97 protein-coding genes, 4 pseudogenes and 1 riboswitch (2 of these 102 cut by a window edge) are annotated in these 113,344 nt (G+C 71.6%); of the genes and pseudogenes, 59 read left to right on the plus strand and 42 right to left on the minus strand.

Features of this window, described 5'->3' with window-relative positions; all coding sequences use genetic code 11:
• Positions 1 to 167: the beginning of a DUF4429 domain-containing protein gene (locus tag ACFYOH_RS01420; RefSeq protein ID WP_388619768.1), read on the minus strand. The gene continues 721 nt to the left of window position 1, outside the view; 167 of the gene's 888 nt are visible here — the first part of the coding sequence; it begins with the start codon at positions 165 to 167; the stop codon falls past the left edge of the window.
• 190 nt (positions 168 to 357) lie between these two features.
• On the opposite strand from ACFYOH_RS01420, the gene ACFYOH_RS01425 reads away from it, so the two are divergent.
• The 3 genes from ACFYOH_RS01425 (at position 358) to ACFYOH_RS01435 (ending at position 2,822) form a co-directional block, all read left to right on the plus strand.
• Positions 358 to 1,635, plus strand: coding sequence for a hypothetical protein (locus ACFYOH_RS01425; protein WP_388619771.1), 1,278 nt, complete (start codon positions 358 to 360; stop codon positions 1,633 to 1,635).
• A 22-nt stretch (positions 1,636 to 1,657) separates the two neighbouring features.
• Positions 1,658 to 2,146, plus strand: coding sequence for a hypothetical protein (locus tag ACFYOH_RS01430; RefSeq protein WP_388619773.1), 489 nt, complete (start codon positions 1,658 to 1,660; stop codon positions 2,144 to 2,146).
• A 145-nt stretch (positions 2,147 to 2,291) separates the two neighbouring features.
• Positions 2,292 to 2,822 carry a DoxX family membrane protein gene (locus ACFYOH_RS01435; protein ID WP_388619776.1) on the plus strand — a complete coding sequence of 177 codons (531 nt, stop codon included), beginning with the start codon at positions 2,292 to 2,294 and terminating at the stop codon, positions 2,820 to 2,822.
• A gap of 490 nt (positions 2,823 to 3,312) precedes the next feature.
• Here the strand turns inward: ACFYOH_RS01435 and ACFYOH_RS01440 are convergent, their stop codons facing one another.
• Positions 3,313 to 3,522, minus strand: a complete 210-nt coding sequence (locus ACFYOH_RS01440; RefSeq protein ID WP_388619778.1) for a hypothetical protein — start codon at positions 3,520 to 3,522, stop codon at positions 3,313 to 3,315.
• On the minus strand, positions 3,509 to 4,966 hold the full coding sequence (locus ACFYOH_RS01445; RefSeq protein ID WP_388619781.1) for a PspC domain-containing protein: 1,458 nt from the start codon (positions 4,964 to 4,966) through the stop codon (positions 3,509 to 3,511). The genes ACFYOH_RS01440 and ACFYOH_RS01445 overlap by 14 nt, the downstream gene beginning before the upstream one ends.
• Positions 4,967 to 5,177: 211 nt before the next feature.
• Here ACFYOH_RS01445 and ACFYOH_RS01450 point away from each other — a divergent pair, with 211 nt between their 5' ends.
• Complete coding sequence (locus ACFYOH_RS01450) at positions 5,178 to 6,470, plus strand: PspC domain-containing protein (RefSeq protein ID WP_388619783.1); 1,293 nt, start codon at positions 5,178 to 5,180, stop codon at positions 6,468 to 6,470.
• On the plus strand, positions 6,467 to 7,210 hold the full coding sequence (locus ACFYOH_RS01455; RefSeq protein ID WP_388619786.1) for a LuxR C-terminal-related transcriptional regulator: 744 nt from the start codon (positions 6,467 to 6,469) through the stop codon (positions 7,208 to 7,210). Before ACFYOH_RS01450 ends, ACFYOH_RS01455 begins: the two co-directional genes overlap by 4 nt.
• A gap of 17 nt (positions 7,211 to 7,227) precedes the next feature.
• On the opposite strand, the gene ACFYOH_RS01460 is transcribed toward ACFYOH_RS01455, so the two are convergent.
• The gene (locus tag ACFYOH_RS01460; protein WP_388621027.1) at positions 7,228 to 8,292 is read right to left on the minus strand and encodes an NlpC/P60 family protein; all 1,065 of its coding nucleotides are present in this window, start codon (positions 8,290 to 8,292) and stop codon (positions 7,228 to 7,230) included.
• Between the two features lie 462 nt (positions 8,293 to 8,754).
• Between ACFYOH_RS01460 and ACFYOH_RS01465 the strand changes: the two genes are divergently transcribed.
• Positions 8,755 to 9,108 (plus strand): hypothetical protein, encoded by a 354-nt coding sequence (locus ACFYOH_RS01465; RefSeq protein ID WP_388619789.1) that lies wholly within the window; start codon positions 8,755 to 8,757, stop codon positions 9,106 to 9,108.
• A 3-nt stretch (positions 9,109 to 9,111) separates the two neighbouring features.
• On the opposite strand, the pseudogene ACFYOH_RS01470 reads toward ACFYOH_RS01465, so the two are convergent.
• A pseudogene (locus ACFYOH_RS01470) lies at positions 9,112 to 10,069 on the minus strand (tellurite resistance/C4-dicarboxylate transporter family protein).
• Positions 10,070 to 10,540: 471 nt separating this feature from the next.
• Complete coding sequence (locus tag ACFYOH_RS01475) at positions 10,541 to 11,722, minus strand: NlpC/P60 family protein (protein ID WP_388619790.1); 1,182 nt, start codon at positions 11,720 to 11,722, stop codon at positions 10,541 to 10,543.
• A gap of 7 nt (positions 11,723 to 11,729) precedes the next feature.
• Positions 11,730 to 11,901: riboswitch (cyclic di-AMP (ydaO/yuaA leader) on the minus strand.
• Positions 11,902 to 12,162: 261 nt separating this feature from the next.
• On the opposite strand from ACFYOH_RS01475, the gene pcrA reads away from it, so the two are divergent.
• Positions 12,163 to 14,646: a DNA helicase PcrA gene (gene pcrA, locus ACFYOH_RS01480; RefSeq protein ID WP_388619793.1), complete on the plus strand. Its 2,484-nt coding sequence runs from the start codon at positions 12,163 to 12,165 to the stop codon at positions 14,644 to 14,646.
• A 42-nt stretch (positions 14,647 to 14,688) separates the two neighbouring features.
• Here the strand turns inward: pcrA and ACFYOH_RS01485 are convergent, their stop codons facing one another.
• Both ACFYOH_RS01485 and ACFYOH_RS01490 read right to left on the minus strand, forming a co-directional pair.
• Positions 14,689 to 16,212: a M23 family metallopeptidase gene (locus ACFYOH_RS01485; protein ID WP_388619796.1), complete on the minus strand. Its 1,524-nt coding sequence runs from the start codon at positions 16,210 to 16,212 to the stop codon at positions 14,689 to 14,691.
• Between the two features lie 222 nt (positions 16,213 to 16,434).
• Positions 16,435 to 17,286 carry an esterase/lipase family protein gene (locus tag ACFYOH_RS01490; RefSeq protein ID WP_388619798.1) on the minus strand — a complete coding sequence of 284 codons (852 nt, stop codon included), beginning with the start codon at positions 17,284 to 17,286 and terminating at the stop codon, positions 16,435 to 16,437.
• Positions 17,287 to 17,511: 225 nt separating this feature from the next.
• On the opposite strand from ACFYOH_RS01490, the gene ACFYOH_RS01495 reads away from it, so the two are divergent.
• Positions 17,512 to 17,934: a cobalamin B12-binding domain-containing protein gene (locus ACFYOH_RS01495; protein WP_171153566.1), complete on the plus strand. Its 423-nt coding sequence runs from the start codon at positions 17,512 to 17,514 to the stop codon at positions 17,932 to 17,934.
• A 121-nt stretch (positions 17,935 to 18,055) separates the two neighbouring features.
• On the opposite strand, the gene ACFYOH_RS01500 is transcribed toward ACFYOH_RS01495, so the two are convergent.
• Positions 18,056 to 19,711, minus strand: a complete 1,656-nt coding sequence (locus ACFYOH_RS01500; protein ID WP_388619800.1) for a DUF5691 domain-containing protein — start codon at positions 19,709 to 19,711, stop codon at positions 18,056 to 18,058.
• A 330-nt stretch (positions 19,712 to 20,041) separates the two neighbouring features.
• Positions 20,042 to 21,394, minus strand: coding sequence for an SWIM zinc finger family protein (locus tag ACFYOH_RS01505; protein WP_388619803.1), 1,353 nt, complete (start codon positions 21,392 to 21,394; stop codon positions 20,042 to 20,044).
• 141 nt (positions 21,395 to 21,535) lie between these two features.
• On the opposite strand from ACFYOH_RS01505, the gene ACFYOH_RS01510 reads away from it, so the two are divergent.
• The 7 genes and pseudogenes from ACFYOH_RS01510 (at position 21,536) to sucD (ending at position 32,541) form a co-directional block, all read left to right on the plus strand.
• Positions 21,536 to 22,699 carry an AAA family ATPase gene (locus ACFYOH_RS01510; RefSeq protein WP_388619805.1) on the plus strand — a complete coding sequence of 388 codons (1,164 nt, stop codon included), beginning with the start codon at positions 21,536 to 21,538 and terminating at the stop codon, positions 22,697 to 22,699.
• A pseudogene (locus ACFYOH_RS01515) lies at positions 22,696 to 25,284 on the plus strand (DUF5682 family protein); the annotation flags it as partial. The gene ACFYOH_RS01510 and the pseudogene ACFYOH_RS01515, both read left to right, overlap by 4 nt.
• 578 nt (positions 25,285 to 25,862) lie before the next feature.
• Positions 25,863 to 27,041, plus strand: a complete 1,179-nt coding sequence (locus ACFYOH_RS01520) for a VWA domain-containing protein (RefSeq protein WP_388619808.1) — start codon at positions 25,863 to 25,865, stop codon at positions 27,039 to 27,041.
• 130 nt (positions 27,042 to 27,171) lie between these two features.
• A complete protein-coding gene (locus ACFYOH_RS01525; RefSeq protein WP_388619810.1) occupies positions 27,172 to 28,062 on the plus strand; it encodes a hypothetical protein in 891 nt (296 codons plus the stop codon).
• Positions 28,063 to 28,260: 198 nt separating this feature from the next.
• A complete protein-coding gene (locus ACFYOH_RS01530) occupies positions 28,261 to 29,973 on the plus strand; it encodes a hypothetical protein (RefSeq protein WP_388619812.1) in 1,713 nt (570 codons plus the stop codon).
• A 472-nt stretch (positions 29,974 to 30,445) separates the two neighbouring features.
• Complete coding sequence (gene sucC / locus ACFYOH_RS01535; protein ID WP_388619815.1) at positions 30,446 to 31,627, plus strand: ADP-forming succinate--CoA ligase subunit beta; 1,182 nt, start codon at positions 30,446 to 30,448, stop codon at positions 31,625 to 31,627.
• Between the two features lie 29 nt (positions 31,628 to 31,656).
• The gene (gene sucD / locus ACFYOH_RS01540; protein ID WP_388619817.1) at positions 31,657 to 32,541 is read left to right on the plus strand and encodes a succinate--CoA ligase subunit alpha; all 885 of its coding nucleotides are present in this window, start codon (positions 31,657 to 31,659) and stop codon (positions 32,539 to 32,541) included.
• Positions 32,542 to 32,699: 158 nt separating this feature from the next.
• On the opposite strand, the gene ACFYOH_RS01545 is transcribed toward sucD, so the two are convergent.
• Complete coding sequence (locus ACFYOH_RS01545; protein WP_388621028.1) at positions 32,700 to 33,521, minus strand: RNA polymerase sigma factor; 822 nt, start codon at positions 33,519 to 33,521, stop codon at positions 32,700 to 32,702.
• A gap of 171 nt (positions 33,522 to 33,692) precedes the next feature.
• Here ACFYOH_RS01545 and ACFYOH_RS01550 point away from each other — a divergent pair, with 171 nt between their 5' ends.
• Positions 33,693 to 35,513, plus strand: a complete 1,821-nt coding sequence (locus tag ACFYOH_RS01550; RefSeq protein WP_388619820.1) for a DUF6350 family protein — start codon at positions 33,693 to 33,695, stop codon at positions 35,511 to 35,513.
• 23 nt (positions 35,514 to 35,536) lie between these two features.
• On the opposite strand, the gene ACFYOH_RS01555 is transcribed toward ACFYOH_RS01550, so the two are convergent.
• On the minus strand, positions 35,537 to 36,349 hold the full coding sequence (locus ACFYOH_RS01555; RefSeq protein ID WP_388619822.1) for a hypothetical protein: 813 nt from the start codon (positions 36,347 to 36,349) through the stop codon (positions 35,537 to 35,539).
• Between the two features lie 292 nt (positions 36,350 to 36,641).
• Here ACFYOH_RS01555 and purN point away from each other — a divergent pair, with 292 nt between their 5' ends.
• Complete coding sequence (purN, locus tag ACFYOH_RS01560) at positions 36,642 to 37,280, plus strand: phosphoribosylglycinamide formyltransferase (RefSeq protein WP_388619823.1); 639 nt, start codon at positions 36,642 to 36,644, stop codon at positions 37,278 to 37,280.
• A complete protein-coding gene (purH, locus tag ACFYOH_RS01565; protein ID WP_388619826.1) occupies positions 37,277 to 38,857 on the plus strand; it encodes a bifunctional phosphoribosylaminoimidazolecarboxamide formyltransferase/IMP cyclohydrolase in 1,581 nt (526 codons plus the stop codon). The genes purN and purH overlap by 4 nt, the downstream gene beginning before the upstream one ends.
• A 356-nt stretch (positions 38,858 to 39,213) precedes the next feature.
• Here purH and ACFYOH_RS01570 read toward each other — a convergent pair.
• The 3 genes and pseudogenes from ACFYOH_RS01570 to ACFYOH_RS01580 form a co-directional block, all read right to left on the minus strand.
• Positions 39,214 to 40,752: pseudogene (locus ACFYOH_RS01570) on the minus strand (protein kinase); the annotation flags it as partial.
• Entirely contained in the window at positions 40,749 to 41,495 is a 747-nt protein-coding gene (locus tag ACFYOH_RS01575) for an FHA domain-containing protein (protein ID WP_388619828.1), read from the minus strand. The pseudogene ACFYOH_RS01570 and the gene ACFYOH_RS01575, both read right to left, overlap by 4 nt.
• A gap of 143 nt (positions 41,496 to 41,638) precedes the next feature.
• Complete coding sequence (locus tag ACFYOH_RS01580) at positions 41,639 to 42,190, minus strand: hypothetical protein (RefSeq protein ID WP_388619831.1); 552 nt, start codon at positions 42,188 to 42,190, stop codon at positions 41,639 to 41,641.
• A 261-nt stretch (positions 42,191 to 42,451) separates the two neighbouring features.
• Here ACFYOH_RS01580 and ACFYOH_RS01585 point away from each other — a divergent pair, with 261 nt between their 5' ends.
• The 4 genes from ACFYOH_RS01585 to ACFYOH_RS01600 all read left to right on the plus strand — a co-directional run bounded on the left by ACFYOH_RS01585 (position 42,452) and on the right by ACFYOH_RS01600 (position 46,866).
• Complete coding sequence (locus ACFYOH_RS01585) at positions 42,452 to 43,306, plus strand: bifunctional methylenetetrahydrofolate dehydrogenase/methenyltetrahydrofolate cyclohydrolase (protein WP_388619834.1); 855 nt, start codon at positions 42,452 to 42,454, stop codon at positions 43,304 to 43,306.
• Positions 43,296 to 43,763: a DUF3017 domain-containing protein gene (locus tag ACFYOH_RS01590; protein WP_388619837.1), complete on the plus strand. Its 468-nt coding sequence runs from the start codon at positions 43,296 to 43,298 to the stop codon at positions 43,761 to 43,763. The genes ACFYOH_RS01585 and ACFYOH_RS01590 overlap by 11 nt, the downstream gene beginning before the upstream one ends.
• A gap of 286 nt (positions 43,764 to 44,049) precedes the next feature.
• Positions 44,050 to 45,537, plus strand: coding sequence for a DUF2690 domain-containing protein (locus ACFYOH_RS01595; protein ID WP_388619840.1), 1,488 nt, complete (start codon positions 44,050 to 44,052; stop codon positions 45,535 to 45,537).
• 339 nt (positions 45,538 to 45,876) lie between these two features.
• Positions 45,877 to 46,866 carry a malate dehydrogenase gene (locus ACFYOH_RS01600; protein WP_388619842.1) on the plus strand — a complete coding sequence of 330 codons (990 nt, stop codon included), beginning with the start codon at positions 45,877 to 45,879 and terminating at the stop codon, positions 46,864 to 46,866.
• A 101-nt stretch (positions 46,867 to 46,967) separates the two neighbouring features.
• On the opposite strand, the pseudogene ACFYOH_RS01605 reads toward ACFYOH_RS01600, so the two are convergent.
• The 3 genes and pseudogenes from ACFYOH_RS01605 to ACFYOH_RS01615 form a co-directional block, all read right to left on the minus strand.
• Positions 46,968 to 47,830 (minus strand): annotated as a pseudogene (locus ACFYOH_RS01605) (GNAT family N-acetyltransferase).
• On the minus strand, positions 47,827 to 48,438 hold the full coding sequence (locus tag ACFYOH_RS01610; protein WP_388619845.1) for a DUF2637 domain-containing protein: 612 nt from the start codon (positions 48,436 to 48,438) through the stop codon (positions 47,827 to 47,829). Before ACFYOH_RS01610 ends, ACFYOH_RS01605 begins: the two are co-directional and overlap by 4 nt.
• 21 nt (positions 48,439 to 48,459) lie before the next feature.
• Complete coding sequence (locus ACFYOH_RS01615; protein WP_388619848.1) at positions 48,460 to 48,639, minus strand: hypothetical protein; 180 nt, start codon at positions 48,637 to 48,639, stop codon at positions 48,460 to 48,462.
• 305 nt (positions 48,640 to 48,944) lie between these two features.
• Between ACFYOH_RS01615 and ACFYOH_RS01620 the strand changes: the two genes are divergently transcribed.
• Genes ACFYOH_RS01620 through ACFYOH_RS01640 form a run of 5 tightly spaced genes read left to right on the plus strand, consistent with a single transcriptional unit; the run spans position 48,945 to position 56,020 of the window.
• Complete coding sequence (locus ACFYOH_RS01620; RefSeq protein ID WP_388619850.1) at positions 48,945 to 50,465, plus strand: aldehyde dehydrogenase family protein; 1,521 nt, start codon at positions 48,945 to 48,947, stop codon at positions 50,463 to 50,465.
• A 42-nt stretch (positions 50,466 to 50,507) separates the two neighbouring features.
• Positions 50,508 to 52,040: a GMC family oxidoreductase gene (locus ACFYOH_RS01625; RefSeq protein ID WP_388619853.1), complete on the plus strand. Its 1,533-nt coding sequence runs from the start codon at positions 50,508 to 50,510 to the stop codon at positions 52,038 to 52,040.
• Entirely contained in the window at positions 52,037 to 53,137 is a 1,101-nt protein-coding gene (locus ACFYOH_RS01630; RefSeq protein WP_388619855.1) for a glycine betaine/L-proline ABC transporter ATP-binding protein, read from the plus strand. The genes ACFYOH_RS01625 and ACFYOH_RS01630 overlap by 4 nt, the downstream gene beginning before the upstream one ends.
• Positions 53,137 to 55,065: an ABC transporter permease gene (locus ACFYOH_RS01635; RefSeq protein ID WP_388619857.1), complete on the plus strand. Its 1,929-nt coding sequence runs from the start codon at positions 53,137 to 53,139 to the stop codon at positions 55,063 to 55,065. The genes ACFYOH_RS01630 and ACFYOH_RS01635 overlap by 1 nt, the downstream gene beginning before the upstream one ends.
• 1 nt (position 55,066) lies before the next feature.
• Complete coding sequence (locus ACFYOH_RS01640) at positions 55,067 to 56,020, plus strand: ABC transporter substrate-binding protein (protein ID WP_388619860.1); 954 nt, start codon at positions 55,067 to 55,069, stop codon at positions 56,018 to 56,020.
• Positions 56,021 to 56,026: 6 nt separating this feature from the next.
• Here the strand turns inward: ACFYOH_RS01640 and ACFYOH_RS01645 are convergent, their stop codons facing one another.
• Complete coding sequence (locus tag ACFYOH_RS01645) at positions 56,027 to 56,791, minus strand: isocitrate lyase/phosphoenolpyruvate mutase family protein (RefSeq protein WP_388619863.1); 765 nt, start codon at positions 56,789 to 56,791, stop codon at positions 56,027 to 56,029.
• Positions 56,788 to 57,297: a carboxymuconolactone decarboxylase family protein gene (locus ACFYOH_RS01650; RefSeq protein ID WP_388619866.1), complete on the minus strand. Its 510-nt coding sequence runs from the start codon at positions 57,295 to 57,297 to the stop codon at positions 56,788 to 56,790. Before ACFYOH_RS01650 ends, ACFYOH_RS01645 begins: the two co-directional genes overlap by 4 nt.
• Positions 57,298 to 57,344: 47 nt before the next feature.
• On the opposite strand from ACFYOH_RS01650, the gene ACFYOH_RS01655 reads away from it, so the two are divergent.
• The gene (locus ACFYOH_RS01655) at positions 57,345 to 58,739 is read left to right on the plus strand and encodes a PLP-dependent aminotransferase family protein (protein ID WP_388619868.1); all 1,395 of its coding nucleotides are present in this window, start codon (positions 57,345 to 57,347) and stop codon (positions 58,737 to 58,739) included.
• Positions 58,740 to 58,805: 66 nt separating this feature from the next.
• Here ACFYOH_RS01655 and ACFYOH_RS01660 read toward each other — a convergent pair whose 3' ends face one another.
• The 3 genes from ACFYOH_RS01660 to ACFYOH_RS01670 form a co-directional block, all read right to left on the minus strand.
• On the minus strand, positions 58,806 to 59,246 hold the full coding sequence (locus ACFYOH_RS01660; protein WP_388619870.1) for a hypothetical protein: 441 nt from the start codon (positions 59,244 to 59,246) through the stop codon (positions 58,806 to 58,808).
• 855 nt (positions 59,247 to 60,101) lie between these two features.
• Positions 60,102 to 60,581, minus strand: a complete 480-nt coding sequence (locus ACFYOH_RS01665) for a hypothetical protein (RefSeq protein ID WP_388619872.1) — start codon at positions 60,579 to 60,581, stop codon at positions 60,102 to 60,104.
• 531 nt (positions 60,582 to 61,112) lie between these two features.
• Positions 61,113 to 61,943, minus strand: a complete 831-nt coding sequence (locus ACFYOH_RS01670; protein ID WP_388621030.1) for a DMT family transporter — start codon at positions 61,941 to 61,943, stop codon at positions 61,113 to 61,115.
• Between the two features lie 126 nt (positions 61,944 to 62,069).
• Between ACFYOH_RS01670 and ACFYOH_RS01675 the strand changes: the two genes are divergently transcribed.
• Both ACFYOH_RS01675 and ACFYOH_RS01680 read left to right on the plus strand, forming a co-directional pair.
• Positions 62,070 to 62,417, plus strand: coding sequence for a hypothetical protein (locus ACFYOH_RS01675; RefSeq protein WP_388619874.1), 348 nt, complete (start codon positions 62,070 to 62,072; stop codon positions 62,415 to 62,417).
• A 13-nt stretch (positions 62,418 to 62,430) separates the two neighbouring features.
• Positions 62,431 to 63,615: a glutathionylspermidine synthase family protein gene (locus tag ACFYOH_RS01680; protein ID WP_388619877.1), complete on the plus strand. Its 1,185-nt coding sequence runs from the start codon at positions 62,431 to 62,433 to the stop codon at positions 63,613 to 63,615.
• A 9-nt stretch (positions 63,616 to 63,624) separates the two neighbouring features.
• On the opposite strand, the gene rocD is transcribed toward ACFYOH_RS01680, so the two are convergent.
• Positions 63,625 to 64,830, minus strand: coding sequence for an ornithine--oxo-acid transaminase (gene rocD, locus ACFYOH_RS01685; protein WP_388619879.1), 1,206 nt, complete (start codon positions 64,828 to 64,830; stop codon positions 63,625 to 63,627).
• A gap of 233 nt (positions 64,831 to 65,063) precedes the next feature.
• Here rocD and ACFYOH_RS01690 point away from each other — a divergent pair, with 233 nt between their 5' ends.
• The 3 genes from ACFYOH_RS01690 to ACFYOH_RS01700 all read left to right on the plus strand — a co-directional run bounded on the left by ACFYOH_RS01690 (position 65,064) and on the right by ACFYOH_RS01700 (position 68,420).
• Positions 65,064 to 66,515 carry a glycine hydroxymethyltransferase gene (locus tag ACFYOH_RS01690; protein ID WP_388619882.1) on the plus strand — a complete coding sequence of 484 codons (1,452 nt, stop codon included), beginning with the start codon at positions 65,064 to 65,066 and terminating at the stop codon, positions 66,513 to 66,515.
• A gap of 129 nt (positions 66,516 to 66,644) precedes the next feature.
• Positions 66,645 to 67,661 carry a tryptophan--tRNA ligase gene (gene trpS / locus ACFYOH_RS01695; protein WP_388619885.1) on the plus strand — a complete coding sequence of 339 codons (1,017 nt, stop codon included), beginning with the start codon at positions 66,645 to 66,647 and terminating at the stop codon, positions 67,659 to 67,661.
• Positions 67,662 to 67,838: 177 nt separating this feature from the next.
• A complete protein-coding gene (locus ACFYOH_RS01700; protein ID WP_388619886.1) occupies positions 67,839 to 68,420 on the plus strand; it encodes a 2'-5' RNA ligase family protein in 582 nt (193 codons plus the stop codon).
• A gap of 7 nt (positions 68,421 to 68,427) precedes the next feature.
• Here ACFYOH_RS01700 and ACFYOH_RS01705 read toward each other — a convergent pair whose 3' ends face one another.
• Positions 68,428 to 69,168 carry a decaprenylphospho-beta-D-erythro-pentofuranosid-2-ulose 2-reductase gene (locus ACFYOH_RS01705; RefSeq protein WP_388619888.1) on the minus strand — a complete coding sequence of 247 codons (741 nt, stop codon included), beginning with the start codon at positions 69,166 to 69,168 and terminating at the stop codon, positions 68,428 to 68,430.
• A 115-nt stretch (positions 69,169 to 69,283) separates the two neighbouring features.
• On the opposite strand from ACFYOH_RS01705, the gene ACFYOH_RS01710 reads away from it, so the two are divergent.
• Positions 69,284 to 70,204 (plus strand): YihY/virulence factor BrkB family protein, encoded by a 921-nt coding sequence (locus ACFYOH_RS01710; protein ID WP_388619891.1) that lies wholly within the window; start codon positions 69,284 to 69,286, stop codon positions 70,202 to 70,204.
• On the opposite strand, the gene ACFYOH_RS01715 is transcribed toward ACFYOH_RS01710, so the two are convergent.
• Positions 70,152 to 71,375: a D-alanyl-D-alanine carboxypeptidase family protein gene (locus ACFYOH_RS01715; protein ID WP_388619894.1), complete on the minus strand. Its 1,224-nt coding sequence runs from the start codon at positions 71,373 to 71,375 to the stop codon at positions 70,152 to 70,154. The two genes, ACFYOH_RS01710 and ACFYOH_RS01715, sit on opposite strands and share 53 nt — an antisense overlap.
• Before the next feature lie 91 nt (positions 71,376 to 71,466).
• Here ACFYOH_RS01715 and ACFYOH_RS01720 point away from each other — a divergent pair, with 91 nt between their 5' ends.
• On the plus strand, positions 71,467 to 71,706 hold the full coding sequence (locus ACFYOH_RS01720) for an SCO4848 family membrane protein (RefSeq protein WP_388619897.1): 240 nt from the start codon (positions 71,467 to 71,469) through the stop codon (positions 71,704 to 71,706).
• Between the two features lie 202 nt (positions 71,707 to 71,908).
• Positions 71,909 to 73,468, plus strand: coding sequence for an ABC transporter substrate-binding protein (locus tag ACFYOH_RS01725; RefSeq protein WP_388619900.1), 1,560 nt, complete (start codon positions 71,909 to 71,911; stop codon positions 73,466 to 73,468).
• Here ACFYOH_RS01725 and ACFYOH_RS01730 read toward each other — a convergent pair whose 3' ends face one another.
• From ACFYOH_RS01730 to ACFYOH_RS01770, 9 genes are all read right to left on the minus strand, one after another.
• Positions 73,469 to 74,215, minus strand: a complete 747-nt coding sequence (locus ACFYOH_RS01730) for a TetR/AcrR family transcriptional regulator (protein WP_388619902.1) — start codon at positions 74,213 to 74,215, stop codon at positions 73,469 to 73,471.
• Between the two features lie 36 nt (positions 74,216 to 74,251).
• Positions 74,252 to 74,761 carry a thiol-disulfide oxidoreductase DCC family protein gene (locus ACFYOH_RS01735; protein WP_388619905.1) on the minus strand — a complete coding sequence of 170 codons (510 nt, stop codon included), beginning with the start codon at positions 74,759 to 74,761 and terminating at the stop codon, positions 74,252 to 74,254.
• A gap of 5 nt (positions 74,762 to 74,766) precedes the next feature.
• Positions 74,767 to 75,174, minus strand: coding sequence for a hypothetical protein (locus ACFYOH_RS01740; RefSeq protein WP_388619907.1), 408 nt, complete (start codon positions 75,172 to 75,174; stop codon positions 74,767 to 74,769).
• A gap of 84 nt (positions 75,175 to 75,258) precedes the next feature.
• On the minus strand, positions 75,259 to 75,669 hold the full coding sequence (locus ACFYOH_RS01745; RefSeq protein ID WP_388619909.1) for a VOC family protein: 411 nt from the start codon (positions 75,667 to 75,669) through the stop codon (positions 75,259 to 75,261).
• A 103-nt stretch (positions 75,670 to 75,772) separates the two neighbouring features.
• Positions 75,773 to 76,552, minus strand: coding sequence for a succinate dehydrogenase iron-sulfur subunit (locus tag ACFYOH_RS01750; protein ID WP_388619912.1), 780 nt, complete (start codon positions 76,550 to 76,552; stop codon positions 75,773 to 75,775).
• A complete protein-coding gene (gene sdhA / locus ACFYOH_RS01755; protein ID WP_388619915.1) occupies positions 76,552 to 78,306 on the minus strand; it encodes a succinate dehydrogenase flavoprotein subunit in 1,755 nt (584 codons plus the stop codon). The genes ACFYOH_RS01750 and sdhA overlap by 1 nt, the downstream gene beginning before the upstream one ends.
• Before the next feature lie 19 nt (positions 78,307 to 78,325).
• Positions 78,326 to 78,808, minus strand: coding sequence for a succinate dehydrogenase hydrophobic membrane anchor subunit (locus ACFYOH_RS01760; RefSeq protein ID WP_388619917.1), 483 nt, complete (start codon positions 78,806 to 78,808; stop codon positions 78,326 to 78,328).
• A gap of 5 nt (positions 78,809 to 78,813) precedes the next feature.
• Entirely contained in the window at positions 78,814 to 79,194 is a 381-nt protein-coding gene (sdhC, locus tag ACFYOH_RS01765; protein ID WP_275883871.1) for a succinate dehydrogenase, cytochrome b556 subunit, read from the minus strand.
• 192 nt (positions 79,195 to 79,386) lie between these two features.
• Positions 79,387 to 79,959 carry a 2-oxo-4-hydroxy-4-carboxy-5-ureidoimidazoline decarboxylase gene (locus ACFYOH_RS01770; RefSeq protein WP_388619920.1) on the minus strand — a complete coding sequence of 191 codons (573 nt, stop codon included), beginning with the start codon at positions 79,957 to 79,959 and terminating at the stop codon, positions 79,387 to 79,389.
• A gap of 155 nt (positions 79,960 to 80,114) precedes the next feature.
• Here ACFYOH_RS01770 and ACFYOH_RS01775 point away from each other — a divergent pair, with 155 nt between their 5' ends.
• The 8 genes from ACFYOH_RS01775 to ACFYOH_RS01810 all read left to right on the plus strand — a co-directional run bounded on the left by ACFYOH_RS01775 (position 80,115) and on the right by ACFYOH_RS01810 (position 87,543).
• A complete protein-coding gene (locus ACFYOH_RS01775; RefSeq protein ID WP_388619922.1) occupies positions 80,115 to 81,776 on the plus strand; it encodes a glycoside hydrolase family 20 protein in 1,662 nt (553 codons plus the stop codon).
• 137 nt (positions 81,777 to 81,913) lie between these two features.
• A complete protein-coding gene (locus ACFYOH_RS01780; protein ID WP_388619925.1) occupies positions 81,914 to 82,600 on the plus strand; it encodes a DUF4328 domain-containing protein in 687 nt (228 codons plus the stop codon).
• 93 nt (positions 82,601 to 82,693) lie between these two features.
• The gene (locus tag ACFYOH_RS01785; protein ID WP_388619927.1) at positions 82,694 to 83,248 is read left to right on the plus strand and encodes a hypothetical protein; all 555 of its coding nucleotides are present in this window, start codon (positions 82,694 to 82,696) and stop codon (positions 83,246 to 83,248) included.
• 150 nt (positions 83,249 to 83,398) lie between these two features.
• The gene (locus ACFYOH_RS01790; protein ID WP_388619929.1) at positions 83,399 to 83,785 is read left to right on the plus strand and encodes a hypothetical protein; all 387 of its coding nucleotides are present in this window, start codon (positions 83,399 to 83,401) and stop codon (positions 83,783 to 83,785) included.
• Between the two features lie 188 nt (positions 83,786 to 83,973).
• Complete coding sequence (locus tag ACFYOH_RS01795) at positions 83,974 to 84,597, plus strand: RNA polymerase sigma factor (RefSeq protein ID WP_388619932.1); 624 nt, start codon at positions 83,974 to 83,976, stop codon at positions 84,595 to 84,597.
• 121 nt (positions 84,598 to 84,718) lie between these two features.
• Positions 84,719 to 85,501, plus strand: a complete 783-nt coding sequence (locus ACFYOH_RS01800; protein WP_388619935.1) for a hypothetical protein — start codon at positions 84,719 to 84,721, stop codon at positions 85,499 to 85,501.
• Between the two features lie 279 nt (positions 85,502 to 85,780).
• Positions 85,781 to 86,443 (plus strand): RNA polymerase sigma factor, encoded by a 663-nt coding sequence (locus ACFYOH_RS01805; RefSeq protein WP_388619938.1) that lies wholly within the window; start codon positions 85,781 to 85,783, stop codon positions 86,441 to 86,443.
• Entirely contained in the window at positions 86,443 to 87,543 is a 1,101-nt protein-coding gene (locus ACFYOH_RS01810) for a hypothetical protein (RefSeq protein ID WP_388619941.1), read from the plus strand. Before ACFYOH_RS01805 ends, ACFYOH_RS01810 begins: the two co-directional genes overlap by 1 nt.
• Before the next feature lie 248 nt (positions 87,544 to 87,791).
• Here the strand turns inward: ACFYOH_RS01810 and ACFYOH_RS01815 are convergent, their stop codons facing one another.
• Entirely contained in the window at positions 87,792 to 88,628 is an 837-nt protein-coding gene (locus tag ACFYOH_RS01815; protein ID WP_388619944.1) for a L,D-transpeptidase family protein, read from the minus strand.
• 80 nt (positions 88,629 to 88,708) lie between these two features.
• On the opposite strand from ACFYOH_RS01815, the gene ACFYOH_RS01820 reads away from it, so the two are divergent.
• Positions 88,709 to 90,289 carry a methylmalonyl-CoA mutase gene (locus tag ACFYOH_RS01820; RefSeq protein WP_388619948.1) on the plus strand — a complete coding sequence of 527 codons (1,581 nt, stop codon included), beginning with the start codon at positions 88,709 to 88,711 and terminating at the stop codon, positions 90,287 to 90,289.
• 46 nt (positions 90,290 to 90,335) lie between these two features.
• Positions 90,336 to 90,986 (plus strand): leucine efflux protein LeuE, encoded by a 651-nt coding sequence (gene leuE / locus ACFYOH_RS01825; protein WP_388619950.1) that lies wholly within the window; start codon positions 90,336 to 90,338, stop codon positions 90,984 to 90,986.
• 100 nt (positions 90,987 to 91,086) lie between these two features.
• On the opposite strand, the gene ACFYOH_RS01830 is transcribed toward leuE, so the two are convergent.
• Positions 91,087 to 92,469, minus strand: a complete 1,383-nt coding sequence (locus ACFYOH_RS01830; protein WP_388619953.1) for an FAD-dependent monooxygenase — start codon at positions 92,467 to 92,469, stop codon at positions 91,087 to 91,089.
• Positions 92,470 to 92,540: 71 nt separating this feature from the next.
• Between ACFYOH_RS01830 and ACFYOH_RS01835 the strand changes: the two genes are divergently transcribed.
• Positions 92,541 to 93,191, plus strand: coding sequence for a TetR/AcrR family transcriptional regulator C-terminal domain-containing protein (locus ACFYOH_RS01835; RefSeq protein WP_388619956.1), 651 nt, complete (start codon positions 92,541 to 92,543; stop codon positions 93,189 to 93,191).
• A 4-nt stretch (positions 93,192 to 93,195) separates the two neighbouring features.
• Here the strand turns inward: ACFYOH_RS01835 and ACFYOH_RS01840 are convergent, their stop codons facing one another.
• The 4 genes from ACFYOH_RS01840 to ACFYOH_RS01855 form a co-directional block, all read right to left on the minus strand.
• Positions 93,196 to 94,152, minus strand: a complete 957-nt coding sequence (locus tag ACFYOH_RS01840) for a class I SAM-dependent methyltransferase (RefSeq protein WP_388619959.1) — start codon at positions 94,150 to 94,152, stop codon at positions 93,196 to 93,198.
• Between the two features lie 104 nt (positions 94,153 to 94,256).
• Positions 94,257 to 95,399, minus strand: a complete 1,143-nt coding sequence (locus ACFYOH_RS01845; protein WP_388619962.1) for an acyltransferase family protein — start codon at positions 95,397 to 95,399, stop codon at positions 94,257 to 94,259.
• A 100-nt stretch (positions 95,400 to 95,499) separates the two neighbouring features.
• Positions 95,500 to 96,834, minus strand: a complete 1,335-nt coding sequence (locus ACFYOH_RS01850; RefSeq protein ID WP_388619965.1) for an alpha-2,8-polysialyltransferase family protein — start codon at positions 96,832 to 96,834, stop codon at positions 95,500 to 95,502.
• Entirely contained in the window at positions 96,831 to 97,808 is a 978-nt protein-coding gene (locus ACFYOH_RS01855; RefSeq protein ID WP_388619968.1) for a glycosyltransferase family 2 protein, read from the minus strand. Before ACFYOH_RS01855 ends, ACFYOH_RS01850 begins: the two co-directional genes overlap by 4 nt.
• A gap of 198 nt (positions 97,809 to 98,006) precedes the next feature.
• On the opposite strand from ACFYOH_RS01855, the gene ACFYOH_RS01860 reads away from it, so the two are divergent.
• From ACFYOH_RS01860 to ACFYOH_RS01875, 4 genes are read left to right on the plus strand one after another with little or no spacing between them, the layout of a single operon-like run.
• A complete protein-coding gene (locus ACFYOH_RS01860) occupies positions 98,007 to 99,329 on the plus strand; it encodes a DUF6716 putative glycosyltransferase (RefSeq protein WP_388619970.1) in 1,323 nt (440 codons plus the stop codon).
• 23 nt (positions 99,330 to 99,352) lie between these two features.
• On the plus strand, positions 99,353 to 100,666 hold the full coding sequence (locus ACFYOH_RS01865) for a cytidylyltransferase domain-containing protein (protein WP_388619973.1): 1,314 nt from the start codon (positions 99,353 to 99,355) through the stop codon (positions 100,664 to 100,666).
• Positions 100,667 to 100,678: 12 nt separating this feature from the next.
• On the plus strand, positions 100,679 to 101,617 hold the full coding sequence (locus tag ACFYOH_RS01870; protein WP_388619976.1) for an N-acetylneuraminate synthase family protein: 939 nt from the start codon (positions 100,679 to 100,681) through the stop codon (positions 101,615 to 101,617).
• Positions 101,618 to 101,655: 38 nt separating this feature from the next.
• On the plus strand, positions 101,656 to 102,828 hold the full coding sequence (locus ACFYOH_RS01875) for a hypothetical protein (RefSeq protein WP_388619978.1): 1,173 nt from the start codon (positions 101,656 to 101,658) through the stop codon (positions 102,826 to 102,828).
• Positions 102,829 to 103,290: 462 nt separating this feature from the next.
• On the opposite strand, the gene ACFYOH_RS01880 is transcribed toward ACFYOH_RS01875, so the two are convergent.
• Complete coding sequence (locus ACFYOH_RS01880) at positions 103,291 to 103,980, minus strand: class I SAM-dependent methyltransferase (protein ID WP_388619981.1); 690 nt, start codon at positions 103,978 to 103,980, stop codon at positions 103,291 to 103,293.
• A gap of 233 nt (positions 103,981 to 104,213) precedes the next feature.
• Between ACFYOH_RS01880 and ACFYOH_RS01885 the strand changes: the two genes are divergently transcribed.
• The 8 genes from ACFYOH_RS01885 to ACFYOH_RS01920 all read left to right on the plus strand — a co-directional run.
• The gene (locus ACFYOH_RS01885) at positions 104,214 to 105,449 is read left to right on the plus strand and encodes an amidohydrolase (protein ID WP_388619984.1); all 1,236 of its coding nucleotides are present in this window, start codon (positions 104,214 to 104,216) and stop codon (positions 105,447 to 105,449) included.
• A 637-nt stretch (positions 105,450 to 106,086) separates the two neighbouring features.
• Positions 106,087 to 107,145, plus strand: coding sequence for a BMP family protein (locus ACFYOH_RS01890; protein ID WP_388619986.1), 1,059 nt, complete (start codon positions 106,087 to 106,089; stop codon positions 107,143 to 107,145).
• Positions 107,146 to 107,381: 236 nt separating this feature from the next.
• A complete protein-coding gene (locus tag ACFYOH_RS01895) occupies positions 107,382 to 108,908 on the plus strand; it encodes an ABC transporter ATP-binding protein (RefSeq protein ID WP_388621032.1) in 1,527 nt (508 codons plus the stop codon).
• The gene (locus ACFYOH_RS01900; protein WP_388619988.1) at positions 108,905 to 110,032 is read left to right on the plus strand and encodes an ABC transporter permease; all 1,128 of its coding nucleotides are present in this window, start codon (positions 108,905 to 108,907) and stop codon (positions 110,030 to 110,032) included. Before ACFYOH_RS01895 ends, ACFYOH_RS01900 begins: the two co-directional genes overlap by 4 nt.
• Positions 110,032 to 111,318: an ABC transporter permease gene (locus ACFYOH_RS01905; protein WP_388619989.1), complete on the plus strand. Its 1,287-nt coding sequence runs from the start codon at positions 110,032 to 110,034 to the stop codon at positions 111,316 to 111,318. Before ACFYOH_RS01900 ends, ACFYOH_RS01905 begins: the two co-directional genes overlap by 1 nt.
• Positions 111,315 to 111,719, plus strand: coding sequence for a cytidine deaminase (locus ACFYOH_RS01910; RefSeq protein ID WP_388619992.1), 405 nt, complete (start codon positions 111,315 to 111,317; stop codon positions 111,717 to 111,719). The genes ACFYOH_RS01905 and ACFYOH_RS01910 overlap by 4 nt, the downstream gene beginning before the upstream one ends.
• 73 nt (positions 111,720 to 111,792) lie before the next feature.
• Entirely contained in the window at positions 111,793 to 113,076 is a 1,284-nt protein-coding gene (locus ACFYOH_RS01915) for a thymidine phosphorylase (protein ID WP_388619995.1), read from the plus strand.
• Positions 113,077 to 113,172: 96 nt separating this feature from the next.
• Positions 113,173 to 113,344, plus strand: partial view of a Uma2 family endonuclease gene (locus tag ACFYOH_RS01920; RefSeq protein WP_388619998.1) — the start only. The gene runs 422 nt beyond the window's last position; only the first 172 of its 594 coding nucleotides appear in the window; it begins with the start codon at positions 113,173 to 113,175; the stop codon falls past the right edge of the window.

Raw genomic sequence — 113,344 nt, forward strand, 5'->3', positions numbered from 1 at the left:
CGCTTGCGCTCGGGTTCCCAGACCACGTCCGAGACGGCCTCCAGCGGCACGGAGACCTCCCCGTACGTCTGCCGGAACAGCGGCACGCAGCGGTGCAGCCCCGGGGTGATCCGGATCGTGCTGCCGTCGAAGGCCCAGGTCCCGTCCCGCTGGATGATCTCGGCCATACGCAAATTCTCGCAGCCGGGTCAACACGGCGGCCCGTACTTCACCCGCCGTGACGCGGCCCGAGGGCCCCGGACGGCCCGGCGTAGGGCACAATTCGCTGTCGATGCAGCGCAGTTGCGCGGCGGCGTGGCCTTCCATCGAGGGCCCGCCGGACGTGCCGGAAGGTCGTGGGGAAGGCGGGCGCCGGTCGTGGCGGTGCAGGAGGCGAGACAGGGCACGGGTGCAGACGGCCACGAGGGCGGCTGCACCTGCGGAGACTGCCCGCACGGCGCCCGGGAGGGACACCGGCGGGCCGTCGCCGCGTTCCTTCGCCGGCGTGACGAGTTCGCGGCCGGACAGGGCCTGCCGACGGCCGTGGCGCACTCGGCCTCGGCCTCCCGCCAGTGGGTCTCCGAGGAACTGACCCAGTGGGCGGAGGCCGTCGCCGCGCGCGGCCGCGCCGAGGGCGAGGCCTGGCTCGCCCGGCTGTGGCTGCGGACCGTGTGCGTCGTGTGGGGTGCGGTGGTCGCGCTGCTGCTCGGCGAGGCGCTCACCGCGGTCGGCGCGGGCTGGACCGGAGCCCGCACCGCGGCCCTGGCCACCGCGCTCCTCGTCGCCGGTGTGCTCAGCGCCGCCTCCTGGCTGCACCGTGCGCGCGGCGGGGCGCTGGCCCCGGTGATCGGCGAGGACAACCGGATGTCCACCTCCCGCACGGTCGCCGCCTGCTGGGTGCTGTTCGTCGGCTACGCCGTCCTGCTGCTGGCCGCCCGCCTGGCCGGCGCCTCCGACCACGCCGAACGCGATGCGCTGATCTCGGGCCTCGACCTCGCGCGCGGCGCGGGCGTGGTGACCGTCCTCGCCGTGGTGTGCGGCATCGCCGTCCTGGTCCGCCGGGTGGTGGGCCTGCGCATCCTCGCGCAGCGGCTGCAGAAGGTGCCGGCGCACCGGCCGAGCGCCGCCGACCTGCTCACCGACGACTCCGGCCGGGGCGCCTTCACCGACATCCAGTACGTCGCCATCAGCGCCGTCGCCCTGCTGTTCGCCGCCGTACGGCTGGCCCGCCGCCCCGACCAGCTGCCCGACCTGCCCTGGGGCCTGGGTGTGGTGGTGCTGATCTCGGCCGTGACCTACCTGGCCGGCAAGTACGCCGAGGGCGGCCGCCCGGTCGTCCTCTCCGTGGTCCGCGCCCGTGAACCCGGCGACCTGGACGGGCCGATCCGCACCGGCGACGACATCGAGATCCGCGGTGCCGGCTTCGTGCCGCCCGGTGCCCAGGGTGCCGACCGGCTCTCCCGCATGGTGGTCCGCATCGGCGCCGTCGACGTGCACGTGCCGCTGGTTCCCGTCACCGGCGGCTTCAGCAACCCCACCGACGGCGTCCTGACCGTGCCCGTACCGGCCGACGTCGAGCCCGGGGCGGTGGAGGTGCAGGTGGTCACCGCGGCCGGGGTGGCGACCAACCGCTGTATCGTCCAGATCACCGAGTGAGCGGCGGGGGAGCGGCCGACCGATGAGCGAGAGCGTCCTGTCGGTGATACCGACCGACCCGCACTGGCAGCCGGCACCGGATGCCGGGAAGCGTGCCGCGGCCCTGGTCCTGGAGCTGGTCTCCGGCTCCCCCGACGATCCCCACGCCGACCCCCACGCCGTCGAACTGGACGTCGACTGGCACGAGGCGATCACCGCCGTCGACTGCGGCTCGAACCTGGCCGGCATCCGCTGCCCGCACTGCGACCGCTCCATCGACCCCGAGTGGTACCGGGACCTGCTCGACGCGTACGACGAGCAGGGCGACGGACTGCCCACCCTCGACATCACCACCCCCTGCTGCACCACCGCCACCTCCCTGGACCGACTGGACTACGACTGGCCGTGCGGGTTCGCCCGCTTCGAGATCGCCGCCTGGAACCCGCAGCGCTCCCTGCTCACCGCCGAGGAACTCACCACCGTCGCCCAGGTCCTCGGCCACCCCGTGCGACAGATCCTGGCCCGCATCTGAACGAGGTCCGACGGGCCCGTTCCGGCCTCCCCGTACAGGGGCCGAAATCCGGAAAAACGTCCGAGTCGGGATTGAACTGCGCCCCCCTGTCATACGTATGGTCAAGTGAGGGGCGGGACGGCGGGCGAGAGGGCGGTTTGGGACGATGACTCACGGCATTCGGACGGACACGCACATGAACCGGCTCAACGGCCTCGGCGGCTGGCGGGACACCGCCGCCCACTACGCGCTGCTGCCGCTGCGTATCTTCCTCGGCGTCACCTTCATCTACGCCAGCCTGGACAAACTCACCAGCAGCTCCTTCCTGAAGTCCGGCGGAGCCGGATCCGTCGGTGACACCATGCGCTCCGCCCGCGACTCCGCCGCCATCCCGGCCCTGGTCGACATGGCCCTGAAGTCCCCGGTCGGCTTCGGCTACGCTATCGCCCTCGGTGAACTGGCCGTCGGCATCGCTACCCTGCTCGGTCTGCTCGCCCGGCTGGCCGCGCTCGGCGGCGCGCTGATCTCGTTCAGCCTGTGGATGACGGTGAGCTGGTCGACGACCCCCTACTACTACGGCAACGACCTCGCCTACTTCATGGCCTGGATCCCCCTGATCCTGGCCGGCGCCCCCTACCTGTCCGTCGACTCGGCCTGGCGAGCCCGCCGCCGACAGCGACTGGGCGGCTACCGCTGAGCGCTCCGCTGAAAGCGGGGTGATGAACCCGCGGGCCGGGATGAACCCGCGGGCCGGTCGGGGCTGATGGGTGCCGATCGCGCAGTTTCCCGCACCGGACTTCCCCAAGGCCGCTCAGCCGGCGGCCGGAACCCCACCGACGGCGGCCCCCCCAACCGGCGGACCCCCAACTGGCGGCCGGAACCGCACCGGCGGCGGGCCCCCAACCGGCGGACCACCACCGGCGGCTGGAACCGCACCGGCGGCGGCCCCCCCCAACTGGCGGCTGGAACCGCACCGGCGGCGGCCCCCAACCGGCGGACCACCACCGGCGGCTGGAACCGCACCGGCGGCGGCCCCCCCCAACTGGCGGCTGGAACCGCACCGGCGGCGGCCCTCCCAACCGGCGGCCCTCCCAACCGGCGGCCCTCCCAACCGGCGGCCAGAACCGCACCGGCGGCCGGGCCCCTACCGGCGGCCGGGCGCCACCTGCCCGCTGGGATCGGGGCCGTCAGCTGCTGCCGGTGTCGCCCCGTCTGCGTATGCCCCGGGCCACGGCTGCCGTGGCACCGGCGAGGAACAGGCCGCCCACGATCAGCGGCACGACCGCGAACCACGGCGTCTCCCACAGTCCGCCCGCATCTCCCGCGAAGACCACGCCGGTGGCAGTGAGGAAGAGCCCCGCGACCAGCCTCCCGGGCTGGAACTCATGACGCAGCACGGTCGACCTCCACCTGTCCCGCCCCGACCTTCAGCGAGAGGTCCAGAGTGCCGGAGTCCTTGGCGCCCTTGGCCGGCGCCAGCGTCACGTTCTTGAGCCTGCGTGGCTGCACGTCCACGTCCTTCCTGCTCTCGCCGGGCAACCGGATGTCGCCGACGCCCACCTCGATGGCCATCCGCACGGTCGCGTCCGCCGGCACGATCACCTTCAGCTGTCCCGCACCCACATGGGCGTCCGTCGCGACCGTCCGTCCCTTGCCCGGATGCACCCGGCTCAGGTCCAGCGTGCCGCGCCCGGTGCCGAGGTCGTACTCAGGCCGTACCTGCGCCGCCGCGGCAGGCGCCCAGGAGGTGTCTCTCCAGTGGGTGGTGATGTCCTTGGGCATGGCCGCCGCCCCGGCGAGCAGCGCCGCTGTGACGATCGCCAGGAAGACCGTCCCGGCTCCCGTGCGGCCCAGGAACGCGCTGACCGTGATGCCCAGACCGAAGACCGCCAGCGCGCACGCCAGACCGGTCTGCAGACTGGTGCCCAGCGGATGCGTGTCCCAGGTCAGCCCGGTACCGAGGCCGCCTGCCACCAGCGCGAGCAGGAACACCCAGCCGCCGATCCAGCGCGGCCCGCGCGGTCTCGGGGGCGCACTGGGCTGCGGCCGTACGGAATCGGGATGGCCGGGGTGCGTCCAGGGGGTGGCGATACCGACGTCGACGACCGAGGTGAGGTCCCGGTCGCGGGCGTCGCCGGGCCCCCACAGATAGCCGGTGCCGCCGACATGGGTGCCGTCCTTGACGATCGGGTCCCGCCACCACGACGGATAGACGGTGACGACCGGCGGGGCCTGGGCCTCCGGCGGCGCGTCGGCGGCGGCCTGGGCGGCGAGCGGATCGGGGTCAGGGGCGCCGCGACGCCGCGACCAGTACCCGGCGCCCGCCAGCAGCAGGGAGAGCACCACGGCGAAGGCCAGCACCCCGCCGTTTCTCAGCATGGTCAGGAAGATCCCGCAGCCGACCAGGGCGAACAGCACGGCGGCGAGCGCCTGGCCGTCTACCCGGCCCGTCAGCAGCTTGCGGACCTCGTTCTCCTCCTCGTCCTCGTACGGCACGAGCAGCCAGGCGAAGCCGTAGAAGATGAGGCCGATGCCACCGGTCGCGGACAGCACGGCCAGAGTGATGCGGAAGATCACCGGGTCCATGTCGGTGTGCCGACCGAGGCCCGCGCACACGCCCGCGATCATTTTGTGCCCGCGGTCGCGCCGGAGCTGCTCGGGGGCTCCGGCCGTCTGCTCCCGATCCTGCTGCTGTGCGTCGGCGTGCGTATCGGCGCCGGCGCCGGCCGCTTGCGTCTTCTCCGTCGCGGCGGGCGCGGCATCCGTCGGTCCGGTGCCCGGGGCCGGGCGCGGGCCGGTGCCGGGTCCCGGACCCGTCGCGGCGTGCTCGTGATCCGTCATGTGTCCATGGTGACGGCCCGGCCGCCGCCGCGGCAGTCGGGACGACCCTGGCCGAACCCTGAAATCGGCCCTGAGACGAGGCGGGGAACCGTTCGAGCCGCACGCGACCACCCCTGCCCGGCGCTCCCCGACCCGGCCCCGAGGAAGATCAGGGGCGTCTCGGGGGCCGACCCTGATGCCTGGGCCCGCCGGGCATGTGACCATCGTTGGCATGCCGGAAGCCGCAAGCCTGCCAGTCGACGACCCGCGGCCGCCGCGCAAGCTCTACCGCAGCAGCGACGGACGCTGGCTCGGCGGAGTGGCGCGGGGCCTCGCCGGGCACCTCGGGCTGCCCGTCGTCTGGGTGCGGCTCGCCTTCGTCGGCCTGTTCATGGCCCACGGCTTCGGAGCGCTGCTCTACGCGGCGTTCTGGTTCTTCGTCCCGCTGGGCGTCGGCGGTGTCGGCGACCAGAGACCGCCGTCGCTCGTCGCCACGGAGACCGCGCCGGACGGCCGCCGCAGACTTGTGGGCCGCAAGCCGGACCGCGGCCAGATCGTCGCGCTGCTCCTCATGGTCATCGTGTCCGTGGTGTTCGTCAGCAGCGTCAATCTGGGCAGCGGCGCCAAGGTGTATCTGGTGCCGGCCGTCCTCGTCGCGGCCGGTGTCGCCCTCGTCTGGCGCCAGGCGGACAACGCCCGCCGGGCCCGCTGGGTCGAGGTCGGCCGCCGGCGCCGAACCCTGACCCTGCTGCGCGCGGCCGGCGGTGTCCTGCTCGTCACGGCCGGTGTGTCCGCGATCTTCTGGCTGCAGGGCTCGGCCGCCCATCTCGGCGCGGTCCTGCAGGCGGCCCTCGCCGTCCTCGTCGGCATCACGCTCCTCGCCGGTCCGTATCTGGTCCGCATGACCCAGGACCTGTCCGAGGAACGCCTGATGCGCATCCGCGCCCAGGAGCGTGCGGAGGTCGCCGCCCACGTCCATGACTCCGTGCTGCACACCCTCACCCTGATCCAGCGCAACGCCGACAACGCGGGCGAGGTGCGCCGCCTCGCCCGCGCCCAGGAGCGCGACCTGCGCACCTGGCTGTACAAGCCGGAGGGCACCGGCAAGGACGAGGCCGACGAGCCGGACACGGTCGCCGAGGCGGTGCGGCGCAACGCCGCCGAGGTGGAGGACAAGCACGGTGTGCCCATCGAGGTCGTCATCGTCGGCGACTGCCCGCTGGACGAGAGGACCGGCGCGCAGATGCAGGCCGCGCGCGAGGCGATGGTGAACGCGGCCAAGTACGGTGGCGAGGGCGGTGCCGTACAGGTCTACGCCGAAGTCGAGGGCAGGACCGTCTTCGTGTCCGTACGCGACCGCGGTCCCGGCTTCGACCTCGACTCGATACCCGCCGACCGCATGGGCGTTAGAGAATCGATCATCGGCCGCATGGAGCGCAACGGCGGCACGGCCCGGCTGCGGTCGGTGCCGGGCGGCGGCACGGAGGTCGAGTTGGAGATGGAGAGGGCGGAGAGGACGTCATGAGCGACGCGACCGAGGCGAACGGCACGGCGGGTGCCCCCGAGGGGGCCGGGTCCGGGGCCGCCGACAGCGGCGCGGGCGGACGGCACGTGCGGGTGGTGCTCGTGGACGACCACCGGATGTTCCGCACCGGCGTCCAGGCCGAGATCGGGCAGACCGCCGAGACCGGTGTCGAGGTGGTCGGCGAGGCCGCGGACGTCGACCAGGCGGTCACGGTCATCACCGCGACCCGGCCCGAGGTGGTCCTGCTCGACGTCCACCTCCCGGGCGGCGGCGGAGTCGAAGTGCTGCGCCGGTGCGCGGCTTTGATGGCGGACACCGAGCGGCCCGTGCGCTTCCTCGCGCTGTCCGTCTCGGACGCGGCGGAGGACGTGATCGGTGTGATCCGCGGCGGCGCCCGCGGCTATGTCACCAAGACCATCACCGGCACCGACCTGGTCGACTCGATCTTCCGCGTCCAGGAGGGCGACGCCGTCTTCTCCCCGCGCCTGGCCGGGTTTGTCCTGGACGCCTTCGCCTCCACCGATGCCCCGCCCGTGGACGAGGACCTGGACCGCCTCACCCAGCGCGAGCGCGAAGTGCTGCGCCTGATCGCCCGTGGTTACGCATACAAGGAGATCGCCAAGCAGCTGTACATCTCGGTGAAGACGGTCGAGTCCCATGTCTCGGCGGTCCTGCGCAAGCTCCAGCTGTCCAACCGCCATGAACTGACCCGCTGGGCTACGGCCCGCCGACTGGTCTGACCCCTGCGGGCTCGCCCCTACGCCACCCGGGTCGCCCCGGCGAACGGCATCAGGTCGACCGGGGCCAGCCGGACCGGTGCCGAGGGGTTCGGGGCGTGGATGATCTGCCCGTTGCCCACGTAGATGCCGACGTGGCTGATCCCCGAGTAGAAGAACACCAGGTCCCCGGGCTGTAGTTCGGAGCGGGAGACGCGGCGGCCCGCGTCGATCTGGGCATAGGTGGTGCGGGGCAGGGAGATGCCGGCGGAGCGGTAGGCGGCCTGGACCAGGCCCGAGCAGTCGAAGGCGTTCGGTCCTGCCGCGCCCCACACATAGGGGCTGCCGAGCTTGGCATAGGCGTAGGCGACGGCCGCCTCGGCGCGCGCGTTCGGGGCCGCGGCCGTACCGGCCTGCTCCAGGGAGTCCCGGGCGTCCGAGGCCGAGCGGGAGGCGCGTCCCAGCGCGCTGCCGTCACCGGCGACCTCGGACCGCTGCTGTGGGCTGAGCCGCGCCAGCAGCCGCCGGGCCTCGTCCAGCTTGCCGGTGATGGTCCTCTTCTGCCGCTGCAGCTCGGCCCGCCGGGACCGCAGCGACTGCAGCTCGATGCGTGCCGCGCCCCGCAGTTGCTCGATCTCCCGCAGTTGTTCGCGCACCCCGGACACGGCGGCGGCCTGCCGGTCACCGGCCCGCTCCGCGAACGCGGCGTCGTCCAGGTACCGGTCGGGGTCGCCGGACAGGACCAGCTGCCAGGTCGGTGCGAAGCCGCCCTCGCGGTACTGCGCCGCCGCGAACGAACCCAGCGCGTCCCGGGCGGTGTTGAGCTTCTGCTGCTTGCGGGCGGTCTCGTCGCGCAGCGCGTTCAGCCGCCGTTGCTCAGTGTCCGCCTTCTCCTTCGCGCCGTCGTACTTCTCGGTTGCGGCCTCGGCGTCCTGGTACAGCTGGTCCACCTTGGCCTTCACCTGCGCCGGGGTCAGCTGTGGCTCGGCGTGTCCGGTCCCGTCGAACCCTGTCGCGGTGGCCGCGCCCGCCAGGGCGAGCGTGGCGGCCGTCCGGGCCGTATGGCCGCCCATCGAGCGTTGCCGGGCCTTGCGGTGCGCTGCCACCTGGGCCGTCACGTCCTTCCGTACGACTCGCACGACCGAGAGTCCGTGTGCCCGGCGGCGGCCCGCACAGGGGAAGCGGGCCACCGCCGGACCCTTCTCGGCGGTGGTGGCCGACGGCCGCCCCTGGCCCGGGCGGCGGTGGGGAGCCGGTCACCTGGGGGAGGACGCTAGGCCCGACTGTGACGAGTAGGTAACGCGGTGTACGGAACTGGCCTCGATGGACCGGGATGTGACCGCAAGTGACCATGTGGCCGTTCTGGAGTCGTCGCCTTCACAGAGCGCGGTGACCGAAGTGCGGAAAGTGGGATGGACGGGAGCCGTGGGGTGCTATGAGGCGCATATATGCAAGATCCTCCGTGCGACCGCCGACCGCCGACCGCCGACCGCCGACCGCCGACCGCCGACCGCTGTGTCCGGGGCCGGTGGGGGGAGGCCCGCGGGCCCCTGGTTAGGCTCCGGCCCATGGACGTACTCATCCATCTCTTCGTCGGCCTGCACATCATCGGCATCGCCGCGCTGCTCGGCGGTTTCCTCACCCAGATGAAGGCGATGGGCCAGGGCACGGCCCGGTTCGTGCCCGCGATGCTGCACGGCGCGCTGACCATGCTGGTCACCGGCGTGGTCCTGGTCGGCCTCAACCAGGCCGACGACCACCACGTCAACACCATCAAGATCGGCATCAAGCTGGCGCTGCTGATCGTGATCCTCGGGTTGGTCTATGTGAAGCGCGACGAGGAGAAGATCGACAAGAGCGTGTTCGGGGTGGTCGGTCTGCTGACCATGGCGAACATCTTCATCGCCGTCCTGTGGACCTGACGGTCAGCCGTCCCTGCCGCCGGCGCGGGCCGCGAGCACCGCACCGGCGGCGACCGCGAGCCACACCGCCACCGCCGCCCACAGCAGCACCCGTCCCGGCCAGGTGAGCCACGGGACGCCGAAGACGGTCGCGGCAGACAGCGCCGCCACCGCCGTCATCCCCATCGGGAACACCGTCGCCCAGCGCAGCACGTGGTAGCCGGGCCGGGGGCGGGCCGCCTCGGCGGCCAGTGGACGACGTAGCAGACCAGATCCAGCACGTACAGCGCGACCGTCGCGGTGCGCAGCACGCCGCGGTCGTCGGCGTTCCACAGGTACATGCCCGAGTCCCCGGCGATGAGCAGGATTCCCCCGGCCAGCGCCGAGATCGCGAGCGCCCCGCCCGCGATCCAGTGGTCGCCCGCCCCCTCCAGCACCTGCCGTACGTCGAAGTGGGCCAGCGCCAGGCCGTAGAGCACCAGGCCCAGCCAGAACAACACCAGCGCGGTGTGCGCGAGCCACGCCGTGCGCCCGGCCGTGGACAGCGTGGCGGCCAGTACGGCGAGCCCCTCTGTGGCCACACAACACAGGAACACCGCTCAGGGCATGCGCGGCCTCCAGCGCCGTACGACCAGGACCAGCAGGACCGGCCAGAGCACCGTCGCGAGCGCCAGCAGCGCCTCGGCTCCAGGCCCAGCGCCGAGATCCGGGTGCCGAGCACCGTGGTCGCGGCGACGGAGGTGAGCGCGCCCGGACTCTCCGCCTCGGTCGCCCAGCGCTGCCGCTCGCCGACCAGTCGCAGCACGAACTCGGCGGCCGGCGCGGCCCAGGCGACGCACGCCAGCGCCAGCACTGCCTGGGAGAGCGTCTCGTCGCCGGTCATGTGCAGTCCCACCGACAGGATGCCGGTCGCCATCACGGCGGCCCCGGCCGGGGGAGACCGCCCCGCCCACCACACGCGCAGACCTGAGATGCCCGGCATGCGCCCGATGCCAGGGAGCGGCGGGGTTCCCGCCCGGAAGGGCACGCGCGTGTGGACAGCAAAAACGCCGGTACGCGCGGGGGACCGGGAGAAGCCGGCGCCGCGTTCGTGACCCAGGAAAGCGGTGGCGCGTGGACGCAGGAAGGCCGATGGCGCGTGGACGGAGGAACAGCCGGCACGCGGCGCGTGTGGACGCAGGAAGGCCGGCACGTAGCGCGCATCGACGCAGGAACGGCCGCACGCGCGCGTGGACGCGGAAAACGCCCGCACGCGCGCGTGGACGCGGAAAACGCCCGCACGCGCGCGTGGACGCGGAAAACGCCCGCACGCGCGCATCGGCACGCGATCAGCCGACGCGCGCCCGGGGGCCTCAAGGCGAGGCCCCCAAGCCGCCGGCACCTGCGCGCGTGGTCCGGCAATTCGGCGGCACGCGCGCGTGGAGCGGGGCGCACCCGTGCCCGGGGTGAGTGGTCAGCCCGGGCGGACCACGCTGTGGATGATCGACTCGCCGCCGTAGTAGATCGACTCCTCGCGGACGTACGCGCCCGGCTTCGGGGCGTGGATCATCATGCCGTTGCCTATGTAGACGCCGACGTGGCTGATGTCGTCGTAGAAGAAGATCAGGTCGCCCGGCCGCGCGTCGGCGAGCGAGACCGTGGTGCCCGCGTTGACCTGGTCGTACGTGGTGCGCGGGAGGGTGACGCCGGCGGCCTTCCAGGCGGCCTGGGTGAGGCCCGAGCAGTCGTAGGAGTCCGGCCCGGTGGCGCCCCACACATACGGCTTGCCGATCTGCGCGCGGGCGAAGGCGATCGCCTTCTCTGCCTTCGTGTCGTACGAGCTGGACGTGGTGGTGGACCCCGTCGAGCCGGAGCCCGTCGAACCCGACCCGGAGCCGGACCCCGTGGCGGTGGACGACGACGAGGACGAGTCGGCCTGCTGCTGAGCCGCCTGCTGCTTCGCCAGCTCGGCCGCCTTGCGCGCCGCCTCCTGGTCCTTCTGCCGCTCGATGGCGGCCAGCCGCGCCTTCTCCTGGGCCGTCAGCTGCGACAGCAGTTCCCGCGCCGAGGCCAGTTTCTTCTGCACGGTTGCCTTGGCGGTCTGCAGGTCGTGCTGCGAGTCGCTCAGCGTCTGCAGGCTCTCCGCGGCCTCCCGCCGCTTCTTCATCGTCGCGGCCTGCTCGCCGATGAAGTCGTCGACCGCGCTCTTCTCCCGCGAGGTCAGCCGGTTCATCAGCTGGGTCTGGTCGAAGTAGTCCTGCGGGTCGTTCGCCAGCAGGAAGGTGGCCGTGTCCGGAGCGGCGGCGCCGGTGCGGTACTGGGCCGCGGCGAAGGAGCCCAGCTCCTCACGGGCCTTGTTGAGGCGTGCCGTGCGCCGGGCGACGTCCTCGCGCAGGGCGTCGACGCGGCCGCGCTGTTTGCCGGTCCGCTCCTTGGCCGCGTTGTACTTCTGGGTCGCCGACTCCGCCTGGCGGTAGAGATCGTCGACCTTCTTCTCGACCTCCTCCAGGGTCGGCTTGGCGCGATCGGTACCCGGGGCGGCCTCCGCGGTCTGCGAGAGCACGGCCATGGAGGTGAGGGCGGCGGTGGCGAGGGCGGGAGCGCGAAGGCCGGTTCCGATGGTCCCGCCGGGGCGCGGCTTGCGGTGCGACGCCAAGAGAGGCGACTCCTTCCAGTGGGCCGCCTACCGGGTTAGCTGTCGGGTTCGGGCGGTGGTTCGGAAGGGTTGCCCTACGGCGGCGTCCCGGGTGGGAGCCGGCCGATTCACCCCAAAGGTCGGTGGGTCCCCGGCTCCGGGCGCCCTGCGGGGCACGCCGGACTCGGCGGGGGCCGCGCGGCCCGGCGAGGTTCGCCGGTAGGGGTCGTGCGGCCCGAACGCACGCTAGCCAACTCGTGTGACTCCTGTGAAGGTTGGTGCGTGATATGTCCGATACATTTTCGTGACCTGAGTCAGGTTTCGCTTCTGAGTCATCGGACGGTACCCCTCTGTGAGCAGGGCGCGGGCCGTTCGGCAGTGAAGATCAACTGCTTTCCGGGGCGGCCGTGTTCCGGGGACGGCGACCGGTTGTCGGTGGGGAGCCCTAGACTCGTAGAGCGATGAGCAGCCTCTTTGACGACAGCTTCCTGGCGGACCTCCAGGCCCCTCGCGGGCGCGAGGAGGAGCCCCCGCCGCCGCCCGAGGACGATCACGCTCCGGAGCCGCTTCCGGACGATCTGTTCGGCGGGAAGTTCGACGTGCCGCCGGACCGGGACGCGTACTACCGCGACGGCGCCCCGCGTCCCGCCCTCGACGCGGCGGCGCTGCTGGAGGGGCTGAACGACAACCAGCGCGCCGCGGTCGTGCACGCCGGCTCCCCGCTGCTCATCGTCGCCGGCGCCGGCTCCGGCAAGACCCGTGTGCTCACCCACCGCATCGCCCACCTGCTCGCCGAGCGGCATGTGCACCCGGGCCAGATCCTCGCGATCACCTTCACCAACAAGGCCGCGGGCGAGATGAAGGAGCGCGTCGAGCACCTCGTCGGCCCGCGCGCGAACGCGATGTGGGTGATGACCTTCCACAGCGCGTGCGTGCGCATCCTGCGCCGGGAGAGCAAGAAGCTCGGTTTCACCTCCAGCTTCTCCATCTACGACGCCGCCGACAGCAAGCGCCTGATGGCCCTGGTCTGCCGCGACCTGGACCTCGACCCCAAGCGCTTCCCGCCCAAATCGTTCAGCGCGAAGATCAGCAACCTGAAGAACGAGCTGATCGACGAGGAGGACTTCGCCGCCCAGGCCACGGACGGCTTCGAGAAGACCCTCGCCCAGGCCTACGCGCTCTACCAGTCGCGCCTGCGCGAGGCCAACGCGCTCGACTTCGACGACCTGATCATGACGACGGTCAACCTGCTGCGTGCCTTCCCGGACGTCGCCGGGCACTACCGCCGCCGCTTCCGGCATGTCCTCGTCGACGAGTACCAGGACACCAACCACGCGCAGTACGCGCTCGTGCGCGAACTCGTCGGCACCGGCGAACACAGCGAGGACATCCCGCCGAGCGAGCACGACCTCCCGCCCGCCGAACTGTGCGTCGTGGGTGACGCGGACCAGTCGATCTACGCCTTCCGGGGCGCGACGATCCGCAACATCCTCCAGTTCGAGGAGGACTACCCGAACGCGACGACGATCCTGCTGGAGCAGAACTACCGCTCCACACAGACCATCCTGTCCGCCGCCAACGCGGTCATCGAGCGCAACGAGTCCCGCCGCCCGAAGAACCTGTGGACCAACGCCGGCCAGGGCGCGCGGATCACCGGTTACGTTGCCGACACCGAGCACGACGAGGCCCAGTTCGTCGCCGACGAGATAGACCGTCTGGTCGACGCGCGCGAGGCCAGGGCGGGCGATGTCGCCGTCTTCTACCGCACCAATGCCCAGTCCCGTGTCTTCGAAGAGGTCTTCATCCGCGTCGGCCTGCCCTACAAGGTCGTCGGCGGGGTCCGCTTCTACGAGCGCAAGGAGGTCCGGGACGTCCTGGCCTATCTGCGCGTCCTCGCCAACCCCGAGGACTCGGTGCCGCTGCGCCGCATCCTCAACGTGCCCAAGCGCGGCATCGGCGAGCGCGCGGAGGCGATGATCGACGCCCTCTCCCAGCGCGAGAAGATCAGTTTCCCGCAGGCGCTCAAGCGCGTGGACGAGGCGTACGGCATGGCCGCGCGCTCCACCAACGCCGTCAAGCGGTTCAACACGCTGATGGAGGACCTGCGCACCATCGTCGAGTCCGGTGCGGGTCCCGCGACCGTCCTGGAGGCGGTGCTCGAACGCACCGGCTACCTGGCCGAGTTGCAGGCCTCCACCGACCCGCAGGACGAGACCCGCATCGAGAACCTCCAGGAACTCGCGGCGGTGGCCCTGGAGTTCGAGCAGGAGCGCGGGGAGGGCGAGCAGGGCACGCTGGCCGACTTCCTGGAGCAGGTGGCGCTGGTCGCCGACTCCGACCAGATTCCCGACGAGGACGAGGAAGGCTCCGGCGTCATCACCCTGATGACCCTGCACACCGCCAAGGGCCTGGAGTTCCCGGTCGTCTTCCTGACCGGCATGGAGGACGGCGTCTTCCCGCACATGCGCGCCCTCGGCCAGGCCAAGGAACTGGAGGAGGAGCGGCGCCTGGCCTACGTCGGCATCACACGCGCGCGGGAGCGGCTCTACCTCACGCGGTCGGCGATGCGCAGCGCCTGGGGCCAGCCGTCGTACAACCCGCCCTCCCGCTTTCTGGAGGAGATCCCGGCCACCCATGTGGACTGGAAGCGGACGGGAGCGGCGGCGCCGGTGTCCTCCGGCCCGGCCTCCGGGATCGCGGCCTCGCTGTCCTCGACCCGCTCGCGTTCCTCGGCGTCGGGCGCGTCCGGGTTCGCCACGCGCCGCACCACGGAGAAGCCGGTGGTCGCCCTCGCCGTCGGGGACCGGGTCACCCACGACCAGTTCGGGCTCGGCACGGTCGTCGCCGTGAAGGGCACGGGCGGGAACGCGGAGGCGACGATCGACTTCGGCGACGCCAAGCCGAAGCGACTGCTGCTGCGGTACGCGCCGGTGGAGAAGCTGTAGGGAAGAAGCCGTAGGGGGTCTGGGGGCGAAAGCCCCCGGGCTCTACGTCGGGTCGAGCCCGTGGCTCCGCAGCCACGGCAGCGGGTCTATGGCCGCCCCGCCCGCGGGCCGCACCTCGAAGTGCAGGTGCGGGCCGGTGGAGTTGCCGGAGTTGCCGGAGTAGGCGATCGGCTCGCCGGCCTTGACGGACGTCCCGGAGGCGACGCGGTAGCTGGACAGATGGCAGTACCAGGTCTGCGTGCCGTCCTTCGCCGTCACGATCATCATGTTGCCGTAGGCGCTGTTCCACTTGGTGGAGACGACGCCGTCGGTCGCGGCCATCACCGTGGTGCCGTACGACACCGGGAAGTCGATGCCCGTGTGCACGGACATCCAGTTCACCCCCGCCTGGCCGAAGTAGGCGCTGAGCCCCTTCTGCGTGACCGGCAGCACGAACTTGGGGCGCAGCCGCTCCTTGAGCGCGGCCGCCGCGGCGGCCTTCTTCTGCTCCAGTTCCTGCTGGTTCTTGAGGTCGATCCGCTCCTGCGTCCGGCTCGCCCGGTCGGCGAAGTCATGGGCGCCCGCGGACAGGGTGTTGAGCTGGGTGTCCAGCTTGCTGTTGGCGACCGAGGCCTTGACCGCGTGCGTGTCCGAGGCGGAGGCCGTGGTGTCGTGTCCGTTGTCGGTCAGCGCGCCGACCGAGGCGGCGGCGATCCCGGCGACGCCCATCACACAGACCGAGGGGACGGCGACGGTGAGCAGCGCGGAGCGCTTGGCGGTCGTACGCCGGCGGGAGCGCCCGGCGCTGCGCGAGCCGGCGCGGGGCGTCGGCGCGATGTCCTCCTGGTCGTCCAGCAGCTCGGCGGCGGCCTGTTCACCCGCGGTGCCCGACTCGTCGTCCCCGACCTGCTGTTCGTCGAAGGCGGTGTCCTCGTAGGGGACCTCGTCGTAGGGGACCTCGTCCTCGTACGGGGTCTGCCCGTACGGAACCTGCGGGAAGGCGCCGGTCGCCTGCGGGTCGCCGACCTGGTCGAAGGTGGCGGTGGCCTGCTGGCCGAACGGTTCGGCAGGCTGCTCGGCCTCCGCCGGCGCGGCCTGGCCGCCGGAATTCCACTGTGTGGCGTCGAAGGTACCCGACTCGAAGGTCTGGGTACCCCACGCCCACTGCTGGGTCGGTGGGGCGATCCCGGACTGGTCGGGCTGCAGCCAGGCGCTCGCGTCCCACTGGCCGCTGATGTCGTTGCCCGTCGCCTGGGCGGGGATCGTCCAGGCGGTGGAGTCGTAGACGCCGGAGTCGTAGGCGGCGTGGTGCTGGGCCGCGTACGGGTCGTAGTTCGGGGTCTGGCCGGTCTGCCACTGCGTGCTGTCGTACGCGCCGGTGCTCTGCTCGCCGGGCAGGCTGCCGAAGAGCGGGTCCGTGGCGAAGGTGCCGGTGCCGTCCGGAAAACCGGTGGCCTCGTAGCCGCCGTACGTGGTGAAGTCGCCGTAGGGGGCTCCATGCGTCCCGTACGGCGCGTAGTGCGCGGCGGAGGCGTCTGAAGCCGGGGCCGGGGTGGTCATGGTCCCCGACGGGTGACGGTCGTTCACCAACTTCTCTTTCGCCTCGACAACAGGGGCTGCCAGAGCAGTGCGGTGACTGTACCCGCCGGTACCTGGACGCGACAATCTTCGGCTGGTTTCGCGCCCGCCGGAAACGGGCATTCGGCGGCGTTTCGGGGGGCGCAGGACACGAGTTTGGCCGAGAGTTCGATTGGTGTTCGATGTGTGGTGACTGTTCGTCACCTGTGCGTCACTCCGATGCCGGGCAGATCACGCCACCGTGAGACCGTCGGCGACCCGGTCCCCGGCGTGCGGGGAGTCGAGGGCCTCGCGTATCCCGGCCGCGACGGCGGGATGCACGGGCAGGGCGAGATGTCCGATGCCGGTCACCCGGACGTTCTGCGCGTCGAGGTCGGGGTGCTCCAGGCAGGCCGTCTCCAGCGGCACCATCACGGAGTCCAGGTCACTCCAGAAGCTGACGAACCGGGTACGGCAGCCGGGCGCGGGCCGGGCCAGCTCCTCGATCACCCCCGAACCGGGCCGCATCTGGCGCACGATGGGATGGGCGTTGGCCAAAGGTGCCGCACTGGTCCCCGAGTGTGGTGTACCCAGCGTGACGAGGATGCGCACCCGCAGGTCACCGCCCAGACACTGCACGTAATAACGGGCGATCAGCCCGCCGAGGCTGTGCCCCACGATGTCGACCTGGTCGCTGCCGGTGCGCTCGCAGATCTCCTCGACGTGCCGGCCGAGCAACTCGGCGGCGGCGCGGATGTCGCAGGTCAGCGGGGAGTAATTGAGCGATACGACCCGCTGCCCGCCGTGCTGGGCCAGGTTGCGGCGCAGCAGCAGGAACACCGAGCGGTTGTCGATGAAACCGTGCAGCAGCACCACCGGCGGGCCGGAGCGGACCGGCAGCCGGGCGGTGCCGTCGCCGGCGGGCAGGAAAGGGGCGCGGCGCTCCTGGGTGAGGCCGGTCGGATACAGCAGGAGATGGCAGGCCAGGATCGCGGCCTCCAGGGCGGTCGCCTTCAGCAGCGCCACGGAGATTCCGGCGAGTCTGCCGGGCCACAGGCGCCGGCAGAACGGGAGAAAGAGCGGCAGTACCCCGGTGACCTTCATTGGCCGACCTCCTGTCGGCACACCGGAGGACGGCTCGATCCCCCGTGTGCCCTCATGTCCCACCATGTGATTTCCCCCTCGCCGCGCACCGTAAAACTGCCGGTTGCGGGATGCTGGAGATAACGTTCGTTCACTTCGCGACGGGTGGCGGACCGCGCCAAAAGTGCGGTACTTGTCGTTACGGACGGAAGCGATCGCTTCCGTGGTCGTTTGATGGAGGCAGTGATGGGTGTGGCAGCGGGTCCGATCCGCGTGGTGGTCGCCAAGCCGGGGCTCGACGGCCACGATCGGGGGGCCAAGGTCATCGCGCGTGCCCTGCGCGACGCCGGCATGGAGGTCATCTACACGGGGCTCCACCAGACGCCGGAACAGATCGTGGACACCGCCATCCAGGAGGACGCCGACGCGATCGGCCTGTCCATCCTCTCCGGCGCGCACAACACGCTGTTCGCCGCGGTGATCGACCTGCTCAAGGAGCGCGAGGCCGAGGACATCCTCGTCTTCGGCGGCGGCATCATCCCGGACGAGGACATCCCGCCGCTGAAGGAGAAGGGCGTCGCGGAGATCTTCACACCGGGCGCGACGACCGCGTCGATCGTGGAGTGGGTGCGGGAGAACGTCCGTCAGCCTGCCGCGTCCGGAGGCTGAGCGACCGCGTCCGGCGGTTGGACGGCCATGTCCGGCGGTCGGACCGGCTGTTCGGCGAGCGGGCGGCCGGTGTCCCTGTGGGCCGCCGCCCCCGGAGCCCTGCTTCGGGTTGAACTCGTCCTCAAGCTCCGGACGGGCTGTGCGGGCTGACCGGGGCCAGTTCCTGCGCCATCTCCGCCCGCAGCCGCAGCGTGGTCACCAGCCGCTGGAACGCCTCCGCCCAGTAGCCTCCGGCTCCCGGCGCGGCGTCCTCCCGTTCGTCGGGTATCGCCAGCAGCGCCTCCAGCCGGATGACCTCCGCGGGGTCCAGGCAGCGCTCGGCGAGCCCCATCACCCCGCTGAAGCTCCATGGGTAACTGCCCGCGTCCCGCGCGATGTTGAGCGCGTCCACGACCGCCCGGCCCAGTGGCGCGGCCCAGGGCACCGCGCACACCCCGAGCAGCTGGAACGCCTCCGACAGCCCATGTGTGGCGATGAACCCGGCCACCCACGCGGCCCGTTCCGCCGTGTCCAGCGTGGCCAGCAGCTTCGCGCGATCCGCCAGCGACACCGCGCCCGGCCCGCCGGCCTCCGGCGCCGACGGTGAGCCGAGCAGCGCCCTCGACCACCCGGCGTCCCGCTGCCGCACCGCCGCCCGGCACCAGGCCGCGTGCAGCTCGCCCTGCCAGCCGTCCGTCACCGGCAGCGCCACGATCTGCTCCGCCGTCCGTCCACCGAGCCGTTCCGGCCAGGTGCGGAGCGGAGCGGCTTCCACCAACTGCCCCAGCCACCATGATCGTTCCCCTCTGCCTGCGGGAGGTGTGGCCACCACACCGTCGCGCTCCATGCCGGAGTCGCACTCGACCGGCGCCTCCACCACGATCGCCGGCGGGTTCCCCGTGCGGTCGAGCGCCACACATGCCGCGGCCCGTACGGCCATGCGTGTGGCGAGTGCCGAAGCGGGCAGCGCCGACAGCAGTTCGGCCGCCGTCGCCCGCACATTGCGGCTGCGGTCACCCAACGCCTGCTCCAGGAACGGCTCGTCCGCAGCCGACAGGCCGGTGCGCAGCGAGTCGAGGAACATCAGCCGGTCCTCCGCCCGCTCGGTCGGCCAGGTCGACATGAGCAGCTCGCGCGCGAGCGCGGGCGTACCGGCGCGCAGCGCGCCCAGCAGGGCGACCCGCTCGGCGAACAGCCCCTCCTGCCACAGCCTGCCCACCGCCTCCCTGTCGCCGGGGTCGGGCAGCGTGGCGCCGCCGCCGGGGGCCGCGCGCAGCGCGAAGCGCCAGTCCGTGTTCAGCCGGGCCAGCCACAGCGCCCGCGGGCCCGCGAACTCCAGCGCCGCCGGGCGCAGGTCCGTACGGCCCCGCGCCGCGTCCAGCAGGGCGGGCAGCGTCTGCGCAGGCGCCGCGTATCCATGCGCGTTGGCCGCCGCCAGCCACTGTGGGAGCAGTTCCATGAGGTCCGGGGAGCTGCCCCGGCGGCCGCCGCCTCCGCCGCCGGAACGGTCGGCCAGCAGCGTGGTGAGTCTGCGGGCCGCCGCGGGGGGCAGGGCCGGACGCGGATCCTCGGGTGCCGGGTCCGGTCGGCGCGCCGCCCGCGCGGGCCGCAGCCCGGCCCGCCGCCGTACGGTCGCCACGGCGGCCTCGTCGAGCAGCGCCAGGGGTGCCTCCCGGCCGGACCCGGCGTACGCGGCGGGGCGCCGGTCGGTGCCCAGAAGAGCGGTGGTCACCAGGTCTTCCCAAGAGCTTGCCGCGGCCGTGGCGTCCACGTCGGCCGGGGTCGTCGTCCCATTCATCGCGTTCCCTTCCCTGCGCCTGTCCGAGGGGTGCCGGTGACTTCCGGCAGGCCGGCCGGCTCGACGGTGCGGCCTCGGCCGGGGATGGTTGGAGGTGTCGGCCGGTTCTGGCGGCTCGGTTGGTGCTGTCGCTTCGGCCGGGTGCGTCTGAAGGCGCCGCCTCTTTCCTGGCGGATCGGTTGGCGGTGCCTTCTGGGCCGGGTGTGCCTGAAGGCGCCGGTGCTGTTCTGGTGGGTCGGTCGGTGGCAGGCGCTCGGCTCGGTGTGCCCGAATGTGCCGTTGGTTCGGCTCGGTGCGCCGGGGCGCGCCGGCGTTCTGCCGGCAGACCGGTCAGCACAGGGGCACCGCCTCGCCCGTGCCGTCCCAAGCCGTGAGCGGGGTGAAGCCGCGGTGGCCGCACTCGCCGAAGACCTTGACCGGGGCGCCGCCGGACAGGGCGACCAGCCGCCACAGGCCGGGGCGGGAGCGGGCGGCCCGGGTGAGCGGCAGGGCGGAGTCCGTGTCGGCGTCGGCCAACTGCCACTGGTCGCCGTCCGGAACCGGTATCACCCGGTCCAGCGTCACCGGGACGGACTCCAGCCAGGGGTCGTCGCGCAGCGCCTCGCCGTACCGGGCCGCCGCCTCGGCCGTGCTCGTGCCCGGTGGGCGGAACGCGGCCGGGGCGGGAGGGGCGAACCGCTCGCCCAGGGCGGACCGGGACTGGCCCGCCCCCGGATAGGCGGACAGCTCAGCGTCCAGGGCCAGCCCGACCGGCAGGGACAGCTCGGGAGCCCGGCCGGCCGCGCCGTAGGACAGCAGGAGCCGGGTGCGGCCCGAGGAGGAACCGTGCAGCCATATGCGGCGGGTCGTCAGTTTCGGGTCCACCGTGTCGTACTGGGCGAGGACCAGCCAGCGGTCGCGGAGCGGCGCGCCGTCCGCCGTGGCGGGCAGGCCCAGCCGGGAGCGGACCGTGGCCGCGAGGGCGTCCGGCAGCCGGTCGTGGCGCAGCCAGCCCTGGTCGAGCAGGTGCAGCAGCGCGCACTCCTCCAGCAACCGGGCCGGCCAGCCCGCGCCCGATGCCGGGACCGCCCCCAACTCCCTGACCCGGGCCGCAAGTCCGGGAGCCTGGGCGTCGACCATGCGGGCCGCCGTCTCGTCCCACAGGCCGTACCCCGCCTGCTCGGCCGCGGCCAGGCCGCCGCGGAGCAGGTCCGCGAGGCGCTGCTCCAGCTCCGTCGCACCCGCTGCCACCCGCTCGGCCCGGCGCTCGGCCCGCCGCCGGGCCGCCTCCGGATCGGCGGACCGGCTCCCGGAACTCCCCTCGCTGCGGCCCTGTTTGCTCTCCGTGCGCCTGCGTCTGCCCGCGAGCCACTGCTCGGCCCAGTCCGGCGGCGCCGCGGACTCCGGCACCGAGCCGTCGCCGCCCGCCCAGAGCAGCAGCAGTCCGAGCGCGTGCTTGCACGGGAACTTACGGCTCGGACAACTGCACTTGTACGCCGGTCCGGCCGCGTCGGCGAGATCGACCACCGTCTGGTACGGCCTGCTGCCGCTGCCCTTGCACAGCCCCCACACCGTCCCCTCTCTGCTTCCCGCCTCGGACCACGGACCGGCCGTGCCGAGCTTGCCTCCCGCTTTGCGTGACGCGGCGTCAGGCGCCAGTGACAGCACCTGCTCCGCGGTCCAGCGCACCCCCTGCTCAGTCATGTCTCCGACGGTAGGTCCCGCCACTGACAATCCGTCCGGTGTGGGCGTTTGCGCAGGTCAGAGCGATTGTCAGTGGCGTGGTGCACGGTGGATGCCAGATCCGAACCGGCCGAGCTGGAGGGGGCCTCAGCCATGTCAGCCATGTCTGCGTCTGCCACGTCTGCGTCTGCGTCCGTACGACCGACGACCGCCGAACCGACCGACGGCGAGGGCGCGGCCGAGAGCGCGCAGGCGCTGCGCCCGCACGCCGAGCACGCCTTCGCCGCAGAACTCGCCGCACTCTCCGCGCAGGACGACCGCCCGCGCCCGGCCCGCTGGAAGCTGTCGCCGTGGGCGGTGGCGACGTACCTGCTCGGCGGCACCCTGCCGGACGGCACGGTGATCACACCCAAGTACGTGGGCCCGCGCCGGATCGTCGAGGTCGCCGTCACCACCCTCGCCACCGACCGCGCCCTGCTCCTGCTCGGCGTGCCCGGCACCGCCAAGACCTGGGTGTCGGAGCACCTGGCGGCCGCCGTCAGCGGTGACTCCACCCTGCTGGTGCAGGGCACCGCCGGCACCCCGGAGGAGGCGATCCGGTACGGCTGGAACTACGCGCAGCTGCTCGCGCACGGACCGAGCCGCGACGCCCTCGTGCCCAGCCCCGTCATGCGCGCCATGGCCGAGGGCATGACGGCCCGGGTGGAGGAGCTGACCCGGATCCCGGCCGACGTGCAGGACTCCCTGATCACGATCCTGTCGGAGAAGACCCTGCCCGTCCCGGAGCTGGGCCAGGAGGTCCAGGCGGTCCGCGGGTTCAACCTCATCGCCACCGCCAACGACCGGGACAGAGGGGTCAACGACCTCTCCAGCGCGCTGCGTCGCCGCTTCAACACCGTGGTGCTGCCGCTGCCGGAGAGCGCCGACGTCGAGGTCGACATCGTCACCCGCAGGGTCGAGCAGATCGGCCGCTCCCTCGACCTGCCGGCCGCGCCCGACGGCATCGAGGAGATCCGCCGGGTCGTGACCGTCTTCCGCGAGCTGCGCGACGGCATCACCGCCGACGGCCGCACCAAGCTGAAGTCGCCCAGCGGCACGCTGTCCACGGCCGAGGCGATCTCCGTCGTCACGGGCGGCCTCGCCCTGTCCGCGCACTTCGGCGACGGCGTGCTGCGCCCGGGCGACGTCGCCGCGGGCATCCTCGGCGTAGTCGTGCGGGACCCGGCGGGTGACCGGGTCGTCTGGCAGGAGTACCTGGAGACGGTCGTGCGCGAGCGCGAGGGCTGGACGGACTTCTACCGCGCGTGCCGGGAGGTGAGCGCATGACCGACGACACCCGCTGGCCCAAGGCCGACGCCTCCGGACCGCTTCTGCTGGGCGTGCGGCACCACGGCCCGGGCTCCGCCCGCGCGGTGCGCGGCGCCCTGGACGCGGCTCAGCCCGCGGCCGTCCTGATCGAGGGCCCACCCGAGGCCGACGCGCTGATTCCGCTGGCCGCCGACCCGGACCTGCGCCCCCCGGTGGCCCTGCTCGCCCATGCCGTGGACGAGCCAGGCCGCGCGGCGTTCTGGCCCTTCGCCGAGTTCAGCCCCGAATGGGTGGCGATCCGCTGGGCCCTGGAACACGGCGTCCCCGCCCACTTCATCGACCTGCCGGCCGCGCACACGCTCGCGTGGGAGGGGGAGGCGCCTCCTGAGGGGTCCGGAGAGGAACCGGCCACGGGGACAGGTGCCGAGGGGAGTGCGGGAGGCACGCAGGGCGCCGCTGAGTCTCAGGAGGGCCGCGGGCCGCAGGACGCTGGTGAGCCTCAGCAGGACGACGGGCCACACGGCGCCGAGGGCTCTCGGGACGGCGATGAAGCTCAGGACGTTCGCGAGCAGGCCCGGATCGACCCGCTCGCGGTGCTCGCCGAGGCGGCCGGGTACGACGACCCCGAGCGCTGGTGGGAGGACGTGGTCGAGCACCGGGGCCCGGGGGAGCGGGACCCCTTCGCCCCCTTCGCCGCGCTGGAGGAGGCGATGGGCGCACTCCGCGAGCGGTACGGCGTCGGCGGGCACTCCCGGGACCTGGTCCGCGAGGCGCACATGCGGCTCCGGCTGCGCGCCGCGCGCAAGGAGTTCGGCGACGAGGTGGCCGTGGTCTGTGGGGCCTGGCATGTGCCCGCGCTGCGCGAGAAGACCACCGTCACCGCCGACCGGTCCCTGCTGAAGGGGCTGCCCAGGGTCAAGGCGGACCTGACCTGGGTGCCCTGGACCCACCGCAGGCTCGCCCGGTCCAGCGGGTACGGCGCGGGCATCGACTCGCCGGGCTGGTACGGCCATCTGTTCCACGCTCCCGACCGCCCGGTCGAGCGGTGGCTGACGAAGGTGGCGCGGCTGCTGCGCGAGGAGGACCGGATCGTGTCCTCCGCCCATGTCATCGAGGCCGTCCGGCTCGCCGAGACCCTGGCGGTACTGCGCGGGCGCCCGCTGCCGGGCTTGAGCGAGACCACCGACGCGGTGCGCGCGGTGATGGGCGACGGCTCGGACGTGCCGCTGGCCCTGGTGCACGACCGGCTGGTGGTCGGGGACGTCCTGGGAGAGGTGCCGGAGTCGGCGCCGGCGGTGCCGCTCCAGCGCGACCTGGCCCGGCAACAGCGCTCGCTGCGGCTCAAACCCGAGGCACTGGAGCGCGAGCTGGAGCTGGACCTGCGGGGTGACACCGATGCCGGCCGCAGCAGGCTGCTGCACCGGCTCCGGCTGCTCGGCGTCGGCTGGGGCGAGCCCACGCGGTCTCGGGGGAGTACGGGCACGTTCCGGGAGACGTGGCGGCTGCGCTGGGAGCCGGAGTTGTCGGTGCGGGTGGCCGAGGCGGGCGTGTGGGGGACGACCGTACTGGGCGCGGCGCAGGCCAGGGCCGAGGCGGACGCGACGGCCGCGCGCACCCTCGCCGATGTCACCGCGCTCGCCGAGCAGTGTCTGCGGGCCGGGCTGCCGGACGCCCTGCCCGTCGTCATGCGGGTCCTCGCCGACCGGGCCGCGCTCGACGCCGACGTGGGCCACCTCGCCCAGGCCCTGCCCGCCCTCGTCCGCTCCTTGCGCTACGGCGACGTGCGCGGCACCGACACCGGTGCGCTGGCCGACGTCGCCGCAGGCCTCGCCGAACGCATCTTCGTCGGCCTGCCCCCGGCGTGCGCCGCGCTCGACACGGACGCGGCGGAGGAGATGCGCGGTCATGTGGACGCCGTGCACACGGCGGTGGGGTTGCTGGCGGAGACGGTGGCCGCGGTGGGGGCCGGCAGTGGGGGCCCGGGTTCGGGCGCGGGCGGGCGTGCGGGTGTCGGTGTGGACGCGGGTGGTGGTGCCGGCGGGGGAGCGGGTGCCGGCGGCCCCGGCGTGGCTGGCGGTGCCGTTCTCCGTGCCGGGCACGATGATCTGCGCGGCCGTTGGCGAGCGGTGCTGCGGACCTTGTCGTTGCGGGACAGCGTGCCCGGTGTGTTGCGGGGGCGGGCGGTGCGGTTGCTGTTGGACGACGGTGAGTTGGGGGCCGATGAGGCGGCGCGGCTGATGGGGCTCGCGCTGTCGCCGGGGACTCCGCCCGCCGACGCCGCCGCCTGGATCGAGGGCTTCGTCGGCGGCGGAGGCGGACTGCTGCTGGTGCACGACGGGCGGCTGCTCGGTCTGGTGGACAGCTGGCTGACCGGTGTCTCGGCGGAGGCGTTCACGGACGTACTGCCGCTGCTGCGCCGTACGTTCGCGGCGTATGAGCCCGGGGTGCGCAGAACGCTCGGCGAACTGGTCCGGCGTGGCCCCGGAGCTGCAGCCGGCCGGGCGGCCCACGGGCCCATGACGCCCGGCTTCGCCGCCGAACCGGACCTCCGGCGCGCCGACGCCGTACTGCCGGTGCTGCGCCTGCTGCTCGGCCTGGCCGACCCGGCCGAAGGTGACCCGGCCCGGCGAGAACGGGCCGAGCCTGATCCGGCCGAGTGCGCTCCGGCCCGGCGAGAACCGTGCGAGCGCACCTTGGCCCAGCGGGAGCCCGCCCAGCCTGGACCGACCGTCCGCGACGCCCGGCGGCCGGCCGGGCGCGGGACGGATGGGCAGGAGAAACCCGAGCCGGCGCCGCCCGAGCCGGCGGTCGCCGAGCGAGTCACGACCGGCTGTGACACGACTGGGTGTGACACGACTGGGCGTGACACGAGCGCGTGCGGCGGGTGTGACACGACCGAGTGGGTCACGACCGGGTGCGAGACGAGCGCGTGCGGCACGACTGGGCGCAATACGAGCGCGTCCGGCACTAGCGGGTGCGCCACGAGCCGGTGCGGCACTACTGAGTGTGACACGACCGAGTGGGTCACGACCGGGTGCGAGACGAGCGCGTGCGGCACGACTGGGCGCAACACGAGCGCGTCCGGCACTAGCCGGTGCGACACGAGCCCGTGCGGCACAAGCGGGTGCGGCGCCGGTGGGTGGGGCGGGACCGAGGACAACAGCCTTGCGGGGGTGGGGGCATGAGGAGTGGATCGGTGTCGTCGGAGGTGGAGGACCTGGCGCGGGAGCGGTTGCGGCGGTGGCGGCTGGTGCTCGGTGGGGAGCAGGCCGACGGCACCGGGTGTGCGCTGTCCGGGCGGGACGCGGCGATGGACGGGACGCTGGCCGCGCTCTACGGCAAGGGGGACAAGCCGCAGGCGGGACGGGAGCGTTCGGCGGGGCTCGGGGCCTCGGCGCCGTCCGTGGCGCGGTGGCTCGGGGACATCCGCACCTACTTCCCCTCCTCCGTCGTCCAGGTCATGCAGCGCGACGCCATCGACCGGCTCGGTCTCGCCTCCCTGCTGCTGGAGCCGGAGATGCTGGAAGCGGTGGAGGCGGACGTGCACCTGGTCGGCACGCTGCTCTCGCTGAACAAGGCGATGCCGGAGACGACGAAGGAGACGGCACGCGCGGTCGTGCGCAAGGTCGTAGAGGACCTGGAGAAGCGGCTCGCGAACCGGACGCGGGCCACGCTCACCGGCGCCCTCGACCGCAGCGCGCGGATCAGCCGCCCGCGCCACCACGACATCGACTGGAACCGCACCATCGCGGCCAACCTCAAGCACTACCTGCCCGAGTACCGCACGATCGTGCCGGAACGGCTCGTCGGATACGGGCGGGCCGCCCGGTCCGTGAAGAAGGAGGTCATCCTCTGCATCGACCAGTCCGGATCGATGGCCGCGTCCGTTGTCTACGCGTCCGTGTTCGGCGCGGTCCTCGCCTCCATGCGGTCGATCGGCACCCGGCTGGTCGTCTTCGACACGGCGGTGGTCGACCTCACCGACGAGTTGGACGACCCGGTCGACGTCCTCTTCGGCACCCAGCTCGGCGGCGGCACGGACATCAACCGGGCGCTGGCCTACTGCCAGTCACAGATCACCCGGCCCGCCGAGACCGTGGTCGTGCTGATCAGCGATCTCTACGAGGGCGGCATCCGCGACGAGATGCTCAAGCGGGTGGCGGCGATGAAGGCGTCCGGGGTGCAGTTCGTGGCGCTGCTGGCGCTGTCGGACGAGGGCGCGCCGGCGTACGACCGGGAGCACGCGGCCGCGCTCGCCGCGCTCGGCGCGCCGGCCTTCGCCTGCACGCCCGACCTGTTCCCCGAAGTCATGGCCGCCGCGCTGGAGAAGCGGCCGTTGCCGATACCGGACACTGTGTGACGCCAGGCGTGAATGGGGCAGTAAAAGGGACATGACTGCCTATCGGTAACACCGGGCTTGCGCGGCCTCGGGCGGGCCGTGCAAGTATCGGCGGAGCCCACGTCGTACCGAGCCGAGGATGTTCAGCTCCTTGACCTTCCCAGCAGCCCTCCTTGGTACCGCCGTGCGCGCACTGCGTACGGCGGCCGGGCGGCGTGTGCTTCAACTCGTGCTGCTGGTGGGCGGGCTGTTCGCGCTGGGTTTCCTCTGCGGCGAACAGGCGCACGCGGCCGATGGGACCCCGGTGCCGACGCGGGCGACGCCGGTGCGGTCCGTGGGGATCGCCGGGCACGATGACCCGGTACGGGCGGCGCGGGCCGTACCGGCGGTGCGGGCGGTTCGCGCGGTCGCCGAGCGGGTTGCCGGCCAGGTCCACACCGCCGACGAACAGGCCGTCACGCCCGCACACGACGTGCTCCCCGCCGTTTCGCGGACCGTCGAGACCCTGGAGACCGTCGAGACCACGGTCGCCCAAGCCGTGGTCGACCAGCCCCGGGCCACGGCGCCCTCGCTGCCCCTGCCCGGCCTCACTCAAGTCTCGGACGGGCCCGTCCGGCTGACGCCGGAGCCGAAGACCACGGTGCCCGGCCCGCGGCGGCACAGCGGTACGGCGGCGCCGGTTTCCGTGGAGCGGCAGAAGCAGCGGCACGCCCGTGCCCAGGGCCGTACGGCCGACGGCGCAGCGGCGCCGGCCGCTCCGTACGGCCCGGAGGCCGCCGCCGTGGCGCGGCCTGTGGCGCACACATTCGCGCGCCACGGGGCCGCCGCCCTGGGCGTCCCCGGCCGGCCGGTGCCCACCGGGGACTCCGACGGCGTGCTCGGCAAGCAGGCCGCCGACGGCAGCACGTCCCGCCACGGCGACGCGCACGCCGTCACCTTCGACGACCGGGCGCCCCTGCGGCTCGCGTCCGGCGCCACCGCGCGTGTCGACGCGCCCCGCACCCGGGACCGGCACCGGGACATTCCCGTCTTCCCCGGCTAGGCAACAGGGCCGACCTCCCCGCCGCGGACCTGTCGAGCGGGGGCGGAACAGGTCTGCCCCGTCCGTCCGGACCCTTTCAGCGATCAGCGCTGCCAGCCGTCGAAGCGTTCACCGCGACCGGCGTTCAGCGGTCTCCGGACGGCACCCCTAGCCGATTCCGGCCTATTCCGGCCGTTTCCGAAGGACTTGACGCACGCAATGAACAAGAACATCCGCCGTTCGATCGTGATAGCCGCCGGTGTGACCGGCGCGTGGGCGCTCGGCTCGGCCGCCGCCAGCGCCGATGAGCTGTCCACCACCTCCGTCACCGTGCCGGACGCGGGCACCGACAGCGTCGCCGGGACGGTCGACGGCGTCCTCACCGGCGTCCACGACACCGTCTCCGGCGTTCAGAACACCGTCTCCCACACCGTCTCCGGCCTGACCGGCACGACCGGCACGGCCACCCCGGCCGCCTCCTCCACCTCGCTCACCTCGACGGCGTCCACCGCCACCGGCACCGCCGACCACGCCCGCCGCTATGTCGACGCCAAGGTCCCGGCCGCCGCGAAGATCCGGGGCGCCGAGGCCGTCAGGGGCGCTCAGGCGGCCCGTCAGGGGCAGGCGCATGTCCAGGCCCGCGTTCAGACCGACGGCGCGCACGTCGACGGCCACGTCGCCCATGCCGCCCACGTCGCGCACACGGCCGCGGACGCCGCCTCGACCGCCTCCCGGGCGGTTCCCCACGGCGCTCCCCAGGACGAGATCGACTACCTCTTCGGCCCGCTCTCCTCCTTCGCCCCCGAGGTCGAGGAGGCCCTGGCCGCCGCCCAGACCAAGCTCCAGGCCACGCAGGCGGCGGCCCGTGCCAAGACGCAGGGTGTCGAGGGCGTCGTACGGACGACGGTTCGGCGGACCGTCGCGGGCGCGCAGGGGCGGACCGCGGGTGCGGCGGCCGTCGGGCGCGGTACGGCCGCCGAGGCGACCGGCGCGGCCGAGGCCTCTGTCGCGGGTGTGCCCGCACATGTCACCGGTACGGCCGCGGGTGCCGAGCAGCGGGTCGTCGGCACGGTGCGGGCCGTGCCGGGCGCGGTCACGCCGGTGGTGGAGGAGACGGCCGCCGCCGCGGCTCCGCCGGTGGTCTCCGCGGCGGTGAACGGCGCGGTGCCGGTCGCCGGCCAGGCCGTGACGGGCGTACCGGGCACGGCCGGGCATGCGGCGGCGGGTGGGTACGGGACCGCGCGGTACACCGCCTCCGCGGTGCACGGGCTGGCCGAGGGCGCCAGGTCGGGGGTGTACGGGACCGCCGGGGCCGCCGTGTCGGGGGCGTACGGAACCGTCGCGCACACCGCCGCCGGTGCGTATGGGACCGCCGAGGGCGCCGTGTCCGGTGTCCAGGGGATCGCTGCGGGAGCCCAAGGCGACGTACGGCCGGTGGCCGCGGGGGCGACGGCATACGCCGGCGGGCTGTCCGGACACGTCGGGCAGGACGCCATGGACGCGGTGCTGCCGCCGGTGGCCGCCGGTGCCGTGCACGGGATCGTGCCGGCCGCCGGGCAGGCCGTCGCGGACGCGGGCGCCCTCGGCCACGGCGTGGCCGGTGACGTCCAGCCCTTCGCCGGCGGTGCCGTCGGCGCCGTACCCCCGCTCGCGCACGGTGTGACCACGCGGACCGGAGCCTTCGCCGAGGGCACGACCGCCCAGGTGCCGCCCTTCGCGGGCGGGGTCGCCGGTGCGGTCGAGCCGGTCGGATGGCAGGTCGGAGGGTTCGCCCACGACGTCCACGGCACGGTCCGGGACGCCGGTGACTCGCTCGCCGGGCATGTCGTCGGCGGGGTCGAAGGGGTCGCCCACGCCGTCGTACCGACGTACCTCCAGCAGGAGGGGTACGGCGTGCCGGGCGCCGGACCGGGCATCCGCTACCAGGGCTGAGTGCCCCGAACCGCTCCGTGGGGTGTCCGGACCCGGACGGCCGAATGCCGTCGGCGCGTCCGGCCGGGGCCCCGCGGCCCGGGCGGGTGGTCCCCATTGGGGTGGGGATCAACCGCCCCGGCCCCGGCACCACCGGGGCCGCCCCAGAGGCCTCACCGGGTCAACCCCAGCCCGGTGAGGCCTCGCACATGCCCCGAAGCCAGTGATCCAGCACCGATCACCGAAGCCACCCATCCGCCCCATCCGACGGCACCCTGTGTCAGCAAACCCGGCATCATGTGACAGGTATCACCGCTCAGGTGTGACCCTCGATTTAGGGAGCCCCCGCAAGCGGCGATAACCTGCGAGACGGACATGCCGCGCGCTCGGACACCGTGTGCGCCCCCCTTGTGACAAGCGGACGTCACGTTGCCCTTCGCGGCACGCCCACGCATCCAACGAACCGCGAGATCACTGATAGGGACGGAAGCGCGTGGACCTGTTCGAGTACCAGGCGAGGGACCTCTTCGCCAAGCACGATGTACCGGTGCTGGCCGGTGAAGTCATCGACACGCCTGAGGCGGCGCGCGAGATCACCGAGCGTCTGGGCGGCAAGTCCGTCGTCAAGGCGCAGGTGAAGGTCGGTGGTCGCGGCAAGGCCGGTGGCGTGAAGCTGGCCGCCTCCGCGGACGAGGCCGTCGCCCGTGCGACGGACATCCTCGGCATGGACATCAAGGGCCACACGGTCCACAAGGTCATGATCGCCGAGACCGCTCCGGAGATCATCGAGGAGTACTACGTCTCCTTCCTCCTCGACCGTGCCAACCGCACCTTCCTCTCCATCGCCTCCGTCGAGGGCGGCATGGAGATCGAGGAGGTGGCGGCCACCCGCCCGGAGGCCGTCGCCAAGACGCCGATCGACCCGATCGACGGTGTGGACGAGGCCAAGGCCCGCGAGATCGTCGCGGCCGCCAAGTTCCCGGCCGAGGTCGCGGACAAGGTCGCGAACGTCCTGGTCAAGCTGTGGGACACCTTCATCAAGGAGGACGCCCTCCTGGTCGAGGTCAACCCGCTGGCCAAGGTCGCCTCCGGCGAGGTCATCGCCCTCGACGGCAAGGTGTCGCTCGACGACAACGCCGAGTTCCGTCACCCCGAGTTCGAGGAGCTCCACGACAAGGCCGCGGCCAACCCGCTCGAGGCCGCTGCCAAGGAGAAGAACCTCAACTACGTCAAGCTCGACGGCGAGGTCGGCATCATCGGCAACGGCGCGGGTCTCGTCATGAGCACCCTGGACGTCGTCGCGTACGCCGGTGAGAAGCACGGCAACGTCAAGCCCGCCAACTTCCTGGACATCGGCGGTGGCGCCTCCGCCCAGGTGATGGCGAACGGCCTGGAGATCATCCTGGGCGACCCGGACGTCAAGTCCGTCTTCGTGAACGTCTTCGGCGGCATCACCGCCTGCGACGAGGTCGCCAACGGCATCGTGCAGGCCCTGAAGCTCCTGGAGGACCGCGGCGAGAAGGTCGAGAAGCCGCTCGTCGTCCGCCTCGACGGCAACAACGCCGAGCTCGGCCGGCAGATCCTCACCGACGCCAACCACCCGCTGGTCCAGCGCGTCGACACCATGGACGGCGCGGCCGACAAGGCCGCCGAGCTGGCCCACGCCGCCAAGTAAGCACTCAGGACGAGGACACCAAACACACCATGGCTATCTGGCTCAACAAGGACAGCAAGGTCATCGTCCAGGGCATGACCGGCTCCACCGGCATGAAGCACACCAAGCTCATGCTCGGTGACGGCACCAACGTCGTGGGCGGCGTGAACCCGCGCAAGGCGGGTCAGACCGTGGACTTCGACGGCACCGAGGTACCCGTCTTCGGCTCCGTCAAGGACGCCATCGACAAGACCGGCGCCAACGTCTCCGTCATCTTCGTGCCGGAGAAGTTCACCAAGGACGCGGTCGTCGAGGCCATCGACGCCGAGATCCCGCTGGCCGTCGTGATCACCGAGGGCATCGCCGTGCACGACACGGCGTCCTTCTGGGCGTACGCCGGCAAGAAGGGCAACAAGACCCGCATCATCGGCCCGAACTGCCCCGGCATCATCACCCCGGGTCAGTCGAACGTCGGCATCATCCCGGGCGACATCACCAAGCCGGGCCGCATCGGCCTGGTGTCGAAGTCCGGCACGCTGACGTACCAGATGATGTACGAGCTGCGTGACATCGGCTTCTCGACCGCCGTCGGCATCGGTGGCGACCCGATCATCGGCTCCACCCACATCGACGCCCTGGCCGCGTTCCAGGACGACCCGGAGACCGAGCTCATCGTGATGATCGGTGAGATCGGTGGCGACGCCGAGGAGCGCGCGGCCGCGTTCATCAAGGAGAACGTGACCAAGCCGGTCGTCGGCTACGTCGCGGGCTTCACGGCGCCCGAGGGCAAGACCATGGGTCACGCCGGCGCCATCGTCTCCGGCTCCTCCGGCACCGCACAGGCCAAGAAGGAGGCCCTGGAGGCCGCGGGCGTCAAGGTCGGCAAGACCCCGACCGAGACGGCGAAGCTCGCCCGCGAGATCCTGGGCGGCTGAGCTTCTCAGCTGACTGTCGGCAGGCCCGTTCCGTTCGCCGGGGCGGGCCTGTCGGCGTTCACGACGCACAAGCGCCCCGAAGGCCCGCGGGGAACCGCGCGGCCAGCCACGGCGGGCCCGCACTCGGCAGCGACCGGAACCCCTGCGGCGGGCAGCGGTCATCGCGTCACCGGGACCAGCCGTTCCGGCCCCTTGGCCTCCGCCTGCCGCAACTTCGCCCGCAACGCCAGCTGCTCCCGCGACAGCGGCCCCGACACCCCCACCGGCGGAACCCCCCGCACCACCTGCGCCGGAGCGATCGGCTCCTCATAGTGCGTCGGCGCCGACCACACCGTGAGCGTCGTCGCGCCGATGATCGTCACCGTGAACGCGATCGCCGCCCGCGTCCAGAACACGTTCCGCCGTTCGCCCTCCCGCCGCACCGGCTCCGGATCGGCCGTGCGCAAGGGTTCGGTCGAGGCCAGCGCCCGCAGCCGGCGATGCAGCTCGGCGGGGTCGGCCAGTTCCGGCAACTGCGCGGCCAGCGCCTCGCGGGCGTGGGTCAGCCGGCTCGCGGCGGCCGGTGTGCTCGCCTCCGTCTCCGCCGCCGTTTCCGGCAGGTCGAGGCCCAGACCGTCGTACAGGACGAGCGTGCGCCGGTACACCGGCGGCAGTTGCAGCAGGGCGTCCAGCAGCGCCCGGTCGGCCGGGTCGGTGGGCGGCGGCTCCGGGTGCCGGTACCGGGGCCGGAAGCGGTGCCAGGGAGAGAGCGCGCAGTCATGCGCCGTGGCCCGCACCCAGCCGGCCGGATCCCGGTCCCGGGCCACCTCGGGCCAGCGGAGCCAGGCCCGTTGGAAGGCCCACGCCACGGCCTCGCGAGCAAGCTCCCGGCGCCCGGTGAGCAGAAAGGTCTGGCGTACGAGGGCGGGCGCGCAGGACGCGTACAGCGTGTCGAAGGCCTGAGCGGGCGTCAGCGGGCCGGGAGTGTCGGCCCGCTTCATCGACCGGGCCCGGCGCAGGCGCCGGTGTTCCTCCGGCGGTGGCAGCGGGCCGGCGGTGTGCCGCGTCGTCGTCACCGTGCGCCCTTCCGTGCGAAACAGAACATAAACGTATATTGGGCGACACTACGGAAGTTTGCCTGTTACGACGGGAAAGCGCGTGTCGTTGGCAGCATGGCGGGCGTGATCCCGATGACCGCTCGCCGACCGTCCCTGTCGCCCATGCTGACCCGGATGCGGGAGCGCGAGCCCGGACTGGCCGCGAGCCTGCTCGGCGGCGCCGTCGCGGCCGGACTCGGATTCGGCTCGTTCGCCGTGCTGGTGATGGTGCTGTGGGTCAGCTCGCCGTATCCCGACAGCGGTCCGGGCGGTGCGCTGCATGTCGCCGGCGCGCTGTGGCTGCTCGCCCACGGCGTCGAACTGGTCCGCACCGACACGCTCTCCGGCGCGCCCCTGCCGGTGGGGGTGACCCCGCTGTTGCTGCTCGTACTGCCCGTGTGGCTGGTGTACCGGGCGGCCAGGGACGCGGTCGACGCGCCCGCCGACGCCGACGGCCCGCCGCCGGTACCGGCGCACACGGTGTGGACGGGGGTCGTCCTCGGCTACCTGGGCGTCGGCGGCGCGCTCGCGCTGTACTGCTCGGGCGGCGAACTGCGGCCGAGCTGGCCCTGGGTGACGGTATGTCTGCCATTGGTGGCGGCGGTCTCGGCGGCGGCCGGGGTGTGGTCGGCGTACGGCCGTCCCCGCGAGCCGGTGCTGAGGGTGCTGGTGGTGCTGCCGGGGTCGGTGCGGCGGCTGGTGTTCGGTGGGGACGAACGCGCCCGGCTGGGTACGGCGGTACGGGCCACCGGTGCCGCCACGGCGGTGTTCCTCGGCGGCGGGGCGTTGCTGGTCGCGGTGTCACTGGTGTGGCACGGCGGGGCGGCGCGGGCGTCCTTCGTCCAGCTGACGGAGGGATGGACGGGACGGTTCGCGGTGCTGCTGCTCGGCGTCGCGCTGATCCCCAACGCGGCGGTGTGGGCCGCGTCCTACGCCCTCGGTCCCGGCTTCCTCCTCGGCGTCGGGCATGTGGTGCAGCCCTTCGCCTCCGACCCCGCCCCGCTGCTGCCGCCGTTCCCCCTGCTGGCGGCGGTGCCGGACGCCGGTGCCGGGGCGCCGCCGAACTGGGCGGCGGGACTGGTGCCGGTGGTGGCCGGGGTGACGGCGGGGTGGTTCGTGGCGCGCGGGGCCGCAGCACGCCCGGAGTCGGGCGCACCGGCACCGGCCCGCTGGTCGGCCGCGCGTACCGCGGGGGTCCTGCTGCTGACGGCGGCGCTCTGCGCGGCGGCCCTCGCCCTGCTCGCCGACCTGGCCGGCGGCCCGCTGGGCGTGTCCGCGCTGGCCCGCTTCGGACCGGTGTGGTGGCAGACCGGGGGAGCGGCGGGGGCGTGGACGGCGCTGTTCGGCACGCCGGTGGCACTGACCGTACGGGCTTGGCGGCTGTGGGGCCGGCGCAGCTGGGACGGGGAGATCCCGACGCAGGGGACGGGGAACTCCGGGGACCGGAAGGAACCGGGGAAGACCACCGGCAAGGCGGAGAGTGCGGGTCAGGACGAGGAGACCGCCAAGGCCAAGGGCAAGGAATCAGCCAGAGGCAAGGAGCCGGGCAAGGGCCGGACCTCCGCCGCGGCCGTGCCCGGCGAGGACGAAGAGGAGCTGTACGACTTCCTCCCGACCGACGACCCGTTCCCCCCGGACTGGCACGACGACCTGGCACGCGTCTCGCGCTGGGCGGCCCTGCGCGAGGCAGCCGCCCCCCGCGACCGGCCCGCCCCCTGGGCAGTCCCCACAGCCCCTTCGACGCCCTCTGTGGAGCCGACGCCCCCTACGCAGTCGGCACCCTCTGTGGAGCCGACGCCCCCTGCGCAGTCGGCACCCTCTGTGGAGCCGACGCCCCCGCCGGACCCTCGACCCGGCCCCACCGAGCACCCATCGCCCGGCACCTCACCGGACTGACCCGCATGCCCCGAGCCGGATGCTCAGCTGTTCCCGACCCCCAGCACGCCCCGCAGTTGCTGCGGCAGCAGTCGGTCGCAGGACTGTTTGGCCTCGTGGGTGAGGGCGTCGTTCACACAGGTGTAGTAGTCGCGGTAGACGAACTGGACGGTGAAGGTCGAGGCCACCAGGACCAGGGCCAGGGATGCCGTGACCAGGCCGCCGACGGCCGCGGTCACCTGGGGCCGGCCCGCCCCCGGCGGAGGCGTCGGGGTGTCCGGGTCCGTCCTGCGCGGCTTGGCGCGCAGGGCGCTGACGCCCCAGTACAGGGCCAGCGCGCCCAGCAGCAGGGCCACGTACGGCCAGCTGAACAGGGCGAAGAAGACGGCCCACATGCCGGAGAGCAGGGCGTAGCGCGCGCGGCGCTGGGCGGGGTCGGTCGGGTCCCAGCGCATGCCGCCGGGGCCGCCGCCCGGGCCGCCGGGGCCCTGGGGGCCGCCGCCGGGCCGCTCGCCGAAGCCGCCGGGGGAGCGCCCGGGCTGACGGTCGCTCCACTGCTCGCCCCACGGGGAGCCGCCGCCGTGACCGGAGCCGTGCCCTTGACCAGAGCCCTGCCCCTGACCGGAACCCTGCCCCTGAGGGTGGCGCGGCTGCCAGGGTCGGTCCGGCGCACCCTCGGGCGGCGGCGCGAAGGGATTGTCCTCCTGTGGCCCGCTGCCCCGTCCGTCACCGTCGCGCCCGCCCTTGGGCGCCTGCGGCGGCGAGGCCGGCCGCTCCCGCAGCAGTACGGCGCGACGCTCGCCTCCCTGGGCCGGGCGCAGAGGGAACGTCAGGAGTCGCAGGCTGCGATCGGGCATCAAAAGAGCGTCTTCCCCTAGGTGAATACGGCAGTCCGACGTGAGCTTCACCCAGTGAACGCACCGCATGACGACCGCGTTCCCGGGGCTGCTGGAGACGGCCCCCTTCTTGATTCCCCACGAACGCTACCTTCCGGCCACGCCCCCGTCCCGTGGGGGTCGTCCCGTGTGCCGGTATCGTTGCTGACGGTCGGCCGCTTCGTAGACTTCCCTGTATCGAGGGGCGTAAAGCATTCGTGCGAACGCACAAAGCGCCGGCCGGAACCGTCGCCACCCCAGAAAGGGCCCCATCGTGGCCGCCACCCCCGCTGGCCCAGCGGTCAAGCGCCTCGTCGTGCTGGTCTCCGGATCCGGCACCAATCTGCAGGCGCTCCTGGACGAGATCGAGCGCACCGGAGCCGAGCGGTACGGCGCCCGGATCGTCGCCGTAGGGGCCGACCGAGACGGCATCGAGGGGCTCGCCCGCGCCGAGCGGGCCGGGCTGCCGACCTTCGTGTGCAAGGTCAAGGACCACGCGAGCCGCGAGGAATGGGATGCCGCCCTCGCCGAGGCCGTGGCCGCGTACGAGCCCGACCTCGTGGTCTCCGCCGGGTTCATGAAGATCGTGGGGAAGGAGTTCCTCGCGCGGTTCGGCGGGCGGTTCGTGAACACGCACCCCGCCCTGCTGCCCAGCTTTCCGGGGGCCCACGGCGTCCGCGACGCGCTCGCGTACGGCGCCAAGGTCACCGGCTGCACCGTCCACTTCGTCGACGACGGGGTCGACACCGGCCCGATCATCGCTCAGGGCGTGGTCGAGGTCCGGGACGAGGACGACGAGAGCGCGCTGCACGAGCGCATCAAGGAAGTCGAGCGAAGGCTGCTCGTCGAGGTCGTGGGGCGGCTCGCCCGCAACGGCTATCGCATTGAGGGACGAAAGGTAGTAATCCAGTGACCGCCGAGAGCACAGTCACGGCCGAGAGCAGCAAGCGGGCCATTCGCCGCGCGCTCGTCAGCGTCTACGACAAGACCGGGCTCGAAGAGCTCGCGCGCGGGCTGCACGAGGCCGGTGTCGAGCTGGTCTCCACCGGGTCCACGGCCGGCCGGATCGCCGCCGCCGGTGTCCCCGTCACCAAGGTCGAGGAGCTGACCGGCTTCCCCGAGTGCCTGGACGGCCGGGTGAAGACCCTGCACCCGAGGGTGCACGCGGGCATCCTCGCCGACCTGCGGCTGGAGAGCCACCGCGAGCAGCTCGCCGAGCTGGGCGTGGAGCCGTTCGACCTCGTCGTCGTCAACCTCTACCCCTTCCGCGAGACCGTCGCCTCGGGCGCGAGCGACGACGAGTGCGTGGAGCAGATCGACATCGGCGGCCCGTCCATGGTCCGTGCCGCCGCGAAGAACCACCCCTCCGTCGCCGTGGTCACCAGCCCCGAGCGGTACGCCGACGTGCTCTCGGCCGTCAAGGACGGCGGCTTCGACCTCGCCGCCCGCAAGCGCCTGGCCGCCGAGGCGTTCCAGCACACCGCCGCCTACGACGTGGCCGTCGCCTCCTGGTTCGCCTCCTCCTACGCCCCGGCGGACGAGTCGCGGTTCCCCGACTTCCTCGGCGCCACCTACGAGCGCAAGAACACCCTGCGCTACGGCGAGAACCCGCACCAGCCGGCCGCCCTGTACGTCGACGGCAGCGGCGGGCTCGCGGACGCCGAGCAGCTGCACGGCAAGGAGATGTCGTACAACAACTACACGGACACGGACGCCGCGCGCCGTGCCGCGTACGACCACGACGAGCCCTGCGTCGCGATCATCAAGCACGCCAACCCCTGTGGTATCGCGGTCGGTTCGGACGTCGCCGAGGCGCACCGCAAGGCGCACGCCTGCGACCCGGTCTCCGCGTACGGCGGTGTCATCGCCGTCAACCGGCCGGTGAGCCGGGAGATGGCCGAGCAGGTCGCGGAGATCTTCACCGAGGTCATCGTCGCGCCGGACTACGAGGAGGGGGCCCTGGAGGCCCTCGCCAAGAAGAAGAACATCCGGGTCCTGAAGGCCCCGGGCGCGCCCTGCAACCGGGTCGAGGCCAAGCAGGTCGACGGCGGTGTCCTGCTCCAGGTCACCGACCGGCTCCAGGCCGACGGCGACGACCCGGCGAACTGGACGCTGGCCAGCGGCGAGGCGCTCTCCCCTGAGGAGCTCAAGGAGCTCGCCTTCGCCTGGAAGGCGTGCCGCGCGGTGAAGTCCAACGCGATCCTGCTCGCCAAGGACGGTGCCTCGGTCGGTGTGGGCATGGGCCAGGTCAACCGGGTCGACTCCTGCAAGCTGGCCGTCGAGCGGGCCGGTGCGGAGCGGGCGCGCGGCTCCCACGCCGCCTCGGACGCGTTCTTCCCCTTCCCCGACGGGCCGGAGATCCTCATCGCCGCCGGCGTCCGGGCGATCGTCCAGCCGGGCGGCTCGATCCGTGACGAGCAGGTCGTCGAGGCCGCCAAGGAGGCGGGCGTGACGATGTACTTCACGGGCACGCGCCACTTCTTCCACTGACATCACCCGTGGACAGGCCGACGGCCTCCGGCCCTCCCCCGAGGGAGCCGGAGGCCGTCGGCCTGTGCGGGTCAGCAGGGGCGCAGGGACCAGATCGGGTCCCAGGTGGCCGTGCCGGCCTCGTACGCCGTCGAGGTCCAGCGCACGCTGCCGTCCTGGTTGAAGAACCTGGCAACCGTGCCCGGCGTCTGGTTGTTGGTGAACGGGCCGTCGCCGGTCCAGTTGTTCACGGTCCAGGTCTGGCACTTGTAGAAGTCGAACTTGGTGCCCTTGACGATCATGCAGAGGTGACCGTAGGCGCAGTCCAGGTCCTTGGCGGCGACGCCCTTCGCGGCCCTGGTGAGGGTCAGGCCGTCGTACTCCTTGAGGTAGTGGGCGACGCGGGTGCAGTAGTCGCGGTACCTCGGGGGAACTCCGTTCGCGTCGTTCACTTTCTTGTACGACGTCCGGTAGGCGGCGGAGAGCAGCACCCGTTTGTCGCCGGGCAGGCCGGCCTTCAGATTGGGCGCCATGAAGCAGAGGTAGCGGCCCATGGCCGGGATGGAGACGGAGGGGGTGAGGGGCGGGGTGGGCGTGGCCGATGCGGGCGCGCCGTCGTCGCGCAGGTACCAGCGCAGGACGGCGGGGGTCCAGCGGGCGATGCCGAACTCGTGCTTGGCCGGGTCGGAGAGGTTCGGGTCGAAATCGCTCTCGGCCTTCAGCATCGCCGCCATGAGCGCGGGGGTCACCTCCGGCTCGGGGCAGGCGTGGGCGGAGTCGACGATGAGCTTGCGGTACTGCACCGGGACGCCCCTGTCCGTGCGGAGTTCGGAGGCGCCGTACGCGGCCAGGGCCTTGCCGTCCGTGCCGCCATCGCCGTCGCCCGCCCAGATGCTGATGCCGTAGCCGAGGGCCGCGACGGCGACGGTCGCGGCGGCGGCGCCCGCGACGGCCAACCGCCGGCGTCCGCGGCGCCGGAACAGCGGGAACAGCGGGAACAGCCGTCGGGGCAGGCGTGGCGAGCGGCCGGTGCCGGCGGCCGCCTCGACGCGGCGCAGCAGTGCCTCGGTGCCAATGCGTGTCTCGTGCGTCCGGGCCAGGCAGTCCCGCACGATCTCCCGCCAGACGTCCGGGAGTCGGGGCGACAGGCGCAGTGCGTCGGTGCCCCGCGCGTAGGCGGCGGCCGCGTCGCGGCGGGCCGTCGGGGTGGCGCCGGGCAGCGGGAAGGAGTCGGTGAGGACGAGATGGGCGAGCACGCCGAAGGCCCACACGTCGGCGGACGGCCGGATCCGCCGGCCGCGTTCGCCGATCTCCGACCACAGCAGCTCGGGCGGGGTGTAGTCCGGGGTGGAGAAGGCCGGGGTGTAGGCGTGGGTGCCCTCCAGCTCGGCGGCCATGTTGAAGTCGGCGAGCCGCGCCGAACCGTCCGCCATCAGCAGCACATTGGCCGGTTTCAGGTCCCCGTGCACCCAGCCCGCCCGGTGCAGCTGGGCCAGCCCCTCGCAGATCTGGGCGAGCAGCGCGGGCCCGGCGTCCGGGCGCGGGGCGGCGGCGAGCAGGGCGGACAGGGAGCCCTCGGCCCGCTCCAGCACGAGGACGGTGGCGCCGTCGAGTTCCGGGCGGTCCGGGTCGTCGACGACGAGGGACTCGTACATCCGGATCAGCCGCGGCCGGCTGAGCCGCCGGTGCAGGTCGATCTCGCGCTCGATGAGGTCGCGCAGATGGGCCAGTTGGCGCGGGGTGCCGGTACCGGTCGGCAGGAACTTCAGGGCGGCGCTGGTGGGCAGTTCCGCGGAGCCGCCGGTGCGCCGGGCCGCGTACACGCTGCCGAAGGCACCCGTCGCGATCGGCTCACGCACCTCCCAGGCGCCGACCCGGTAACCCCGTGGCACCGGCACGGCGTGCGGCTCGGTCACCGGGCCGTACGGCTCGCGTCGGCGGCGGACAGGACGACCAGGTCGTCCTCCCGTACGAGGTCGAAGCGGAGCGCCAGGGACACCAGGGACTCCTTCTTGCCGTTGAGGCGCGGACCGGTGTCCGCGGTCTCCGGGCCGGGCTTGAGCCGCAGCTTCACCGCGAGGTAGTCGATGTTCCACTGCACCGAGGTGCGCGAGGCGGCCGGCCAGGCGGGGCGCAGCCGGTCCACGACTTGGTCGACCGTGGGCAGCGGGGCGTGCGGGTCGCCGCGCAGCCGCGGTTCGCACAGGGCGGCCAGGACGGCGAAGTAGCGCTTGGTGCGGTCGACGGAGAAGGCGGGCGCGGTGGTGTCCCCGTCCCGCCCGGCCCCCTCCCGCAGATGGTCGTGGCGCGGCGCCCACACCTCGATCGTCAGCAGGTCCCCGGCGGCGGGCAGCACGATCCGCGAGAACTCGAACGGGACAGGCGCGTCGAGCCGGCCCGGGCCGACCTTGATGTGCTCGCCGGCGCCCTCCGGGTTCTCCACGACGTAGGTCTGCCGCGCGGACAGGTTGCTCAGTATCCAGAACGCGCCCTGAGCGCTCAGTTCCCCGGCGCGGCGGGAGACCCCGTCGTGCGGGATCGTCAGATCGTTGCCGGGAGCCCGTCCGAAGGTGAGGCGATCACCCGGGGCGAGCCGGATCCGGGTGCTGTCCTGTCGGTTCTCCGGGGTCGGCGGAGGTACGACGATGATGCTGTACAAGGTGCGTCTCCCCGTGCCTGACGGCCACCCCGGCCGACCCGGTCAGACTAGGGGGACACACCAGGGCCGTGCCTCCCCCTGGACGGGTGGGACACGGCCCTCGGCGTTGAAATGGCGCGAACTGTTCCGTCGCGCGGGCGGGTTCAGTAGCGCGCGCGGTTGAACCATGCCTTGCCGTTGGAGCCGCCCACGAAGCAGGCGATCAGGATACCGAGCACCAGGTGGATGATGCCCAGGACCGTGAAGGGGTAGAGCGCGAGGACGGCGGTGATGATGCCGAAGACCAGGGCGGTGACGCGCAGGCCGTTGCCACCGGTGGTGAACTTCGAGGCGAGGACGGCCGCCCACACCAGCCACGCGAGCGCGAGCGCCGCGAAGGCCCACATCACGCCGACCGGGTAGTCCCGGAGGGTGGACGGGACGGAGCTGTCGTTGTTGGCCTTGTTGAGGGCCACACCGGCGAAGGCGAAGATCGCCACGCCGATGACCTGCAGACCGACGATCACCCACAGCAGCACGCGGGCCGCGCTGACGTTGCCCGGCATGGCCGTCATCGGAGCGCCGGCGCCGTACGGCTGCTGGACGGGCGGGGCCTGCGGGTAACCGTAACCGGGCTGCTGGCCCTGCGGGTAGCCGTAGCCGGGCTGCTGGCCCTGCGGCGGGCCGTAGGGGTTGTTCGGGTCGCCGAAGCTCATGGCGGTGTTTCCTCCGTTGATCGAGTGCGGGGACGAGGCGCGGCACTGCACGGAGGAGGGTTTCTACAGATGCGGTCCGTCCCCCCGATGAGCTGCCCGCTGCACTGTCTGCTCATCGTTCTTGACCGGTTACCGGCTTGTCCAGCCGGATGACGCAGGTGTTGTGCAAGTGCAACATCACCGATCATGTCGTGACACAGCGCGGGCGGACGGGGGGACCCGGATTGGAACCGGGGGCGGGTCATCCGCGAGGATGGGGGTATGACCGCCCAGATTCTCGATGGCAAGGCCACCGCAGCCGCGATCAAGTCCGATCTGACCGCCCGCGTGGCGGCGCTGAAGGAGAAGGGGGTCACGCCCGGCCTCGGCACGATCCTGGTCGGGGACGACCCCGGCAGCCAGAAGTACGTCGCCGGCAAGCACCGCGACTGCGCGCAGGTCGGCATCGCCTCCATCCAGCGCGAGCTGCCCGCCACGGCGACGCAGGAGGAGATCGAGGCGGTCGTACGGGAGCTCAACGAGGACCCGGACTGCACCGGCTACATCGTCCAGCTGCCGCTGCCCAAGGGCATCGACGAGAACCGCGTCCTGGAGCTGATGGACCCGGCCAAGGACGCCGACGGGCTGCACCCGATGAACCTCGGCCGGCTGGTGCTGAACGAGCCGGCCCCGCTGCCCTGCACCCCGAACGGCATCCTGACCCTGCTGCGCCGTCACGGCGTGGAGATCAAGGGCGCCGAGGTCGTGGTCGTCGGCCGCGGTGTCACCATCGGCCGGCCCATGCCGCTGCTGCTCACCCGGCGCAGCGAGAACGCCACCGTCACCCAGTGCCACACCGGCACCCGCGATCTCGCCGCCCACCTGAAGCGGGCCGACATCGTCATCGCGGCGGCCGGCTCCCCGCACCTGATCCGCGCCGAGGACGTCAAGCCGGGCGCCGCCGTCCTCGACGTCGGGGTCTCCCGCACCGCAGAGGGCAAGATCGTCGGCGATGTGCACCCCGACGTGGCCGAGGTGGCCGCCTGGATCTCCCCGAACCCCGGTGGCGTGGGCCCGATGACCCGGGCGCAGCTGCTGGTCAACGTGGTCGAGGCGGCGGAGCGCAGTGCCGGCTGAGAACGCCCGCGCGGGGGCGGTCACCCGCGGAGTGCACACCGGCGCCGAGGAGCATGGGAAGCGGACCACCCGCCGCTTCCCGCGGATCACCCGGGACACCGCGCGGCCCGAGGGCGGTGGCCGGGCCGCGTCCGGCGACGCCCCGGCCCCGGCGCGGCAGTGGCCCCTGCTCGTGGTGCTCGGCGGGGTCGCGCTCGGCCTGCTGCTGACCGCCCTCGACGCGTTCCGCGCCGGCACCCTGCTGATCGGCGTGGCCCTGCTGGCCGGCGCGGTCATGCGCTGGATACTGCCGAGCGTCGGCATGCTCGCCGTCCGCTCCCGCTTCACGGACATCGCCACCTACGGCGTCCTCGGTCTCGCGATCGTCCTGCTGGCGATGATGGCCCAGCCCAATCCGTGGCTGCAGATACCGTTCCTGAAGGACCTCCTGCACGTCACGCTCAGCAGCAGCAAGTAGCGGGTCGCACCGCGCGCCGCCGGATCCTGCCGGCCGGAACTCGACGCCCGCTGAACGGTTGTTCGCCCTCTCCCCCGAGGAAGGGCGAACCACCGCCGGGAATCAGCCTCCCGCCCAAGAACCGCCTGTTCAACGCCTGTCCATGCGCTGTGGCACGGAAGTGACCGTTCCGCTACGGTGTCCGCGCGCGCCGTCCGTGCTCCCGCGCGCCCCCACTCCGGGAACTGGGATCCTCAGGCAGTGCATCCTTGTGGGTAGCCGTGACGGGGGAAGTAGGGGGGAAGCGATGCCTCGTTGGAAAGATCTGCCGGAGGAACTGGATCCGCAGATCAAGGAGTTCACCCAGCAGGTGCGGCGGCTCGTGGACCGCAGCGGCCTGAGCGCCGCGGCACTCGCCGACCGCACGGGCTACAGCAAGACGTCCTGGGAGCGTTACCTGGGCGGCCGGCTCCTCGCGCCCAAGGGCGCGATCGTCGCGCTCGCCGAGGTCACCGGCACCAACCTGGTGCATCTGACCACGATGTGGGAGCTGGCCGAACGCGCCTGGAGCCGGGCCGAGATGCGGCACGACCGAACGATGGAGGCGATCCGCATCTCCCAGGCGCGCGCGGCGCTCGGGGAGTTCGGCGCGGCGGAGGCGACCGGCGGCCCGTCCGGCCGCAAGGGCACCGACGCGGCCATGGGGATCGCCGGCCCGGCCGGCGTCTCCCCCACCATCCCCACCCAGCCAACGGCCCCCGACGCCGACGCACGGGAGGGGGCGGGGCGTGATCGGGCCGAGGGTCGTGGTCGGGTCGACGGTCGGGATCGGGCCGACGGGCGTGGTCGGGTCGACGGTTCCGGTCGTGGCTCGGCCGGGGGAGCGGGGCTTGGGCCGGGCGGTGGTTCCGGGCGTGGTGCGGGCGGCGGGTCGGGCCTTGCTGCGGATGATGGCGCGGGACTCGGTACGGCCGACGGGGCGGGGCTGGGTGTGGCCGACGCGGCGGGACTCGGTACGGCCGACGGGGCGGGCCTGGGGCCGGCCGAGGGTGCGGGCCTCGGTCCTGGTGGCCGGGACGGCGTCGGGCGGCGTGGCGGGAACTCGGGTGCCAACTCCTGGGGAGTGGCCGGGTATCAGGGTCCGTCCAAGGCGAGCGCCCGCCCCGGCGTCGCTGCCGCGAACGGTGTGCGGCCCGCCGGCTCGGCCGAGGGCCCTGGCTGGACCCCCAACACCCCGAATCCGTACGACGGCCGGCCACAGGAACCCGGTCCCGCCGGGGGAGGAACCCCGGCCCCCGGGAACGCGGGGCGGCAGCGGATGATCATGTTCCTGGCGGGGCTCGTCGGCGTGCTCGTCGTCATCGGCGCCGTCTTCTTCTTCACCAACCGGGACGGCGGCAAGCACCACAACGCCGCCAAGCCGCCGTCCCCGAGCGCCACCACGCACGCGACCCCGCCGCCCGGGGTCAAGTGCACCGGCTCCGCCTGCGACGGGAAGGACGCCGAGGCCATGGGGTGCAGCGGTGACCTGGTAACCACGGCCAGGACCGCCACCATCGGCACCACCACCCTGGAGGTCCGCTACAGCAGGGCCTGCGGCACCGCCTGGGGCCGCATCACCGGCGCCGCCGAGGGCGACAAGGTCCAGATCTCCGCCGGGACGGCCCGGCAGACCGGCGAGACCTCCGGCGTCGGCGACACCATCGCCTACACCCCGATGGTCGCGGTGAAGAACGCGGCAGAGGCCAAGGCCTGCGCGACCCTGGCATCCGGGCGGACGGGGTGCACCAAGTAGAGCCGGCGCGGACCGTGCGCTGAACCGGGAGAAAGAAATTCCGGGGCCGGGTGCATGGTGGGCCGGATTCCGGGCACGCGGCCCAGTACCCCCACGGGAGTCCGGCAAACCGGTACCCCCACCTGGCGGCCGCCTCCGTCCTCTCCCCCTCTCCCGGACGGGCGGCCGCCCCTTCGTTTCGCCATGTGTCCGACTTGTGGGGTGAGCCACACGGCCCTGTACGTCTCGCATGCCGGATGCGCGATAGCCTGACCGCTGGATCGATCTCTTGACGCCGAGAGATCGATCATCCGCCCGGGGCAGGGACGCCCCACCGCCAGCTGTCATACGGAGAACGCCATGACCCGCACTCCCGTGAACGTCACCGTCACCGGCGCGGCCGGCCAGATCGGTTACGCCCTGCTCTTCCGCATCGCCTCCGGCCAGCTGCTCGGCGCGGACGTTCCGGTCAAGCTGCGCCTCCTGGAGATCACGCCCGCGCTCAAGGCCGCCGAGGGCACGGCCATGGAGCTGGACGACTGCGCCTTCCCGCTGCTCCAGGGCATCGACATCACCGACGACCCGAACGTCGCCTTCGACGGCGCCAACGTAGCCCTCCTGGTCGGCGCCCGCCCCCGCACCAAGGGCATGGAGCGCGGCGACCTGCTGGAGGCCAACGGCGGCATCTTCAAGCCGCAGGGCAAGGCCATCAACGACCACGCCGCGGACGACATCAAGGTCCTGGTCGTCGGCAACCCGGCCAACACCAACGCGCTCATCGCGCAGGCCGCCGCGCCGGACGTCCCGGCCGAGCGCTTCACCGCGATGACCCGCCTGGACCACAACCGCGCGCTCACCCAGCTCGCGAAGAAGACGGGTTCGACGGTCGCCGACATCAAGCGGCTGACCATCTGGGGCAACCACTCCGCCACCCAGTACCCGGACATCTTCCACGCCACGGTCGCCGGCAAGAACGCCGCCGAGGTCGTGAGCGACGAGAAGTGGCTGGCCGAGGACTTCATCCCGACCGTCGCCAAGCGCGGTGCCGCGATCATCGAGGCCCGTGGCGCGTCGTCGGCCGCCTCCGCCGCGAACGCCGCGATCGACCACGTGTACACCTGGGTCAACGGCACGGCCGAGGGCGACTGGACCTCCATGGGCATCCCGTCGGACGGCTCCTACGGCGTTCCGGAGGGTCTGATCTCCTCCTTCCCGGTCACCACCAAGGACGGCAAGTACGAGATCGTCCAGGGCCTGGACATCAACGAGTTCTCCCGTGCTCGCATCGACGCGTCGGTGAAGGAGCTGGAGGAGGAGCGCGAGGCGGTTCGCTCGCTGGGCCTCATCTAAGGGTTCCGGAGACACGGCAGAGCTCGGCATCCCGCTTGGGGATGCCGAGCTCTGCCGTGTGCGGGGTCCCTCTGGCCGAACTCGGCCTCGGACGACGGATGTCAGGCGCCGTCCTCAGGAAGCAGCCGCCTCTCGAACCAGTGGCCGCCGTAGACATCGTCGTTGTAGCGCGGGATCTTGGTGTACCCGCACGCCCGGTACATCGACCGGGCCTCGGTGAGCACGGCGTGCGAGTCCAGGCGTACGACCGCCGGGCCGCGCGCCTGCGCCGCCCGCTCCAGCCCCGCCGGCAGCCGCCGCGCAAGCCCCAGTCGGCGCGCCTCGGGGCGCACCCGGACATGCCGGATCTCGCCGACCCCAGGGGCGAGGCGTCTGAGGGCCCCGCAGCCCACCGGCCGCCCCTCCTCGTACGCCACCAGGAAGGCGCCGGCGGCCCCGGTCACCTCCTCGGGCCGGACCAGGGCCGCCTTGTCGTAGCCCTCGGGGAAGCGCGCGTCGATGTCCGCCGCGTAGGCGTCCAGACAGGCCCGCGCGTCCGCCGAGGCGCCGTTGACGCTCTCCACGCTGATCCCGGCCAGTCAACAGCAGCCGCTCCGCGGTCGCCATGGCCCCGGTCAGCTCGGCCCGCTGGCCGGGGGTGAGGCCTTCCAGGAGACCGGCGGCGAGGGCGTCCGCGCGGTGCTGCTGCTCGGCCACCTCGGCACGGCCGGCCGGGGTCGGCATGACCATGCGTGGCCGGTTGTCGTGCGCGGGCACCGCGAGCCGGACCAGGCCCTGCGCCTCCAGGGCCTTCGCCATCCGGCTGAGGTAAACCGGCGTCCAGACCGAGCCGCCCGCGCAGCTCCCGCGGGGACACCCCCTCACCTGTCTCGAACAGCAGCCGGGCCTCGCCGAGCGGGCGCTCCTGACCGAGGTAGTGATCGTCCAGGACGCCGCGTCCATGGCGTTGGCGGACCGGCTTCACGGTGTCGGCTTCGGCGGAACGTTGTGCGTGGCGTGCCGGGGGCGACTCCTGATCGCGATCTGGCCGACCAGTTCCCAGAAACACACCAGAGCGGTGACCGGCGGAATCCCGAAGATCACTAACGAGAGCAGCGCATGTGACGAGTGGCTGACACACAGCACCACGGCCATCGCCGAAGCGGCCAGCACAATGCACCAGGAGCGCCACGCGCTGCGGCGTTGAGCGGTGGCCCGCAGGACGGAAAGGGCTGCCACGAACCATGGCCCGTACACCGTCAGCGGCCAGTATTGCGCCACTCTCGCCGGCAGCACCGACGAGGCGATTTCGCGCAGTTGTCCATAGGAATAGCAGACGGACCAGGCCAGCATGCACCCTGCGCACAGGGAGACCGTCGCGATCAGCAGTGTGATGTGCGTGACGCGTCGACCGCCGTCGAGCAGATGCGATTCCGGACGGAGCCGCCGGCGGCCGCTCCTGCGCGGGGGCGGCACCAGCGGGGCGGCGACGGGGCGCACGCTGGTCGGTGTGGCCAGTATCTGGGCCAGTTCCTCGACCGGGTCCCAGTCGTTCGGCGCGATGTCCGCCTCGGGGACGCTCCAGGTGTCCATCGATTGACCTCCTTCCCCGCCTCAGGACGCCTGGTACAAATCTGCCATCGTCCGCCGATATTCATTTTCCATGATCGTGATTCTCGTCAGGAAATCTTCGAGCAGATCCGAGCATGACGTGATGTCCACCTCGCCGCTCCAGCGCAGAGTGGTCGTCGGATGATCCTCGGCTGTCTGCCAGTCCAATCGCTTCACGATCACCTAACGAGGGTCACCGGAGGCGGGCTTTGGGGCATTCGGGCGAATGCGTAGACCGGAAAGGTGAGTCGTTCGGTGCGTGTTGACGCACGCTTGAAGGAATTATGAATACACAGGAAATTACATTCCGTGAATTCTGGAATTAAATGATCCCGGCTCGCCCTGCGGTGGTTCCGGTGTGATGCCGCGCACTTTCGGCGGTCGATTGCGCATGCGAGGTGCGCGACCTGGGCAGGCGGCGACGGTCCCCGAGCGTGACACGCGTGTGACACAGGGGCACGGATCAGGAACGGAAGGCAACACCGATCATGGCGGACAGAACGGCACGACAGGCCCAGGCGACCATCCACGCGGGAGGCGAGTGGCTTCCAGCGATCTCCGGCGCGACGCGCGAGATCCTCGACCCCGCGGACGCCTGGCCGTTCGCCGTGGTCGCGGAGGGCGACGAGAAGGACGCCGAGCGCGCGGTGGCCGCGGCCCGGCAGGCCTTCGACCACGGCCCCTGGCCGCACACCCCGGTCGCCGAACGCGCCGCCCTGCTGCGCCGCGTCGCCGATCTCCTGCTGCGGGGCCGCGAGGAACTCGGCCTGCTGGAGAGCCGGGACGCGGGCAAGACCGTCGAGGAGGGCCGGATCGACATCGACTGTGTCGCCGACGCCTTCCGCTACTTCGCCGACCTGGTCGCCGCCGAGGCGCCGGGCCGGGTCGTGGACGCGGGCTCGGCCGACATCCACAGCGTCGTCGTACACGAGCCGGTCGGCGTCTGCGCGCTGATCACCCCCTGGAACTACCCGCTCCTCCAGGCCAGCTGGAAGATCGCCCCGGCACTCGCCGCCGGCAACACCTTCGTGGTCAAGCCCAGCGAGATCACCCCGATGACCACCATCGCGCTGATCGAGCTGCTGGCGGAGGCCGGTCTGCCCGCCGGAGTGGCGAACATCGTCACCGGCCCCGGCCACACCGTCGGCGCCCGGCTCGCCGAGCACCCCGACGTCGACCTGGTCTCCTTCACCGGCGGCCTGGCCAGCGGCACCAAGGTGGCCCAGGCCGCCGCCCCGACCGTGAAGAAGGTCGCCCTCGAACTCGGCGGCAAGAACCCCAACGTCGTCTTCGCCGACGCCTGCGCCACAGAGGACGGCTTCGACACCGCCGTCGACCAGGCCCTCAACGCCGCCTTCATCCACAGCGGCCAGGTCTGCTCGGCCGGCGCCCGCCTCATCGTCGAGGAGTCCGTCAGGGACCGCTTCGTCGCCGAACTCGCCCGCCGCGCACGGAAGATCAGGCTCGGCCGCGGCACCGCGGACGGCGTCGAGTGCGGCCCGCTCGTCTCCGCGCAGCAGCGCGCCAAGGTCGAGGCGTACGTCGCCTCCGCGCTGGAAGAAGGCGCCGTACTGCGCTGCGGCGGCAAGCGGCCGGAACCCCGTGAGGACCGCCCGGAGTCCGGCTACTTCTACGAGCCGACCGTCCTCGACGCCTGCCACCGCGAGATGCGGGTCGTCCGCGAGGAGGTCTTCGGACCGGTCCTCACCGTCGAGACCTTCCGCACCGAGGAGGAAGCCGTCCTCCTCGCCAACGACACCGAGTACGGCCTCGCCGGCGCCGTCTGGACCACCGATCCCGGCAGGGCCCGGCGCGTCGCGGCCCGCCTCCGCCACGGCACCGTCTGGATCAACGACTTCCACCCCTACCTGCCGCAGGCGGAGTGGGGAGGCTTCGGCAAGAGCGGCACCGGCCGCGAACTGGGGCCCGCCGGACTCGCCGAGTACCGCGAGACCAAGCACGTGTACCAGAACCTCGCGCCGAAGCCGGTGCGCTGGTTCGCCGGCTGAGCACCCCTCTTCCCCGGAAACACCCCCTGGAGTAACACCCCCATGTCCCACACCCCCCACGTCTACGACTACGTCGTCATCGGCGGCGGCACGGCGGGCTCCGTCATCGCCTCCCGCCTCACCGAGAACCCGGACGTCACCGTCGCCGTCATCGAGGGCGGCCCGAGCGATGTCGGCCGCGACGACGTCCTCACCCTGCGCCGCTGGATGGGCCTGCTCGGCGGCGACCTCGACTACGACTACCCGACGGTGGAGCAGCCCCGCGGGAACTCCCACATCCGGCACAGCCGCGCCCGGGTCCTCGGCGGCTGCTCCTCCCACAACACCCTCATCTCCTTCAAGCCGCTGCCGTCCGACTGGGACGAGTGGGAGGAGGCCGGCGCCAAGGGCTGGAGCGCCGTCCCCATGGAGGCCTACTTCGCCCGCCTGAAGAACAACATCGTCTCCGTCGACGAGAAGGACCGGAACGCCATCGCCCGGGACTTCGTCGACGCCGCCCAGGCCGCGCTCGGCGTCCCCCGCGTCGAGGGCTTCAACAGGAAGCCGTTCACCGAGGGCGTCGGCTTCTTCGACCTCGCCTACCACCCCGAGAACAACAAGCGGTCCTCGGCGTCGGTGGCCTACCTGCACCCGGTGATGGAGCAGCGCCCCAACCTCACCATCCTGCTGGAGACCTGGGCGTACAAGCTCCAGCTGGACGGCACCCGCGCCGAGGGCGTCCACGTGCGCACCAAGGACGGCGAGGAACTGCTGATCCGCGCCCGGAGCGAGGTCGTCCTGTGCGCCGGCGCCGTCGACTCGCCCCGCCTGCTGCTGCACTCGGGCATCGGCCCCCGCGGGGATCTGGAGGCCCTCGGCATCCCCGTCGTCCACGACCTGCCGGGCGTCGGCGAGAACCTGCTGGACCACCCCGAGTCGGTCATCGTCTGGGAGACCCACGGCCCGATCCCGGAGAACTCCGCGATGGACTCCGACGCCGGCCTGTTCGTGCGCCGCGACCCCGGACACGCGGGCCCGGACCTGATGTTCCACTTCTACCAGATCCCGTTCATGGACAACCCGGAGCGGCTCGGCTACGAGCGCCCCTCGTACGGCGTCTCGATGACCCCCAACATCCCCAAGCCGAAGAGCCGCGGCCGTCTTTACCTGACCAGCGCCGACCCGTCCGTCAAACCCGCCCTGGACTTCCGCTACTTCACCGACGAGGACGACTACGACGGCAGGACCCTGGTCGACGGCGTCCGCATCGCCCGCGAGATCGCCGCGACCGAGCCCCTCGCGAGCTGGCTCAAGCGCGAGGTCTGCCCCGGCCCCGAGATCCAGGACGACGCCGAACTCGGCGAGTACGCCCGCAAGGTCGCACACACCGTCTACCACCCGGCCGGCACCTGCAAGATGGGCGCCGCCGACGACGAACACGCCGTAGTGGACCCGGAGCTGAAGATCCGCGGCCTCGACGGCATCCGCATCGCCGACGCGTCCGTCTTCCCGACCATGACCGCCGTCAACCCGATGATCGGGGTGCTCATGGTCGGGGAGAAAGCCGTCGACCTGATCGAAGGTGACGCCCGATGACCCGCACCGTCCCCACCCGCAAGCCGCCCACCACCGACACCCCCGTCTTCTCGGTCTCCGGCCTGTGGAAGGTCTTCGGACCGAAGCCGCAGCGGATCCCCGCCGACCCCGAACTCGGCGCCCTCGACCCCGCCGACCTGCGCGCCCGCACGGGCTGTACGGCGGCCGTCCGGGACGTCTCCTTCGACGTCCGCAAGGGCGAGGTCTTCGTCGTCATGGGCCTGTCGGGCTCCGGCAAGTCCACCCTGGTCCGCTGCCTCACCCGCCTCATCGAACCGACGGCGGGCAGGATCTCCATCGACGGCGAGGACGTCCGCGCGATGGACAAGGCCCGCCTGCGCGAACTGCGCCGGCACCGGGCGGCCATGGTCTTCCAGCACTTCGGCCTGCTCCCGCACCGCACGGTCCTCGACAACGTGGCGTACGGCCTGGAGATCCAGGGCATGGACAAGGCCGAGCGGCGCGCGCGGGCCGCCGAGGTCGTCGCCAAGGTCGGCCTCGAAGGCATGGAACACCGCCGCCCCGCCCAGCTCTCCGGCGGCCAGCGCCAGCGCGTGGGGCTCGCACGGGCACTGGCGGTCGACCCCGAGGTGCTGCTGTTCGACGAGCCGTTCAGCGCCCTCGACCCGCTCATCCGGCGCGACATGCAGGACGAGGTGGCCCGCCTGCACCGCGAGGAGGGCCGCACCATGGTCTTCATCACCCACGACCTCTCCGAGGCCCTCAAGCTGGGCGACCGCATCGCCCTGATGCGCGACGGCAAGGTCGTCCAACTGGGCACCCCGGAGCAGATCGTGGGCTCCCCGGCCGACGACTACGTCCGTGAGTTCGTCCGGGACGTGCCGCGCGAGCACGTGATGACGGTGCGTACGGCCATGAGGCCGGGTGCCTGCGGCGGCCCGGAGCACCCGGGCGCGCTCGCCCCCGACGCGGTGGTCGCGGACGCGATCCGAACCGTGGCCGAGACCGGCACACCGGCGTGCGTGCTGGAGGACGGCACCTGCGTCGGCACCGTGGACCACGAACTGCTGCTGGACGTCGTGGCCGGCATAGACGTGTCCATACCCGGCCCCCGCACCAGCCCGGAGGCCGTCTGATGGCAACGCTCACCGTCCCGACCTCCTCCCGCACGAACACCCTCCGCCTGCTGAAGAGCCGGACCGCGGCGAAACTGCTCCTGCTCGCACTAGTCACCGCCGTACTGCTGCCCCTGCTCCACGGCGGATCATGGCCCCACCACCTGACCGTCAGCCTGGACAAACCCCTCACCAGCGCCAGCAACTGGGTCATCGACCACCGGGACAGCCACCCCCTGTTCCTCTACTTCTTCGGCTACATCAGCAACGCGGTCGTCCTCTCCGTACGCGCCGTCTACCTCACCCTGCTCGCCGCGGGCTGGACCGGCGTCACGGCGTTCGGCGCCCTGCTCGCCTGGCGCTTCGCCGGCCCCCGCCTCGCCGCCGGCACCGCGATCGCCTTCCTGGCCTGCGGCGCACTCGGCATGTGGGTGCCGACCATGCAGACCCTCGCGCTCATGGTCGTAGCCGTCCTCGCCTCCGTCGTCGTCGGCGCGCTCCTCGGCCTCGCCGCCGGCCTGTCCGACCGCCTGGACCGCGCCCTGCGCCCGGTCCTGGACACCATGCAGGTGCTCCCGGCCTTCGCCTACCTCCTCCCCGTCGTCCTGGTCTTCGGCATCGGCGTCCCCGCGGCCGTGCTCGCCACCGTCGTGTACGCGGCCCCGCCGATGGCCCGTCTCACCGCACTCGGCCTGCGCGGCGCCGATCCCGAAGTCCTGGAGGCCGTGGAGTCGCTCGGCGCGACCCGCCGCCAGCGGCTGCTGACCGCCCGTATCCCGCTGGCCCGGGGCGAACTCCTCCTCGGCCTCAACCAGACGATCATGATGGCGCTGTCCATGGCCGTCATCGCCTCCGTCATCGGTGCCGGCGGCCTCGGTGACCGCGTCTACCAGGCGCTCGCCTCGGTCGACGTCGGCCAGGCCCTCGCCGCCGGCATCCCGATCGTGCTGCTCGCGATCGTCCTGGACCGGGTGACCGGTGCGGCAGGCGCCGGCACCACCCGCCCGAAGACCATCGGCTGGGCCTACGCCCTCGGCGTCACCGTGGCCGTCGCCCTCGCCGCCCGGTTCCTCGGCCGTCTCGACTGGCCCTCCGGCTGGACCCTCGACATCGCCGAACCGGTCAACCACGCCGTCGACTGGATGACCAACCACCTCTACTCCGGCGTCCCGGTCATCGGCGGTACGGCCGACTGGGCGGGCCACTTCACCACCTGGGTCCTGGACCCCGTGCGCGGCGGTCTGCAGTGGCTGCCCTGGTGGTCGGTGTTGCTGATCGTCGCCGCCCTGGCCTGGTCGATCGGCACCTGGCGCACCGCCCTGACCGCCGTCCTGGCCATGGCCGCGATCGGCGTCCTCGGCGTCTGGGAACCGGCCCTCGACACGCTCTCCCAGGTGCTCGCCGCCGTCGCCGTCACCCTGGTCCTCGGCTTTGCGACCGGCATCGCCGCCGCGCGCAGCGACCGCGTCGAACGCGCCCTGCGCCCGGTCCTGGACGTGTTCCAGACCATGCCGCAGTTCGTGTACCTGATTCCGGTCGTCGCCCTGTTCGGCGTCGGCCGCGCCCCCGCCGTCGCCGCGGCCGTCGTCTACGCGCTGCCCGCCGTCGTCCGGATCACCGCGCAGGGCCTGCGCCAGGTCGACCCGGCCGCGCTGGAGTCCGCGCGCTCGCTCGGCGCGACCGGCAGGCAGCAGCTGTGGCAGGTTCAACTCCCGCTCGCCAAAAGGTCGTTGCTGCTCGCCGTCAACCAGGGCGTGGTCCTGGTCCTCGCCGTCGTCATCATCGGCGGCCTGGTCGGCGGCGGCGCCCTCGGCTACAACGTGGCCTTCGGCCTCGCCCAGGGCGACCTGGCGACCGGTCTGGTGGCCGGTGCCGCGATCGTCTGCCTGGGCCTGATGCTCGACCGGGTGACCCAGCCGACCGAGCGACGCGCGGCGAAGGGAGCCTGACATGCGCGCACGTACGACACTCGCGGTGGGCTCGCTGCTGTTGCTGACGGTGACCGGCTGCGGCGCCGCCGACATGACCAAGCAGGCCAGCCCGTTCGCCAACGCCCGGGGCTCGAGGACCGTCACCCTGTCCGTGCAGTCCTGGGTGGGCGCGCAGTCCAACGTGGCCGTGGCCCAGTACCTCCTGGAGCACGAGCTCGGCTATCGCGTCGACACCGTGCAGGTCGACGAGGTGCCCGCCTGGGACGCGCTCAGCCAGGGCCGGGTCGACGCCATCCTGGAGGACTGGGGCCACCCGGACCAGGAGAAGCGGTACGTCGAGGACAAGAAGACCATCGCGCGGGGCGGCGGCCTCGGCGTGACCGGCCACATCGGCTGGTACGTCCCCACCTACCTGGCCAAGCAGCACCCGGACATCACCGACTGGAAGAACCTCAACAAGTACGCCTCCCTCTTCCGCACCGCGGAGAGCGGCGGCAAGGGCCAGCTGATGGACGGCTCCCCGTCGTACGTCACCAACGACAAGGCCCTGGTGAACAACCTGAAGCTGAACTACCAGGTCGTCTTCGCCGGCTCCGAGGCCGCCCAGATCACCCAGATGAAACAGTTCGCCAAGCAGCACAAGCCCTTCCTGACGTACTGGTACGCCCCCCAGTGGCTGTTCAAGAAGGTCCCCATGACGGAGGTGAAGCTGCCGCCCTACAAGGAGGGCTGCGACGCGGACGCGGCGAAGGTCGCCTGCGCCTACCCGCACACCCCGCTGCAGAAGTACCTCAACGCCGGCTTCGCCAAGTCCGGCGGCAAGGCGGCGGCCTTCCTGAGGAAGTTCAGCTGGACGACCGAGGACCAGAACCAGGTCTCCCTGATGATCGCCGACCAGAAGCTCTCGCCCCAGGACGCGGCGAAGAGGTGGGTGGACAGCCACCCCGACGTCTGGAAGCGGTGGCTGTCCTGAACGTCCTCACCCCTTGAGGCCGTTGGCGATCTCCCGGACGCCGGTCATGGCCCGCCGCTGGAGCCCCGGTCCGAACGTGATGCGGGTGGCCCCGAGTTCGCCGAGTGCGGCGGGCGAGGGGCCGTCCGCGTCCAGCCGGGCCAGGGCGTTCAGCGGGCCCTGAATGCCGGCGCGCAGCAGGGGCAGTACGCCGGCGGGGGCGAGGATCGGGTAGACGCAGTCCGCGCCCGCCGCCACGTACAGCGCGGCCCGCTCGATGGCCCGCTCGATGGCCCGCTCGGGATCGCCGTCGCCGCAGACGAAGACGTCGACCCGGGCGTTGACGAACAGCCGGTCGGCGGCGGCCGAGCGGACCTCGGCGAGGAAATCGGCATGCTCGTGCGGGTCCTTGAGGACACCCCCGTTCGAGTCCTCAAGATTGCAGCCGACGGCGCCCGCCTCCAGCAACCGCTCCACGATCTCCTTGGGCGCGAGCCCGTACCCGCCCTCGATGTCCGCCGACACCGGCACGTCCACCGCCCGCGCGATCCGGGCGACCACGGCGAACATCTCGTCGGCCGGGGTGGCGCCGTCCGCGTATCCGAGCGAGGCGGCCACCCCGGCGCTCGGCGTGGCCAGCGCCGGGAACCCGGCCTCCGCGAACACGCGTGCGCTGGCCGCGTCCCAGGGGCCGGGCAGGACCAGCGGGTCACCCTGAGGGCGCTTGAGATGCAGCGCGTGGAACACGTCCACCTTGCGCTCCGCGGCCCGCTCGCGCTCGCTCTGGCTCACTTGTGCTGTCCGGGCTCGTAGTGGCCCGGGGTCATCCGGGTGGTCACACCGAACCGGTTCCAGGCGTTGATCACCGTGATCGCGGCGATCAGCCGGGCCAGCTCGGCCTCCTCGAAGTGCTTGGCGGCCTTCTCGTACACCTCGTCCGGCACGAAACCGTCCGTCAGCACGGTGATCGCCTCGGTCAGCTCGATCGCCGCCAGCTCCTTCTCCGTGTAGAAGTGCCGCGACTCCTCCCACGCGCTGAGCTGCACGATCCGCTGGACGCTCTCGCCGGCCGCCAGCGCGTCCTTGGTGTGCATGTCCAGGCAGAACGCGCAGTGGTTGAGCTGCGAGGCACGGATCTTCACCAGCTCGTACACCGCGGGGTCCAGGCCCTGCCGGGCCGCCGCGTCGAGCCGGATCATCGCCTTGTAGACCTCGGGGGCGTGCTCGGTCCAGCGCATGCGCGGAGTGTGCTCGGGGGCGTACTCGACGGTCGTCTCAGTGCTGGTCTCTGCGCTCATGCCCTCGACCCTATGAGCGAGGCAGCCCAGGAGTATGGTCCATTCCCATGGCGAAACCTTGGGCCACTCTGGGCGTCGACCTGCACCTCGAACCGGCCGGCTCCGGCGGGCTGCGCCGGGGCCTGACCGACGCCCTGCGCGAGGCCGTCCGCACCGGCCGCCTCGCCCCCGGCACCCGGCTGCCCTCCACCCGCTCCCTCGCCGCCGACCTCGGCATCGCCCGCAACACCGTCGCCGAGACCTATGCCGACCTGGTGGCGGAGGGCTGGCTCACCGCCCGGCAGGGCTCCGGCACCCGGGTGGCGGAGCTGGCGGCGACTCCGCCCTCCGGCAGGGGCGCGGGACCCCGCCACCGGGAGCCCGACCGGCCGACGTACAGCCTCCTCCCCGGCGCCCCCGACCTCGCCGCCTTTCCGCGCACCGAGTGGCTCAGGGCCGCCCGCCGCGCCCTCGCCGCCGCCCCCTACGACGCCCTCGGCTACGGCGACCCGCGGGGCAGGCCAGAACTCCGCACCGCCCTCGCCGGGTACCTCGCACGGGTGCGCGGCGTCCGCACCGACCCGGAGCGGGTGCTGATCACCTCCGGTTTCGCCCACGCCCTGCGGATCGCCGGCACGCTGCTCGGGGCGCGCGGGGTGCGGACGGTGGCGGTGGAGTCGTACGGGGTCGGCGCGTACTGGGGCCTGCTCCAGCAGGCCGGACTCGCCACCCCGGCCCTCCCGTACGACGAACTCGGCACCGACACACGGGCGTTGGGCGGACAGGACGCGGTCATGCTGACCCCGGCCCACCAGTTCCCCATGGGCATGCCCCTGCACCCCGACCGGCGGGCCGCCGTCGTGGACTGGTCGCGGCGCACCGGCGGGCTGGTCCTGGAGGACGACTACGACGGCGAGTTCCGCTACGACCGCCAGCCCGTCGGCGCCCTCCAGGGCCTCGACCCCGACCGTGTGATCTACTTCGGCACCGCCAGCAAGTCCCTCGCCCCGGGACTGCGGCTGGGCTGGATGGTGCTGCCCCCGGCCCTCGCGGAGGAGGCGGCCTCGGCGAAGGGCGGCGTGGACACCGTCGGGGTGCTGGAGCAGCTCACCCTCGCCGAGTTCATCACCTCCGGCGCGTACGACCGCCACGTCCGCTCCTCCCGCCTGCGCTACCGGCGCCGCCGCGACGCCCTCGCCGCCGCCGTCTCGGCCCGGGCCCCCGAGGTGACGGTCACCGGCATCGCCGCCGGCCTGCATGCGGTGCTTCGGTTGCCGACCGGCCTGGAACAGCCGGTGATCCAGGCCGCGACCTGGCAGGGCCTGGCACTGCACGGCCTCGCCGGCTATCGCCACGAGGGGGCTGTCGCCGAGCCGTTGGACGCGCTGGTCGTGGGATACGCGACCCCACCGGACAGCGCGTGGGCGGGGGCGCTGGAGGCGTTGTGCAGGGTGCTGCCGTAGGAACCGGGCCTGAAAACCACCCAGCGGTGAGCCGGTATTGAGATCGCCGTTTCCGGTGAAGTGCCGTCAGACACACCGGAGGGCCCGCCGGAGAAAACCCGACGGGCCCTGGGAAGGCCGACCCTGCCTCAGTGCTCCGACCCGATTCGGCCGGTACCGAGGGAGGCGATTCCGCTGTTCATGCGGACCTCCCGCCTCAAGGAACTGCCGGTAAACGAGATCGAGCAGGGCCGCGTATGCGTGTTGCGAGCGGGCCACGGCCTGGTCGCCGTCCGACGCCGTTTCACCGAGCCGATCGATTCGCTGCATCAACTCTTCGAGCATCGCCGGTACATCGACCGGCACCGGTTTGAAGATGCCGCGTTCCACGAACCTGATGACGGTTGTGACGTATTCGTCAGCTTCTGTCAGATCGGCGTACGTCATTTTCAGGCCCTTGTGTGAGCCGCCCGACGGAAATGGCAGGCTGCGCCACAGGGTGTAGGAATCCATGAAGGTCAGCGTCATCGGTAACGCTTCTCCTATATGTCGCCTTCAGCTGAACCAGTTCTTCGCGCAGGTGCGATACCTGGGCTCTGTTGAACACCGTGTCGTCATACTTGTCCACGCAGCCCAGCATCACCAGGCCACGTTTCCGCGCGGACTCACACACCGCGCTGATGGCGGGATGCATCGACGTCGCCAAGACCTCACCTGTATAGGTGCGTACCAGAATGCTCAGTGGCACTACTTCACCTCTTCGCCGACCTTGACCAGTCCTGGATGCTCTACCTCGGTACATTTGTTCCCATGATGTCTGGGGCGTTGCCGACCCTGGCGAAGTTGCCGTTGTCCTGCAGTTTCGGTCGGTATACATGACCTCAAGCGATGCGCTGGCGATCGCCGCAGGCGCACTGATGTGAACCGGCCTCTCCGCGTGGAACCAGATCAATGGCGGCAACGACGACGAACGGATCAGTTCAAGAGCCAGTCCCTCGGGCCAAGGCGCATCACTCGGCTCCACCAGTTCTGCCGTCACCCGATCCAGTGGTGGAGCACCAGGACCCGGAGGCCGTTGGACCGAGCAGAAGTAGACATCGCGAAAGGAGAGCGCAATATCCGGCTTCTCCGGCGCGTGACACCGCAGGCACTGTTGTGCACCAGCACCGGAGTGTTCCCGGCGAGGACGGAGTACGTGTGGGCGTATTACGGGCGCCGGCGGGCGATGTGATGCGACTTCATGCGGTCTACCTGCGACTTCGTACGGCGACGGAGCCAGCCGGAGGCGTCGGGGCTGTTCTTGACGGCAACGCGGCGGCACAGCCTCGCACGTCGTCGCCTTCGGCCCGCGACTGGCGTCCTCGTTATATCCGGAGCGCGCCTCTATCCAGGAAGCTCCAGAGCGACCGATCTGGCCAGCTCCTGCACGTGGGCGTTATCGATGAGCGAGGGATATTCAGACGCCACCCGCCGCAGCTCTGCACGGATAAACTCCGCGCCAGCCGTGACAAATTCAGTCACAGTGCAGGTGATTTCTGAGTTCAAGTAGCTAGGTGCCACGTGGAGCATATCTTTACCCAGCTCGAAATCAATAGACTCGTCGTTCTCTGTGAAGTCTATCTTCCCGAGCGCATCACCCCCCTCGGCAAAGATCATTACCTGCCGTACGGAGTACATGACATCGAATAGCGGAATCCATCCCCATGGAGGTCCGATCTCGATCCCGGATTGTGACACCTGGACAGACCCCAGGAAGTAGTACCACCTCAGGTCAGCCCTGGACACCGCCCCCAGGCTGTCGCCCTGCACATGCTCTCGACCATGCGCGCCGTAGTCTTCGCTCGGCGTGAATGAGATTCGCACCTGCGTCACCTCACCGGGAAGGCATTGCGGACGTAATTTAGGGCAGGGTCGTAGTACACGCGCATCGTGTATAGCGGACTCCTGCTCCTTGATCGGTCAAACCCAATGGGTTCCTCGATCCGCGTTCGGATAGGCGAAGTCCTCCACCGCGGACGGCGGCGTGGTTCCCCCTGTCGGCTGCGGGTCGGCGGACGCGAGCATCGGCGTGCCCGCCAGCGCCAGAAAGACAGCAACCCCCGCGACCGGGAGCATCCTGCGCATACGAGGAGTCACCCGAATTCCTTTCCAGGCACGGGTGACGGCATGACGGAATAACATCTGCAGCCCCCCGCGCACACAGACGTAAAGCAAAAATAAGTGGTCGATCGCGAGCCTAAAACGGCGTCAGATGGGGAGGCAACGTGACCATCGCCATAGGTATTTCACTAAACCGCCACGACGGGCTCACGGTCGGCAGGGGATGTATTGCCACAAAAGGGGCGGCCGTTTCCCGGCCGCCCCGCACTCCTCGTCCTTGAACGTGCCACCCGTTCAGGCGGGCTGCTCCTCCGTGGGCGCCTCTCCGAATCGGGCCAGCAGCAACGCGCCCGCCACGGCCACCGCGAACCCGAGCACGGCCAGCCAGGTCAGCCCCTCCCGCGTACGGTCTCCCAGCCACACCACCCCCACCGCCGCCGGCCCGATCGTCTCCCCGATCACCATCCCGGCGGTCGCCGTGGTCACCGAGCCCCGCTGCAGAGCCGACGTCAGCAGCATGAACGCGGCGCCGCCCCCGATCAGCAGCGCATAGGTCGCCGGGTTGGTCAGAAGATCCGCCGGCGCCAGGCTGTCGATCAGGCGGACCGTCACCTCGACCACCCCGAAGCCGAACCCGGCCCCGAGCCCGAGCACCAGCGCCCGCGCCGGACCGCTCAGCCGGCCGCCCGCGAGGGCGAGCAGCAGTATCCCGACCGCAACGGCGAGCATCACGTACGCCAACGCCTCAGAGCCGCCCTGCCTGCCCTCCGGCCCGGATGCCAGCCCCAGCATCGCGAGCCCGGCGCACACCACGGCCACCGCGCTCCACTCCGTGCCGCTCAGCCGCACCCGCAGCAGGCGCGCCGCGACCACCGCGGTCACCGCCAGACTCGACGCGAGGGCGGCACTGACGGCGTAGATCGGCAGAGACCGCAGCGCCGCGATCTGGAACAGGAAGCCGAGCCCGTCCAGTGCCAGTCCGGCGATGTACCGCCACTGTCTGAGCGCCCGCAGCAGCAGGGCCGCCTCGCCGCCACCCCCGTCCACGCCCGCCGCCCGCGCGGCCACCGCCTGCAACACCGTCGCGGTGCCGAAGCAGACCGCCGCGCCAAGGGCGCACACCATTCCAAAGACCACAAAGGGACTCTAGGAGAGAGCCGACGCGGCAACCCACTGCGGCCTGCCCTCTTACCGTTCTCTAGGCTGAACCGACAGTCCTACGAACAGGCGAACACGCGGGGGAACACCACGATGGAGAACACGCGCCGCCGACTGCGCTCCGGCACGGTCGTCCTCGGCGGCATGGGCCTGCTGGCCGCCGCCCTCACCGCCTGCTCCTCCGACCCGGACAAGCGCTGCGTCGACCGCGACAGCTACACCTACGGCAAGGGCTACAAGGTCGTCTCCGAGAAGAACTGCAAGACGTCCTCCCTCAAGACCTCGGTCGACGGCGGCTGGTACTACGGCGGCAAGAAGAAGGGCTCCTGGGTGAGCGGCGGCTCCTTCACCAGGCCCAGGTCGGGTTCGGGTGGCAGCCACGGCGGCACCGGAGTCCACCGCGGTGGCTTCGGCGGCGGCCACCACAGCTCCGGCGGCTGACCGGCACCGGCCCATGGAACGCCGTACCACCGCCCCCCGCCCCGGCTGGCAGCGGACCGTCGAGGAGCAGGGGCTCGTCTACCCCCTGACCCGCCACCCCGACGGCTCCCTGCGCCCCTACTGGGACGAGAGCGCCTACTACGTCTTCACCCTGGACGAGATCGAGGCGCTGGAGGAGACCGTCGAGGAACTGCACCGCATGTGTCTCGCGGCCGCCGAGCACATCGTGGCCGAGGACCGGCTCGCCGACCTCGGCATCACCGACCCGCGCGTGGCCGCCGCCGTCACCGAGGCCTGGCGGCGCCGCGCCGAACTCCCCTCTGTCTACGGCCGGTTCGACCTCCGCTACGACGGCACCGGCCCGGCCAAGCTGCTGGAGTACAACGCCGACACCCCGACCTCGCTGGTGGAGGCCGCCTCCCCCCAGTGGTTCTGGATGGAGGACCGCTTTCCCGGCGCCGACCAGTGGAACTCCCTGCACGAACGCCTCGTCGAGGCCTGGCGGACCCAGGCCGCGCTCCTTCCTCCCGGCAGCCCCCTGCACTTCGCGCACTCCTCGGCCGACGAGCTGGGCGAGGACCTGATGACGGTCGCCTATCTGAAGGAGACCGCCGAGCAGGCCGGCCTCGACACCGACTGGCTGTCCATGGAGGAGATCGGCTGGGACACCCTCTCCGGCCGCTTCGTGGACACCCAACTCCGGTTCATCCGCGGCATCTTCAAGCTCTACCCCTGGGAGTGGCTGACCACCGACGACTTCGGCGGGCACGTCCTCGCCACCCTCGACAACGGCGGCGGCACCGGCAGCACCCTGTGGATCGAACCCGCCTGGAAGATGCTGCTCAGCAACAAGGCCCTGCTGGCGATCCTCTGGGAGCTGTACCCCGGCCATCCCAACCTCCTCCCCGCCTACCTCGACGGCCCCCGCAAGCTGGCCTCCGCACCCGGCTACGTCGCCAAACCGCTGCTCGGCCGCGAGGGCGAGGGCGTCACCGTGCACCGGCCGGGCGCCCCGGCCGTACTGCGCGACGAGCCCTGCTGCTACCAGCAGCTCGCCCCGCTGCCCGCCTTCGACGGCAACCATGTCGTCCTCGGTGCGTGGGTCGTCCGGGACGAGCCCGCCGGCCTCGGCATCCGCGAGTCCGCGGGCCTGATCACCGACGAGTACGCCCGCTTCCTGCCCCATGTGATCCTCTGACCCCCGCGCTCAGCCGCTCAGCACCGCCCGGAACCGCTCCAGCCCCCAGTCCAGGTCCTCCTCGCTGATCACCAGCGGCGGAGCGATCCGTACCGTGGCGCTGTGGGTGTCCTTCACCAGCACCCCGCGGTCCATCAGCCGCTCCGAGACCTCCCTCGCCGTGCCCACCTTCCGCGCGATGTCCACGCCCGCCCACAGCCCGCGCCCGCGCACCGCCGTCACCGCGCCCGTGTCCAGGAGCGCCCCCAGCGCCCGGTGCATCCGCTCGCCCAACTCGGCCGCCCGGGCCTGGAACTCGCCCGTGCGCAGCATCGCGATCACCTCCAGCGCCACCGCGCAGGCCAGCGGATTCCCGCCGAACGTCGACCCGTGCTCGTTCGGCCGGAACACCCCGAGCACCTCCGCGCTCGACACCACCGCCGACACCGGCACGATCCCGCCGCCCAGCGCCTTGCCCAGCACGTACATGTCCGGGACCACCCCCTCGTGCTCGCACGCGAAGGTCCGCCCGGTGCGACCGAGACCCGACTGGACCTCGTCGGCGACGAACAGCACGTTCCGCTGGCGGGTCAGCTCCCGGACCGCGGGGAGGTATCCGGCCGGCGGCACGATCACCCCGTTCTCGCCCTGGATCGGCTCCAGCAGCACCGCGACGGTGTTCTCCGTCAGCGCCTGACGCATCGCCGTCAGATCGCCGTACGGCACGATCTCGAACCCCGGCGTGTACGGCCCGAAGTCCGCCCGGGCCTCCGGGTCGGTGGAGAAGCTGATGATCGTCGTCGTACGGCCGTGGAAGTTGCCGCCCGCGACCACGATCTTCGCCATCTCCGCGGGCACCCCCTTCACCCGGTAGCCCCACTTCCGGGCCGTCTTCACCGCGCTCTCCACCGCCTCCGCGCCGGTGTTCACGGGCAGCACCATCTCCATCCCGCACAGCTCGGCCAGCTCCGTGCAGAACGCCGCGAACCGGTCGTGCAGAAAGGCGCGGGACGTCAGCGTCACCCGCTCCAGCTGGGCCTTCGCCGCCTCGATCAGCCGCCGGTTGCCGTGCCCGAAGTTCAGCGCCGAGTAACCGGCCAGCAGATCCAGATACCGCCGCCCCTCCACATCCGTCATCCACGCCCCCTCCGCCGTGGCCACGACGACCGGCAGCGGACGGTAGGTGGGAGCACAGTGCGCCTCGGCGGCGCTGATGAGGTCTTCTGCAGCGGTCATGGCCTCTCCCGGATCCGACGAGAACACTTCGGGAACACGACGGTGACCCCTTTCCTATCGTCGCTCGCATGGTGGACGCGGGACCTGCGCCGTACGGCTCGCCCGGTAGGCTGATCAGCGGGTCGTGACTGGCGCGCTTGGGATGGGACGGACCATCGGGGAGCGGCCCCAGCGGGAAAGTGCCGTGCGCCTGGGCCGAACGTGAACGCTGTACACGCCGTCCGGAGGTCCTCATGCCAGAGCAGCAGTCCCTCTCCACCGAGTCCACCGCCTTCCGCGCCGCCCTCGACGTCATCCGCGCCGTGGAACCGCGCGTCGCCGACGCCATCGGCCAGGAGGTCGCCGACCAGCGCCAGATGCTCAAGCTGATCGCCTCCGAGAACTACGCCTCCCCGGCCACCCTGCTGGCGATGGGCAACTGGTTCAGCGACAAGTACGCCGAGGGCACCGTCGGCCGCCGCTTCTACGCCGGCTGCCGCAACGTCGACACCGTGGAGGCCCTGGCCGCCGAGCACGCCCGCGAACTCTTCGGCGCCCGCCACGCCTACGTCCAGCCGCACTCCGGCATCGACGCCAACCTCGTCGCCTTCTGGGCCGTCCTCGCCGACCGGGTCGAGGCGCCCTTCCTGGAGAAGACCGGCGCCCGCCAGGTCAACGACCTGACCGAGGCCGACTGGGCCGAGCTGCGGCAGGCCTTCGGCAACCAGCGCATGCTCGGCATGTCCCTGGACGCCGGCGGCCACCTCACCCACGGCTTCCGCCCGAACATCTCCGGCAAGATGTTCGACCAGCGCTCCTACGGCACCGACCCGGCCACCGGCCTGATCGACTACGACGCCCTGCGCGCCCAGGCCCGCGAGTTCAAGCCGCTGATCATCGTCGCCGGCTACTCGGCCTACCCCCGTCTGGTGAACTTCCGCGTCATGCGCGAGATCGCCGACGAGGTCGGCGCGACCCTGATGGTCGACATGGCACACTTCGCGGGCCTCGTCGCCGGCAAGGTCCTCACCGGCGACTTCGACCCGGTCCCGCACGCCCAGATCGTCACCACCACCACCCACAAGTCGCTGCGCGGCCCGCGCGGCGGCATGGTCCTGTGCGACGACTCCCTCAAGGACCAGGTCGACCGCGGCTGCCCGATGGTCCTCGGCGGCCCGCTGCCGCACGTGATGGCCGCCAAGGCCGTCGCCCTCGCCGAGGCGCGGCAGCCCGCTTTCCAGGACTACGCCCAGCGCATCGTCGACAACTCCCGCGCCCTGGCCGAGGGCCTGATGCGGCGCGGCGCCACCCTGGTCACCGGCGGCACCGACAACCACCTCAACCTGATCGACGTCGCCACCTCCTACGGCCTCACCGGCCGCCAGGCCGAAGCGGCCCTCCTCGACTCGGGCATCGTCACCAACCGCAACGCCATCCCGGCCGACCCCAACGGCGCCTGGTACACCTCCGGCATCCGCATCGGCACGCCCGCCCTGACCACCCGCGGCCTCGGCACCGCCGAGATGGACGAGGTGGCGGGCCTGATCGACCGCGTCCTCACCACCACCGAGCCGGGCACCACCAAGTCGGGTGCCCCGTCCAAGGCGGCCCACGTCCTGGACGAGAAGGTCGCCCGGGAAATCGCCGGGCGGGCGACGGACCTGGTGGCGGGCTTCCCGCTGTATCCGCAGGTCGACCTGGGCTGAAGCGGCCCGTAAGAGGGCGGCGGGGCTGCATTCGACATGCGGCTCCGCCGCGCGGGCGCGAGGAACCACGGACCACGCGCACTTCCCCACGACCCAGAACCCCCCGTGCTCTCTGCGACAATGAAAAACATGGCCACTGCTGATCGCCCCCGCGTGCTCTCCGGCATCCAGCCCACCGCCGGCTCGTTCCACCTCGGCAACTACCTCGGCGCCGTCCGCCAGTGGGTGGCCCTGCAGGAGACCCACGACGCGTTCTACATGGTCGTCGACCTGCACGCGATCACGGTCCCGCAGGACCCGAAGGAGCTGCGGGCCAACACCCGGCTCGCCGCCGCGCAGCTGCTGGCCGCCGGTCTGGACCCGGACCGCTGCACCCTCTTCGTCCAGAGCCACGTCCCCGAGCACGCCCAGCTCGCCTGGATCATGAACTGCCTCACCGGCTTCGGCGAGGCCAGCCGCATGACCCAGTTCAAGGACAAGTCCGCCAAGCAGGGCGCCGACCGCGCCTCCGTCGGCCTGTTCACCTACCCGATCCTCCAGGTCGCCGACATCCTCCTCTACCAGGCGAACGAGGTGCCGGTCGGCGAGGACCAGCGGCAGCACATCGAGCTGACCCGCGACCTGGCCGAGCGCTTCAACGGCCGCTTCGGGCAGACGTTCACGATCCCGTCGCCGTACATCCTCAAGGAGACGGCGAAGATCTACGACCTGCAGGAACCGTCGATCAAGATGAGCAAGTCGGCGTCCACGCCGAAGGGCCTCATCAACCTGCTCGACGAGCCGAAGACCACCGCCAAGAAGGTCAAGAGCGCCGTCACCGACACCGACACCGTGATCCGCTACGACACGGAGAACAAGCCGGGCGTGTCGAACCTCCTCACCATCTACTCCACGCTCACCGGCAAGTCGATCGCCGACCTGGAGCGGGAGTACGAGGGCAAGATGTACGGCGCCCTCAAGACGGACCTCGCCGAGGTCATGGTCGAGTTCGTGACGCCGTTCCGGGAGCGCACCCAGCAGTACCTGGACGACTCCGAGACGCTCGACTCGATCCTCGCCAAGGGCGCGGAGAAGGCGCGCGCGGTCGCCGCGGAGACCCTCGCGCAGACGTACGAGCGCGTCGGTTTCCTGCCGGCGAAGCACTGAGCACGTACGGACCGGCACACAGTCGCACGGACCGGCGCTGAGGCGCACGACCGCACCCACGTCCTACGGGGCAGAGCGCTGCACATCACTTCCGCCGCGCCTGCCTACAGGGCGGCCATGGCCGTACAGTCGATAGCCGACGGACGAGACAAAAACAGACACACGACAGGAGACGACGTGGGGACCGTAACGATCGGCGTCTCGATCGCGGTCCCGGAGCCTCACGGCAGCCTGCTCCAGGAGCGGCGCGCGGGCTTCGGCGACGCTGCGGCTCACGGGATCCCCACGCATGTCACGCTGTTGCCGCCGACCGAGGTCGACGAGAGCGAGCTGCCGGCCGTCGAGGCGCACCTCACCGAGGTCGCCGCGGCCGGGCGGCCGTTCCCCATGCGACTGTCCGGCACGGGCACGTTCCGTCCGCTGTCCCCGGTGGTCTACGTCCGCGTCGTCCAGGGCGCCGAGGACTGCACCCTGCTGCAGCAGCGGGTGCGGGACGCTTCCGGGCCGGTGGCGCGTGAGCTGCAGTTCCCGTACCACCCGCATGTCACCGTCGCGCACGGCATCGACGACGCGGCGATGGACCGTGCGTTCGAGGAACTGGCCGGATTCGACGCGCAGTGGCCGTGCACGGGGTTCGCGCTCTACGAGCAGGGCGCCGATGGGGTGTGGCGCAAGTTGCGGGAGTACACGTTCGGGGGATCCGTGGTGCCGTCGCAGGCCGGTGCGCTCCGTGGGGTGGGCCGCAGCGCGGTGTCGTAGGAGGCCCTCAGACGGGCAGCCGTCGGAACAGCGCCCTCGGCAGGTGCCGTAGCGCCGCCATCACCACCCTCAGCGCTCCCGGCACCCACACCACCTCCGACCGCCTGCGCAAGCCCAGTTCGATCGCCGTGGCCACCGCCTCCGGGGTCGTCGAAAGCAGCCCCTCGCCCCGGACGTACCCGGGCCGCACGACCATGACGTGCACGCCCGTGCCGTGCAGGGCGTCGCCGAGGCCCTGGGCGAAGGTGTCAAGGCCGGCCTTGCTGGAGCCGTAGATGAAGTCGGCCCGGCGGGCCCGCTCCCCGGCGACGGAGGACAGCACCACGAGGGAGCCGTGCCCCTGGGTCTGCAGCGCGCGGCCGGCGACCAGGCCGGCGGAGACGGCTCCGGCGTAGTTGGTCCGCGCGACCTGGACGGCCCGTACCGGGTCACGTTCGTCGTGGGCCTGGTCGCCGAGGATGCCGAAGGCCAGCAGCACCATGTCGATGTCGCCCTCGGCGAAGACCTTGCCGAGGACGGCCTCGTGGGACTCGGGGTCGAGGGCGTCGAAGGCGACGGTACGGGTGTCCGCGCCGAGCGCGCGCAGACTCTCGGCGGCCTGTTCCAGGGCCGGTGACGGGCGGCCCGCGAGCCACACCGTGCGGGTGCGGCGGGCGATCAGCCGGCGCGTGGTGGCCAGCGCGATCTCGGACGTGCCGCCGAGGACGAGCAGGGACTGGGGGAGGCCGAAGGCGGTGTCTCCAGGCATGCCGTTGACCGTATCGTCCCTATATGAGGGATTGTTACTGAACATTCGCCCGCTCCATACAATGGGTGATTAGTGGGATGTCTTACGAGCGCGCGGTCGGGGGCAGGAACGGCTCATGGACTGGCTGAAGAGACTCCCCGGCATCGGGCCCCTCGTGGTCCGGCTGATGGAGACGCACGCGTGGCACTGCTACGAACGGCTGGACCGGGTGAAGTGGACGCGGCTGGCCGCCGCCATGACGTTCATCAGCTTCGTGGCGCTGTTCCCGCTGCTCACCCTGGTCGCCGCGGTCAGCGCGGCCACGCTCAGCCCGGACCGGCAGAAGACCGTCGAGCACAAGATCGCCGAGCAGTTCCCCGGTGTCGTCTCCAGCCAACTGGACCTCACCTCGCTCGTCCAGAACGCCGGTACCGTCGGCGTCATCGCGGGCGCCGTGCTGCTGCTCACCGGCATCGGCTGGGTCGGCCAGACCCGGGACTGCCTGCGCGCGGTGTGGGAGCTGCCGGACCAGCAGCAGAACCCGGTGGTGGCCAAGGCCAAGGACGCCGGCATCCTGCTCGGCCTCGGCGGGGCCCTGCTGATCACGCTCGCCGCGTCCACGCTCGCCTCGGCCGCCGTCGGCGTCGTGTCGCGCAACCTCGGCCTGGCCGAGCACGGCTGGGGCAGTGTGCTGCTGCGGATCGCCGCGTTCGCCGTGGCCGTGCTCGGCGACTTCCTCGTCCTGCTCTACGTCCTGACCCTGCTGCCCGGTGTCGAGCCGCCGCGCCGCCGCCTGGTGGTGGCCGCACTGCTCGGCGCGGTCGGCTTCGAACTGCTGAAACTGCTGCTCAGCGGCTATATCCAGGGAGTCGCCGCGAAGAGCATGTACGGCGCGTTCGGCGTCCCCGTGGCGCTGCTGCTGTGGATCAACTTCACCGCGAAACTGATCCTGTTCTGCGCCTCCTGGACGGCGACCCACAGCACGGAGGCCGAAGGCGCCGACGTCACGGACGCGACCGGCGGCGCATCAGGTCCGGCAGCGGCCACCGGCGATTGATCAGGAACGCCGCGCCCGCGAGCAGCACCAGCACCCCGCCCGTGATGGCCGCGGCGGTGCCGATGCCCGAGCCGGAGTCGGCGGTGGCACCCGCCACCGGCTTGGCGCCGGAGCCGTCGCCGCCCGTGGACTGCCCGGCGGAGGTGCCGGCCCCCGGGCTCGGCAGGGCGCTCTTCGGCGGCACCAGCTCACCCACCGGCCTGACCTTGCCGGCCGCCTGGAAGCCCCAGTCGAACAGCTTGGCGGTCTCCTTGTAGACCTCGTTGTGCTCGCGCTTGTCCGGGTGCATCACGGTGACGAGCAGTACCCGGCCGTTGCGCTCGGCGACCCCGGTGAAGGTGGCGCCCGCGTTGGTGGTGTTGCCGTTCTTCACACCCGCGATGCCCTGGTAGACGGGCACGTCGATGTCACCGCTCAGCAGCCGGTTGGTGTTGCGGATCTCGCCCGACTCGAACCTGGCGCTGACGGTCGAGCAGTAGTCGCGGAAGTCCTTCTTCTGCAGCCCGGACCGGGCGAACAGCGTCAGGTCGTACGCCGACGACAGCTGCCCCGGCTCGTCGTAGCCGTCGGGCGAGACCACGTGCGTGTCCAGGGCCTGCAGTTCGTCGGCGTGGTCCTGCATGTCCTTGACGGTCTGCGGGACTCCGTGGTTCATCGCGGCCAGTGTGTGCACGGCGTCGTTGCCCGAGCGCAGGAAGACCCCGAGCCACAGGTCGTGGACGGAGTAGGTGTGCCCCTCCTTTATCCCGACCACGCTGGAGCCGGCACCCATGCCCGCGAGGTCGGACGGCGCCACCTTGTGCCTCTCGTCCTTCGGGAAGCGGGGCAGCAGGGTGTCCGCGAACAGCATCTTCAGCGTGCTCGCCGGGGGCAGCCGCCAGTGCGCGTTGTGTGCGGCGAGCACCTCGCCGGACTCGGCGTCGGTGACGATCCACGACCGCGCGGTGAGGTCCTTCGGCAGTACCGGGACACCGGGCGCGAGATCGACCTGGGTGCCGGGCTGCCCCAGCCGGTCGCCGCCCACGGTCGACATGTGAGCCGGGGGTGTGGCCGCCGGGCTCGTCGAGGGGGCCGGGGCGGCGAGGGCGGCGGGCGCGGTGACGGAGAGGGACAGCAGGGTGGCGGAGGTGACCACCAGCGATCGCGGGCCGATCTTCTTCGGAGCAGGCACGGTCGAGAAAGTACCTTTTGTCGGCTGTGGAGTTCCATGACCCACCTCACCCCCGACACGGAACGGAACGGCGAGCGGCAATACTGGTCGCATGAAGCTCAGCCGCCCGGTCTCCTGGTTCCTGCTCGCGTTCGGGGTGTGGTCCTGGGTCATCTGGGTCACTTTCGTCAAGAACCTGGTCAAGGACAGCAGCGGGCTGGCCTTCGACAACGGTCACCCGACCGCGTACTTCTGGGTGCACCTGCTGCTCGCGGTCGTTTCCTTCGTATTGGGGACGGCCATCGGGGTCATCGGGTTGCGCGGACTGCGCGCACTGCGCCGGACGTCATAGCGGACGGAACCGCTCCCACGTCTGTGAAGACGCTGTGAAACCCGGGGGAAACAACGCCTCGGTAAGTTCTTTCTCCATCTGGTCAGAAAGCCCTTCCCCCAGGCGAAACCCGTGTGATTAGGTGAGCCGCGCCACTAGGGGAGTGGCGAAATCGTGCTGGCCAGGGGTAGGGCCTTTGAAGGGGCCTGGGGAGGGCACCACCATGCGATCTGTTCGCATGCGCGTTCTCGTGACACTGCTTGTGCTCGCGGTCGCGGGAATCGGCGGCTGGCAGCTTCTGCCGTCGCAGGGCAACAAGAACAAGACCATCTCGGTCGGTACGACGGACGCCGTCACGGACCTCGACCCGGCGGGCGCCTACGACGCCGGGTCCTGGGCCCTGTTCAGCAATGTCTTCCAGTCGCTGCTGACGTTCGAGCCGGGCGGCGTCGAGCCGGTCCCGGACGCGGCGAAGAGCTGCGCCTTCGAGGGCAGCGGTCTGCGGACGTACCAGTGCACACTCCGCCCCGGGATCACCTTCCCGAGCGGACGCGCGATGACGGCCGAGGACGTGAAGTACTCGTTCGACCGGGTCAAGAAGATCAACTCCGATGTCGGCCCGGCGTCGCTGTTCTCCACGCTCGCCTCGGTGACCGCCGACAGCGCGACGACCGTCACCTTCCATCTGTCGTCCGCGGACGCCACCTGGCCGCTGAAGGTCGCCACGGGCGCCGGAGCGATCGTGGACAAGGACAAGTACCCGGCCGACTCGCTGCGCACCGACACCGCCGTCGACGGCACCGGCCCGTACACACTCTCGTCGTACACCAAGGACCAGAAGGCCGAACTCCAGCCGAACAGCCGCTACGAGGGCTACCTCAGCGGCTCCGGCCGCCCGATCGAGCTGCGCTACTACGCCGACTCCGCGAAGCTCGACAGCGCCTGGAAGGAGGGGCAGGTCGACGTCGCCACCCGGGAGCTGCCGCCGAGCGTGCTCTCCGCGCTGAACCCGAGCGACCCCAACAAGCGGGTCACCGAGTCCGACAGCGCCGAGACCCGCAACCTGTACCTCAACACGCGCGCCAACTCCCCCTTGCACGACGTGCGGGTGCGCCGCGCGATGGCCTGGCTGGTCAACCGCGAGCAGCTCGCCTCGACGGTCTACGAGGGCACGGTCGACCCGCTGTACTCGCTGATCCCGGCCGGCATCACCGGCCACACCACGTCCTTCTTCGACGACTACCCTGCGCAGAGCGTGCAGAAGGCGCGGGCGCTGCTCACCCAGGCCGGGGTGTCCCTGCCCGTCCGGTTCACCTTCGGCTACGGGAAGAACCGGGGCGTCGGCGAGCAGGAGGCCGCGGCGCTGAAGCAGCAGCTGGAGGCCGGCGGCCTGTTCAAGGTGGACGTCCAGGGGTACGAGTGGACCGACTTCCAAAAGCGTTGGGCCAACGGGAAGATTGACGCGTGGGCGGTCGGCTGGGTGCCCGACTATCCCGACCCGGACACCTTCGGCGCCGCGCTCGTCGGCACCGGCTCCACGATGAGCACCGGGTACAGCAACAAGCTGGTCGACCATCTCATCCTGGACAGCCAGCAGTACGCCGACCGCAGCCGGGCCGCGAGCGACTTCAAGGACATCCAGGCGGACGTCGCCCAAGACGTCCCGCTGATCCCGCTGTGGCAGCGCAAGGAGTACGTGGTCAGCACCGAGGACGTGGGCGGCAGCCAGTACCTGGACGACGGCACGGGCGTCTTCCGCCTGTGGCGGCTCAACTGGATCTGATCAGCCCTCGCCGCTCCTCCTGGTCCTGGGATCCGGCAGCGCCCGGGTCATCCCGGGCAGGAAGTCCGTGAACAGCTCATGGACCTCCAGGACCAGGGGGCGCAGCACACGGAAGCGGGCGAGCGCCACCCCGCGGGCGGTCAGCCGGGCGCCGCGCCGGGCCAGCCGGTAGCTGCGCTCGCGCCCTTCCGTCCGGTCGAAGACCCAGTACAGGACCAGCCCCATCTGGGAGAGCCACATCAACTCCGGGAGGACCTCCCGCAGTTCGGGGGCGACCTTGGACCTGGAACCGGCCAGCACCTCCCGGTGGACGGCGATCGCCTGCTCGCGGGCGGGTGCGCTCTCCGGGGAGAAGGGGCTGAGCGGGCTGTCGGGGTCGGCGGCGTTCTTGAAGAACTGCACGGCGAACTCGTGGTACGGCCGGGCGATGTCGAGCCAGACGGTCAGCACGCCCGCGAGCCGTGCCTCCAGGTCGGTCTCCCGGTCCAGGACCTCGCGGACCGCTCGCTGGTGCTCGGCGGCGATCCGGTCGTAGAAGCCCTGGATCAGGTGTTCCTTGCCCTCGAAGTAGTAGTAGGCGTTGCCGACGGAGACCCCGGCCTCCTTGGCGATGGCCCGCATGGTGGTCTTGTCGTACCCGCGCTCCTGGAACAACCGCATCGCGGTCTCCAGGATCAGCGCGCGGGTCTGCTCGGACTTGCTGCTGGGGGAGCCGGCCGTCTCGGGGCCGTCGTTCTTCGCGGGCACGGTAGAAGAGCCTAACGAGTACGGCAGAAGGGCCGCCTAACCGGTGGCGCGGGCTCCGCCGGAGCAGGAGGGCGGCTCGAAGCTCCAGCCGGTGTCCGGACGGTAGACCCACCCGTCTTGCCGCCGGTAGACCGTCCCACCCCAGTTCCACCCGGGGTCGCGCCGCTGCGCGCCCCGCCACCTCGCCGCCGCCAGCACCGCGCCGCGGGCGAGCCGGGCGCCGGACGGGGTGCTCAGCCGGTGGGCGAGGGGCCGGTGCTCGCGCAGGGCCCACAGGACGACGATCCAGGCACGGGAGCCCCGGTAGACCTGGCCGAAGTCGCCGACGACGGTGACCTCGTCGAGCGTGGCCGCGTGGTCGAGCCCGGGGAAGCGGGCCCGGGCCCGGTCCGAGCCGGCCGGCACCAGGTCCAGCGGCACCAGCTGCGGCTGCCGGCTGAGCCAGTCCCGCAGATGGGTGCACAGCCCGCACTCGGCGTCGTACAGGACGGTGAGCCGGCGGACCGGGACGCCCCCCGTGACGCCCCGGTCCTCAGTGGTGGTCATGGCGGTCAGACCCCGGCCGCCGGGGCGATCCACTCCTGTGGGTCGACCGGCGGCCGCTCCTCGCGCTCCATGATCCCGCGCCGCCGGATCCGGTTGAGCACGTACACATTGCCAAGGTGCATCACACCCAGCACCAGCAGGACCACGCCCAGCTTGGTCGACAGGGCCTCGAAGATGCCGCGGGTGTCGTCGATCGTCTCGTCCCCGCTCAGGTACAGCGCCACGAAGCCGAGGTTGACCAGGTAGAAGCCGACGACCAGGAGGTGGTTGACGGCATCCGCGAGCTTCTCGTTGCCGCGCAGTACGTCGGCCAGGAAGATCCGGCCGTTGTGGCTGAGCGTGCGGGCCACCCAGATGGTCAGCGAGATGCTGACGACCAGGTAGATGACGTAGGCGATGACCGTGCGGTCCATGCCCCCACCCCTTCTTGAACGCGTTCAAAACGCTGACAGGGATGACTGTAGCCCGGTTTTTGAACGTGTTCAACTCAATGGTGCTCAGCTTCTGCGCCCCAGTTCCGGGCGTTTGCTGTAGTCCGTGAACCCGAGGACGTTGCCCCAGGGGTCGGCGATCTCCACTGCCCAGCCGGTGGCCACCGGGAGCACCTCGTCCAGCGGCGCGACGCCGGCGGCGGCCAGCTTCCGCGCCGCCGCTCGCGCGTCCGGCACCTCCAGCCAGATGCGCGGCGCCGGCCAGGGCGGCGACCGGTGCCCCAGGGTCTCCTCGGCGCACAGCAGGATCCCCGGGGTCTCCTTGCCGATCTTCAGCAGGGCGATCCCGCCCTCGTCGAACCGGAACTCGACACCGAACCCGGCCCGCTCGTAGAACCCGACGGCCTCGCCGAGGTCGCCGACGGGGAGCAGCACGTTGTCGAAACCGAGCAGTTCGTACGACTCGTCGTCTGACATGTCGTCACATTAGAACCGTCGAGCGGTGAAATCCGACAAAAACGCCCGAGGGCCCTGCTTCCGAACACTCGGAAGCAGGGCCCTCGGGCAGGCGCCGGGACGATCAGTAGCGGCGCGTGATCAGCGCGCGCTTCACTTCCTGGATCGCCTTGGTGACCTCGATACCGCGCGGGCAGGCGTCCGTGCAGTTGAAGGTCGTACGGCAACGCCACACGCCGTCACGGTCGTTCAGGATCTCCAGGCGCTGCTCGCCCGCCTCGTCACGGCTGTCGAAGATGAAGCGGTGGGCGTTCACGATCGCGGCCGGACCGAAGTACTGGCCGTCGTTCCAGAACACCGGGCAGGACGACGTGCACGCGGCGCAGAGGATGCACTTGGTGGTGTCGTCGAAGCGCTCGCGGTCCTCGGCCGACTGAAGCCGCTCACGGGTCGGCTCGTTCGTGTCCTTGGTGACCAGGAACGGCATGACGTCCCGGTACGCCTGGAAGAACGGCTCCATGTCCACGACCAGGTCCTTCAGGACCGTCAGGCCCTTGATGGGCTCGATCGTGATCGGCTTCTCGGGGTTGATGTCCTTGATCAGCGTCTTGCAGGCAAGGCGGTTCTTGCCGTTGATCCGCATCGCGTCCGAGCCGCAGATGCCGTGCGCGCACGAGCGGCGGAAGGTGAGGGTGCCGTCGATGTCCCACTTGATCTTGTGGAGGCCGTCGAGGACACGCTCCTTCGGGTCGATCTCCAGCTGGAAGTCTTCCCAGGCCGCCTCCGCCGAGACCTCCGGGTTGAACCGGCGGACCCGGAAGGTGACCGTGATGTAGGGGGAGTCGGCGAAACCGGGCTCGGGCTTGCCGGCCGCCTCTTCCTTGTCCAGAACAGGGGTAGCCATCAGTACTTACGCTCCATCGGCTGGTAGCGGGTCTGGACGACCGGCTTGTAGTCGAGACGGACGGTTTCCGAGCCGTCGGCGCCGACCTCGCGGTACGCCATGGTGTGGCGCATGAAGTTGACGTCGTCGCGGTTCGGGTAGTCCTCGCGGTAGTGACCGCCGCGGGACTCCTTGCGGGCCAGCGCCGAGACGGCCATGACCTCGGCCAGGTCCAGCAGGTTGCCCAGCTCGATGGCCTCCAGCAGGTCGGTGTTGAACCGCTTGCCCTTGTCCTGGATCGCCACGTTCTTGTAGCGCTCGCGCAGCTCGGCGATCTTCTCGACCGCCGTCTTGATCGTCTGCTCGGTGCGGAACACCATGACGTTCGCGTCCATGGTCTCCTGCAGCTCACGACGGAGCGTGGCCACCCGCTCGTTGCCGGTGGAGTCCCGCAGCCGCTCGATCTGCTCGACGACCAGGGACTCCGGGTTCTCCGGCAGCTCGACGAAGTCCGCCTTGCCGGCGTACTCGGCGGCGGCGATGCCCGCACGGCGGCCGAAGACGTTGATGTCCAGCAGCGAGTTGGTGCCGAGGCGGTTGGCGCCGTGCACGGAGACACAGGCGACCTCGCCGGCCGCGTACAGGCCCGGGACGACGGTGGTGTTGTCCGCAAGGACCTCACCCTCGACGTTGGTCGGAATGCCGCCCATCGCGTAGTGCGCGGTCGGCTGGATCGGGATCGGGTCCGTGTACGGCTCGATACCGAGGTAGGTGCGCGCGAACTCGGTGATGTCCGGCAGCTTGGCGTCCAGCTGCTCCGGCGGGAGGTGGGTCAGGTCGAGGTAGACGTGGTCGCCCTCGGGACCACAGCCGCGGCCCTCGCGGATCTCCGTGTAGATGGAGCGGGACACGACGTCACGGGACGCCAGGTCCTTCATGACGGGAGCGTACTTCTCCATGAAGCGCTCGCCGTCCTTGTTGCGCAGGATGCCGCCCTCACCGCGGGCGCCCTCCGTGAGCAGGATGCCCATGCGCCAGATGCCGGTCGGGTGGAACTGGAAGAACTCCATGTCCTCCAGCGGCAGACCCCGGCGGTAGACGGCGGCCTGGCCGTCACCGGTGAGGGTGTGCGCGTTGGAGGTCACCTTGAAGAACTTGCCGCAGCCGCCGGAGGCGTAGATGACGGCCTTCGCCTGGAAGACGTGGATCTCACCGGTCGCCAGCTCGTAGGCGACCACACCGGCGGAGCGCTTGACTCCGTCGACCTCGGTGATCAGCTGGTCCAGGACGTAGAACTCGTTGAAGAACTCCACGCCCTCCTTGACGCAGTTCTGGTACAGCGTCTGGAGGATCATGTGGCCGGTGCGGTCCGCCGCGTAGCAGGACCGGCGGACCGGCGCCTCGCCGTGGTTGCGGGAGTGACCGCCGAAGCGGCGCTGGTCGATGGTGCCGTTCGGGGTCCGGTTGAACGGCAGGCCCATCTTCTCCAGGTCGAGGACGGCGTCGATGGCCTCCTTCGCCAGGATCTCGGCGGCGTCCTGGTCGACCAGGTAGTCACCGCCCTTGACCGTGTCGAAGGTGTGCCACTCCCAGTTGTCCTCCTCCACGTTGGCGAGCGCGGCGGCCATACCGCCCTGCGCGGCGCCCGTGTGGGAGCGGGTGGGGTAGAGCTTGGTCAGCACGGCGGTGCGGCTGCGCTTCGTCGCCTCGATGGCGGCGCGCATGCCCGCGCCACCGGCGCCGACGATGACGGTGTCGTACTTGTGGATCTTCATGATTCTCGCAGCCCCGTGCCTAGCGGATGTTCGGGTCGAAGGTGAAGATCACCAGCGTGCCCAGCAGGATGGTCCACACCGTGGCGGTGTACAGCAGGGCCTTCAGCCACATGCGGGACGCAGGCCGCTCGGCGTAGTCGTTGATGACCGTGCGCAGGCCGTTGGCGCCATGCAGCATCGCGAGCCACAGCATCAGCAGGTCCCAGACCTGCCACCAGGGGGACGCCCAGCGGCCGGCCACGAAGGCGAAGCCGATCTTGGAGACACCGCCGTCCAGCACGAGCTGGATCAGCAGGTGGCCGAGGACCAGGACGACCAGCACGATGCCGGACAGGCGCATGAACAGCCAGGCCGCCAGCTCGAAGTTGCCCCGGGTCGACTTCGGGGACTTCTTGGTCCGCTTGCGCGGCGCCTCGATCAGCGGGGCCGGGTTGTCGACGGTGTAGACGGGGGCGCCCTCGACGGGGCCGACGCCGGACGCGGTGGTTTCGGTCGTGGACATCGGCGTCAGCTCCCAAAGAGAACGCGGGCGGCGTGGCCGAGGACCGGGTAGATCGCGCCGACCATCAGGACGACCCAGACACCCATCACGCTCCAGAACATCTGCTTCTGGTAGCGCGGACCCTTCGACCAGAAGTCGACGGCGATGACACGCAGGCCGTTGAGCGCGTGGAAGAGGATGGCGGCGACGAGGCCGTACTCCAGCAGCGCGACGATCGGCGTCTTGTACGTGGCTACGACCTTGTCGTAGTCCTCGGGGGAGACACGCACGAGAGCGGTGTCCAGCACGTGAACGAACAGGAAGAAGAAAATGAGGACGCCGGTGACTCGGTGAGCCACCCAGGACCACATTCCTTCCCGGCCGCGGTACAGCGTTCCAGCCGGCACGGAAGTCCCTCCGGGAGCGGGGATTGGGGCCGCGCCGGCTTCGGTGTCGGGCGGGCCCGGCCGGGTACGGTCCACCGGCCCCCAGCATCGTAGCCATGCGCTGCGCCGTGCTTTACGGGGGGCCTACCTTGTGTGATCAAATTGGCACCGGATGGGGGAGCGGCCCAGCGGCCACTGGGGTGGTATGCCCTCTTATCCGCCGGGTGCGGGTGCCTTGCTGCTGTTCGCGCCCCGCGGCGGAGCCGCTGATGGATGCGGCCCGGCGCCCCTCAGGCAGGTGGCCAGTCTGCCTCTTGCGAGGCGCCGTAGCTCCTCTGCCGCTATCACCCGTTCCTCCTCCGGATCGTTTGTCAAACGTGATCGGATCGCCTCGAGGGTGTGGTCGAGGGTTTCGTCCGGCGGGACATCGCCCAGATAGATGACGAACCCGTGTCCGAATCGGGCCTCGTACGCCGCGTGGGCCGCGCTCAGGGCCATGTGGGCCGCCGAATAGGTGTCCTCGGGCAGCTCCGGGAGCGACTCTCCGGCCAGGGCCGCCGCCAGGTCGGCCGGTGACAGGTCGTACGCCGCCTCGTCCGCCGCGGCCAGGAGGGAGTCCAGGTCGGGGTAGGGGCGGTGGTCCGCGACCCGGTGGGCCCAGGGCAGGCTGCGCAGGCAGTGCAGCAGGAGGGCGCGTGCCTCGTCGGCGGGTGCCGCGTTGAAGGCGTCTAGGGGCTTGGGGAGATACGGGAGACGGTGGGCGGGCAGCGTGGGTCCTCGCGTCACATGTGGCGTGGCAGGGGATGCTGTGAAAGGTGTGTCGTCAGGTTATCGAGAGTGGTCACGGTGTGTCCGTGAGGTGCCTGAAAATTCACTCGGACGGAAGAGTTTCAGAACGTCTCGATGACGGATGGAGTGCGGATAGGTCGTACGTTGGCCGAGTGAGCCAGCACAGGCGCCGCGCTCCGGCGCAGCAGGTGATACGGAAGCGGGCGGTGGTGGCCGCAGCGGTCGTCGGGACCGTCGCGCTCGGCACGGGGATCGGCGTATGGGCGTCGTCGGGCGGGGGCGGCGGGACGTGGCAAGGGGGTGCGGGGCAGTCGTCGTCCGGCCGGGTGTCCGGCGGCGCTTCCAGCGGGGCGGCCACGCCGCCGGCGGGTCCGACGCCCGGCCGGTCCTATCCGCTGTCCCGGGCACCGCTCACGATTCCAGCGGTGCGTTCCCACACCCCGGCGCGCGGGCCCGGCTGGAAGCCGCAGAAGGCGGACCGGGTGGTGGTCAGCGACGGGGAGCTGGCCGACGAGGGGCAGCTGATCGCCGGGGAGCTGGGGCTGACCTACGCCGGGGAGAAGGACGACGTGCGGGCGGGCGACGTCCGGCTGGCGCTCGGTGGCGGGGGCGGGAACCAGGAGTCGTACACCATGACCGTCCGGGAGGGGCGGGTCGACATCAGCGGGCCCGGCGAGGCCGGCGTCTTCTATGGCACCCGGACCCTCAAGCAGGAGGTCCACGGCGGCGGCACTGCCCCGGAGGGGGTCTTACGGGACGAGCCGGCCAAGCCGGTGCGCGGGTTCAACCTGGACATCGCGCGCAAACCGTTCTCCGAGTCCTGGATCGAGGACCGGATCCGGGAGCTGGGGGACCTGAAGTTCAACGAGCTGGGGCTGCACTTCTCCGACGACCAGGCGTTCCGGATCGAGTCCAGCACCCACCCCGAGATCGTCTCCACGGACCATCTGACCAAGGCGCAGGTCAAGCGGATCGTGGAGCTGGCGGACAGCCGGCACATCACCGTCGTGCCCGAACTCGACTCGCCGGGGCATCTGGGCGCCGTCCTCGCCGCCCACCCCGACCTGAAGCTGCGCAACGCGAGCGGAGTCGTCACCAAGGGCGCGATCGACATCTCCAAGCCCGCCTCAGCGAAGCTCGTGGACGATCTGCTGAACGAGTACGCGGGGCTGTTCACCGGCGACCAGTGGCATCTCGGCGGCGACGAGTACCAGGCGCTGACCGTGAAGAGTCCGCAGACCTCATATCCGCAGCTCGCGGCCGCCGCCCGGCAGACGTACGGCTCCGGCGGCACGGTCGCCGACCTCGCCACCGGCTGGCTGAACGACCGCGCCGGCACCGTCCGCGCCCACGGCAGGACCGTGCGGGCCTGGAACGACGGCTTCTACCGCGGTACGTCCGTGCAGGCGGCCAAAGACCTGCAGGTCGCCTACTGGACCGGCAAGGAGTTCGGCGCCCGGCCGCCCGTGGAGTATCTGAGCGCGGGCCGGGAGGTCATCAACCACAACGACGAGTTCCTCTACTACGTCCTCGGCCAGCCGCAGACCTTCGTATACCCGACCGGACGGCGGATCTACGAACAGTGGAACCCACGGGTGCTGCGCGGCACGACGGCCGTACCGGCGCGCTACGACGGCCAGATCCTCGGCGGGGCGTTCGCGGTCTGGGGCGACTTCCCGAACGCGCAGACCGAGGCCCAGGTCGCGGCCGGCATCCGCCTGCCCCTGCGGGCCGCCGCCCAGAAGCTGTGGGACCCGGGCAGGCCCGCGCTGTCCTGGACGGGCTTCCAGGCTCTGGCGAACCGGCTGGGCTGACGGAACCGGACTGATCGCGAAGGGGTGGACGCACTACGCCGTCCGGTCGTATGTTCCGGTGCTCATGTGTGCGGCCGGGGGAAGGCCGCGCGTAGGCCGCATCGTCATCCCGGGGGGACCTCTTCATGACATCACCCATGCCCGCACCACCGTTCGTGCCCGGCGCCGTGCTTCGCAAGCCCGTGGCGCTCGGCCGGGCCACCGCCGTTCTGCTCGGGCTCGTCATCGCCACCGACCTGTTCGCCTGCTACGCGGACCTGCTGGAGCTGAACGTCGCCGGTGACGTCGCCGCCGGCGCCAGGGGCGCCGGCGTGCTGAACCGGGCCTTTCACGCCGACGCCGTCTACCGCTGGGCCGGCTTCACCCATGCGTGGACGATGCTCGCGACAGCCGTCGTCTACCTGTGCTGGCTGTGGCGGGTGCGGGTCAACGCCGAGGTGTTCGACGCGTCAGCGCACAGCCTGGGGCGCGGCTGGACGATCGGCGGCTGGTTCTGCCCGGTCGTCCAGCTGTGGTTCCCGCGCCGGATCGTCCTGAACGCCTGGGACGCCAGCGTGCCCTGGGGCGAGCGGGCCCGGCACAGGGCGGTCAACGCCTGGTGGACGCTGTGGATCATCAGCGTTCTCACCGGACGGCTCGCGTCCCTCAGCTGGAGCCACGCCCACACGGCGAGGCTGCTGCGGAACGCCGCCGGGCAGATGCTGTTCTCCGACGCGGTCGACATCGCGGCCGCCGTCCTCGCGATCGTGGTGGTCGTCCGCCTGACCGGGATGCAGGATCGCAAGGCCCTCGCGGGTCCGGTGCCGGTCCCGGTTTTTGGCTGAAAATCTCTGGCTGTGACACTCCCGCGCCGTACCACGCAGTAAAGGGAAGTGCGGGCTCCGTAACGGTCGGCGCCCCGGCGAGGGAGACATTTCATGAGCCTGGTGGAACGGATCGCACAGGCCGACGAACGGGGACTGGCCGCCAGCGGACTGGCTTGTTTGGATCGGTGCCTGCCGCTGCTCGGCGCCGACGACGAGCTGCTGCGGCCCCTGTGGGCGAGCCTTGCCGACGGCTCCGACTGGGGCGCGAGCCTGGAGAAGGCGCGGGCGGCGCTCGGTACCGGGCAGCCGGACGACGAGGCCGCGCTGCTCGTCCGCCGCATGCTCGACGCGGCCCCGGCCGAGCGCACCGCCGACGCCGTACGGCCCTGGGCCGACGCCTGCTCGGTCGCCTCGCTGCGCATCCACCGGCTGCTGGACCCGGCGGCGGACGGTACGCCGGCCGCCGAGGGGCTCGACGCCGGGCGGGCGGGGGACACGGCGGACCTGCCGCCGCTGGTCGCGGCGGAGCTGCGGCGGCAGACGGCGGTGCTGGACGTTCTGGCCGAGCACGGTCCGCAGGGCCTGCGGCGCGCCCTGGACCTGTCGATCGAGGGACGGCGGGTCCTGCGCGCGGTGGTGTCGCGGCGGGCGCGCAGCGGGGCATGAGAGGCAGCGGTCAAACCCCCGTGCGTGGACGGGTCCTGTGGCAATGCTGCGGTGGACGTGGGGTAGTCCTGCGACGGTTGGCGAAACGTTGCGGAATACGGTGACGGTCGCCCCGTCCGCGTCGCTCTTCCCTATGTGACAGCCCAGTACATGACAGCACAGCAGGAGACCAGGCCACAGGCCGCGGCGAAGCCCGTCCGGTGGGCCGCGGACGCCGTGGCGACCATGCGCGAGGGTGCCCGGGTGCGCCTCGACTACTCGGCGCAGAGCCTGTGGCGGGTGGACCGGATGATCGAGGAGATACGGCGCGAGGGACCGCCGTACGCCGCCGTCGAGAGCGTGCTGCGCGGCTTCGGCGCCTACGCCGGTGAGGTGATCGTCCGGCAGAGCGGCGCCGAGTGGTGGACGACCGGCGGCGACCATTGGGTGCGCACCCCCGACGGCCGGCTCTGGGACCCCATCGACGAGGCCCGGCAGGTCTACGGCGGCAACGGCTCGCTGCGCCTGCTCTGCCGGGACGCGACCGGCTCCCGCTGACCGGCCGGGGCCCACGCGTTGGCCCCGGCCGGAGACGTCACGGCGTCGGATTCGCGCCCGGGCAGCTGTGACACATCTGTGTGCCTGTGCGCTGATCACCGTGGGACATGGAGCACGTGCGGCCGTGTCGCACGCGGATTCGGTACGCGCGGGCACGGGCCCCGGGCTGGTACGGACGAGGACGGTTCTTGGGCCAGGGAGGGGAACCCCGGCGCCCGCAGCCGCGGGACGGGGAACTGGGTGCGGCCGTCGCGCGCGCCCAGGACGGCGACGAGACCGCCTTCGCGGTGGCCTACCGGATCGTGCAGCCCGGACTGCTCGGCTATCTGCGGGGCCTGGTCGGCGAGGAGGCCGAGGACGTGGCGTCCGAGGCCTGGCTGGAGATCGCCCGCGACCTGGGCCGGTTCAAGGGCGACGGCGCCGGCTTCCGCGGCTGGACCGCGACCATCGCCCGGCACCGCGCCCTGGACCATCTGCGCCGCCGGCGGGTACGGCCCCAGGCCGCGCCGCTGGAACAGCACGCGCTGGAGCTGCCCGGCCGGCTCGACACCCACGCCCAGGCCCTGGAGTCGCTGTCCACCGCACGGGCGCTGGAACTGGTGCACAGCCTGCCGCGCGACCAGGCCGAGGCCGTACTGCTCCGGGTGGTCGTCGGTCTCGACGGCCCCGCCGCGGCACGCGTCCTCGGCAAGCGCCCCGGCGCCGTCCGCACGGCCGCGCACCGCGGGCTGAAACGTCTCGCCCGGCAGCTGGGCGCCCCGGACCCGGCGGACCGGCGGTGTGACGGACGGCGGCACCCGGACGCTGGGTGAGTCGAAGTGAACGGCGCCGGCCGAGAGCCGTATGAATACGCGAGCGCCGACGGTTCCGGAGCCGGTGCGAGGCCCGGGAGGCGGCATGTCTCCGGCGCACCGGACGAGGACGGGAACGGTCATGGGTGAACGGCACAGCGGCGACGGTCCCCTCGGTCGCCGGCGCGCGCACCCCGGCGGCACCCTTTCCGCACCGGATCACGCCCACGCGGACCAGGCCGGCAGGGACCGCGCGGACTCCGGATTCGAGGCGCGGCTCGGCGCCGTCCTGCGCGCCCACGGCGTCGACGCCGAGGCCGAGCGCCGGGCCGTCGCCGCCTACCTCGCCGCCCGCACGACGCAGGCCGCCCGTGCCCACACCCGCACCCGGCGCCGGGACGACTGGCGGCCCGCCGCGCCGAGGCCTGCGCGGGCGTCGCTGAAGGCCACGCTCTCGGTGGTGCTCGCGAGCCTCACGCTCGGCGGTGTCGCCTTCGCGGCCATCGGCGTCGCCGGATCAGGCGGCCACCCCGGCACCTCGCGGCCGGCCCACCCGTCCACGGCCATCCCGAACGGGCCGACCGCTCCCGGCACGTCCGCCGGGACCGCCGGCGCGGGATCCGGTGCCCCGTCCACGCGCCCGCACCATCCGGCCACCGCCCGGGACACCGTGGCGCACTGCCGTACCTACGAGCGGGCCGGGAGCCGGGGCGGCGCCCTGGACTCGACCGCCTGGCAGCGGCTCGTCGAGGCGGCGGGCGGCGGGAACAAGGTCGCGGCCTACTGCGCCGCCCAAGTGGCGTCCGCCCAGGGGAAGAAGGCCCACAAGAGCGGCAATCCCCCCGAGAAGGGGCAAAGCGCCAGCAGGGGCAACAACGTCGGAATCGGCGGCGATTCGGACCGCAAGGCCTCCGAGAAGAAGTAATCCTCGTCACCCGGACGTACCGCGAAAGGCGAACGGCCGGGGCCGCCACCCCCCACAGGAGAGGCCCCGGCCGTCGCGCGGTCGGGCCGCGTGCGGCCCGTACCCTCTACAGCGCCGTGCGTGCTGTTTCTGTCACACCCGGCCACCGCCGACCCTCACCCTGCGCACATCCGCACTCGGTCACGAGTTAGTTGCATCTTCTACGGACATGGACGGGGAACGGTTTGACGCCGTAACGTGCCTTTCGCGCCGACCGGGAAACAGGCGTAAGGGAGTCAGGTGCTGGGGGACGACGCGGAGCTGACCGCCGCGGTGCGATCGGCGCAGGACGGTGACGAGACCGCGTTCCGTACTGTGTACCGCGCGGTGCATCCACGGCTGCTCGGATACGTACGCACGCTGGTCGGCGATCCGGACGCCGAGGACGTGGCGTCCGAGGCCTGGCTGCAGATCGCCCGCGACCTCGACCGGTTCAGCGGGGACGCCGACCGCTTCCGCGGCTGGGCCGCCCGCATAGCCCGCAACCGCGCCCTGGACCACATACGCATGCGCGGCCGCCGCCCCGCCATAGGCGGCGACGAGACGGAACTCACCGGCCGGGCCGCCGAGTCCGACACGGCCGGCGAGGCCATCGAGGCCCTGACCACCGACAGCACCCTCTCCCTCATCGCACGGCTGCCGCAGGACCAGGCCGAGGCGGTCGTCCTGCGCGTCGTGGTCGGCCTCGACGCCAAGAGCGCCGCCGAGACCCTCGGCAAACGCGCCGGTGCCGTACGCACCGCCGCGCACCGCGGCCTGAAGCGGCTCGCTGAACTGCTCGGCGAGGATCCGGAATCGGCGGGCGTGCTCGACGCTCTCCCGGCCCAGCGAGAACCGCGCGGTCGCGCGGTGTCGTCCGCAACTGTGACGGATACGCGTGCGCGGACGCAGAAGGACATGTGATGGCCGACGAGCAGTACAAGTGGCTGAACCGTGAGACGGCGGAACGCCTGCTGCGCGGTGAGTCGCTTCAAGCCGTCGACGCCTCCGCCCGTGACCGGGCCGAACGCCTGTCCCGGGCGCTCGGCGCACTGACCTCGCAGACGGACCCCGCCACCGGCGAACTCCCTGGTGAGCAGGCCGCTTTGGCCGCGTTCCGCAAGGCCCGCGAGGCCGCCGGCACCGAACGCGCCGGCGCCGACGGCGCCTTGGGACTGCCCGTGCCCGGCGCCGACGCGGGCCTGGTCCGCATCGGCGCCCCGGACCGTACCGGAATCCCCGTCCGCCGCACCCGCTGGGCCCGCCCGGTGCGGCTGGCGCTCGCCGCGGTGGTGGCCGTGGGCACGGTCGGCGGGGTCGCCGTGGCCGCCGGGACCGGGATGCTGCCCAGGTTCGGGCCCGAACGCCCCGGCCCGGGCACCTCCGTCTCCGCCGGCCCGAACTCCGGAACGCCGCAGGCCTCGGTCCCGCAGGGCACCCCCGGTGCGTCGGTGGGGACCGGCGTGCCGAGCGGCAGCGCGGGCGCGCACCCCGGCGGGGCCTCCGGCGAGGCCATGGGACCGGACGACCGCAAGGACAAGAGCACCGCTCCGGGCACCGGCGACACCTCCGGCACCCCCGGCGGCCGGTGGAAGGACGCGGCCTCGGCCTGCCGGGACATCCGGGACGGCAAGGAACTGACCGCCGGCCGCCGGCGCGCCCTGGAGGACCTGGCCGGCGGCAGCGCCCGGGTGAGCCGGTACTGCAAGGTCGTCCTCGCCACCACCGACTCGGCCGCCGGCGCGACGAGCGGCGGCGAGGGCGACGAGAACGGCAACAAGGGCAAGGGCAACGGAAACGGCCAGGGCGGCGACGAGGAAGGCAACCCCGGCCAGGGCGGCGACGGTCACGGTGCGGGCGGCCACCCCGGCAACGGCGGCAGCGAGGGCAACGGCGGCGGCGGCAAGGGCTGGCACGGCGACGCAGCCGCGCCCGCTCCCACGGCCCTCGCTCCGCCCCACCCCGCCCGGACGACCGGCACCACACCGGTCCCGGCGCCGAGCCCGACGTACCACACGCTCTGACCGGCAGGCCCGTCGGCGCGGCCCGCGCCCTCTGGCCCCCTCCTGCCCATCTGACCTGCGGTTTCTTGGGTCGCAAAAAATTCTTCGCGCGGGGTGTGACGTTTTCGGAGCCCGGTACGCAGTACTGAGTGAGCCGACTGGTCATCGGCCGTCGCACTGAGCCGGGGTTCCCCCCGTACCCACGGCTCGTGCACCTGGCGCGGGCGGGACACGTTCCCCCGGTCCCGCCCGCGCCCCGCAATCCCCCGTCACCAGTGGACGACGACCTTGTCGCCCACCCGCACCTGAGCGAACAGCTCCTGGATCGCGGCCTCGTCCCGGACGTTCACGCATCCGTGCGAAGCTCCCGCGTACCCGCGCGCCGCGAAGTCGTACGAGTAGTGCACGGCCTCGCCGCCGCTGAAGAACATCGCGTACGGCATCGGCGAGTGGTAGAGCGTCGACACCCAGTCCCGCGCCTTCCAGTAGACGTGGAAGACACCCTCCCGGGTCGGCGTGTACTGCGCCCCGAACCGCACCGCCGTCGTCGACAGCGTCCGCCCGCCGACCATCCAGCGCAGCGTCCGCGTCGTCTTGTCGATGCACAGCACGCGTCCGGTCATACAGCGCGGGTCGGGCGCGCCGGCCGGCTGACCGCCCATCAGGAACAGCTCCCATGTGCCGGGCGTGTGGGTCATCCGCACCAGTCGCTGCCAGGTGACGGTGTCCGTCCGCCCGGTCCGCGGCAGCCCGCGCTTGCCCTGGAAGCCCCGCACGGCCCGCTCGGTCAGATCGTCGTACGACCCCGTCGGCCCGTCGAACAGCCAGTCCAGCTGGCGCAGCCGGGCCTGCAGCTCCCGAACGCCCGCCCCGCTGTCGCCGCGCGCGTACAGCACCCGGGGAGCGGGCACCGCCGGCTGCTCCGTCCGGGTGGGATGCGCCGGACCACTTCCCGGGCTCTGTGCCGGACTCCGACCACCGGTCGGGACGTGCACCGGTGCCCGGGCCTTGCCGTCGGCGGTCGTGGGCTGGGCGGTGCAGCCGCACAGGGCGGCGAGGGCGGCGGCCGAGGCGAGCAGGGCGGCGGGTCTTCCCGGGATCCTCATGCCGGAGATGCTTCCCAGCGTGACCGCCGCCGAACGACGGGGCATGGTGAGGGGTGACAGGACGCACCCCGGAGGCATCCATGACGCATGAGTCGGAGTCGGGACTGCCCATCGAGCCGGTCTACGGCCCGCAGGACCTACAGGGCTGGAACCCGGCCGGGAAACTGGGCGAACCGGGCACGTACCCCTTCACCCGCGGGGTCTACCCGACCATGTACACCGGCCGCCCCTGGACCATGCGCCAGTACGCCGGCTTCGGCACAGCCGCCGAATCGAACGCCCGCTACCGGCAGCTGATCGCCCACGGCACCACGGGCCTGTCGGTCGCCTTCGACCTGCCCACCCAGATGGGCCACGACTCCGACGCGCCCCTCGCGCACGGCGAGGTCGGCAAGGTGGGCGTGGCCATCGACTCGATCGAGGACATGCGGCTGCTGTTCGACGGCATCCCGCTCGACCAGGTGTCGACCTCCATGACGATCAACGCCCCGGCCGCCCTCCTGCTGCTCCTCTACCAGCTGGTGGCGGAGGAGCAGGGGGCGCACCCCGACCAGCTGACGGGCACGATCCAGAACGACGTGCTGAAGGAGTACATCGCGCGGGGGACGTACATCTTCCCGCCGAAGCCCTCCCTGCGCCTGACGGCCGACATCTTCAAGTACTGCACCGCCGAGATCCCGAAGTGGAACACGATCTCGATCTCCGGGTACCACATGGCCGAGGCGGGCGCGTCGCCCGTCCAGGAGATCGCCTTCACCCTGGCGGACGGCATCGAGTACGTCCGTACGGCGGTGGCGGCGGGCATGTCCGTCGACGACTTCGCGCCCCGCCTGTCCTTCTTCTTCGTGGCCCGTACGACGCTGCTGGAGGAGGTGGCCAAGTTCCGCGCCGCCCGCAGGATCTGGGCCAGGGTGATGCGGGAGGAGTTCGGCGCCCGGAATCCGAAGTCCCTGATGCTCCGCTTCCACACCCAGACGGCGGGCGTACAGCTGACGGCCCAGCAGCCGGAGGTGAACCTGGTCCGGGTCGCGGTACAGGCCCTGGCCGCGGTGCTGGGCGGCACCCAGTCCCTGCACACCAACTCCTTCGACGAGGCGATCGCCCTGCCGACCGACAAGTCCGCCCGTCTGGCCCTGCGCACCCAGCAGGTGCTGGCCCACGAGACGGACGTGACGGCGACGGTGGATCCCTTCGCGGGAGCGTACGCGGTGGAGCGGATGACGGACGACGTGGAGGAGGCGGCCGTCGAGCTGATGCGGCGGGTCGAGGACCTGGGCGGGGCGGTCGCGGCGATCGAGCGGGGCTTCCAGAAGGCCGAGATCGAGCGGAACGCGTACCGGATCGCCCAGGAGACGGACTCCGGGGAGCGGGTGGTCGTCGGGGTGAACCGCTTCCAACTGGACGAGGAGGAGCCGTACCAGCCCCTCCGGGTGGACCCGGCCATCGAGGCCCGGCAGGCGGAACGCCTGGAGAAGCTCCGGGCCCAGCGGGATCAGCGGGCGGTGGACTCGGCGCTGGACGCACTGCGGATGGCGGCGGAGGGGGAGGGCAACGTCCTGTACCCGATGAAGGAGGCGCTGCGGGGGCGGGCGACCGTGGGGGAGGTGTGCAACGCGCTGCGGGGGGTTTGGGGGGCATATGAGCCCTCGGAAGTGTTCTGACCCACCCCGGACCGGACTGTCGTACCCCCGTGCGACACTCCTTTCCATGTTCGGTGTCATCGACCTTCCCACCTATCTGGCAGGACTCGTCCTGATCGTCCTGCTGCCCGGGCCCAACTCCCTCTACGTCCTCTCCGTGGCCGCCCGGCGCGGCGTGCGGGCCGGCTACACCGCAGCCGCCGGTGTGTGGTGCGGGGACACCGTGCTGATGACGCTCTCCGCCGCAGGAGTCGCCTCCCTGCTCAAGGCCAACGCCCTGCTCTTCGGGATCGTGAAGTACGCCGGTGCCGGATATCTGACCTGGCTGGCGATCGGCATGCTGCGGGCCGCCTGGCAGATGTGGCGGACGCGCAGAGAGAAGGCCGTGGCGGAGGAGGCCCCGTCCGGCACCGGATATGAGCGGCCGTTCCGGCGGGCGCTCGTCGTCAGTCTCTTCAATCCCAAGGCGATCCTGTTCTTCGTCGCCTTCTTCGTGCAGTTCGTCGACCCGGACTACGCCTATCCGGCCCTGTCCTTCGTCGTCCTCGGCGCGTTCGCGCAGTTGGCCAGCTTCCTCTATCTCAGCGCGCTGATATTCAGCGGCACGCGTCTCGCCGCCGCGTTCCGGCGCCGCAAGCGGCTGTCGGCGACGGCCACTTCGGTGGCGGGCGCGCTGTTCCTCGGGTTCGCGGTGAAACTGACGCTGGCCAGCGCCTGAGCCGTCGACCGTCAGCGGGTGGCCGCGGCCCGTTCGATCATGCCCAGCATGACGGGCGCGGGGATCGCCGGGTTGCGGGCGGCTTCGTCGTCGGAGTGCCTCACCCCGCCGCGAAGGCCCCCGTCCGCGCCCCGTACGCGTCCAGGCCCTCCGTCGTCCTGCCCGCCCAGCCCACATAGCCGTCCGGGCGGATCAGGAAGACGCCCGGGCCGTAGGACTCCGGTGCCGTCGGGAGTGTGCGCACGCCGGTGACCGGGCTGCGCGCGCCCAGCAGCGTCCAGTGCGGGCCCCGGAACACGTCGAAGAGGCGGGCGCCGGACACCGTGCTGTCCGGGGCGCGGTCGCCCGCCCGCACGCCGGTCGGGTCGGTCCGTGTCTCCACGCTCAGGGACGACTCCCGGTAGCCCAGCCCCAGTTGCACCGTCGCCTTTCCGCGTCGTACCTCGCCGCGGTGCACGCCCGTCGACAGGGTCACCATGGCCGCCGCGTTCGCCCGGCGCTCCTCCTCGTAGGTGTCCAGCAACGCCTCCGGCGCCCCGCCGCGCAGGACCGCGCCGAGCTTCCAGCCCAGGTTGTAGGCGTCCTGGACGCTGGTGTTCAGGCCCTGGCCGCCGGCCGGGGAGTGGACGTGGGCGGCGTCGCCGGCGAGGAAGACCCGGCCCATCCGGAAGCGGTCCGCGAGGGCGGCGCGGGGGCGGAAGTCGGAAGACCAGCGCAGGCCCGTGACGTCCTCGGCGGAGAGGTGCGTGTACGCGGCCACCAGCTTGCAGATGCCATCGAGGGTCAGGTCGGGTTCCGTGCCCTCCGGCAGGCGCGCCTGCAGCTGGAAGTCGTCCGTGCCGGCCAGCGGGCACAGGCCGAGGGCGGTGCCGTCGTCCTTGGGGAAGGTGTGCCACTGGTCCCGGCCCAGGCCCGTCAGCCGTACGTCCGCCACCAGGAAAGGAGCCGGGTCGACCGTCTCCCCGGTCATGCCCACGCCCACCGCGCGCCGGACCACCGAGCGTCCGCCGTCGGCCGCGACGACGTACCCCGCGCGTGCGGTCCTGCCGTCGGCGAACCGCACGGTCACGCCCTCGGCGTCCTGCTCCAGGCCGGTCACCTCGCGCCCGAAGTCCACCCGGCCGCCCCACTCCAGCAGGCGCCCGTACAGGATCTCCTGCGTCCGCCACTGCGCGACCATCCACGGCTCGGCGTACGGCGTGCCCGCGTCCGTCTCGATCCGCTCGAACATCGGCAGCTCGCCGACCCGCTCGCCGTCCTTCCAGATCATCCGCGTCGGGTAGGGGCCGCCCGCCGCTCGGATCGCGTCCAGTACGCCCAGGTCGTCGAAGACCTCCAGGGTGCGCGGCTGGAGCCCCTTGCCGCGCGAGCCGGGGAACAGTCCCTCCGCCCGCTCCACGACCAGCGCGTCCACACCGCGCCGGGCGAGGTCGATGCCGAGCGTCAGACCCGTCGGACCCGCCCCCACGATCAGAACATCCATCACAAATCCCCTTAACGCCGTTAAGTGCCGTCGCCCATGAGGGTGCCCTTAACGCTGTTAAGCTGTCAAGTGTGAACCCCGAGAAACGCGCCCCGCTGGATCGCCGACGCGTCGCCGACACCGCGCTGCGGCTGCTGAACGAGGTGGGCCTGGACGGCCTGACCCTGCGCGCCATCGCCAAGGAACTGGACGTCAAGGCGCCCGCGCTGTACTGGCACTTCAAGGACAAACAGGCGCTGCTGGACGAGATGGCGACGGAGATGTACCGGCGGATGGTCGCCGGCACCGCGCTCGATCCCGCCGACAGCTGGCAGGAGCGGCTGCTGAAGGCGGGGCGCGGACTGCGGACCGCGCTGCTCGGCTACCGCGACGGTGCCAAGGTGTTCAGCGGTTCCCGCTTCACGGGCACGGACCACGCGCCCCAGCTCGAAGCCAACCTGCGGCTGCTGACGGAAGCCGGATTCACCCTCGCCCAGGCGGTCCACGCGGGCCGCACGGTGAACGCGTACACCATCGGTTTCGTCACCGAGGAGCAGGGCGTGCAGCCCCTCCCGGGCGAGCGCCGGGAGGGGTACGACGTCGAGGAACGCGCCCGGCGGATGGCCGAGTACCCGCTCGCCGCCGAGGCCGGGAAGCTGCTCTTCGACGGTTACGACGAGCAGTTCGAGGAGGGACTGGCGCTCGTGATCGCGGGTGTCGGGGCGCGGTACGGGATCGGCTGAGCCGTCACCTCCGGGCGGCGCGGGCTTTGCGGATCGCCCGCGTGACCACCGGCGGCAGCAGGTCGACGGCGATCCGGCGGACCCGGCTCGCGCCGCGGCGGGGGACGGGCCGGACCGGAGCCGGAGCCGGAGCCGGTGCGGGTGCCGGTGCCGGTGTCGGTGCCGGGGTCTCCTGCGGCACCGGCTGCGGCTGCGCCGCCTTCGCGTGCTTGGAGGCCGGGAACTCCGGCGCCCGCATGTGCTTGGACTTCAGCCGGACGATCCGGTGCCCGGCGGCCTCCTGGACGCTCAGGTGGCAGTCGGACCGCTCCCGCGCCATGGCCAGCAGCTCCTCCTGGACCGGCTCCGGGTCGCCCCAGGTGCCGTACAGCTTCTGGGTGCTCAGGCAGATGGGCCGCAGGCCACGGTTGAGCACGGCCTCCCAGGTGGCGATGGAGACTCCGGGGGTGTGCTCGGAGCGGAAGTCGTCCAGGACGACGATCCCGTCCGGGAGCAGCAGGTCGCGGGCGGCTCCGATGTCGCCGTGCACATGCTCGTACAGATGGGAGGCGTCGATGTGCACGAACCGGCAGGAGCCCGGTTCGACCTCGCCGGGCACGATCGAGCTGGGGCCCTGCAGCACGCGGGGCAGCTCGTCGTGGAAGGAGAGGTAGTTGTCCTCGAACACGCTCCGGGTCAGCGCGCTGTACGACTTCGTGGACTCGGCCTGGTTGGCGTCGTCCGGGGCGTCGCCCTCGAAGAGGTCGCAGACCGTGTACCGCTCGCCCGGTTGCTGGTGCCGTCCGATGAAGATCGCGCTCTTCCCCATGTAGACCCCGACTTCGAGCAGATCACCCCGCATGTCCGCGGTTTCCTGCCGGTTCAGGAACCAGTCGAAGAGCAACTGGTCGAGCACCGGGAACCAGCCGGGGACGTCGTCGAGACGCTCGGGCTGTCGCGTCGTTTCCTGGATGGTGGCCATGCGGGGTGGGCGCTCCCTCGGTACGGCGTCTGTGGGATCCCTGCGAAAAGCCTGTGCGGCCTGGGGGTGGCAAGGGCTCTACGGTGCCTGCCCGAGGGGCTGGTTCAAAACCCAAGACGAGGTGAACGGCTGCCCAACTTCCGCCCCTTCAGTGCCCCCTTCAGCCGCGGGCCGAACGGCCTCTCCACGAACCGGTGGATCAGCCAGGCGAGCAGCAGCATGCAGACCACCGTCACCCCGAGCGTCGGCCACGCGGGCAGGCCGAGCCCCCGGTGCAGCACCCGGATGACGAACCAGCCGAGGTGTTCGTGGACCAGGTAGAACGGGTACGTCAGCGCGCCGGCCGTGACCAGCCAGGGCCAGGAGGCCCAGCGCGTCCAGCCCAACGCCACGGCGGCGACGGCCGCGAAGGCGACGGTGACGATCAGGATGACCACGTAGGGGTCACGGTGCGGGTGCGGGCCCCACAGGCCACGGGTGGCCTCGCTCTGGGCGAGCAGCCAGGACATCGCGACGATGCCCCACGCGAGCAGGTCACTGCCGAAGCGGTGTATCAGGTACAGTGCCAGACCGCCTGTGAAGAACGGGGCGTACTCGGGCATGACGACCTGGTTCAACAGCTCGTTGCCGGACGAGTGGCACAGCACGGCCGCCACGGTCCACCCGCACGCGAACAGCACCACCCGGCGGTAGGTCACCCCGCGCAGGACGACCAACAGCGCGAACAGCACGTAGAAACGCACCTCGACCCAGAGTGTCCAGCACACGCCCAGCACCCGCGTCGCGCCCATCGGCTGCTGGAGCATCGTCACATTGACGAGGAACTCGTCCAGACGGACCGGGTGGACGACGACCGGCAGGGCCAGGGACGCACCCGTGACCAGGACCAGGGCCACCCAGTACGCGGGGTACAGGCGGGAGACCCGGGAGCGGAAGAAGTCACCGAGGGTGCGGCCCCAACTGCTCATGCAGATCACGAAACCGCTGATGACGAAGAAGAGCTCGACGCCGAAATTGCCGTAGACGGCCGCCCGGGACAGCCCAGGGAAGAGGTGGGCCGGACTCCCGTGCCAGGACGCGGAGACCGTGCCGCCGCGGCCGGTGTAGTGGTAGAGGCAGACCATCAGCGCGGCGACGAGCCGCAGACCGTCCAGGGCGAGCAGACGGCTCCGGGGCCTGGAGGCAGGTGCCGTTCCGGCGGCGGGAGGAGCGGGAACGGCGTTCAGGGCGGGGGATGAAGCAGCCATGGTGTGGGGCGCCTTACCAGGGTCTCGGCGCCTCACACCCACGACCGGGCTGTTCGGCACACTGTTCGTCAACTGGTCGGTGAGGGTTCACTCGGTGGTGTCAGCGGCGTACCGAATTGCGCAGACTGCGCGCCTTCTTCGCCATCCGGCGGACCGTCGGGTTGCGCGGGATGAACGCCAACTGGGAGGGCACCCCACCGGGCAGGGCCAGCGAGGACAGACGCCGGCGCTTGAAGTAGCGCACGGTGCGCTGGTTCAGGTTCCGCGCCAGCCAGGCCTCGGCCTCCGGGCGCAGACTCGGGTAGATCTTCGGCTGCATCGCGAAGCCCACCGCGCGGATCAGCGCGCCGAGCGCCTCCACGTCCATGCCGGCCCGCTGCTCGGTCACCGCGGCGCGGTTGCCGAGCTCGGGCAGCAGCGCGTCCACGATGGTCACCGGGACGCGGTTGCTGTTCTCGTACGGCGCCAGCTGCTCCAGCAGCACCTCGGTGCCGATCCGGGCGACCGGCAGGCCGTACAGGGCCTGCGCCGTGAGCAGGGCGGTGGAGAAGCAGCCGACGACCAGCGCGGGACGCATCCGCTGGTACAGCACCTCCGCGAGGACCGGGGTGTCGAGCACGGTCAGCTCGACCTTCAGCCGCTCCGCCTCCTGCTCCAGCAGGCGGGTGAAGCGGGCCGGGGCGGACGGGTGCGGCTTGAACACGACCTTGGTGTGCCCGAGGGCGGCCGCGCCCTTCAGCATCCGCACATGCAGCTTCTCCTCCTGCTCGGCGGTGAGGATGTCCAGCGCCGACAGATACTGGCCGAGCAGCAGCGCGGGCTCCTCGATCTCCGGCAACTCGGCGCCGGAGGGCGCGAGTTCGGCGAGTACCTTGGTGAAGGCGGCCGTCTGCAGCACCTCGCCGGGCACGCCGAACTCGGTCAGCAGCAGCGGCTTCAGGCCCGGCACCAGGTCCAGGTGGAGCACCCGGTCCACACGGGTGCCGGCCAGCGGGTCGATCTTGTTGCGGGTGGGGCCGTAGCTCATCAGGCCGTCGGCGTAGACCGTCACCGGGGCGCCGTTGAAGATCTGCGCGAGCGCCAGGGAGGGATTGACCTGGATCGACTCGACCGCCAGCGCCACGTCGTCGTCGCCGAGTCGCCACTCGTGCCGCAGGAAGCGTTCCCACAGCGGCATGTCGTCCGTGCGGGGCGCCCAGCCGCCCGGGTGGAACGGGAAGATGGTCTCGTTGTACGAGATCACCTCGTCGAACCGGTCGCGCAGCTTCTCGAAACCGGGCGCCTCGTCCAGCGCGGGCGTGGTCTCGGGCGTGGCCGCGTTGTTGCAGACCAGCAGGATCCGCCGGTCGGCCGGGCCGAAGCAGCCGGAGTCCAGGGCGGCGGCGAGCGTGGCCGTGCCGTAGAGCGTCGACGCCTGGAAGATCTGGGTGGTCACGCGGCGGCCCCCGCGGAGGCGGGACGGCGGCGCAGCCGGCGCAGCTTGGTGGCGCGCTGGAGGTCCATGGAGTCCAGCGCCTCGTCCAGCACGTCCTGCGGCATGCGCCGCAGGGCCGCGGCACTCATGGATTTCAGTTTCTTCGCCACCGCGGGCTCGAACCTTTCGATGGATCCCAGATGATGGGAAATGATGGCGCAATAGGTGCGGACGGCCTTCGGCAGCAGCTGATCGGCGTCCCGGTCCCCGGCCGTTTCCGTGATGACCTGATCGAACGCGCGAATGAAATCGAGCTGCCGGACATCGCCGATCTGGGTGAGCGAGGAGGCGACGCCACGCCGGTAGAACACCCCGAGCATGCTCACCGCCGCGAAGGATTCCGCCTCCCGGTGCAGCTTCCAGATCCATGGCCGGTCCTCGGCCGTGCGCAGTCCGTCGGTGAAGTGCAGCAGCCCTTTGTCCACCAGTCGGCGGTGATAGACGCCCGCCCACGCGTACGCGTAGTCGACGGACGTGGACCGGTCGGTGGGCAGGATCGCCTCCCGCGGGTCCATCACCACGTTCCGCCGGCCGACCGGCACCCGGTTCACCGTGCGCGAGCGCGCCGTGCACTGCACATGGTCGGTGCGGATGAAGTCGCAGCCGAGCTCCTCCATGGCCGCGACCAGCTGCGGGAAGTAGCCGGGGGCGAGCCAGTCGTCGCCGTCCAGGAAGGTCAGGTACTCGCCGCGCGCCCGGTCGATACCGGTGTTGCGGGCGGTCGCCAGCCCTCCGTTCTGCTCGTGCCGGACGTAGACCGCTCCGGGCAGCTCGCGCTCCGCGCGCGCGAGAATCTCTGGTGTCCCGTCGCGCGAACAGTCGTCGACGAGAATGAATTCGAAGTCCTCACGCGCGTTCGCCTTCAGGCTCCTGAGCGTGTCGGGCGCGTATTGCTGCACGTTGTAGAACGGCACGATGACGGAGAGCTTGACCACGGCTTGAACGTTAGGACGAAGCCCGTCATTCGTCTTGACCGTCCGCTTGATGCTGGGTGAACGCCACGTGGCGAAGCTGTGAACCGGGCTGTTTTCCCGTGCTCTCACGGCCCGATTCGCCATTCGGCGATGTGCTGTTAACCGTTTGTTGCATTCGGGTTGGGCGGAACCTCGGAATGGCTTCCTAGCGTCTTCAGCGTGCCAGCAAGTGCTACGAAGTCCCTGCGGGTCGCCGTCCTCGCCGATTCCGACACCCGGTGGAAGTGGGGCGCGCTCACCGCGCAGCGCCTCGCCCCCACGGATGCCGAGATCAGGCTCGACGGCTACCTCTTGCGAGGACGCGCCACCCCGACAGCCCGCCAGCTGAAGGAGGTCGGCGTCCGGGCGGACTCCCTGCGCGAGGTCACCGGCGTCGAGTTCCTTCGTGCGATGGGTGGAGCCGTCGAAGACCAGTACGACGTGCTCATCCTCGCGCTCGTCGGCGGCGGCGTCCAGGCCATGCTGCACGGGCTGCGCGCCACCTGGGCGGGCGCCGGCAAGCGCCCCGTGGTCGTCACCGGCTACGTCGGTGTCGTCTACGAGAAGCTCGCCGACGGCCTGCTGCTGCGGCACGGCGCCGACCTCGTCCTCGCCAACTCCCGGCACGACGCGGACCGGTTCCGGGCCGTGTACGAGGGCGTGGGCGCCGACGCCTCCTCGGTCACCGAGGTCGCGCTGCCCTTCCTCGGCGGGGCGCCGTACACCGGTGAACACGAGCCCTACACCGTGGTGTTCGCGGCCCAGCCGTCCGTCCCGGACAGCCGCAAGGACCGCACCTACCTGCTGAACCGGCTGATCGAGCACGCCCGGAAGCACCCCGAGCGCGAGGTGCTGCTGAAGCTGCGCTCCAAGCCGGGCGAACACACCACCCACATCGAGGAGTTGCCGTACCAGAAGCTGGCCCAGGGCACGGACGTGCCCGCCAACTTCCGTCTGGTGTACGGCCACATGGGCGAGGTGCTGGACCGCACCGACCTGCTCGTCACGGTCAGCTCCACGGCCGCCCTGGAGGCCCTGCACCGCCGTATCCCCACGGTCGTCCTGACCGACCTGGGCGTGCGCGAGGTGCTCGGCAACCACCACTTCACCGGCTCCGGGTGCCTGGCCTCCTGGGACCAGCTCGACGCCGGGCACCGGCCGGTGGCCGACGAGGAGTGGGTGGCCCGGCAGGGCGTGGCCGCCGACGGGTCGTACGGGACGGCCTTCGACACCGCCCGCGAACGCATCGCCAAGCTGCTCGACCGGCCCGGCGGCCTGCCGCCCCTGAACCCCTACTACACCCCCGAGACCGCGCCCGGCTATCTGCCCGGCATCCTCGCCCGGCACCACCTCGGCCCCGACGGCGTCCCGCTGCCCGGCGCGCCCGCCGCCGACAAGGAGCCCGGACCGGTCCGCCAGATCGTGCGCCGCGCCGCGCGTGGCGCTTACCGCCACGGCGTGCAGCGGGTCGCTCCGGTGATCCGCCGGATGGGGGAGCTGTGACCTCTTTCCAAGGAGTGGACCCCATGTCGAACCCGGAAGCGGGCCAGGGCGCGACGGTGCGCCGGGTGCTCGCGGTGATCCCCGCCCGCGGCGGCTCCAAGGGCGTGCCCGCGAAGAACCTCGCCCCCGTCGGCGGGGTCCCGCTGGTGGCGCGCGCGGTGCGCGAGTGCCGGGCGACCCGGCTGGTGACAGACGTCGTCGTCTCCACCGACGACCAGGCCATCGCCGCCGCCGCCCGGGAAGCCGGCGCCGAGGTCGTGCTGCGCCCGGCCGCCATCGCCGGGGACACGGCGACCTCCGAGGCCGCGGTCGTGCACGCCATGGACGCCCACGAGGCGCTGCACGGCGCTGCCGTCGACGTGGTCCTGCTCGTGCAGTGCACCAGCCCGTTCATCGTCCGCGAGGACATCGACGGGGTTGCGTCGGCGGTGATCGAAGGCGGCGCGGACACCGCGCTGACGGTCGCGCCGTTCCACGGGTTCGTCTGGCGCGACGCGGTCGAAGAACTTTCCGCGCACGGCGAGCCGTCAGCCACCGGCACGGCCTCGGTGGCCGCGGCGGCGGGCGGCAGCCACGCCGTTCCCGTACCGACCGCCGGAGGCCATGGCGTCAACCACGACAAGTCCTACCGCCCGCGCCGCCAGGACCGACCGCAGGACTTCCTGGAGACCGGCGCCGCCTACGCGATGGACGCGGCCGGCTTCCGCAAGCACCAGCACCGCTTCTTCGGCCGTACGGAACTCGTCCGCACCGACCCCGCGCGCGTGCTGGAGATCGACGACCCGCACGACCTGGCCCGCGCCCGCGCGCTGGCCCCGCTCTTCGACGCGGACCGCCCCGGTTCGCTGCCGACCGCCGACGACATCGACGCGGTCGTACTGGACTTCGACGGCACTCAGACCGACGACCGGGTGCTGATCGACTCCGAAGGACGGGAGTTCGTCTCCGTGCACCGCGGCGACGGACTCGGCATCGCGGCTCTCCGCAGGAGCGGCCTGAAGATGCTGATCCTGTCCACGGAACAGAACCCTGTGGTCGCCGCCCGCGCCCGGAAGCTGAAGCTTCCCGTGCTGCACGGCATCGACCGCAAGGACCTCGCGCTGAAGCAGTGGTGCGAGGAGCAGGGCATCGCGCCGGAGCGCGTGCTCTACGTCGGCAACGACGTCAACGACCTGCCGTGCTTCGCCCTCGTCGGCTGGCCCGTGGCGGTCGCGAGCGCCCACGACGTCGTACGCGGCGCCGCACGCGCGGTCACCACCCTCCCCGGCGGTGACGGCGCGATCCGAGAGATCGCCAGCTGGATCCTCGGCCCCTCTCTCGATTCCCTCCCCAAGTAAGGACATCCCCTGATGAGCACCAACTCCCGTCTGCGTACGTTCGGTTCCCGCGAGGTCGGCCCCGGCCGTCCCGTCTACATCTGCGGTGAGATCGGCATCAACCACAACGGTGAGCTGGAGAACGCCTTCAAGCTGATCGACGTGGCCGCCGAGGCCGGCTGCGACGCCGTGAAGTTCCAGAAGCGCACCCCGGAGATCTGCACCCCGCGCGACCAGTGGGACATCGAGCGCGACACCCCCTGGGGCCGGATGACCTACATCGACTACCGCCACCGCGTGGAGTTCGGTGAGGACGAGTACCGCCAGATCGACGAGTACTGCAAGGAGAAGGGCATCGCCTGGTTCGCCTCCCCGTGGGACACCGAGGCCGTCGCCTTCCTGGAGAAGTTCGACGTCCCGGCCCACAAGGTGGCCTCCGCGTCCCTGACGGACGACGAGCTGCTGCGCGCCCTGCGCGCCACCGGCCGCACCGTCATCCTCTCCACGGGCATGTCGACCCCGAAGCAGATCCGCCACGCGGTCGAGGTCCTGGGCAGCGACAACATCCTGATGTGCCACGCCACGTCGACCTACCCCGCCAAGGCCGAGGAGCTCAACCTCCGCGTGATCAACACGCTGGAGAAGGAGTACCCGAACGTCCCGATCGGCTACTCCGGCCACGAGACCGGCCTGCAGACCACCCTCGCCGCGGTCGCGCTCGGGGCGGCCTTCGTCGAGCGTCACATCACCCTCGACCGCGCCATGTGGGGCTCCGACCAGGCCGCGTCGGTGGAGCCGCAGGGCCTGGAGCGCCTGGTCCGCGACATCCGCGTGATCGAGTCCTCCCTGGGTGACGGCGTCAAGAAGGTCTACGACTCCGAGCTCGGCCCGATGAAGAAGCTGCGCCGCGTCGCCGGCGTCGTCGCCGAGGCGGAGATCGCCGCGGCGGCGGGCGAGCCGGTCACGGTCTGAGTGTTTTGATCCCCTTACGACGGGACGGTCGTACGCCGATGAGCCCCCGCGCCGGTCACGCCGGCCACCCTCCCCGCACGCTCGCCTTCGTGGAGAGCCCGGTCCAGCTGCTCAACGTACTGGAGTGGGCGCATCTGCACGGCCTGCGCGGCGCGCAGCCGGACCCGCTGCCGGCCACGGACCCGCTTCCGTCCGTGCCCGCGCAGGTACGGCGGACGGTGGCCGGCAACCCTCCACAGACCGGCGCGGAGCTCACGGTCGTCGTCCTGTCGCCGACCGACCCCATGTCCCGGGGCCAGCTGCGCCGCATGGCGGACCTGGCCCGGGACGAGGGGTACCGGGTGCGCTGGGAGGAGGCGCGGGGCGGCACGACCGCGCCCTTCTCGACGATCGGCGGCCTGGCGGGGGCCCTGAGAAAGGCCGACCGGATCGTCATGGGCGACCCGTTCTCGCGGTATGTGCAGCTGTTGCTGACGATCACGCGGGCGAAGGACCTGGTCGTGGTCGACGACGGCACGGCGACGATGGAGTTCGTCGCCCAGCTGGCCCGCGGTGAGCGGCTGGTCCGCTGGCACCGCAAGGGCGGCCGCCCGGGCGCGAGGGACCTGCTCTTCGCCCCCGTCTCCTCCTCGGCCCGGCGCCGGCTGACGCCGAGCGCGCGCCGCAGGGTCGAGGTCTTCTCCTCCATGCCGGTGACGGAGACCCCGGACGGGGTGACGGTCACGGCCAACGACTTCTCCTGGACCCGTGCCCGCTTCGGGCCCCCGCGCATCACCAAGGGGGCGGACATGGTGGGGACGTCCTTGGTGGAGACGGGCGTGGTGGACGGCGACCGCTATCTGGAGGCCGTCCGCACCCTGGCCAGGACGCACGGCGCGACCCGCTACTTCGCCCACCGCCGCGAGAGCGCGGACAAGCTGCACCGCCTGGCCGCCGAGACCGGCCTGGAGATAGTCCGCCCGGACCTCCCCCTGGAGCTGATCGCCCGCCGGGGCCCGATCGGCCGTACGGTCCTCAGCTTCCCTTCGACGGTCGTCCACACCCTGCCGCTGGCCCTGGCCGGCACGGGCGTGCGGGTGGCGGTGTGCGACATCGACCCCGCCTGGCTCACGGAGAACGCGTCGCCGCGAGCGCAGGGCTTTCTGTCGGGTGTCACCGGCACGGCCCGTGACGTACACCGCCTGGCGGCGGTGAGCCCCAGCCTGGCCTAGGCCAGGGGGCCAAGGGGCTGCTGCATCCCGTGCCGGATCAGTCGTTTGCCGGATCGCACGCCCTGCCGGCGTGTGCCGCACGGACCCCGAGGTCCACGAGCAGTTGGTTTACACGTCAGCGTGTCGGCTGGGCCACCCGCTCCCTGGCCGATGTTGCATGCCCGCGTGACCCCCGAACCGACCACGTAGCCCCTGCCCGCCAGATAGTGCCGGCAGTCCTGTGTACTGGCCTGCGCCGTAGCCGCCATCGCCACCGTTCCGGCAACGATCGCGGTCGCCGCGAGGAAACGGCACCCTTTCGTGTCCAGACATTTCTGTCGGCTCAACTCCCGTTGCACCGGGAGCAGTTCGAAAGGCTTCCCGTTGGCCTCGGGCTTTCATGGGGCGGGACGGGGACGGGGTCGTCCAGCAGCGCGGGGGGCTGGTGCGGATCCGCCCATCGGGTTCTGTCACCGGATCGGCTCAGGCTCCGGCGGCGGGTTTGCGGGCCAGTACGAATGCTCTCGACAGGGTCTCCTCGGCGGCTGGTTCCCGGCGCACCGTCGCCACCAGTTCCAGGCCGGCCTCCGTCAGCGCCGTGGTGAGCTGTTCCGGGGTACGCCAGTAGTAGTCGAGGTCGATCTGGTGGCCGAAGCGCTCCGGGAGGTGCAGATGGCCGGGCGCCCCGGCGGTCTGGAAGGCGAGGAGGGCGTGGCCGCCGGGCTGGAGCGTGCGATGGAATTCCGCGCAGGCCGCCGGCAGGTGGGCATCGGGGACGTGGATCGTCGAGTACAGGGCGAGGATGCCGCCCAGGGTGGCGTCCGGCAGGTCCAGGGACGTCATCGAACCGATGTGGAAGCGCAGCCGGGGGTAGGTGTCGCGGGCCATGCTCACCATGGCGGGGGAGAGGTCGACGCCGAAGGCCGGGACGCCCAGCTCGTCCAGGAGCGCGGTGACATGGCCGGGGCCGCTGCCCAGGTCCGCCACGGGGGCCGTGCCGTGCGTGGTGACCAGTTCGGCGAAGGCGGTGATCACGCTGCGGTCCAGGGGGTGCCACCCGCCGGCCGGGAACTGGGCGGCGTAGTCCTTGGCGATCGCGTCGTAGGAGGCGCGGGTCGTCCGGAGGAAGGCCTCGGTGGCTTCGGTGCGAGGGTTCTCGGTCGCGTCGGTCACGGGTGCGGACCCTACCGGCCGGGGGCGTGGGAGGGGGTCCGGTTCGTGGACATGGCGCGCGTGAGTGCGGGGAGGCGTGGTATGCGTGGAAGAAGAAACAGAAGTCTTACCCATCAGTGTCCGCCGCCATGCGTCCGCCGGTCAGATTTTCTTCCCCTAACGGGCTGAAGTTTTGTTGATCGAGGGGTAGTCGACCAGCCGGGCGTCCTACCCTTCAGAGGGTGAAGCAATTGATGTCCCTAGAGTCCGAGGCCGGCCTCGCGGGGGATGTGCTCCCCGGCGTGCTGAGCGAAGCCCTGCACGCCGAACTCGTCGCCTTCCGTCGCGACTTGCACATGCACCCTGAGCTGGGCAATCAAGAGTTCCGTACAACCGCCGCGATCAAGGAGCGGCTGGAGCAGGCGGGGCTCAGGCCCCGGGTGCTCGCCAAGGGAACCGGACTCGTCTGTGACATCGGCATGACGGACGGTGAGCGGCCGGCCGTACCGCTGCTGGCCCTGCGCGCGGACATCGACGCCCTGCCCATCCCGGACACCAAGACCGACTGCCCGTACCGGTCGACCGTGCCCGACCGGGCGCATGCGTGCGGGCATGATGTGCACACGACCGTCGTGCTCGGCGCCGGGCTCGTGCTCGCCGACCTGCATGCCAAGGGCCTGCTGCCGCGGCCGGTGCGGCTGCTCTTCCAGCCCGCCGAGGAGGTGCTGCCCGGCGGCGCGCTGGACGCCATCGAGGACGGGGCGCTGAAGGGGGTCGAGCGGATCCTCGCCGTGCACTGCGACCCCCGCGTCGACGCCGGGAAGATCGGGCTGCGGCACGGCGCGATCACGAGCGCGTGCGACCGGCTGGAGATCGCCCTGGACGGGCCCGGCGGGCACACCGCCCGGCCGCATCTGACCACCGATCTCGTCACCGCCGCCGCCCGGGTCGCCGTCGACGTGCCCGCGCTGATCGCCCGCCGCGTCGACACCCGGGCCGGGCTGGCGCTGACCTGGGGGCGGATCGAGTCGGGGCACGCCCCGAACGTGATCCCGCAGCACGCCGAGCTGTCCGGGACCGTGCGCTGTCTGGACCTGGAGGCCTGGCGGCAGGCCCCCGACCTCGTGCACGCGGCCATCGACGAGGTCGCCACCATGCACCGCGCCAAGTCCGAGATCACCTATGTGCGCGGAGTGCCGCCCGTGGTCAACGACCGGGAGTCCACCGAACTGCTGCGCCGGGCGATGGCGGCGCGGCGGGGCCGGGACTCCGTCGAGAGCACCGAGCAGAGCCTCGGCGGCGAGGACTTCTCCTGGTACCAGGAGCACGTCCCGGGCGCCATGGCCCGGCTCGGCGTCCGCAAGCCCGGCGAGCGCACCGTGCGCGATCTTCACCAGGGCGACTTCGACGCCGACGAGCACGCAATCAAGGTCGGCGTGGAGATGTTCACGGCGGCGGCCTTCCTGGAGCCGAACGACGTACAGGGCTGAGCGCCCGGGCCCGGGGTCTCTGCGGCCCCCCGGGGGTGACCCGGAGGCGGGTTCCTGGGGGTGGCACGAGACCGGGCCCTGGGGCGGCCTGGGGACAGGTGCCCGGGGTGGCGCCGAGACGGGCTTCTGGGGTGGCCCGGGGACGGGCGTCCGGGGTGGCGCCGAGACGGGCTTCTGGGGTGGCCCGGAGACGGGGCTCTGGGGTGGCCCGGGGACGGGCGTCCGGGGTGGCGCCGAGACGGGCTTCTGGGGTGGCCCGGGGACGGGCGTCCGGGGTGGCGCCGAGACGGGGCCCTGGGGTGGCCCGGAGACGGGGCCCTGGGGTGGCCCGGAGACGGGCGTCCGGGGTGGCCCCCGAGGTGGGTGCCCGGGGCCCGGGACGGTTCCGCTGGCCGGCGCAACACACTTGTAAGCCATTCGTACACGCTCCGCAACAGCGCCATGAGAGGACCGGGAGAGCGAGTTCAGATGCTGTTTGCCTCGAATCGATAACGGCTTCGCGAGAGGGTTTTTTGCGACATCTACGCGCGTTACGATGCCGCGAAGCCGACGCCGCCGGGGCGTTTCGGCTCGAGCACTGGCATGGTGCTCACATCAAGCGCCGACACGGCGCTCAGGTCAGGTGAAGGAGCCTCCCGTGCGCCGGGTAGCCAAGCTTTCCGCTGCGGCAATCGCCACCGCAGCTCTCGCCGTGACTGCCACCGCGTGTGGCAGCACGTCCTCCGACAACAACGCCAGCCCCTCGTCCTCGGGCGGCGCCAAGGGCGGCATCAAGATCGGCCTCGCTTACGACGTCGGCGGCCGTGGTGACCGTTCCTTCAACGACTCCGCCGCGCGCGGTGCCGACAAGGCCGCGAAGGAGTTCGGCGGTTCCATCAAGGAGCTGACCGCCAAGACCTCCGACACCGAGGCCGACCGCGAGCAGCGCCTGTCGGACCTGGCGCAGGCGGGGTACAACCCGATCGTCGCCGTCGGGTTCTCCTACGCGCCGGCCGTGACCAAGATCGCCAAGCAGTTCCCGAAGACCAACTTCGGCATCGTCGACTCGGTCGTGAACGCGAGCAACGTCGACAGCATCACGTTCACCGAGGAGCAGGGCTCCTACCTGGCCGGTGTCGCCGCGGCACTGAAGACCAAGAAGGACCACGTCGGCTTCATCGGCGGTGTCGACGTCCCGCTGATCAAGAAGTTCGAGGCGGGCTACGTCCAGGGCGTCAAGGACACCAACCCGAAGATCAAGGTCGACACCCAGTACCTGAGCCACGGCTCGGACTTCTCCGGCTTCGCCAGCCCCGACAAGGGCAAGGAGGCCGCGCAGGGCATGCTCGACAACGGCGCCGACGTGATCTACTCGGCCGCCGGCTCCTCCGGCAACGGCGCGATCGAGGCCGTCAGCGGCACCAAGGGTGCCTGGGCCATCGGCGTGGACTCGGACCAGTACAACATCCCGGGTCTGGCCAAGTACAAGAACTCGATCTTGACCTCCATGGTCAAGAACGTCGACGTCGGTGTGTACGACTTCATCAAGTCCGTGCACGACGGCAAGCCGCTGGCCGGCCTCAACGCCTACTCCCTCGCCAAGAACGGTGTCTCGCTGGCCACCAGCGGTGGCTTCATCAACGACATCCAGCCCAAGCTGGACGCCGCGAAGCAGAAGATCGTCTCCGGCCAGATCAAGGTCAAGACCACCCCGTGACCCGTCCGGTACGGCCGGACCGCCTATGCGGCGGTCCGGCCGCACCGCGGGACCTGAGGCTCGGCGCGGGGGCGCCCTCCGGAGCCCCCCGTCGAGCCATAACAATGTGTCAACTCTACGCGTGTAGCGTGGAGTTGCCGCGCTAGCGTCGCCGACGCCCAAGCCCTCCCCTACGCAGCCCCTTTCCCCGAGGAGAGTGCGCCATCAACGCGTCCAGCCCTCCCGCTGCCGTCGAACTGCGCGGCATCACCAAGCGTTTCCCCGGCGTCGTCGCCAACCGCGACATCGACATCACGGTCCACACGGGCACCGTCCACGCCCTGTGCGGTGAGAACGGCGCCGGCAAGTCCACCCTGATGAAGATCCTCTACGGCATGCAGCAGCCGGACGAGGGCACCATCACGGTCAATGGCGAACAGGTCACCTTCCACAACCCCGGCGACGCCATCGCCCGCGGCATCGGCATGGTGCACCAGCACTTCATGCTCGCCGACAACCTCACCGTGCTGGAGAACGTCGTCCTCGGCGCGGAGAAGCTGTACGGCATCGGCCACAAGGCCCGCACCAGGATCAAGGAGATCTCGGACGCGTACGGCCTGAACGTCCGCCCGGACGTGCTGGTGGAGGAGCTGGGCGTCGCCGACCGCCAGCGCGTGGAGATCCTCAAGGTCCTCTACCGTGGCGCCAAGACCCTCATCCTCGACGAGCCGACGGCCGTGCTCGTGCCGCAGGAGGTCGACGCGCTCTTCGACAACCTGCGCGAGCTGAAGTCCGAGGGCCTCACCGTCATCTTCATCTCCCACAAGCTGGGCGAGGTGCTGTCGGTCGCCGACGAGATCACCGTCATCCGGCGCGGCACCACCGTCGGCACGGTCTCGCCGCAGGGCACCACCCCCAAGCAGCTCGCCGAGCTGATGGTCGGCGCCGAGCTGCCCACCCCGGAGACCGCGGAGTCCACCGTCACGGACGTGCCGATGCTGAAGGTCGAGGGGCTGCACCTGGCGCAGACCGACCTGGAGGGCATCGAGCGGATCATCCTGGACCAGATCTCCCTCACCATCCACAAGGGCGAGGTCCTCGGCATCGCCGGTGTGGAGGGCAACGGCCAGTCCGAGCTGGTCGAGGCGATCATGGGCATGCGCCACCCGGACGCCGGCGTGATCACCCTCGACGGCACCGACATCTCCGGCACCCCCACCCGCGACCGCCGCGAGGCCGGCATCGGCTACATCCCCGAGGACCGCCACCGCCACGGCCTGCTGCTGGAAGCCCCGCTGTGGGAGAACCGCATCCTCGGCCACGTCACCGAGAAGCCCAACGCGCGCGGCCGGCTGCTCGACATCAAGGCCGCCCGCGCCGACACCGAGCGGATCGTCCAGGCCTACGACGTCCGCACCCCCGGTATCGACGTGACCGCGGGCTCGCTGTCCGGCGGCAACCAGCAGAAGCTGATCGTCGGCCGCGAGATGAGCCACGACCCCAAGCTGCTCATCGCCGCCCACCCCACCCGCGGTGTGGACGTCGGCGCCCAGGCGGCCATCTGGGACTACATTCGCGAGGCCCGCCGCGAGGGACTGGCCGTCCTGCTGATCTCCGCGGACCTGGACGAGCTGATCGGGCTCTCCGACACCCTGCGGGTGATGTACCGCGGCCGCCTGGTCGCCGACGCCGACCCCGCCACCATCACCCCCGAAGAGCTGGGCTCCGCCATGACGGGTGCGGCCACCGGCCACCTGGAGCACACAGAGGACGACGAGCGATGAACAAGCTGACCTCACGGATCGACAAGGAGCGGCTGCTCCTCGGACTCGCCGCGCCGGTGCTGGCGGTCGTCGCCGCGCTCGTCGTCACCGCCCTGGTGATCCTCGCGACCGGCAAGAACCCCGGCTCCGCGTTCAGCGACATGCTGACCTACGGCTTCGCCAGCGACAGCCAGGTCTACATCCTGAACAAGGCGACGACGTACTACCTCGCGGGCGTCTCCGTCGCCATCGGCTTCCGGATGAACCTGTTCAACATCGGCGTCGACGGCCAGTACCGGCTCGCCGCGTTCTTCGCCGCCGTCCTCGGCGGGGCGCTGACCGTACCCGGCTGGATCGCCATCCCGCTGATCCTCATCTGCGCCATGGCGACCGGCGCCCTGTGGGCGGCCATCGCGGGCATCCTCAAGGTGACGCGCGGCGTCAGCGAGGTCATCTCGACCATCATGCTGAACTCGATCGCCACCGCGATCATCGCCTACCTGCTGCAGCCCGGAAAGCTGGCCCAGCTGGAACAGGGCGGCACCGTGGTCTCCACCAAGCCGCTGCCGTCGTCCTCGTACTTCTTCAGCATCAACACCGGCCCGGCCGGGCAGCTGTGGGGCTTCATCTTCATCGCCGCCGCCGTCGGTGTCGCGTACTGGTTCGTCCTCGGCCGCACCCGGTTCGGCTTCGACCTGCGCACCGTCGGCCAGTCCGAGAGCGCCGCCTCCGCGAGCGGTGTGTCCGTGAAGAAGATGATCGCCACCAGCATGATCATCTCGGGTGCGGTGGCCGGTCTGATCGGCATGCCGACCCTGCTCAACGACTCCTACGCGTTCAGCAACGACTTCCCGGTCGGCATCGGCTTCACCGGCATCGCCATCGCGCTGCTCGGCCGCAACCACCCGATCGGCATCGCGCTCGGCGCCCTGCTCTGGGGCTTTTTGGAGCGCACCACCAACCACCTGGAGTTCCAGGGCTACGACAAGGAGATCCTCGGCGTCATCCAGGGCGTCATCGTCCTGTGCGTCGTGATCGCCTACGAGGTCGTGCGCCGTTACGGCCTCAAGCGCCAGCAGCAGAAGGTCGGCGCCGAACTCGCCGCCCAGGCCGCCGCCCCGACGAAGAAGCAGGAGGTGGCGTGATGACTGCCACGATGACCGACACGCCGCCGCCCGCGGCGCCCAAGGCGGCGGGCGCGCCGCAGCGCTCGGGCCGCTCCTTCGGCCAGATCCTCCTGCTCGTGGCGGGTGCGCTGCTGCTCCTGGCCGCGGTCCGCATGATCACCGGCTCCCAGCAGCTCGACTCCGCCGGTCAGGTCAGCGCCGCGCTCGGCCTCGCCGTGCCGATCGGCCTCGCCGGCCTCGCCGGTCTGTGGTCCGAGCGCTCCGGTGTGGTCAACATCGGCCTCGAAGGCATGATGATCCTCGGCACCTTCGGCGCCGGCTGGGTCGGCTGGCAGTCCAGCCCCTGGCTCGGCCTGCTGTGCGGGATCGGCTTCGGCGTCCTCGGCGGCCTGCTGCACGCCGTCGCCACCGTCACCTTCGGCGTCGACCACATCGTCTCCGGTGTCGCGATCAACCTGCTCGCGCTGGGCGCCACCCAGTACCTCGCCAAGCTGTTCTTCGCGGGCGGCAGCGCGGCCAACGCGGGCGGCAACCCCAAGCAGTCCCCGCCGGTGGACTCGCTGCCGCAGGTCACCGTGCCCGGCCTGTCCAGCGGCCTGCACTCGATCGAGACCCACCACTGGTTCCTGATCTCCGACCTCGCCGGCATCATCGGCGGTCTGGTCACCAACCTGTCCGTGATCACGATCCTGGCCGTGGTGCTGTTCGTCGGCAGCTGGTGGCTGCTGTGGCGCACCCCGTTCGGTCTGCGGCTGCGCTCCTGCGGTGAGAACCCGACCGCCGCCGAGTCCCTCGGTGTCAACGTCTACACGTACAAGTACGCGGCCGTGGCCGTCTCCGGTGGCCTCGCCGGCCTCGGCGGTGCCTTCCTCGCGCTGGTCACCTCGCACACCTACCTGGAGGGCCAGACCGGTGGCCGCGGCTACATCGGCCTCGCGGCGATGATCTTCGGCAACTGGCGTCCGGGCGGACTCGCGATGGGCGCGGGCCTGTTCGGCTACTCCGACGCGCTCCAGCTGCGCAACGGCGGTCCGACCGTCCACGCGCTGCTGCTCCTGCTGGTCATCCTGCTCGTCGCCCTGGCAGGCTGGAAGCTGTATCGCACGTCGCTGTGGCAGGGCGCGATCAGCCTGATCGTGGCGGCGCTGGTGCTGCTGTGGTACCTCGTCACCGACGAGGTCCCGAGCGACTTCGTGGGTGCCACGCCGTACGTCGTCACCCTGCTGGTGCTGTCGCTGTCGGCGCAGCGCCTGCGGATGCCGAAGGCGGACGGCATGCGCTACCGGAAGGGTCAGGGCAAGTGACGCGGAATGCCGCCGGGTTCGACTGGGAGGCGCTGCGGGAGGTGGCGCGCGAGGCGATGTCCCACGCTTACGCCCCCTACTCCGGCTTCCCGGTCGGCGTGGCGGCCCGGGTCGACGACGGCCGCACGGTCACCGGCTGCAACGTGGAGAACGCCTCCTACGGCATCGGCCTGTGCGCCGAGTGCGGCCTGGTGTCCGACCTGCAGCGCACGGGCGGCGGCCGCCTGACGCACTTCACGTGCGTGGACGGCACCGGCGGACTGCTGGTGCCCTGTGGCCGCTGCCGTCAGCTGCTGTACGAGTTCGGCGGGCCGGACCTCCTCCTGGACACCCCCGCGGGCGTCCTCTCGCTGTCCGAGATGCTGCCCCAGGCCTTCGGCCCGGACCATCTCACCAAGTAAGTCCCGTACGGCCCCCCTGCCCCGCTCGCAGGGGGGCCGCACACTTCGCACCTCCGGAAGGAAGCCACCAGCCATGGCCATGGACGCCATCTCCGTGATCCGCACCAAGCGGGACCGCGGCGAGCTGACCGACGAGCAGATCGACTGGGTCATCGACGCGTACACCCGCGGCGAGGTCGCCGACGAGCAGATGTCCTCGCTCGCCATGGCGATCCTGCTCAACGGCATGAACCGGCGCGAGATCGCCCGGTGGACGGCGGCAATGATCGCCTCCGGCGAGCGCATGGACTTCTCCACCCTGTCCCGCCCGACGGCCGACAAGCACTCGACGGGTGGCGTCGGCGACAAGATCACGCTCCCGCTGGCCCCCCTCGTCGCGGCCTGCGGTGCCGCGGTCCCGCAGCTCTCCGGCCGGGGCCTCGGCCACACGGGCGGCACCCTGGACAAGCTGGAGTCGATCCCGGGCTGGCGCGCGCTGCTCTCGAACGAGGAGATGCTGTCCGTGCTGGAGGGGACCGGCGCGGTCATCTGCGCGGCGGGCGACGGCCTGGCCCCGGCGGACAAGAAGCTGTACGCGCTGCGGGACGTGACGGGCACGGTGGAGGCGATCCCGCTCATCGCCTCCTCGATCATGTCGAAGAAGATCGCCGAGGGCACGGGCTCGCTGGTGCTGGACGTGAAGGTGGGCAGCGGCGCCTTCATGAAGACGCTGGACGACGCCCGCGAACTGGCGACCACCATGGTCGGCCTGGGCACCGACCACGGCGTGAAGACGGTGGCCCTCCTGACCGACATGTCGACCCCGCTGGGCTTGACGGCCGGCAACGCGCTGGAGGTCCGCGAGTCGGTGGAGGTCCTGGCGGGCGGCGGCCCGGCGGACGTGGTGGAACTGACGCTGGCCCTGGCGCGCGAGATGCTGGAGGCGGCCGGGGTGAAGGACGCCGACCCGGCGAAGGCCCTGGTCGACGGCTCGGCGATGGACGTCTGGCGCCGCATGATCGCGGCGCAGGGCGGCGACCCGGACGCGGTGCTGCCCACGTCGAGGGAGCAGCACGTGATCAAGGCGCCGTCCTCGGGTGTCCTCACCCGCCTGGACGCCTACGACATCGGCATCGCCGCCTGGCGCCTCGGCGCCGGTCGCGCCCGCAAGGAGGACCCGGTGCAGGCGGCGGCGGGCGTCGAGATGCACGCCAAGCCGGGCGACACGGTGACGGAGGGCCAGCCCCTCCTGACCCTCCACACGGACACCCCCGAGCGCTTCGAGTACGCGCTGCAGGCGGTGCAGGGCTCGTACGACATCGCGGCGCCGGGCACGGACTTCACGCCGTCGCCGGTGGTGCTGGAACGTATCGCCTGACCTGGGATTTCCTCGTTTGCGTGAACGGGACCGGTGGACCGCCGCCGGTCCCGTTCGGCATGCTGGGATCGGTGACGCACCGATTGGAGAACCGCCATGAGCGCACTCGCCGTCGACCACTCGTCGGCCAGCAGCCACGAGTGGGACGACGTCGTCCGGATCTGGCAGGAGACGGACGCGCCAGAGGGCTGCAAGGTGGAGATCATCGAGGGGATCGTCACCGTGGCACCACCGCCGTCCAACGCCCATAACGACATTGCCGACCTCG

Origin of the sequence: Streptomyces sp. NPDC007856 (genome assembly GCF_042868225.1) — a bacterium.
Lineage (GTDB): Bacteria > Actinomycetota > Actinomycetes > Streptomycetales > Streptomycetaceae > Streptomyces.

What these genes read in the sequence shown, in the direction of transcription:
- ACFYOH_RS01555 (WP_388619822.1), bottom strand. Translation starts at nt 36,349, where the DNA reads ATGCCCGATCGCAGCCTGCGACTCCTGACGTTCCCTCTGCGCCCGGCC.
- ACFYOH_RS01445 (WP_388619781.1), bottom strand. Translation starts at nt 4,966, where the DNA reads ATGACGGATCACGAGCACGCCGCGACGGGTCCGGGACCCGGCACCGGC.
- ACFYOH_RS01735 (WP_388619905.1), bottom strand. Translation starts at nt 74,761, where the DNA reads ATGACCACCACTGAGGACCGGGGCGTCACGGGGGGCGTCCCGGTCCGC.
- ACFYOH_RS01790 (WP_388619929.1), top strand. Translation starts at nt 83,399, where the DNA reads ATGACAGCACAGCAGGAGACCAGGCCACAGGCCGCGGCGAAGCCCGTC.
- ACFYOH_RS01610 (WP_388619845.1), bottom strand. Translation starts at nt 48,438, where the DNA reads ATGGACACCTGGAGCGTCCCCGAGGCGGACATCGCGCCGAACGACTGG.
- ACFYOH_RS01780 (WP_388619925.1), top strand. Translation starts at nt 81,914, where the DNA reads ATGCCCGCACCACCGTTCGTGCCCGGCGCCGTGCTTCGCAAGCCCGTG.
- ACFYOH_RS01640 (WP_388619860.1), top strand. Translation starts at nt 55,067, where the DNA reads ATGCGCGCACGTACGACACTCGCGGTGGGCTCGCTGCTGTTGCTGACG.
- ACFYOH_RS01670 (WP_388621030.1), bottom strand. Translation starts at nt 61,943, where the DNA reads ATGGTGTGCGCCCTTGGCGCGGCGGTCTGCTTCGGCACCGCGACGGTG.
- ACFYOH_RS01710 (WP_388619891.1), top strand. Translation starts at nt 69,284, where the DNA reads ATGGACTGGCTGAAGAGACTCCCCGGCATCGGGCCCCTCGTGGTCCGG.
- ACFYOH_RS01595 (WP_388619840.1), top strand. Translation starts at nt 44,050, where the DNA reads ATGCCTCGTTGGAAAGATCTGCCGGAGGAACTGGATCCGCAGATCAAG.
- ACFYOH_RS01495 (WP_171153566.1), top strand. Translation starts at nt 17,512, where the DNA reads ATGGGTGTGGCAGCGGGTCCGATCCGCGTGGTGGTCGCCAAGCCGGGG.
- ACFYOH_RS01800 (WP_388619935.1), top strand. Translation starts at nt 84,719, where the DNA reads ATGGGTGAACGGCACAGCGGCGACGGTCCCCTCGGTCGCCGGCGCGCG.
- ACFYOH_RS01455 (WP_388619786.1), top strand. Translation starts at nt 6,467, where the DNA reads ATGAGCGACGCGACCGAGGCGAACGGCACGGCGGGTGCCCCCGAGGGG.
- ACFYOH_RS01450 (WP_388619783.1), top strand. Translation starts at nt 5,178, where the DNA reads ATGCCGGAAGCCGCAAGCCTGCCAGTCGACGACCCGCGGCCGCCGCGC.
- pcrA (WP_388619793.1), top strand. Translation starts at nt 12,163, where the DNA reads ATGAGCAGCCTCTTTGACGACAGCTTCCTGGCGGACCTCCAGGCCCCT.
- ACFYOH_RS01840 (WP_388619959.1), bottom strand. Translation starts at nt 94,152, where the DNA reads ATGGCCACCATCCAGGAAACGACGCGACAGCCCGAGCGTCTCGACGAC.
- ACFYOH_RS01580 (WP_388619831.1), bottom strand. Translation starts at nt 42,190, where the DNA reads ATGAGCTTCGGCGACCCGAACAACCCCTACGGCCCGCCGCAGGGCCAG.
- ACFYOH_RS01680 (WP_388619877.1), top strand. Translation starts at nt 62,431, where the DNA reads ATGGAACGCCGTACCACCGCCCCCCGCCCCGGCTGGCAGCGGACCGTC.
- ACFYOH_RS01660 (WP_388619870.1), bottom strand. Translation starts at nt 59,246, where the DNA reads ATGACGCTGACCTTCATGGATTCCTACACCCTGTGGCGCAGCCTGCCA.
- ACFYOH_RS01650 (WP_388619866.1), bottom strand. Translation starts at nt 57,297, where the DNA reads ATGAGCGCAGAGACCAGCACTGAGACGACCGTCGAGTACGCCCCCGAG.
- ACFYOH_RS01915 (WP_388619995.1), top strand. Translation starts at nt 111,793, where the DNA reads ATGGCCATGGACGCCATCTCCGTGATCCGCACCAAGCGGGACCGCGGC.
- ACFYOH_RS01740 (WP_388619907.1), bottom strand. Translation starts at nt 75,174, where the DNA reads ATGGACCGCACGGTCATCGCCTACGTCATCTACCTGGTCGTCAGCATC.
- ACFYOH_RS01630 (WP_388619855.1), top strand. Translation starts at nt 52,037, where the DNA reads ATGACCCGCACCGTCCCCACCCGCAAGCCGCCCACCACCGACACCCCC.
- sucD (WP_388619817.1), top strand. Translation starts at nt 31,657, where the DNA reads ATGGCTATCTGGCTCAACAAGGACAGCAAGGTCATCGTCCAGGGCATG.
- ACFYOH_RS01545 (WP_388621028.1), bottom strand. Translation starts at nt 33,521, where the DNA reads ATGAAGCGGGCCGACACTCCCGGCCCGCTGACGCCCGCTCAGGCCTTC.
- ACFYOH_RS01905 (WP_388619989.1), top strand. Translation starts at nt 110,032, where the DNA reads ATGACTGCCACGATGACCGACACGCCGCCGCCCGCGGCGCCCAAGGCG.
- ACFYOH_RS01870 (WP_388619976.1), top strand. Translation starts at nt 100,679, where the DNA reads ATGAGCACCAACTCCCGTCTGCGTACGTTCGGTTCCCGCGAGGTCGGC.
- ACFYOH_RS01520 (WP_388619808.1), top strand. Translation starts at nt 25,863, where the DNA reads ATGAGGAGTGGATCGGTGTCGTCGGAGGTGGAGGACCTGGCGCGGGAG.
- ACFYOH_RS01500 (WP_388619800.1), bottom strand. Translation starts at nt 19,711, where the DNA reads ATGAATGGGACGACGACCCCGGCCGACGTGGACGCCACGGCCGCGGCA.
- ACFYOH_RS01810 (WP_388619941.1), top strand. Translation starts at nt 86,443, where the DNA reads ATGGCCGACGAGCAGTACAAGTGGCTGAACCGTGAGACGGCGGAACGC.
- ACFYOH_RS01625 (WP_388619853.1), top strand. Translation starts at nt 50,508, where the DNA reads ATGTCCCACACCCCCCACGTCTACGACTACGTCGTCATCGGCGGCGGC.
- ACFYOH_RS01675 (WP_388619874.1), top strand. Translation starts at nt 62,070, where the DNA reads ATGGAGAACACGCGCCGCCGACTGCGCTCCGGCACGGTCGTCCTCGGC.
- ACFYOH_RS01745 (WP_388619909.1), bottom strand. Translation starts at nt 75,669, where the DNA reads ATGTCAGACGACGAGTCGTACGAACTGCTCGGTTTCGACAACGTGCTG.
- ACFYOH_RS01845 (WP_388619962.1), bottom strand. Translation starts at nt 95,399, where the DNA reads ATGGCTGCTTCATCCCCCGCCCTGAACGCCGTTCCCGCTCCTCCCGCC.
- ACFYOH_RS01585 (WP_388619834.1), top strand. Translation starts at nt 42,452, where the DNA reads ATGACCGCCCAGATTCTCGATGGCAAGGCCACCGCAGCCGCGATCAAG.
- leuE (WP_388619950.1), top strand. Translation starts at nt 90,336, where the DNA reads ATGTTCGGTGTCATCGACCTTCCCACCTATCTGGCAGGACTCGTCCTG.
- ACFYOH_RS01760 (WP_388619917.1), bottom strand. Translation starts at nt 78,808, where the DNA reads ATGTCCACGACCGAAACCACCGCGTCCGGCGTCGGCCCCGTCGAGGGC.
- ACFYOH_RS01900 (WP_388619988.1), top strand. Translation starts at nt 108,905, where the DNA reads ATGAACAAGCTGACCTCACGGATCGACAAGGAGCGGCTGCTCCTCGGA.
- ACFYOH_RS01830 (WP_388619953.1), bottom strand. Translation starts at nt 92,469, where the DNA reads ATGGATGTTCTGATCGTGGGGGCGGGTCCGACGGGTCTGACGCTCGGC.
- ACFYOH_RS01635 (WP_388619857.1), top strand. Translation starts at nt 53,137, where the DNA reads ATGGCAACGCTCACCGTCCCGACCTCCTCCCGCACGAACACCCTCCGC.
- ACFYOH_RS01815 (WP_388619944.1), bottom strand. Translation starts at nt 88,628, where the DNA reads ATGAGGATCCCGGGAAGACCCGCCGCCCTGCTCGCCTCGGCCGCCGCC.
- sdhA (WP_388619915.1), bottom strand. Translation starts at nt 78,306, where the DNA reads ATGAAGATCCACAAGTACGACACCGTCATCGTCGGCGCCGGTGGCGCG.
- ACFYOH_RS01720 (WP_388619897.1), top strand. Translation starts at nt 71,467, where the DNA reads ATGAAGCTCAGCCGCCCGGTCTCCTGGTTCCTGCTCGCGTTCGGGGTG.
- ACFYOH_RS01750 (WP_388619912.1), bottom strand. Translation starts at nt 76,552, where the DNA reads ATGGCTACCCCTGTTCTGGACAAGGAAGAGGCGGCCGGCAAGCCCGAG.
- ACFYOH_RS01600 (WP_388619842.1), top strand. Translation starts at nt 45,877, where the DNA reads ATGACCCGCACTCCCGTGAACGTCACCGTCACCGGCGCGGCCGGCCAG.
- ACFYOH_RS01620 (WP_388619850.1), top strand. Translation starts at nt 48,945, where the DNA reads ATGGCGGACAGAACGGCACGACAGGCCCAGGCGACCATCCACGCGGGA.
- trpS (WP_388619885.1), top strand. Translation starts at nt 66,645, where the DNA reads ATGGCCACTGCTGATCGCCCCCGCGTGCTCTCCGGCATCCAGCCCACC.
- ACFYOH_RS01435 (WP_388619776.1), top strand. Translation starts at nt 2,292, where the DNA reads ATGACTCACGGCATTCGGACGGACACGCACATGAACCGGCTCAACGGC.
- ACFYOH_RS01725 (WP_388619900.1), top strand. Translation starts at nt 71,909, where the DNA reads ATGCGATCTGTTCGCATGCGCGTTCTCGTGACACTGCTTGTGCTCGCG.
- rocD (WP_388619879.1), bottom strand. Translation starts at nt 64,830, where the DNA reads ATGACCGCTGCAGAAGACCTCATCAGCGCCGCCGAGGCGCACTGTGCT.
- ACFYOH_RS01490 (WP_388619798.1), bottom strand. Translation starts at nt 17,286, where the DNA reads ATGAAGGTCACCGGGGTACTGCCGCTCTTTCTCCCGTTCTGCCGGCGC.
- ACFYOH_RS01550 (WP_388619820.1), top strand. Translation starts at nt 33,693, where the DNA reads ATGGCGGGCGTGATCCCGATGACCGCTCGCCGACCGTCCCTGTCGCCC.
- ACFYOH_RS01530 (WP_388619812.1), top strand. Translation starts at nt 28,261, where the DNA reads ATGAACAAGAACATCCGCCGTTCGATCGTGATAGCCGCCGGTGTGACC.
- ACFYOH_RS01865 (WP_388619973.1), top strand. Translation starts at nt 99,353, where the DNA reads ATGTCGAACCCGGAAGCGGGCCAGGGCGCGACGGTGCGCCGGGTGCTC.
- ACFYOH_RS01885 (WP_388619984.1), top strand. Translation starts at nt 104,214, where the DNA reads ATGTCCCTAGAGTCCGAGGCCGGCCTCGCGGGGGATGTGCTCCCCGGC.
- ACFYOH_RS01875 (WP_388619978.1), top strand. Translation starts at nt 101,656, where the DNA reads ATGAGCCCCCGCGCCGGTCACGCCGGCCACCCTCCCCGCACGCTCGCC.
- ACFYOH_RS01785 (WP_388619927.1), top strand. Translation starts at nt 82,694, where the DNA reads ATGAGCCTGGTGGAACGGATCGCACAGGCCGACGAACGGGGACTGGCC.
- ACFYOH_RS01705 (WP_388619888.1), bottom strand. Translation starts at nt 69,168, where the DNA reads ATGCCTGGAGACACCGCCTTCGGCCTCCCCCAGTCCCTGCTCGTCCTC.
- ACFYOH_RS01465 (WP_388619789.1), top strand. Translation starts at nt 8,755, where the DNA reads ATGGACGTACTCATCCATCTCTTCGTCGGCCTGCACATCATCGGCATC.
- ACFYOH_RS01430 (WP_388619773.1), top strand. Translation starts at nt 1,658, where the DNA reads ATGAGCGAGAGCGTCCTGTCGGTGATACCGACCGACCCGCACTGGCAG.
- ACFYOH_RS01820 (WP_388619948.1), top strand. Translation starts at nt 88,709, where the DNA reads ATGACGCATGAGTCGGAGTCGGGACTGCCCATCGAGCCGGTCTACGGC.
- ACFYOH_RS01505 (WP_388619803.1), bottom strand. Translation starts at nt 21,394, where the DNA reads ATGACTGAGCAGGGGGTGCGCTGGACCGCGGAGCAGGTGCTGTCACTG.
- ACFYOH_RS01690 (WP_388619882.1), top strand. Translation starts at nt 65,064, where the DNA reads ATGCCAGAGCAGCAGTCCCTCTCCACCGAGTCCACCGCCTTCCGCGCC.
- ACFYOH_RS01510 (WP_388619805.1), top strand. Translation starts at nt 21,536, where the DNA reads ATGTCTGCGTCTGCCACGTCTGCGTCTGCGTCCGTACGACCGACGACC.
- ACFYOH_RS01655 (WP_388619868.1), top strand. Translation starts at nt 57,345, where the DNA reads ATGGCGAAACCTTGGGCCACTCTGGGCGTCGACCTGCACCTCGAACCG.